The sequence below is a fragment of the Legionella gresilensis genome, from assembly GCF_900639865.1.
GTDB lineage: Bacteria > Pseudomonadota > Gammaproteobacteria > Legionellales > Legionellaceae > Legionella_C > Legionella_C gresilensis.
This window is the reverse complement of record NZ_CAAAHX010000003.1, coordinates 288,358-383,042: the sequence shown is the minus strand read 5'-3', so window position 1 is coordinate 383,042 and position 94,685 is coordinate 288,358. Positions and strand designations below refer to the sequence as shown.

Sequence of the window (94,685 nt, the reverse complement as noted above, 5' to 3'; positions counted from 1 at the left end):
AATTAAAATCAATAATTAACCCTTACGCCTTTCGACCTGCTCGTCTAGATCATTTCGCGACACCGACAAGCTTTGTTGCTTTAGTTGCTGGCAAACCTAATCCTGACGGCCCAATTAAACAAGCCTTGAAGGATTTACGCATAAAGGCTACTACCGATCTGACTCGATTAATTAATACCAGCGCTGAATTAGTAAAGCTTGTTTATACAGGCGTTGCTTCAATATTCAAAGTATTAGTATTCGTTGGCAGTATGTTTATAAGCCGACTTTTAGGATTAGCTGGCATATCACCTGGCCATCACGTTCATCGGGGTATTGCAAAAATACACAATTTTTTTCGCAGCGCAGGGGAGTTCTTGTACCCAGCTCGAGCAGTAAAAAATGTGGTAATTGCTCACCCTACCAGTGTTATTAATAAAGTTGAAGAATCTTATAGCAAGCTATTAAGTAAGCTAGGAGGGCAAGTCACACAGGTCCTGCAAGAAGAAGAGCGCCCGAGCAGTCCTAATGAAGCGCGTTCAGATGTATCTAAATTAAAAGATCAGAAAGAAATAAAGCAACCGAGTGGACCAGATGAAGATAACGAAGGATCTAACATAGAAATTTTCTCAGAACAACAGCGTAAAGGACTTTTAGAATCATTAGATTCTGGCCAAATTCCCGAAATACCTTCAAAATTACAGCAAGTATTAAATAAAGAACAAATACTAGCAGAAATTAAAAAATTAGAGGATGAATCAACACCAACTATACCTAATGAGTTACTTCAACTCGTATCCAACGGTTTTAACTAAAGCTAATTAAGGGAAATTAAATATTAATTTTTTGATAATGACACCTTTCCTAACGAAATTTTAACCTATTCTTAAATATTAACTTAAAATTAAGTTAGAGAATACAAAGGGAAACAAAGGATGTCAGGGCGACCGCTACGTGAAATGGATGATTCAAAAAGCTGGCAGCTTTTGCAGCTTTATAATTTTTTTCGCTTGTTTTGTATTCTAATTTTTCTTTTTATATTTTGGTATAAACCCATTTTAGATAAAGAAGGATGGCAATACTTCATTATTCTTTTAAGTTATTTATTTTTAAGCTTAATTGATCTTTTTTGCGCAAAAATTAAATTTCCTGCATTTGAAAAACAAGTCATGCTATTTGGCTGCTTAGATATTGTATTTGTAGCCGGATTGATTAGTTTTACTGGTGAAATCCAATCAAACTTCGCTATTTTATTAAATGTCACTGTTGCTGCATTGAGTATTCTAGTACCTGGCGCCCTAGTGCTGTTCTTTGCAGCTTTAGCCAGTATTCTATTGTTATTAATCAATGTTATTGAGTATGGTTATAACGAGTCATCTTCAATTACGGTTTTTTATATCAGCGGTTTACATGGAATTAGTATTTTTGCTACTGCCATTGCCGTTTGGTATTTAGCTTCCCGAGTGCGAATCAGCGAAACGATTGCTCATAGACGGGGCACTCAATTAGCTAATATGCAGCGAATGAATGAATATATTATTGAGCGACTACACTCCGGTGTTATTTTTGTAAATATCAACCGCGCGATTTATTTTATCAACACTGCAGCGCGCCATTTCTTTAATCTTACTGAGACCGAAGATGTTGCTGAATTAAAACAAATTTCGCATATTTTGGATGAGAAATGCCAACAATTCTTACAAAAGATTCAATTTGATAATAGACCTGTACAAACTATAATTGAGGTTCCCCATTTGCGCGTCCATTTTTTTGCCTCTTCCGTGGGTGTAGAAACAGCCATTTTAATTTTTTTAGATGATTTATCTGCTGTTGCTCAGCAGGCTCAGCAATTAAAATTATCTTCTTTAGGTCGGTTTTCTGCAAGTATTGCTCATGAATTAAGAAATCCACTTGGCGCTATCTCCCATGCAGTACAACTTATGGGCGAGACAACTTCTTTAAGTGAAGAAGATTTACGTTTAAAAGAACTGATTATTAATAATTGTAATCGCATGAATGGTGTGATTAAGAATGTCTTGCAATTGTCTCGCAGAGAGCCAGCTCATCCTCAAGTGATTGACTTTATTCCTTTCATTAACCAATTTAAACAGGATTTTTCTGTCTATAATCAATGTAATATGGTTATTGAAATCCCTGACATGGAAATAGTTAACTTTATGTTTGATAAAAGCCAACTAGAGCAAATTTTAGTTATACTTTGTGAAAATGCTATTCAGCATGGCAGTATGGATGGTGAAACTACAATTATAATAAAAGTTAAGCAAACCCAATTGAAAACTGAGGTTATTATCTGTGATGAGGGTAAGGGCGTGCCTGAGCACTTACAGGAAGCTATTTTTGAGCCTTTCTTTAGTACAAAAAGAACAGGATTTGGCATGGGGTTGTTTATTGCGAAAGAGCTTTGTGAAATTAATCAAGCGAGATTGCTTTTAAAGCCATCAGCAAAGGGTTGTTGCTTTGCCATTACTATTGAGCAAACTATTGGGACATTATGATGAGTAAGACAAAGCTGTTAGTCATAGATGACGAACCAGATATTTGTGAACTTTTATCCCTCACGTTATCGCGTATGGGATATAGTTGTGACTTAGCTCATACTTATCAACAAGCTATTGAAAAACTTAATGCTAATGCTTATGCACTAGTTTTGACCGATATGCGTTTGCCTGATGGAGATGGGATTGAATTAGTTAAGTATATTCAAAAAACGAAAAATCAATTGCCTGTCGCCGTTATTACCGCTTACGGTAATGTGGAAGGGGCTGTTAATACTTTAAAAGCTGGCGCGTTTGATTATCTTTCTAAGCCGGTTGACTTAAAGCAACTAAAAGATCTGGTTAATACAGCATTAGCAATGCAAGAAACAAAATTTCCATCTAAAGATGATGTATTGCTAGGTAAAAGCCATGTCATGCAGGAGTTACGCCAAAATATTAATAAGCTTGCACGCAATCAGGCACCTGTTTTTATTTTAGGTGAATCCGGTGTAGGTAAGGAACTCGTTGCCCAACTTATTCATCGTCAAGGACCACGCGCCGATAAACCTTTTATACCGGTAAATTGCGGTGCGATCCCCAGTGAATTAATGGAGTCGGAATTCTTTGGCCATAAAAAAGGAAGTTTTACAGGGGCTATTACTGATAAATCCGGACTTTTTGTAGCGGCTAATGGGGGAACGTTATTCCTTGATGAAATTGCTGAGCTATCTTTATCCATGCAGGTAAAATTGTTAAGAGCAATTCAAGAAAAAGCTATCAAGCCTATTGGGGAATATACAGAAATTCCAGTGGATGTCCGTTTACTTAGTGCAAGTCATAAAAATTTACAGGATGAAATTGTAGCAGGTCGCTTTCGTCAAGATCTCTATTACCGCGTTAATGTCATTGAGCTACGGGTACCCACGCTACGAGAAAGATTAACAGATATACCTATATTATCAGATTACATTTTAGACAATTTAGGTAGAAAACATGGCAGAACAATATTACCTTTATCCCGTGAATGTATACAAAAACTGCAAGCCTATCATTTTCCGGGTAATGTACGCGAATTAGAAAATATTTTAGAACGCGCTGTAGCAATGTGTGAAGGCAATACAGTGACAGTTAAAGATATACAAATACCGCAAACGGCGCCTGCTATATCAGTACCGCAGCAAATTAACGCAAATTTAAATGATTCTTTATATGAACATGAAAAAGAGCTTATCTTAAACGCTTTAGAAAAAACTAAATGGAATCGTACTGCAGCAGCAAAAATCTTAGGCGTAAGCTTTCGTACTTTGCGGTATCGATTAAAAAAACTTGGGCTAGATTAGGGCGTGTCATCAATTAGTTTTCGCAGCAAAAATTGAGATAATTTGAAGCCAAAAACACTAATTGATAACATGCCCTAAATAACAATTTTAAATTTATTATTGCTTAGTCATATATTTTATATCTTCAATTAAAGCTTCAGCGCGTGCAATTAAATATTGATCTTTTTTGGCTAAAGCTCTTGCTAACCTTAACTGTCTTAATGCATCTCGTTGTCTGCCTTGTAGTAAATGACAGCGAGCTTCAGTAAAGTAAGCATAACCTTTCTGTTGAGCAGCGGCTTGTGCTTGAGCGAGTTCTTCACATAAGGGTAAGTTATTTTGAAATTGACGAAACCCTTTTAATAAAATAGTAACAGCATCTTTAGGTTGCCCGGCTTGACGCAATGTTTGCGCATATGCCATTAGAACAGCATAATTTTCTGGATAATTTAATTGCAATTCTTGTAATCTCTTTAAAGCAGCAATAAATTGTTTATTGCCTGCTTCAGCTTGCGCCATGGCAATTTGATAAAATAGATTATTACCGTCTACGTTAAGCAATTGAGTTAAACGTGCTTGGGCCTGTTTATAATTATCCATTCTCAGATAGGTAACGGCATGACCATATTGGCAAGCTACATTCGAACTATGACGTCGACATTCATGTTGATAATAATTTAATAAGTGTTGGGGGTTTTGCGCAACAATTGTACGAATTAACTCTTTAAATAAATGATAATCTAGAGTATCAGTGTAGTTTTTACTTTTTATATGGTTAGTGCGATTTTCAGCCTCGGCAATGCGATCATCATCGAGAGGGTGGGTACGTAATATAGCTGGAAGGTTAGCTGTATAAAAATAGCGAGTATGTTGCTGTAATTTTCTAAAAAAATCTGCCATGCCATGTGGGTTTAATCCAGAACCCAATAGCATTTTAATCCCAATTCTATCCGCTTCTTTTTCATTGGCGCGAATAAAATTAATATTATCTTGCGCAAAACCTGACATAGAAGCCATTAAGGCCCCACTACCTAATGTTGGATTTACGGCACCCAAGGCTACAGAGGCAAGTAAGGAAGCAAGCAAAGGAATACGCATTTGCTTTTCATGTTCTAATAAACGATATAAATGATGAAGACGAACATGTGCTAATTCATGTGCCATTACCCCTGCCAGCTCACCTTCATTATCTGTTGCTAAAATGAGCTGAGAGTTAATGCCAATATACCCTCCCGGGCCTGCGAATGCATTTATCTCATCAGATTTAACGATAAAAAAATAAGGCGCAGAACTTTGATCAAATTTTGCAAGTTGTTTACCTAAATGATTAATATATTGATTTGCTAAGGGATTACGTACAATACTATCGGATTGATTTATTTTTTGAATAAATTCCTTTTCTAATTCTTCTAGCTGCTTATTGCTGTAAGGTGTTAAAGCGTAGCTACTATAGGTAGAAAGTTGTAAGCTAACGATCAGCAACAATGTTTTAATTGTCCTTAATTTTTTAGAAATTCTGTTTATTATTTTCATAAGCTTAATTCTAAGTTAATTCTCCTTGGCTCAGCCAATTTATTATCTAGTAAAATAGCAAAGTAAGATAGTATTTTTGATAATAAAATTACTATATTAACAAATATTAGCTCACTTGCAATTGACGAAAAAAGCTCACGTTTAATTAAATTTATTAGTTAACGTGACTTAGACATAAAATATATTTGCTATATTTTATGTCTAATTTAGTTATATTTAATCTGGATCCCGTATAAATGCTTCGCATTTTACGGGATAACGTTCGTTTAGCGACATAAAAGAGCCTACGTCTCTTGTATGTCGAACTCACGTTAGTTATGAGCTTATTAGGATATTTAAATGAGAGCTGCTCTACTCAAGAAATGAATAGTTTGCTATCATAGCTCCCTTTTTAACTTGCTGATTTAACTATGCACAAAGAGTTTATGATTGCTGCTCTTGAGCAAGCTTGGTTAGGCCGTGGTGTCTGTGCACCGAATCCAAGCGTGGGCTCAGTAGCTGTGCATAATAATCAAATAGTTGCGCGTGCTTGGCATCAGGGCGCCGGACAAGCCCATGCAGAGCAAAGTGTGTTACAGCAACTACCAACTGATTTAGACAATGTTACTTTATATGTCACATTAGAACCTTGTAACCATTGGGGTCGAACTCCTCCTTGCGTCTCAGCTATTATTAATTCAAAAGTAACGCAAGTTGTTTTTGGTTTTCGTGATCCCAATCCTGTGGTTGTAGCAAATAATACGCCCAATATATTAAAGGAAGAAGGGATTGCTGTAGAACATTTTCCATTGCCTGAAATAGATGAGTTTTATCAAAGCTATTATTATTGGACTAATACTAAAAAACCTTGGGTAACGGCCAAACTTGCACAAACTCTTGATGGTAAAATTGCTGGATTTCAAGGTAGCCAAATTCAATTATCTAATGAGCAGTGTAAACAGTTTACGCATACTCAACGTTTATATACTGATATTATATTAACTTCAGCACGCACTATTATTAATGATAACCCCGCCTTAGATGTACGCTTAACAGATATTAAAAGAAAGAAACCTATCGCCATACTTGATGCGAACTTATCGCTTTCATCCGTCTCAACTGAGCTGAGAATTTTTCAAACAGCCGAGTATTGTCATATTTATCATGATGAAAGTATTGAAGTTTATAATAGACAACCTAATTGTAGTTACCATGCAATACCTGCTCACCAAGGACAATTAGATTTAAGCGCTGTTATTAGTCATTTAGGTCTTCTGGGTTATCATGACTTATGGGTTGAAGCGGGTGGCAAAATTTTCTCAGCGCTTCATCAGCTTTCATTGGTACAAAAAACCTACCTTTATCTTGTGCCAACTTTTTTAGGAGAGCAAGCGACACCTGCTTATTATGGCAGTAATTTTTTTAAGCGAACACATAAAATCTCTTGGTTAGAGCAAGAAGATAATATGATTGCTTGTTTAGTATGGGAGGATTGATGTTTACCGGATTAATCGAGCAACAAGGAGAAGTAGTTCTTAATGAAAGAAGGGAAGTAGCGAATCGCTTAATTCTAAGAGCCTCTTTTGAGGGTCTAGAGCCTGGCGAAAGTATTGCAGTTAATGGTGTTTGCTTAACTCTTTTACCAGAGAGTTCTGCTGAACGTTTACAATTTGATGTTTCACCAGAGACATTAAATTTAACGACTTTAAATAGCTTGAACTTAGGTGATAAAGTTAATTTAGAAAGAGCCATGCTGGCAAACAACCGGTTTGGTGGCCACTATGTAAGCGGGCATGTCGATACTACGGCAGTGATTTTATCAAAACAGACTATGGGTGATTTTTTAGAAATTACAGTAGGAAACTTTGGTTTAACGCCTCATCTTTATCTTTTGCCTAAAGGAAGTATTACTTTAGATGGTATAAGTCTTACTATCAATGCAGTTAATCAAGGAAGTATTAAAATAATGTTGGTGCCTCATACGCTAGTAAAGACCACATTAGGCTTAAAAGAGGTTGGCCAACAGGTTAATGTGGAGTTTGATTACTTCACGCGAATTATAGCGCACCAGCTTGCAGTTTCTGGGCAATTGAAAATTGAGGTTTAGCATGACAGATTTTGCCACCATTGAGCATGCCATTGCTACATTGCAATCAGGCCAAATGATTATTTTAATGGATGATGAAAATCGCGAGAATGAAGGTGATTTAGTTATTGCTGGTCAATTTGCTACGCCTGCTGCAATTAATTTTATGGCTCGTTTTGGTCGAGGTTTAATTTGTTTGCCAATGGCAGAAGAGTTAATTGATAAGTTAAAGCTACCACTAATGGCTACTAATAACCGCTCGCCTTATGGTACGGCGTTTACTTTATCAATTGAAGCTGCAAGCGGGGTATCCACAGGTATTTCAGCGCAAGATAGGGCGCGTACAATTCAAGTAGCCATTAATCCTGAAAGCGGTCCCGATGATATTATTTCCCCAGGTCATATTTTTCCTTTAAAAGCGAAAGCCAAAGGTGTTTTAGAGCGTCCTGGCCAAACCGAAGGAAGTGTAGATTTAGCTCGCTTAAGTGGTTTAATACCTGCTGCTGTCATTTGTGAAATTATTAATGATGATGGTAGCATGAGTCGTCGCGAAGATTTAGTTACTTTTTCAAAAACTCATGATATCCCCCTGGTTACTATAAAAGATCTAATTGAATATCGTATTCGGCATGAAGAATTGGTGCAAATAGCGGCAAAATCAACAATTCCCTTACATCAACACGGTAATTTCGCCATGACTGTCTTTACCAATCAACTAGACAGTGCTGAACATTTTTGTCTTGTAAAATCTCCTGAGATTGCAAATCAGGTGCCTTTAGTACGTATTCACTCAGAATGTATCACCGGCGATGTATTTGGCTCTTGTAAATGTGATTGTGGTATGCAATTACAACGCTCTTTATCTTTAATTAATGAGCAAGGCGGTATTTTAATTTATTTACGTCAAGAAGGACGCGGTATTGGACTGGCTAATAAATTAAAGGCTTATGCGCTGCAAGAACAAGGTTTAGATACAGTGGATGCAAATTTGCAACTGGGTTTTCCTGCTGATGCACGCGATTATGCCATTGCATTTCAAATTTTAAAGGTATTAGGTGTAGAGGTATTACGTTTATTAACTAACAATCCTAGAAAAATGGAGGCTTTAGAGCGTTATGGTTTAATAGTCAGTGAGCGTATTCCGTTAACTATTGAGCCCTCACAAACAAATCGGGAATATTTAAAGACAAAACAACTTAAATTAGGTCATTTGATGATGCTTGATTAAGCCATTTCAAGGGTATTTCGTCATTATCATAAAATAAGTAATTGCTTAAAATTGTTCAAATATGATACAATAAGACAAAATATATATCAATTTGGGCGTTTGGTATTATGACAAAAATTACGATATATTTAAGGCAAAATGTTGCTAAGCAATTTGGAGATGACTTAGGAGAATATAAGCAGACTTTAGAAAAGTTTATTAATTCGCCAAACCAGCGTGGGCTTAATTTAGAAAAATTACATAGTCGTAATAGTTCTCAACCCCTTTATAGTATTCGCCATAATTCCAAAAGCCGACTTGTGCTTTGCCCACTTAAAACAGACCTAGGCTCTCAAGCCTGGGTGGTTACAGCTGTTCTTGAAAAGCATGAGTATAATCGCCTAAAGAAGAAATCTGCAATAGGTGAAGAAGAAAACGAGGCATCTGAAGCCGTTGAAGGTGAATCAGTAGTTGAAGCTGCTGAAGGTGAAGCTGAAGGTGAATCAGTATCTAATGCGAATGAAAATGCCACAGTTAATCTCGTGCCATCCGACAAAATCGAATTTATAAATCAGCAGTTTATCTTACTTGATGACGACCAGCAGGCCTTAAAGTTAGTTGCCTTACCCTTAATTATTAGTGGGGCGCCTGGATCTGGAAAAACAAGTTCGCTTTTGGCAATTATTAAGCACAATATACAGCAGTGGTCAAATTCTGAGGAGCCACCACGTATTCTAATCATAGCCAAATCAGAACGACTAGTAGAGCAAATGCGTAAGGAATGGCTGGCAATGTGCAAAGAGGATTTTCAAGACATGAAAATAGACTCTAATTGGGTAATGTTTCAAACACCTGAAGAAATTTATAAAGCGAATCATCCAGGCGAAGAGGTGGTTTTTCGCGGCGAGCAAGAATTTATTAGATGGTATAAAGAGTATGCGGTAAAGCAAAATACTTTAAATGGAAAGAAGATACTGCCAGTTACTGATGACATGGCAGTATTAGTTTATCAAGAACTACATACTATGTCAGGCTATACTTCCGTAGATACATATAAGAGCCAGGTTGGCAATAAATTTTCCTTATTCGTTAATAACACAATGCGAGAAGAATTGTGGAAAGTGTATGAGGCCTACCAAGCGACCTTGGAAAAGGATCATGCTGTTGATGTGGCTTTTGAACAAATCGAGCTTAGGCAAACATATGATTTTATTGGCGTCGATGAGACGCAAGATTTATCGCGTCGACAACAGCGTTCCATTGTGCAAGGAAAAAATGGAGATCAAAAAAATATTGTTTTTTGTGTAGGTGATCATCAACGTTTGTTTGGTAGTGAAACGACAGTACCTTATATTGAGACCCTTTTCAGGGAAAAAGAAAATAACAATAACAATAATAGTGGCCATACGGTTGTTACACATAGAGCATTGCATGCCTCATACCGTTGTGTTGAACCTATTATTCGCTTTGCTAATGCAATTTTGCGGCTAAAATATCATGCTACTGGCGGATGGCGGGTTGGCGATAAAAATGAATTATCCTCTATCAAAAGTAATCCCAACCAAAGTACTAATGGCAATGTGTTATGGTTAGGTGATAAAAATCTGGAAGAAAATGAAAAAAAGCTAAATGGTCTAATTGATAATAACCGTGACAATGTCAATTTTGTAGTAATTACTAGTCCCGAGCATATGGATGAGGCTATTGCCTTATTTGGTCAAGAACGGGTTTTTACTGCTAAACAAATGAAAGGGTTACAAGCTAAAACAGTATTACTGTATCGTTTCTTCGAGCAAGAAAGTTTTAGGGCAGCCAATAAGGATTTAGATAAGAATCTAGAGCTTCAAGACAATACAACAATATCTAAAGATAGTCGTGGTAGCATCCGTCATAACAATATTTTCAATGAACTCTTTGTGGCATGCACGAGAGCTGAGTCCGACCTAATTATTTATCAACCGCCTGTTCATTCTATTCAGGCCTGTATAAGTCCTTTAGAAAAATGGGTTTCAACTTGTCTTGCACATCCAGTCTCTAATAATCAAGAGCGTGTTATTTCTACCCGAGAAGAATGGTTAGAACAAGCTCAAACTCTTAGGAAAAATGGCCAAATTGATCAAGCTGAAGCTATTGAAGCACGCTTTGCAACGCCATTAAATGATTCCATTGCAGATCCGGGCCAATCAATAACGGCTGTAGCACCTGAGATTAAACCGAAACTTCAGGTTAGTACTGCAAAAAGATCAAAGAAAAAGGATCAGACTAAGGTAGAAAAGGCGCCTCTTAGTATAGAGGAACAATTAGATATTCTAATCGCTAAAATTATTAATGAAGGTCAAGCGGAAGCGCTGGAACAATTTCTTAATTTTCCATTCGATAAACTCAAAGATTATCAAGATCTGTCGCCTGAGCAGCTAATTGCACAAAATGTAGCTGCTAAAGTCTTAATGGCCTATTTACAGAAAAAGGATACTTCCTTAAACAACCTACCAAAACCATTTTTGTCATTATTGAAAAATTACTGGTCTGAAATAAGTCGTTGTAAGAAGCCAAACAAAAAACAAAGAGATACTCAAGATACTTTTTTCGCCATAATATGTTATGAGACTACAACTGGTAATTCGTTAGGTAACATAATAAAAAGTAAATTTTCAACATTACCACATCTTGTGCAATCTATGGTTACATTCGATAAAAACAGATGCATTGAACTCTCAGAAGAATTCAATAAGGGGAATCTTAATGTTGTGTTTAATTTAAAACGCTTAGGATTTCTTGATAGAAGAGATGATACAACGGGAAACACTTTACTGCACTTTGCAGTTATTGCAAGGCATCCTGATAAGATCTTTATTTTGCTGGCAGCAGATGTTAACGTTAATCATACTAATTGGAAAGGAAAAACCCCTCTTCATATTGCAGCGAAGAGAAATTATGGAGAAGCCATAATCCCTTTGATAATGAAAGGAGCTACTGTTGATATATTTACGCCTGACGGTTTTACCCCTCTAATGTATGCAGTAAAAAATGGCTACGTCAAAGCTATCGCGCCCTTGTTAGCAGCAGGTGCTAATGTTAACTTAAAGGATGGAGAGGGCCAAACTTCTCTTTATTTAGCATCTTGGTGTGGTCATGAAAAAATTATTACCGCTTTAATAGAGCATGGCGCTAATGTTAATGCGGCTAATAAAGATGGTGAAACCCCGCTTTTTATAGCAGCTTGGTGTGGGCATGAAAAAGTTATTGAGGCATTAATAGAGCATGGTGCCAATGTTAATCAAGCCAGGAATAACGGAGAAACCCCCCTTTTTGCAGCAGCGCTCGCAGGTCGTTTGGAAGTGGTTAGAATTTTATTGAAAGTTAAAGATTGTAATTTTAAAGGCCGTGAAGTGAGCCTTAGGGAATTACTAATTGATATTAAGGATTATTGTATAGATATCCCAGAAATCTCCAGAGCTGCAATCCAAAAGGCTGCAATAGAGAGGGCTGGAAAATTTGTAGAAGAAAAAAAACGTAATGGACAACTTAGCGAAAAAGGGAAAATGATGATTTTACCCTATGAAATTGCCCAAATTATGGGCCATAAAGAAATAAGTCGACTTATTCTTGAGAAAATGAATAAGCAAGCAGCGCTTGAGATTAGTCACAGCAGCTACAGTTTTTATAACCATAAAAATAATAGTGATAACAATAATTCTATAATTAATGACGCAGATATAACATTACCCGCTGATACTTCTGATATAGACGACCTAGCTCCTGAAGCTGACACCCCTGAAATGAATAAAACTATCAGCCTATAATTTATAGAGTATAAAAACGAGTTAATCGCAGAATTAAGTATTCTTTCTTATTAGTTTTTGTTAAAATTTAATCCCGTTTATATTTAAAATTGCTTTGAGCGAATTAGCGTTCTAAACGGGGTCTTATGACAAAGTATATCTTTATTACAGGCGGTGTGGTTTCTTCACTCGGTAAAGGAATCGCTGCTGCTTCTCTTGCTGCCATCCTTGAAGCCCGAGGTTTAAAAGTAACCTTAATTAAACTTGATCCCTATATTAATGTTGATCCAGGTACTATGAGTCCTTTTCAGCATGGCGAAGTCTTTGTTACGGCTGACGGGGCAGAAACTGATTTAGACTTGGGTCATTATGAACGTTTTGTGCGTACAACCATGACCAAACGTAATAATTTCACCTCAGGAAAAATTTATGAAACGGTCATAAAGAAAGAAAGACGAGGTGATTATTTAGGCGGTACAGTTCAAGTTATTCCTCATATTACAAATGAAATTAAGCGCTCTATAAAGCTAGGTGCTGATGGCTTTGATATCGCTATGGTTGAAATTGGTGGAACAGTAGGGGATATCGAATCACTGCCTTTTTTAGAAGCAATCAGGCAAATGCGTATTGAATTAGGTGCTCAACGATCTTTATTTATTCATTTGACCTTAGTGCCTTATATTGCAACATCTGGAGAGACCAAAACAAAACCTACTCAGCACTCTGTAAAAGAATTACGCTCCATTGGTATACAGCCAGATATTTTAATCTGTCGCTCAGAAAAAATGTTATCAGCAGCCGATAGAGCAAAAATTGCTCTATTTACTAATGTTGAAAAAGAGGCTGTTGTTTCATTAGAGGATGCCCAGAGTATTTATCAAATTCCTATTATTCTTCATGAACAAGGTTTAGATGAAATTGTATTAAGGAAATTAAGCTTAGAGTTAAAACCAGCTGATTTAAGTGAATGGCAAGCGGTTGTTGAAGCACAAACTATCCAAACAATGGAAGTTAAAATTGCTATGGTTGGTAAATATACAGAACTTAATGATGCCTATAAATCAATTAATGAAGCCTTATATCACGCCGGAATACACACGCAAACGAAGGTTAAGATTGTTTATATTGATGCTGAGCTAATAGAGAAGCATGGTACTGAACTATTACAAAATATTGATGCTATTTTAATCCCTGGTGGTTTTGGTGAACGCGGAATTGAAGGAAAAATTAAAACAGTTCAATATGCACGTGAAACTAAAACACCTTTTTTAGGAATTTGCCTTGGTATGCAGACTGCTGTGATTGAATTTGCGCGTAATGTGGCCGGATTAGCTAGCGCCAATTCAACAGAGTTTGATAAAAATACTCCTTATCCTGTAATTGGTTTAATTACAGAATGGTTAGAAGAAGATGGGCGAGTTAATATACGCAATGAAAATACCGATTTGGGTGGAACTATGCGCCTCGGCGCCCAAGCCTGCCAACTAGATGCTCAATCTAAAGCATTTAATACGTATAAAAAATCTACTATTATCGAGCGTCACCGTCATCGTTATGAAGTAAATAATAAGTTTATAGATGTTTTAATAGAGAAAGGTTTAGTTATTTCTGGTCGTTCAGCTGATGGAGCTTTAGTCGAAATGATTGAATTACCTAATCACCCTTGGTTTATTGGTTGTCAATTTCATCCTGAATTTACATCAACGCCTCGGGACGGCCATCCTCTTTTTGAGCAGTTTGTAATAGCCGCTCGTTATTATCATGAGCAAAAGGATAAAGCCTTATGAAATTATGTCATTTTGAAGCGAGCTTAAAAAGTCCTTTATTTTTAATCGCAGGCCCCTGTGTTATTGAGAGTGAAGAATTAGCTTTAGAAACTGCAGGCTATTTAAAAGAAATTTGCATGAGTCTAGAAATTCCTTTTATTTACAAGTCATCTTTTGATAAAGCAAATCGTTCATCTATTGCTAGTTACCGGGGACCGGGATTTGAAAAAGGTCTTTTAATTCTTGAAAAAGTAAAAAAGACAGTCGGTGTTCCTGTTTTGACTGATGTTCATGAAGACACTCCTCTATTAGAAGTAGCAAGTGTAGTAGATGTCTTACAGACGCCTGCTTTTTTGTGTCGTCAAACTAACTTTATTCAAAATGTTGCAGCCATGGGTAAACCGGTCAACATTAAAAAAGGCCAATTTTTATCACCTTGGGAAATGAAGCATGTTGTTGCGAAAGCTAAAGCCTGTGGTAATGAGCAAATTATGGTTTGCGAACGTGGCGTGAGTTTTGGCTATAATAATCTTGTTTCAGATATGCGTTCATTACAAATTATGCGCGAAACAGAATGCCCAGTTGTCTATGATGCTACTCATTCTGTTCAACTTCCGGGTGGTAATAACGGTAGCTCTGGTGGTCAACGAGAGTTTATTCCGCCATTAGCTCGTGCAGCAGTTGCAGTAGGAATTTCTGGCATATTCATGGAAACTCACCCTAATCCTGACCAAGCGCTAAGTGATGGACCCAATAGTTGGCCGTTGCATGAAATTAAGTCTTTATTAGCGTCTTTAATTGACATTGATAAGATAGTTAAAACACAACTTGCTTAATTTATAGGTTAAGCTTCGTCCTACAGCCTTCACTTTACCTACTTTCCCGGCTTGCCTACGAAGCCCATGCAAGATCTCATAACTAGATTCCGCGGACAAGCCGCGGAACGTAGGCAATAAGAGATAAACTTTCTTTATCCTATTAATACTAACAAAGCGCTAAGTGATGGGCCCAATAGTTGGCATGAAATTAAGCCTTTATTAGTATTTTTAATTTGAAATTGATGAGATAGTAAAAGCGCAGTTTGCTTAATTTAAAGGTTGAGTCTCAGTTAGCCATCTGGCTAAATAAGTTTGTTTGTCTTTTCTATTTATAAGAAACCATTCCTTTACCTACGTTCCGCGGCTTGTCCGCGGAATCTATTCAAGATGCAGAATGTAGGCAATATGAGAAAGGCTTTCTTTAGCATAAAAAAATCCCGGCATATGCCGGGACAAGTAGCGGAGAAATAGGATTATTCACGGCCTGAAAAGGCACTTAATAATTGTAATAGGCTAATGAAAAGGTTGTAGATTGATACAAATAACGCCACAGTTGCAGATATATAGTTTGTTTCGCCACCATGAATAATTTCACTAGTTTGAAATAAAATCAAACCAGAAGAAATTAGAACAAACGCAGCTGAAATGGCTAATTGTAGAGCTGGAATCTGAAAGAAAATTCCTGCAATCATAGCTAATAGGGCAACCATAACACCGATAAATAGGAAGCCGCCTAAGAAGCTAAAATCTTTACGAGTTACCAGTGCATAACCTGATAATGCAAAGAAAATCATACCTGTACCACCTAAAGCAGTCGCAACTAATTGCGGTCCATTAGCGTAGTTGGCAATAACTAAATTAAGTATTGGGCCTAACGTGTAGCCTAAAAATCCAGTAAAAGCAAAGACGCTAATTAAGCCTAAAGCACTATTTCTTAATGCATGGGTTAAAAACATCAATCCATACACGCCAACAATCATTAAAATTGGATTCATTGGCCTAACATTCATTGCAAAGGCAGTATATGCTGTAAAAGCACTGAATAAAAAAGTCATACTTAACAGAAGGTAAGTATTACGTAATACCTTATTAGTTGCTAGTACCGATTCATTGCGCTGGCTTAAAATCGTTACATCATTCTGTTTCATATATCGCTCCAAAGTAATTTATACTGTTATTGTAGCATATGTGGGGATAATTATTAGGTTTTTCAAGTCTATACACACTTAAAATAGCATGCAAGGGGTTAAATTCCTAAAGCTTTTAAATACTTATATTTTTACATTCAATATTGGAAGAATTATGGTTAAAGTAGCAGCTATACAAATGACTTCATCAAGCTCGATTACTGCAAATATAAGTATAGTAGAAAAATACTTGCAGGAAGTGGCTAATCAAGATATCAGCCTTGTAGTATTACCAGAAAATTTCGCTTTTATGGGGACTAAAGAGGTTGATAAATTAGCGATAGCAGAAGAATTTGGCAATGGATTAATGCAAGATAGTATAAGTCGGCTAGCTAAAGAATATAATCTATGGCTTATTGCTGGAACTATACCTATTAAAACAAATGGTACTCGGATACGTTCAGCTTGCTTAGTTTTTGATAATAAAGGTTTATGTCAAGCAAGATACGATAAAATTCATTTGTTTGATGTTGAGGTTGCTAATAGAGAGGCTTATCTTGAATCTGCTACTGTCGAGCCTGGAGATAAGGTTGTAGTAGTTGACACCCCTATTGGTCGTGTAGGATTATCAGTTTGCTATGATGTACGTTTTCCAGAACTCTATCGTCAATTAGAAAGTAAAGGTGCCCAGTTATTTGTTGTTCCGTCAGCTTTTACTGCTATAACGGGCCTTGCGCATTGGGAGATTTTATTAAGAGCGCGGGCTATAGAAAATTTGTGTTATGTTTTAGCGCCTAATCAAGGTGGTAAACATGAAAATGGCCGAGAAACCTATGGCCATAGTATGATTATTGATCCTTGGGGAAAAATATTGGCAGAAAAAATTAATAATTCCGGTATAGTTAGCGCATCAATTGATTTAGCTCAACTAGAGATTCTCCGGCAAAGATTTCCCTGCAACCGGCATCATATATTATAATCGTAGAATTACATTAATTGTTTCGGCGCTTTAATAGGTAGGCTCTTATGACTCAGGCATTAACTCTCGCTAAAGATATAATTTTAAAACCTGCATCGCTTGATGAAACAGCAATTGAAAAACTGTTAAAGTCATTTATGGGCCGCCATATAGATGATGCTGATCTTTATTTTCAAAGTAGTATTTATGAATCCTGGTATTTAGAAGATTCTGTAGTAAAAAGCGGCAGCTATTCTATTGATCGTGGTGTAGGCATACGCGCAATAAGTGGCGATAAAACAGGTTATGCTTATTGTGATGACATCTTTTTATCAGCTATTGAGCGTGCTGCAGATGCTGCTCGCTCAATAGCATTAACATCTGCAAAACCTCTGCATTCAGTTGCTATTCAAGGTGCACCTATTGAAAAGTATGCTAGCATCAATCCTATTGATACTATGACAAAGCAAGAAAAGATTGCTTTATTAGAAGCTATTGATAAGGAGGCAAGAAGGCTTGATCCACGTGTTATTCAAGTGAATGCTTCCTTAAGCGGTTGCTATGAAGCCGTTATGGTGGCTGGGTTACATGGTGAATTAGTTGCCGATATTCGCCCTTTAGTAAGTGTGAATGTGAGTGTCATTGTTGAAGATAAAAATGGCCGACGTGAAGCAGCACGTTCAGGTGGTGGCGGTCGTGTCGCATATTCTCATTTCTTGCAACAAGAAAAAGCATTGGAGTATGCTCGAGAAGCTGTTCGCGAGGCTCTAATTAATCTGGAAGCTGAAGCAGCACCTGCCGGTACTATGCCCGTAGTGCTTGGACCAGGTTGGCCTGGTGTATTATTGCATGAAGCAGTAGGTCATGGATTGGAAGGAGATTTTAATCGAAAAGGGCTATCAGCTTTTTCCGGTAAACTAGGTCAGCAAGTAGCTGCAAAAGGAGTCACTGTCGTTGATGATGGCACGTTGCCAGATAGACGTGGTTCCTTAACCATTGATGATGAGGGAACACCAAGTCAATGTACAACATTGATTGAAGATGGCAAGCTTGTCAATTATATGCAAGATAAATTAAATGCGCGTTTAATGGGGATGCAACCTACTGGAAATTGTCGCCGTGAATCTTATGCTCATTTACCTATGCCACGCATGACTAATACTTATATGCTTGCAGGCGCACATGAGCCAGAAGAAATTATTCGCTCAGTGAAGCGAGGCTTATATGCCGTTAATTTTGGTGGCGGGCAAGTTGATATAACCTCGGGTCAATTTGTATTTTCTGCTAGTGAAGCTTATTTAATTGAAGATGGTAAAATAACTCAACCGGTTAAGGGCGCAACACTTATTGGTAATGGCCCTGATGTGATGAAGAAAATTAGTATGATAGGTAATGATCTATCACTTGATCCGGGCATTGGTGTTTGTGGCAAAGATGGTCAGTCGGTGCCAGTGGGTGTGGGCCAACCTACATTAAAAATTGATGCCTTAACGGTTGGGGGAACTCGTTAATTGGGCAGATATATAAAATTATTTAAATTAAGTTCTCTGCTCTTAATTAAAGAGCAGAGATTTGAGTTGTTTAGGGTTTAAAGGTTCTTGTCGCTAAAGAGTCAAGGCTGTGTAAATCCTTAGTTCTAGTCGCAGCCGCTGCCGCAAAATCAGAACCGATGCCAAACTCATTACGTGAAAGAATGATTTTCTGAGTGGTATCATAAGTAGGTAATACCCAAAAAGGATCATCAAAAGCGCGAACTTTAGCACCCATTAATTTAGCAAACTTTTTCCCAAATGCGGTACTTACTACGCCGTCGCAAGTATAAAGCCAAATTTCAGCATTAGCGCCCCATGCTTTCTTTAAATTGGCTAATGTTGTTTTATTAGCAGTATTACTTTTAATTGCAGCAATAACGGCTGCATCAACTCCGGGGGAATTAATATCGGCGTTGGCGGGGATGGTAGTACCCCATTTACCTTGAGTAGTTAAGGTACCCATCAAGCCAATATTATTTGTTCCAGCATATAAGAATAAATTTAGACGAACTACTCTTGAGGGATGACTTTTACCAAAGCCAGGTACTTTGGGAGCAAAATAAGTCACTGAGCTGATTACATCTGCAAGGGAAGTCATAACTTGTCCAAAAGGTTTAGTAGCCTGATTATTAGCATTGGTGGCAGCAGGGCTAATAGCGTCAAAATCTTCAGCAGACGGGATCCATTTATCATTCATTAAACCTTGTACCTCAGCCGCTTCGTCAGGCCAGGGACTAGGAAAATTAGCATAACAAGCTAGTTCAAAACTAATAACGCCACTTACTTTTGCAGAAGAGCCACTCTTTCCTTTGGTAGCAGGAATGATACTGGCGCCTGAAGTGCCAAGCATGCCCCAATTCATTTTTGATAAGACTTCATCTGCCCGGCTAGGGCTATTAAACATATTTCGATATTCTTCAGGAACGCCAGGCATATAAGAATCATCAAAAGTCTCACCTGATTCTGTTCCTCCACTACCACCAGGGCCAGGTGAAGTTGAGCCATCAAATCCACTACTACTTCCATCAATTGTGCCGGAATTACCCATACGAGGCGATTGTTTATCCATCTCAGTAGCTGTGTTGAATAAAGCACCACTTTCAGAAATATTTTTAGCAGAGCCTCCACCACCAGAAGGGATTCCCATGGCAGCTAGTGCAAGTTGAGCTGCTATTCGTTTTTCCTCAATATCCTTTTGAGCGGCAACTGCAAGATTAGCAGCTGCTTGCCTGCCTGCTTCAGTGCTTGCACTAGTGGCGTGGCCAGCAAGTGTTTGCGCTAAGGAGGATGTGGCTGCAAGTCCTGCCATATCACGGAACATATTACCATTTTGTACTGCATTTAGAATGGCGCCAACCCCGGTTGGATCAGGTAAAGGTGTTGGGTTCATGATGTTTAATACAGGTGCGCCTAAATGACCTGGGGTAGCGTCAACGGGTTGGGCTCTAGATTCCATTTGGATTGCTGCAATTTCAGGTGGTTGTAAAGGAATAGGAGAGTCTTGCCAGTTCCAGAATCGAGTGGCGTCGAGTTTTTCTGCCGAATTAGAGCGACCTAATACGGCTTCGGCAAATACACCACCCGTAGGAATAGGGACAAGTTGTTCGGCAGCACTAGCAGCTCCTAAGACTAAGCCGCGTTCTTTAAGCCAGGCTTTCCAATTTTTGTGTGATGCATCTAAATTATTATTTTCATCTCGTTCTTGGATACCGGCGGCTTCGACAAAGCTTGGCATGCGAAATACTAAATAATTACTAGCTATCATAATAGGATTTGGATCGATTAAATCTGCAATAGGTTTACCTTCAAAAGTATAAGCAGAAAGAAGTAATGCAATGCTGGAAGGATCTAATGCGCGCCAAATAGCTTGACTATAATGTAACCTATGTTGGTCAAGATGAATTCTTAATTCCGTTTCACCTTCATTCGCTATAAAGCGACACAATGGTAAATCTATAGCATTAGGTGCAACTTCAATAGGAATGCTAATTGGAAACTTAGCACTACCATAATTTAGTTGGAGCGTTAATTTGCCAACAAGATAACTTGTGCTTGTAGAAGAGACGCGAATTTCACTAATCTCTTGAATAGGAATTGCATCATTAATTGCCCATTCTAAAATACTTACGCTTGAAAAATTAACCAAACTCCCAGATTGAAGTCGTACTTTTACGCCACTAATTGTAATAGGAGAATTACCTTGAGCACGTAACTCAAAGGTTATCCCGCTAAGCTCAGTCTCGCCAGGTAAAAATAAGTCGCTTGTTCCTGGTTTAACAATAGTTCCTAAAGTAATTCTAGAAGCCCTTAATAATTCTTCTTTAACCCATGAAAGATGATCATTAAAGTTTGTTGTCGTTGCAGGTGTTTCGGCTGGCTCATTAGTTACATTTTCTGTAGAGGCAGTTTCACTCTCTGATAAGTTGATAGCGCGAGCAAGAGTAGCTGTTGCTGTTCTTGTAGCTAAACGATCAAGTCTAGAAAATCTATCAAAAATAGTTTTTGTTGGCCTTACAGGTAAAGAAGGTTTAATCATAACGGAACCGAATTCGGCCCTCAATAATTCTTGAGCACGACGATTTAGGGCAGCATTAGCTAATACACCCTGATAACGTTCAATAATAGATCTATCAAAGTTCACTAATTTCATGGGAATAAATAAGCAGCGTTCAACCTGATGTAATTGGACGTTAACCCGGTATATTTCGATAACCTCAAAATATTGCACAGTTAAGGCATGCATGTGGTTATAGTTAGCAATAATCCGTGTTGAAACACTTTGATGTTCTTCTTCCGAAACTTCTTTAACTATTGATGCGCGTCGATCACGCACTGACGAGGCTGCTTGTTGAGTTGCATCCGAAACACGTTGATTCATCGTTGCTGCTAGATTGCGAGCGCCTGCAGAGGAGGAAAAGCTCTCAGCATTTGAAGTTGTTGTAGCAGATGATCCGCTGCCACCTAAAGTTAATGGACCTAAGCTTAGGCCTAATCCACCACCGCCTGCACTGGTTGTTGAGCTACCATTTGTACGCGAAAATCCTGTTTGTACTTCTGAAGCAACCGCTTCTTGGACTTCACTGATAGCACGATTATGAGTACTGGTATTTGTTAGTTGTTCTGTTTCAGAAATATTTTCTTCACCCGTTGCGCGAGTTTGGCGAGCCCAGTTTAAAACAGCAATGCGTGTACTTTCTCCTGGCGCTAGTGCCACACTATGTAATAAGTTTCCAAGTGTTATTCCCTGAGCAAACCAAGATTGAGCAAAGGTTAGTACTGCACCTACCGCTGGGGCTTTAAAGCCAAAATCGGCAGAAACCGTGGGCGATATATCAATAGGTCCTGCTGAATTTAAATCAATTGTTTCTCCTGGTGTAACTTGATCAATAACAACACTCTGATAATAATGCCGTTCGGTAGGATATTCGCCTAAACGTGGTACAAGTTCGCTAGCTTCTTCATCTTGATGAAGAGGTGGTATTGCTGCATTTAAAATTACCAGCGCTGCGCAAAAAGGTGGCCATCTACCTAAATCGCCTACCGTTTCTACTTGTAAATTCTTTTTAATTTCTGTAGCCAGTGTTGTGTCAATTTCTCTTAACAGAGCAATGTCTACCTCTACTAATGAGTCAGGTGTTGCAGGTGAGTCGGAATCAATAAAACTACTTGGTATTCGCCCTAAGCGAGCTGTAATTGAGTTGCCTCCACCCTGAGCTGCGTTAGCAATTTCAAAAGCTATTTTAAAAAGTGGTGAGCTGGCAAGATCATAAATCTTTTTTATACCTAGTTTATTTAAAGTTTGCTCTGTCTTATCAGAAATACCTAATAAGGCTGAAACAGGTTGTCCTAAAACAGCTAGAGCATCCATTTTGGTATAGCTAAATTTTAAGCCATCACGATAAGACATTTCTTTTCCCTAAGAATTTTTTTCTTTATCGGCTTGTTTAGCTAAAAGTTAAATCATTTTAACTGTGATAATTGCACTTTAGAATATAGGTTAAGTAAGGTATTTGATTGATGAATTGGTTATAAGAAAATAGTTTAGTAAGAAAGTTAAAGGCAGAAATTACTTGTTAGATTGTTTCGCTAAATAAATTTTAGTAATTTACGGTATATTCAGTTTACTTAGCTTTTTTATAGTTTTTAATTGGTTTTAATAATCGTCTAACTAATTTTTCCTTATATTATTAATTATTATTAATAACTTTTACCGATAAATTTATATATATCAAAGGTTTTAAAATATAAAACTACACTTTGTATTAAAATTTTTTATACTTATCTCTAAGTAATTAAAAAATATAGAATTTAAATTTTTTATTATGTTAAAATTAAGTTTTTTATAAGCCTTAGATTTTCATGAAAATAGATTTAAATACAGTAAAAACAATTATATCTAGTATAGATTCAACGTATAAAAATGACCCAAATATTGCTTTTTATATAAATTATTATGAAGAGCTGATGATTAAGATGGTCGCATTGTTCAATGAACATGAACAGAATCCATCATCCTTTTTATTTAAGAAATTAAAACTAGTAGCTCAACAAATTGAAAAAATTTATACATGTAATGTAGAAAATATAACTAAAGATAATTTCTACAATGATACTTTTAGATTTCAGAACTCAAAGTTCAGGGGAGCCATGCTTATTTTTGTTGAACACATAATATTTGAAGCACATCAATTAATATTTGCATGTGAAGATAATTTAACGACATCAAAAGATGTTAGGGAAAAACAGAATGAAGGTGATATCAAGAAATTAACTGATTTAATTAAATTAAAACTTAAAGTTTCTTTAATTGACGAAAATTCAGAGAGCCTCGCGAAAATTGACCAAAAAATTAATGAAGAAGTTTATAGAGTCGCTCAAGTTTTATTTGGTGAAGAAGAATCAAGCGTGACTGTAAAAAAATTACGTAGCCTAGAGACTGTGTTTACAGAACTTGGCCAAGAAAACGCCTATCACCTTGATGAGTTAAATAAGGCAAAAAAAGAAATTAAAGAGTTACGCCAAAAACTTGAATCAACCAGTACAACTTTTATGACAGAACTTAGTAGATTAGAAACCCAAAGAAGTTTGGATAATCAAAACAATACTAGCTTACTTAATCAGCTACAATTACTAATTCTAGAAAATAATAACTTAACAAGAAATGTTAGAAGTGATATGCAGCAAATGCAGAATGAAATTGTAGCTTTAAAGGCACCAAATGCAGCCTTCCCCTCGCAAGGTAATAACTCATCTAGGCTCATACCTCATGAACATGATAAAAAGCATTCCGGTATTAGCCATTTTTTTCGAAAATTTTGATTCCATCGTAAACATTACTCAATTTAAACAGGGGCAAAATTAATTAAATTAAAGTACACTTAAATAATAAGTGTACTTTAACTAGTGAATGCTGTCCTGGTTCCCATAACTATGCTAATTTCAGTAAAAGTGTCTGAATTTCAAAAATACGTTCTTCGGCAGTAATTTTGTCTAGCATAAAACGTAATTTAGTGGGGCCTTCTAGTCGATACCGTTTCGCATGGACTTGAATTAAGTTGATTAAAACGCTGGTATTTATTTTAGGATTTTCGCTAAATTCAATTTTACCTTGCTGCTCTGAAGCATTTATTTTATTAATGCCTAGCTGGGTGGCTAGTAATTTAAGCTCTGTAATTAAAATTAAATTTTTAACCGGTTGTGGTAAAAGACCAAACCTGTCAATCATTTCTATTTGTAATTCCCTTAATTGATCTTTATCTTTGGCATTTGCAATTCGTTTATACATGATTAAACGAGTATGAATATCATTTATATAGTCTTCAGGAATAATAGCACTAATACGTAAATCAATTTCAGGGCCTTGTTGAATAGGCGCGGTAAGTTCGGGTGTTCTACCTGCTTTCAAATCTTCTACAGCTTTATCTAACATATCCATAAATAAGTTAAAGCCAATGGCCTGCATATTGCCGCTTTGCTCTTCGCCTAATAACTCACCTGCGCCTCTGATTTCCATGTCATGAGTTGCCAATGTAAAGCCTGCACCTAAATCTTCTAAAGAAACAATTGCTTCTAAACGTTTTACCGCATCCCGTGTTAATAATTTTTGATTTGGCGTTAGAAGATAAGCATAAGCTTGATGATGGGAGCGGCCAACTCGTCCGCGCAGCTGATGCAATTGGGCTAAACCAAATTTGTCTGCTCTATCAATAATAATCGTATTGGCCGTGGGAATATCTATGCCCGTTTCAATAATTGTTGTACAGACTAAAACATTAAAGCGGTGATGATAAAAGTCAGACATGATCTTTTCTAGCTCACGTTCACGCATTTGACCGTGTGCTGCACGCACTTTAGCTTCAGGGATTAGTTGCTGTAATTCTTGTCCTATTCTATCAATGGTTTCAATATTATTGTGAACGAAGAAAACCTGTCCACCTCGTAAGATTTCTCGTAATAAGGCTTCCCGAATAATATTGTCTGTTTTTTCTTGCCAAAATGTTTTGATTGTTAGGCGCTTTGCTGGCGGTGTTGCTATTAAAGAAATATCGCGAATGCCAGCCATAGCCATATTCAATGTCCGAGGTATAGGGGTTGCTGTCATTGATAGAATATCCACATTTAAGCGCAATGCTTTGATATGTTCTTTTTGTTTCACCCCAAAGCGATGCTCTTCATCAATGATTAATAAGCCTAAGTTTTTAAATTGAATGTCTTTAGAAAAAAGTTTGTGCGTACCTATAACAATATCAATACGACCATCTTTTAATGACTCAATAATTTTTGTGGTTTCTTTAGTGCTACGAAAGCGAGAAAGCAATTCAATGTTTATAGGAAAATCAGCGAAACGATCACGAAAATTTTCATAATGCTGCGTTGCAAGCAACGTGGTAGGAACTAAAACGCAAACTTGTTTACTATTTTGTACTGCTAGAAAAGCAGCACGCATAGCAACTTCAGTTTTACCAAAACCCACATCGCCACAAATTAGTCTGTCCATGGGGCGTGGCGATTGCATATCTTGCATTATTTGTTCAACTGCATGCGCTTGATCAGGTGTTTCAATAAAGGGAAATCCGCTGGCAAAGCGCTGATAGTCTTGTTGATCAATTTGGTAGATAAAACCAGGCTTTGTTTCGCGTTTGGCATAGATTTCAAGTAATTCAATGGCGACATCATGAATTTTTTCTGCCGCTTTTCTCTTTTCTTTTTGCCATTGATCACTACCTAATCGATGTAGGGGGGCATGATCGCTATCTAAACCAGTATAACGGCTTATTAAATGCAAAGAGGTAACAGGCACATAGATTTTATCATCACCTGCATAGGCTAAAACTAGAAATTCGTTGGCATTACCGTCATTATGAAGTGTTTTTAAACCTTGATAGCGTCCTACGCCAAATTGTAAGTGTACAACTGGTGCCTGCAATTGGAGTTCTGCTAAATCGCGAATGATTAAATCAGGATCAACCGATTTAGTCGTGCTACGCCGTTGTGGAGTACTGTAATCACCATACAATTGCGCCTCAGTGATAAGCACAATTTTTTCTTCAATTAATTCAGCGCCATCTGCTAGAGGGCCAACGATAATACCTATATGGTGATTGCTATTTAGAAAATCTTGCCAAGTATCGTAATGGGTTGCTGACAAATTTTGCTGTTTCATTAAATCCAGCAATACTTCACGTCTGCCAGCACTCTCTGCAACAATAAGAAATCGATTGTCAGGATTTGCTAAATAATCAGTTAATTTTTTTAAGGGATTAGCGGCTTTCCGATCAATAAATAAACAAGGGCCAGCTTGAACAGGAAAATTAAAGGCATTTTTCTTTTCTTTTTTATCATGATAACAATGAATTTGTTGGAAAAGATTGGCTTTGGTTAGAATTTCATTGGACGAAATAAAGGCATGTTCAGGTTGTAACAAGGGACGGGAAACATCGTAGCGACGTTGTTCATAACGAGTAGTTACTTCATGCCAAAATGTTTCTGCTTGAATAGAAATATTATCAATTGTAAAAATAGTGGCATCATCAGGAAGATAATCGAAAAAGGTAACGGTATTGGTAAAAAACAAGGGTATGTAATACTCAATGCCAGACGGAAGTTGCGCATTACTGATAGCTTCATAAATAGGACTTAAGCTTGGGTTGCCTGGAAATTGTTCCCTAAATGAGCGACGAAATAAAGTAATGCTTGACTCATTTAAAGGAAATTCTTTTGCGGGTAGTAGTTTAATTTCTTCAATTTTAGCAATGGTGCGCTGTGTTTCAGTATCAAACCGACGTAAGCTATCTATATAATCATCAAAAAGTTCAATGCGAAAAGGATGGGTGCTTCCCATAGGAAAGACATCAATAATAGAGCCGCGAATAGCAAATTCGCCACGTTCAATTACTTTATTAACTGCGTAATAACCTGCTTCTTGCAAATGATATTGAAATTGAGATAGATCTAATTTTTGCTGTTCTTTAAGTATAAAGGCATACTGATGAAGAAATTGAGGTGGCGCTAAACGATGCATTAATGTAGCAATTGAGCTTATAACAATCGCGTTGCTTGTTTGTTGTAAGCGGCTTAAAGTCAATAAACGTTCAGAGATAATATCTTGATGAGGTGAAAATTGATCATATGGCAGTGTTTCCCAATCTGGAAAAAAAAGTATTTCTTCTGAATTAGAAGAATTATAGAAAAATTGTAGCTCGTCAAGTAATTGAGTAGCAGTTAAATTATCTGGTGTAATAATTAATTTAATGCCCGTGTGTTTTTGAAAGTATTGAGCTAATATTAATGGGAGGCTAGAACCATACAATTGGCCCCAGGTTTGCTTTTTGCCAGGTTTTGGAATAGATGTCAGCATAATACTACAATTAAGCAAAAAATAATCAGGCAGTATACTATAACTATTATAATTTTCGGTAAAAATTATAATCAAAAACTGAGATTAATTCTTCCACTTAAATTGAAATTAAGTGGAAGATTACTTTCCTATTATTCAGGTAAGCAAGAAGGATTGCAATTATTTGGATTAATACTATTTGCGTCACAAGCATTCTTAGCCATAGCAAAAGCACGATCTTGGCTAGGTGCAAAGAATGACCAATGATCACCTTTTAAGTTACTAACAACGCAATGCCAACGGCCACCACTCACACCATTATCAATGCAAGTAGGATTGCAATTATTTGGATTAACACTATTTGCATCACATGTGTTCTTTGCCATAGCTTGAGCACTCGCTTCTGTAGGCGCAACAAAAGTCCAGTGTTGGCCTTTTAAATTAGAAACATTACATACCCAATTTGCTTGCGCCGAAAAGGAAATTAATGCTAAAGCAACTGCACTTGTAATTAATTTTAATTTCATAATATTTCCTTATATTAAAATTACGTTCAAATATAATGTAGTTCAACCACTTTAGAAATCAAATAAACTGCTGCGCTTTCACTTTATCAGCTTCCCGAAAGGGGGATCTATCTTGATAGTCACTTCTGTTGTAATTTTCATGATGGTTTCCCGCCTACAAGTGAAAGATAAAGAAAAGTATTTTTAACTTAGTTTGCTTGAAAGCTAACTAAGCAAACATTGCTTGCTAGGTAATTAAGAACTCATTAGGGCTGTCTTGATTGTCATCTTCATTGTCTACCGTATTTTCAATTTTTAGCAATTTTCTTACTTCAGATGGATTATGATTATTTTTAAATACAAAATAAAGATTTTCGGGTCTATTACCTTTACCTATAATATAAATAGAGTCAGTATGGATAGCTAACTCGGGGTTGAGCTTTTGGATATTTTCTAATATTTTTTCTGCTTCCTCTCTATCATCATTCATATATGCAACAATGTTAGATGGATAGGCATAAATAGTAGTTATATTGGTATAGGTCAAAATATTTTTTATTTTAATAAATACGTCTTTATCCGCCCAAGATTGCTTAATAATAGACATAATAGAAATAATCTTTTTTATTTGTTCAAAACTATATTTTTTAAAGAGTGCCTCTAGATAACTAAATTCTTCTGAAGTTTTACCAGAATTATTTAACTTTTTAGAAGATCTATGGCCAAACATATAGAGTGATAAATCAAGCTCTTTGCAATCTTTAGAGATATAAGCTTTTAAAGGACTAAGAAAATCATTTTCATCATTAGCGTGAAGAATTATATCTTTAGCCTTACGCCAAAAGAGAGTGACTTGTATACTATTATCTAAGATAATTAATTTAGGTACTCCTTCACTTAACTGACAGGCTAATTCGACTGAGCGCATACCCGATGTCCCAATTAGGGCAATTTTTTCTTCTTTACGATGCCTAGGTAATCCTTTTTCCTGCTCTTTAGAGAGTTCAGGATCGTTACCTTTTATTAAAATGGGATACAATTGTAATTCTTCCTTCGCTAACTGTTGAATTCCATAATTTTTTCGCGCTAAAAAACCTCTAGTAAGCGCTTGAGCTTTCGTTATAGAATTAACTGGCTTTCCTCCAGAATCAGCCGGCTTTGCTTCAAGATCAGCCGGCTTTGCTTCAAGATCAGCTGGCTTTGCTCCAAGATCAGCTGGTTTTTCTATAGGAACAGCGGACTTTTTTTCTTTTTGATCTGAGGGTGAACTTAATGTTTTTCCCTCTTTATTTATGGTTTGATTTGGTGACGAAAATAATTCGTTAAATGTTGTTCTTATTTTACTTTTAAGTTTCTTTTTCATGATAAACAGAGAGTAAATTGGTTGATTTATATCTAATTTTATCTGATATAGATTAAGATATTATTAAAAATATATCTATTCGAGCTAGTTTAGATCGGATTGAATATATTTTGATCAATATTTTGTTGGATATTTATTGCAAATTATTATTTTAAACAAGGACGTTTAAAGATGCAGAATTCTCAAACTGGTCTTGTTAGGGCTCTTGGCCTGAGTGCTTTAGTGATTTATGGGATAGGTGATATCCTGGGAGCAGGGATATACTCTATTGTTGGAAAAATAGCAGGCCATGCAGGCTCTTTAACTTGGCTTTCTTTTGCACTAGCAATGGGTATTGTTTTGCTCACGGCACTTAGTTATAGCGAACTTGTTAGTCGAATTCCTAAAAGTGGCGGCGTATCAATATTTATACAAGAAGCCTTTGACCAAAAGTGGATATCAATTTTTGTAGGTTTACTGCTATTTAGTGCGACTATTTTTTCTATGTCGACATTATCACAAGCTTTTGTAGGATATCTTAGAGCGTTTGACCTAATCGTTCCTAAATGGTTAGCTATTGTTATTTTTTTAAGTGTTTTATTAGGAATTAATATTCGAGGCATAAAGCAGTCGTCTATAGCTAATATCATTAGTACATTGATAGAGTTAAGTGGTCTTTTGATTGTATTGGGTTGTGGTATCTGGTTTTTATTAAATTCAGATAAACAATTAAATATAACAAGCTTAGATAAACTACCTGGAATAGGAGATATTTTTAGGGGTGCAGCGTTGGCCTTCTTTGCTTTCACAGGTTTTGAAGACTTGGTAAATGTTGCTGAAGAAACAAAAGATGCAGAAAAGAATATTCCGCGTGCTATTTTATCTTCCTTGGCTGCTGCTGGAATCTTATATTTGGCTGTAAGTTGGATGGCAACAGCCATTATTCCCGGCAATGAACTTGCTCAGTCAAATGCACCTTTGTTTGATGTCGTTAGAAGATCATATCCAGCATTCCCCCTTTACTTATTTCCAATTATTGCTATTTTTGCTGTATCTAACACAACTTTATTAAATTATATTACGGCTTCACGCTTGCTTTATGGCATGGCTGAAAGTAATCTTATGCCGAAGTTCCTACAAAAAGTACATAGCAAGTATCATACGCCTTATATTGCTATTTTACTCATCTTTCCCATTGTGTTAATTTTAGGATTTATGGGAACATTATCTGAACTTGCTGGTGCTACCAGTACCATAGTTTTAATGGTATTTTCCTTTAGTAATATTGCTTTAATAAAAATTAAACTAAATGACATAGGCAAAAAGAATGAGAAAGTATTTTATATACCTATCATTATTCCGTGGCTGGGCTTAGCACTTAATATTGTGGCAATTACATTTTTACCTTTTCGTAATATCGTCCAAGCAGTTGTATTTATTTTAATAAGTTTGATTGTAAGCTGGATAATTTTACAGCTTGAAACGAAGTTTAAACTTAATAGCTTAAATTCTGATTAATAAGAACACCTGATATTTATTGATTCGCTTTTTGTAGAAAATATTTATATCTTCACTGCGTTAAGTTTTATAATCTTTTCATTTAGCACATTAACTAAATAAGTTGGGTTAATATAAAAATTTAAAAGCTCAAAAAATTTATTCCTTGCAAATATAAAAACAATTTACAATAATACGCCATTACTTAATCCGATATAAATTATATGAAATTCAGCTACTTAGGTAATAAAAATGCTAATAAAAATTAATTTTACTGTATCTCATTATCGATATGAGCACGGGCGACAACGCTATTTTGAAGTGTCTTATTGGCAAACTTATAACTACGCTTGTGAAGAAGTTACTGATTCAAGTATTACTAACAGTAAAAAACAAACTAATTGGAAAAATGGACATAATATTTTACCAATTGAACGTAATAATGATCCTAAATCAAATCTTACAGCAATTTACCAGTATGATAATTTTGTTGCAGTTTCATTGCCTGAAAACTGCAGTAAGTTTGTAAAAGAGAAGTTTATTACAGCCTTTACAGACTATATTAATAAGAATCATAAGGGCGGCTCTGGTCTAACGCCTTATGAAGCAAATCAAGCAACGAAAATTGTGCTTAAAACGCTAAATATAGATACTAAATATTACAAAGAGCGTATAGCTTGCAACTTCTTTTCAAGGCTTGAATTTTTAAATAAAAAATTCGAATTGCCAAAGGATATTAGTGTGCAATTACAAAGTTATTTATCGATACAAGATGTTAGAAATTTAGCCCTTACATCTAAATCAAAGGCTGAAGGGGTATCTATACAACTAGCATTGTAAAAAATAAAAATTCATATTTAGTTTAGTTTTAAGTTGAATAATTTTTCAACTTGAAACAAAATTAAACCTAAAAGGACACATCTTAATCAATAAAAATGATTTATATTAATTATTTGCATTTAATATGTAATGCATTTATTATAGCTAAACTGCGTTAAATTTTGTTAGTGGTTTGGCTTAGGAATTAAGTATGCATTATCATCCCCTAAAAAAAGCTAATGCATTTTTGCTAATTTTATTACCTTTGAATATTCTCCTCCGCTACGGCGGATTAATATAAGCATTTTACATAATTAATTTCGAGATTTCTAATTCAGAAACTCCTAAGTCAGTACATAATATGGAGAATAATTCATGCGCACTCGTTCAATAGCCTGGATTGTTTGGTTAATAGCGTCCATCTTTTATGCTTATCAGTATATTTTAAGAGTAATGCCCAGTGTCATGATCGATAATATTACACATCGATTTCACATTGACACGGCAATTTATGGGCAGTATTCAGGTATTTATTATATTGGTTACTCTTTAATGCATCTTCCTATAGGAATTATGCTTGATCGTTTTGGCCCGAAACGAGTTTTGACAGGCTGTATACTAATTAGCGTTGTTGGCTTGTTACCTTTAATTTATGCTGGTAATTGGATTTATCCTGTTATCGGAAGAGCTCTTATAGGCATGGGCTCATCAGCTGCCATATTAGGCATTTTTAAGATAATTCGGATGACGTTTAACGAGCAATATTTTACCCGAATGTTAAGCTTTTCTGTAACTATTGGTTTATTAGGTGCTATCTATGGTGGCGGACCACTTCGCTATCTATATGATTTAGTAGGGTACTACAATGTTATCGAAATTTTTGCACTTTTTGGGACATTATTAGCATTGTTAACCTATTTTATCGTACCTGATTTAAAAGAAGTGCAGACAACAACGGTTCTTAGTGATATTAAGCTTGTTATAACTAATAAAAATGTAATTCTACTTTGTTTGTTTGCAGGGTTTATGGTAGGCCCTTTAGAAGGGTTTGCTGATGTTTGGGGGCCAGCCTTTTTAAGACAGTTTTATAATTTAAATAGTAGTACAGCAAGTTATTTACCTTCTCTAATCTTCTTGGGTATGTGTTTTGGGGCGCCTGCTTTAAGTTTTTTTGCTGAAAAAATAGGTAACTATTTACTTGTTATTACGGTAGCTGGCTTAGTTATGTTGCTAAATTTCATTGTTTTAGTATTTGGTTTTTTTACAACAGAAAGCATGATGTTTGCTTTTACGATTGTGGGGATCTGTTGCGCTTATCAAATACTAGCTATCTATAAAGCATCTACTTATATGCCTGAAAATGTAGCTGGTTTAACAACTGCTATTGCTAATATGATTATTATGAGTTTTGGTTATGCAATCCATACAACAATTGGAATTGTAATCAATGCCTTTAAAGAAACGAATTTAGCTTTTTCCTTTATTTATGGTATAAGTGTTATTCCTTTTACTTTATGTATTGGTGTATTGGGGTTTTTCATTTTACTGTTGATAGAGCAGAGAAAACTAAAGAGTTTTGCATGAACGAATTGGTTTTTTTATAAGCTGGTTAAAGTATATCAATTTAATATTTTATAAAAGAATATTAACTCTTACCAAGGAAGGTAATACTTAAACGCATTATCAAATCAACTATATAAGGTAAAAAATAAGCTGTTGCAAATCCCGTTATCAGGCCAAATAAATGGCCCTCCCAAGAAACACCTCGTTTACTTGGAAAAATACCAAAAAATATACCGGCAAAATAATAAACAGAAATAACTCCTAAAATAACGGCAGTAACACTCTCATGAGAATAGATATTAACGACTAACAATGCCCAATAACCCGTAATCAATGAACTTGCACCTATATGAATCCCAGGTTTTGCAAAAAGCCAAGTTAATAAACCACTTCCTAAGGTAATTATGAGCGTTACGATAAGATAGTAAATGAATCCGTCGATTAAAATAAAGTCACTTAAGACTAATAAAGGAATAGAGTTAAAAAATAAGTGATTAAAGTTTGCATGCAAAAGTGGTGAAAATAAAATACCCGGAATTCCAATCAATCGTCTAGGAATAATACCTAAATATAAAAGTCGCTGCTGAAAAAAAAGTAAATTTATAAAAAAAATACCCCAGACAACAACCATAATAGTAATTAATATAGGTAGATTTGTTTGAGTATTGGTTATAATTTGATTAAAACTATTACTAATTTCATTAAGCATCGTTTGCATCTTTTCTGTTAATGACGTTACACGTTAAATTTCCTTTAGCAAGCTGTACTTTAATCTTTTCATTAAGTTTAACCTGTTTACTATCAATTAGTATTTGATCGTTATAACTAGCAATAGCATATCCTCGTTCTAGGGTAGCTAAAGGGCTAACTGCATGAAGTGTTGCTAGGTGACGGATTAAATGGTGTTTAAAGTTTTCTACCTTTTGAGTAATTAAATTATCTAAATTTTGTTTTGCTTTTTGTATTGATAATTTTAAGTGTTGAACTTCAGTAATAGGATTTTTAGCCATTAAGGTCGCTAAATTAAGGTTAACCCGGTGATGATAGTTGCGTAGTATTTTAGTTATATTTTGATTTAATTGTTTTTCTAAGTAATCAATTGTTTGCCAGTGCTGAGCAATAAGTTGTTCAGGAGAGGAAAGAGTAGCTATCCTATGTGCCAGAATTAGGCGTTGTTGCTGGATAATTCGGCAAATAGCCGCATGCATGCGTTTTTTAAAAGTAGCTAGAAGATTAAGTAATTCTACTTTATCAGGCGTTGCTGCTTCGGCCGCGGCAGTAGGGGTTGCTGCCCGTAAATCAGCTACAAAATCAGCAATCGTAAAATCTGTTTCATGGCCAACCCCAGAGATAATAGGTATTTGACTTTTATGAATGGCAAAAGCCAGTTGCTCATCATTAAATGGCCATAAATCCTCTATGCTTCCACCGCCCCGAGCAAGTAAAAGCATATCAGCACGCTTATCAGAGTTAGCTTGCGAAATAGCATTAATAAGCTGTTCAGCTGCTCTTTTTCCCTGAACTTCACAAGGGTAAATAATAACATCCGTTAGAGGAAATCGTCTTGCTAAAGTACATAAGATATCGCGTATAGCAGCACCTGTTTGTGAAGTAATAACACCGATAACAGCTGGAAAGCGTATAAGTGTTTTTTTGAGATGCTCAGCAAATAAACCTTGCTGCTCTAGCCTTTTTTTCAATTGTTCAAATTGTTGATATAACTCACCAACGCCTGCTTCGGTTAGGTTTTGAACAATTAGTTGATAATCACCCCTTGCTTCATATAAACTTAATTTACCCTGAGCAATAACTTGTTGCCCGTCTTTAAATTGCCTGCTGTTATACGTTTGATAATTACGAAAGAAAACACATCGTATCTGAGCATTTTGATCCTTTAAGGTGAAATAGAGATGGCCTGACGTTGGTTGAGTTAGGTTAGAAAGCTCACCTAATACTGCAACATTAGCCAGTTCATGCTCTAACCAAGCACGGACCTGTTGGTTAAGCTCGGTCACTGTAACAGGTGCTAATTCTTGTTTTAAAATTGTCAATTTTTTCTACTAAAACTTTAAAGTAAAGTGAGAACTAATTTATACACAATTGATTGATGTTTAAAGTCTTTTATTAATTTAATACATATTTACATGGATAGGTGATAAACAATGAAGTTAATACGAGTAATTTTTTTAGCCTTACCTTTTTTCGTTAATAATATCAATGCAGCTTCAACTTGTTTTAATTTAAAAGGAGAGGCTTTACCAAGTTCATTCTCAAATTTTTATCAGGTTAAAGGCACCCATAAAGATAGTCCGTATCTTTATTCAGCTAGTATGGAATCTGGTAAAGGAAAGCTTATAGAAAATAGTGCCCTTATTGAAGATGGTTCTAAATTGTTTGATTGGCGAGCAAAAATAATTAACTCTTTTAATAAAAAACAGCTTTTAAAATTAAAATCCTCAAATAACCCCCTTTTGGCACAAGAAAATAGGGCTAAAATAAAGAAAAATACCGCAGCCAAACTATCAGAAAATGTTAAATGGTATATTACGGCAGGGCATTTTCGAACAAAAGCTAATGCCGTCGCTTTTGTGAGTCGTTTAAAAAAATTAGGATTTACTGTGCTTATTCAACCGCTTACTAAAGGTACTTCAGTATTAATTGGCCCTTATGATTTTCGCCCGCATGCAGTGATTAGTATGCAAGAGTTGAGAAGTAGTGCTAATGTTCAAGGCGCTATAATTCATTTTAAATATAGCTATGGTTAAACCTAATTATATTTTAGGCACCTTGTTAAATTAAACTTTTATATTATTGTTATTAGCTATAATATTTACTATTTAACATGGTATTACTTTATTAAGATGCAACAGAAAGAGCCAAGCTTATCTAAGGCATATACTTCTCAATATAAACAGGTAACACTCGAGGAGCTTCGCATTCATGGTGAAGTTCCCACATGGCTGTCAGGAATTTTTATTAGCATTGGACCTAGCCAGTTTGAAGTCGGCTCAGCTCATTTTAAACATTGGTTTGATGGTTTTGCTATGCTTAAAAAATTTAACTTTAAGTCAGGCAGTGTTAGTTTCCAAAATCGGTTTTTACAATCACAAGAATATATTGAAAGTAATAAGTTCGGTAAATTAAATGCTAATGAGTTTGGTACTTATGCAAGTGAATCTAAACTAGAACGTGTATTATTTTCTTTAAAGGAGTTGGTTGGCAATAAATTACATGACAACTGTGTGGTAAACACAACTTGCATTGATGATAGCTATATTGCTATGACAGAAAGTAAGAATGTTGTTTCTTTTGATATTAAAGATTTAAGTACAACGAATAACTTTAATTTTAGTGATAAAATTGCAGAACATCTTACAACGGCGCACCCTCATTTTGATACAACTACTGGCGAATTAATTAATGTTGCTATAGAAGTTGGTAAGGCTAATAAGTACCATATTTATAAGATAGACCCTTTAAGTAAAACACGTAAAATTATTTACACCTACTTATCTAATAGTTTGTTCTACATTCATAGTTTTAGCCTAACTAAAAACTACATTATCTTATTTAAATCACCCTTGGTTATAAATAGATTTAAATTAATGCTAGGATGTCCTTTTAATAATACGTTGTCTTATCAAGAAGACTCGCCATCGGTATTTGTTATCCTCGATAGAAGAAATGGACAACTACTTGAGATAGAAACAGAACCCTTTGTTTGCTTACATAGCATAAATGCTTATGAACATAAAAACGAAATAATTTTAGATTTAGTTTGCCATCAAGCAGGAAATCCATATGATAAATTATATTTATCAAATCTTCGCTCAAGTAAACCGACTTTACCTACTGGTGCAATAAAGCGTTATGTCCTTGACATTCATGCTAAACATTGTAACCAGGAGACCTTAACAAGCAATAATCAAGAATTTCCAAGAATAAATTATACGAGATGTAACGGAAATAATTATCAATTTGTATATACAAATTCGATCGAGGGTCCAGATAATCAATTTTTTAATACTATACAAAAAATTAACACGAAAACGGGCAGCATACAACACTGGCATAAAAAGAATAATTATGTGGGTGAAGCTTTATTTGTATTAAGACCTAACTGTCAGTCAGAGGATGATGGGATTCTATTGTCTATAGCATTTGATATGAACACGCAATTATCGACTTTAATAATAATAGACGCATTATCGATGCAGTTATTAGCAGAGGTATGCTTGCCCATACATTTACCATTTGGTCTACATGGAAACTTTTACCAAGATAAAACTGCATAATTTAAGATAAAATATTGCCTAAGCTTTACCTGGCAAAAGAGCCAAGCATCAAGGTAAAGCAAAATGCCAATTCATTTCTTCAGAAAGTTTTTGCAACATGATTTCACCACGTATACTATTGCCTTTGGAGTTTACACGTGGGCTAATAACTGCAATACCTGCTTTACCTGGTACCACAGCGATAGTATATCCTGAGACGCCACTTTTAGCCGGCATACCTGTTTTTACCATATGGGTTCCCGTTTCATCATATAATCCACAGGTTGCCATAATTGCTAGTGTTATTTTACACGTTTCAGGTGAAATAATTTTCTCATTGGTTATGGGGTCACGACCTGCATTAGCAAGTAGGGCAGGTAGATAAATCATCTGTTCCAACTGAGCCTCATAGGAGCAAATAGTAAAATATAAATCAAGGGTTTCATACACATCAGTACGTAAATTATTGCGACTTTTTAATAGGTAAGCTAAGGAGCGATTACGGTTACCTGTTCTTTTTTCAGAAGCAAAGATAAGTGGATTGATACTTAAGCGTTGATTAAAAAGTTTTTGTACCCAATGTTCTAACCAGGCAAATTGTTGTTCCCCTACACCTGGAATATGTGAGCAAAGGGTTATTGCACCTGCATTTAACATGGGGTTTGAAGGCTTAGGTCCAAATTGTTCAAGACGAGTAATAGAGGCAAAATCATCACCCGACGGCTCTACTTTGACCCACTGGAACACTTTATCTGGTCCTAGTTCCTCTAATAAGCCAATAAGCGGAATTAATTTTCCTGTACTTTGTAGCGTAATAGGAAAAAGGGGCATATTACTATAAGAGAGGCTTTTCCCCTTTAAAACGGTTACAGCGATGCCTGTTAAATCATTATCTACATTTGCAAGTTCAGGAATATAATTTGCTGTTTGGCCTTCATGATTAGTTTGCGCAAATTCAACAATGCTTTTTAATAAATTTTGTGAGATATTTTTAGACATTAATTATATAATAAAATAAAAGGTCGTATTATGCTAAATTTAGCACAGCAAGACAAATATAGGGCAATTTAGAATATCTAAGTAACGTGAGTTCGACAAGAAGTGCCAACGGCTCTTTTATTTGCTAAACGAACGTTATCCCGTAAAATGTGAAGCATTTGTACGGGATCCAGATTAAACATAAATAAATTAGCCATAAAATATATTTGCTATATTTTATGGCTAATTCACCTTAAAGATGGTAAGACATAACCAAAAGAATGCCTTATTTTGCTCGGATAAAGGCTTGTAATTGCTTACCAATATCTGCTGCACGCATTAAGCTCTCGCCAATTAAGAAAGCATTAATATTATTTTCAAGCATAAGAGTGATATCATTAGGCGTGTTAATTCCACTTTCGGTAATGATAATTTTATCTGCAGGAATGTCTTTTGCTAATTCAAGTGTCGTAGTTAAGGTGGTAATAAAGGTATGCAGACTACGATTATTAATACCAATTAAAGAGGTTGGTAGTTTAAGAGCTCGTTCAAGTTCTTCTCGATTATGGCTTTCAACTAAAACAGCCATATTTAAAGCCTGCGCTTCTTGGCAGAAATCCATTAATTGCATGTCACTTAATAAATCAACAATTAATAAAATACAATCGGCTCCTAAGGCGCGACTTTCTGCAATTTGGTAACTATCAATAATAAAATCTTTTCTTAAAATAGGTAGGGAAGTGCTCTGCTTTGCCAGCGCCAAATAATTATTATTACCCTGAAAAAATTGTTTATCAGTAAGTACGGATAAGCAGCTTGCTCCGTTTTTTTCATAAATTTTAGCAATAGCTGCTACATCAAAATCTTCCCGAATAATACCCTTGCTAGGAGAGGCTTTTTTTATTTCAGCAATGATGGCGGGATGAGAGCACTTAATTGCATTAACAAAATCACGTGGTGGATCTAAAGCTAAAAGATCCTGTTCGGGCAATGGTCTTTCTATTTTTGCTTTTTGTACTTCTAATAATTTATGCTCGGCTATTTTCTTTAATATACTAGTGGTCATAATTAAGTAACATTTCTGGTAAAATCTCGAAATTGCAAAAAGTGTCGTTTAGCATTACCACTGTTAATAGTAGCTGCTGCTATTTCAACTCCCGTTTTAAAATCCTTAACTATATCCGCACAATATAATGCTATAGCAGTATTTAGTAAGATACTGTCGTAGGCCGCTCCCTTGACTCCTTTAAAAGCATTTTCAATGACTGCTAGACTTTGTGCTGAGGAGTTCACAATAATATCATTTAGATTAGAATGGTAGCAATTAAAATCGTTTGGATTTACAGACCAGGTGAATCGTTTACCATCATGATATTCCAGAATGTGGGTAGGTGCTGCAATACTAATTTCATCTAATCCATCTTCTGAATGAAGAATAATGACGCGCTTACTGCCTAAATTAATTAATACGTTTAATAGTTTTTCTTGCCAAGCTTTTGCAAACACACCAACAACTTGTCTTTTAACTTTAGCTGGATTTAATACAGGCCCTAAAAAATTAAAGAAAGTTTTAATCCCTAATTGCTTGCGTACTTCTTTAACGCGCTGTGCTGCTTGATTAAAATGAGGCGTTAACAGAAAGCAAATATTATTTTGTTGTAGACAACGCTTTAATTGATCATCAGATAATTTAATATTAAATCCTGCTTCTAATAATAAATCTGCACTGCCACTTGAGCTTGAAACAGAGTGATTGCCATGCTTAGCAACTTTTGCGCCTGCTGCTGCGGCAACGATACTGCACGCTGTCGAAATATTAAACGTGTGCTTACCATCTCCCCCTGTTCCGGCAAGATCAATGACCTCATCACCCAGGTCAATTGTGCGCATGGCTGATTGAATTGTCTTAGCCGCTGCAGTAAGTTCATCAGCAGTTTCACCTTTAGCACGCATTAAGGCTAAAAAAGCGCCGATTTCTGCATCAGAGATTTTATCTTCAATACAAGCCGAGATGACGTCCTGCATTTCAGTAAAGGTCAGATCCTCTTTATTTATTAAATGTTCAAAGATGTTTGCAAGTTTCATAGTTTAAAAAATTAGCTAATAATCGTAAGCCATATTCACTTAAAATTGATTCAGGATGGAATTGTAGCCCAAAAAGAGGGTATTGACGATGAGATATTGCCATGATTGTGTCATCGGCCCAGGCATCAATTGAAAAACTGGTAGGCAGCGTAGCAACATCAATAGCAAGAGAATGATAGCGCATCCCTTGGAATGGATTAGGTAAATTCTGAAAGAGTTTTTGTTTATGATGGATGATAGGAGATGTTTTACCATGAATAGTCTCAGGAGCCAGAATAATTTTTGCTCCAAATGCATGAGCAAGACATTGGTGGCCCAGACAAATGCCTAAGATAGGTATAGTTTGATAAAAATGGGCAATCGTAGCTAGAGAAATACCAGCGTCTAGAGGTCCTTTAGGGCCTGGCGATATCACAATATGAGAAGGAGATAATTGTTCAATATCGGTAATAGTTAAATCATTATTTTTAAAAACACGAACATCTTGATTTAATATTTGGAAATATTGTACTAAATTGTAAGTAAAAGAGTCATAGTTATCAATTAATAACAGCATGTTAAACCTATAGAGAAAATTCCTCGCCAAGATAGACAGTTCGAACCTGTTGATTAGCTAAAATTTCAACTGGGGTTCCTTCACATAAGATTTTACCCTGATTAACAATATAAGCGCGCTCACAAATATCTAATGTTTCTCTTACATTATGATCAGTAATTAAAACGCCAATATTTTTTTTACATAAATGAGAAATTATCCGTTTGATGTCAATAACTGAAATAGGATCAACACCTGCAAAGGGCTCATCTAATAATATAAAAGCTGGCTCAATAGCAAGTGCGCGTGCTATCTCAACTCGGCGCCTCTCACCACCTGAAAGACTTAAACCTAAGTTATTAGCAAGATGAGAAATATGAAACTCAGCCAATAATTGAGTTAACTTTTGTTGGCGTGCCTCTTTATCCAAATCTTTACGCAGCTGCAAAATAGAATCAATATTTTCAGCAACAGTCATTTTGCGAAATACCGATGCTTCTTGTGGTAAATAACCTATGCCGAGACGAGCGCGCTGGTGCATAGGTGCTAAAGTAATATCTTGCTTATCTAGAAAAATCTTACCCTCATCGCATGCTTGTAAACCCACTATCATATAAAAACAAGTGGTTTTGCCAGCGCCATTAGGACCTAATAAGCCTATGCATTCTCCACGTCGTATTGTAATGCTAACATCACTGACAACAACTCGACCCTTAAAAGCTTTTTTTAAATGGAATGCTGACAATTCATTAGATTTTTGACGTATTGCTAATGTAGTATTTGATGGCTGAGTTACAATGCCTAAATCATTTTGTGCTTGTCTTTTACTGAAATTGAAAATATGACGAGAACCTAAAATTTTATTTACTAAGGCGAGTTTTGAAAGAAATCTACTCATGTTTTTTTACCCGGATGAAAAATAATTGTAGTTCGCACCTTCTTATCACCATAAGAAACGACATGCTTTTGTTCAGTGTCGTAGGTAATTTTAGGGGCAGATAAGGAATCGTCGCCCTGTTCAACGCGCGCATTGCCAATTAATATAATTAAATGTTTCTCGGGATAATAGCGAATTTGTAATGCATAAGCATGAAGAGGTGGTTTATCGGCATCTGTTTGGGTCCAAAAATGGGCAGGTTCTTTAGAAGATCCCTCTGCTTTCGCAAAAATAAGCTTATTTTCTTGATTACCTTTAGTAATTGCTTTATGTGCTCTTAGATGAGTTGTTCCCTGATCAAATTGAACATTTCCTATATAAACGCCACGATGGGTTGATTGATTTAAATCTGCTGAGTCAGCTGCTAATTGCGCAAGTGCTGTTTTATCTGTTTCTAAGGCATAAGTTTGAAAATTAATAGAGCTAAGTAAGAATATAAAAATAAATTTTCGATTAAACATGATTCGGCTCATAAGTTGCATGTGCTTTATTTAACAACTCAACTCGTTTTTCATCAAGATAAGCATTCATTCCTTGTGAATGAATAATGCTACCGGGTTGTTCAAACATTACGGCAAGCGTAGTAGTTGCAAATTTTTGCTCAGGAAAGTAAATGAGTTCTTCTGTTTTTAAAGTACTTTCAGAGTTTTTTAAACCTTTGCCCTGATGAATAATAACATTACCTACTAAGTTAATTTGTTTTCCTTTATCCAATGCTAATGCTTTTTGTGAATGAATATCCCAATTAGACTCATTTTCCTGACTAAGGACAATATGGGGAGTATCAAATATATAAGTATTATTTTCGGGAATATGTTTTGCTTGAGGGCTTTCTAAGAAATGAGCTAACGCGCCTTTAGAATCGAATTGCCAAACTTTAAGTCCTTTGATAATTGAGTCGGGTATTTTTGATAATGTATGATCATCTAGTTTTTCTGGTGATGAAGAGCTTGCATAGTACCAACCTGAGCATGACAAAATGATAAGTAAGCAAAAGCCCCAAGCAGATTGTTTAGCAGCATTCATGATAATAGATACCTTGTGAGCGCTTCTTCTTGTTTCTGTTGGACGCTTAAAATAAGATCACAGACTTCTCGTACAGCACCACGTCCACCAACTTGTTCGGTTTGCCAGACAGCGAATTCTTTAATTTGTGGTACAGCATTAGCAACAGCAATGCCTAAGCCCACTTGCTGTATGATTGGTAAATCAGGTAAGTCATCACCAATGTAAGCAAAATGTTCATTCGTTAATCCTAAGCGCTCTTTAAGTTGAAGGTAAGCGTTGCGCTTGTCCACTTGGTTTTTAAAATAATGTTGAATACCTAGTTGCTCCATACGAAAGTCAACTACAGGATTACGGGAGGTAGTGATAACTGCTACATCAATATCTGCTGCCATAAGTAATTTTAGACCCATGCCATCTTGAACGTGAAAAGCTTTTAATTCATTACCATAATTATCTAAATAAAGTAGGCCATCTGTTAAAACACCATCCACATCACAAATTAAACATTTTATTTTTTTTGCTCTTTCTATTAAGTTAGTTCTTGTCATTATTACTCACTTTTTGATAAATGTGTAACCTGCTTTGTGCAGAACTATAGCAGAAGATTATAACAAAAAAATTAATAAACGCCTGCTTTCAGAAGATCATGTAAATGTAGTACTGCAAAAGGGCGTTTAAAATCATCAATAACAACTAATGAGGTAATCGTATATTTCTGCATAAGAGCTAAGGCTTCAGCAGCTAAAATTCCTTTAGAAATAGTTTTACAATTTTTACTCATAACTTCAGTAATTGGCGTCGTATTAATATCAATCTGTTGATTTAAAGTACGTCTAATATCCCCATCAGTGTAAACACCAACTAAATATCCTTGTTTATCAATGACGCAGGTCATACCTAATTTTTTAGCAGTGACTTCAATTAATGCGTCGCTTATTGTCGCTGTCTCTTTAACTAAAGGTAAAGCGTCGCCTTGATGATAAAGATCGTCAATACGTAGTAAAAGGCGGCGACCCAAGGAACCACCTGGATGTGACAAAGCGAAGTCTGTTTCACTAAATCCTTTTGCTTGCAATAAGGCAACAGCTAAGGCGTCTCCCATGACTAATGTGACAGTAGTACTTGTCGTGGGCGCGAGTCCTAGGGGACATGCTTCTTGTTTAACACTAATATCGAGTGAAACATTCGCTGCTTTCGCTAATATTGATTCTGAATTACCCGTTAACGCAATGATAGGTATCTGTAACCGTTTCAGTAAAGGTAATAGGGTAATAATTTCATTAGTATTGCCTGAGTTTGAAATGGCAATGATGATATCATCTTTGGTAATCATTCCCATATCACCATGACTTGCTTCGCCAGGGTGTAAAAAAAATGCAGGCGTTCCCGTACTTGATAAAGTAGAAGCAATTTTATTAGCAATGTGTCCTGATTTCCCCATGCCTGTGACAACAACACGTCCACGCGAATTAAGTAATAATTCGCAGGCTTGTTCAAAACGTCTATCAATACGTTGGGTTAGCTCAAGGACTGCTTGTGCTTCCATTTCAATAACAGCTAATGCTAATTTGCCAAAATTCATTTTCTTATTCTAAGTAAGCAAATTGGTGAGCTTAACATACAAATTATTACCTAACAAAAATTAATTTTAAGTAAAATTTTTTAATTAAATAATCAGTATGACTGCTTTTTTTAATTGCTGTTCGCCTATTTTATTAATCATTTCTTTGTAAAACAGAAACGATTAATATTGATAATTGAGTTGAAATTTAATAAATATAAGCATTTGTTAATTAAATAATTAATATAAAAATAGTAATTTTTTTTTTGCAACTATATACTTATTCTTTAATTAAATAAGAGAGTTTCATTATGCAGAATAGTTTGGTGCAAATCACCAATCTAACATTCAGCCGAGGCGCTCGCATCATATTTAACAATATTAATATGGCAGTTGAGCGGGGGAAAATTACTGCTATTATGGGACCTAGTGGCAGCGGTAAAACTACCTTATTAAAATTAATTGGTGCACAGCTTAAGCCAGATGGGGGAGACATACTCATTAATGGGTTAAACATGCATCATTTACCGCGTAAAGAACTTTTTAAAATAAGACAGAAAATAGGTTTGCTATTTCAGTCAAGTGCACTATTTACACATTTAACTGTCTTTGAAAATGTTGCGTTCCCTTTAAGAGAGCATACTAAGCTTAATGAAGATATGATACGTGATATTGTACTTATGAAGTTAGAAGCTGTCGGATTACGAGGTGCAGCTCATTTAATGCCTGCAGAGCTATCAGGCGGCATGACTAGGCGAGTAGCTTTAGCAAGAACAATTGCCCTTGATCCTGAGCTTATGATGTATGATGAGCCTTTTACAGGTCAAGATCCAATCTCAATGGGCGTTTTAGTACGTCTAATTAAACGATTAAATGAATTATTACATACGACGACAATTATTGTATCTCATGATGTAGAAGAAACTTGCTCTATTGCTGATTATGTGTATTTAATCTCTGAAGGCCGTTTTATAGGATACGGTACGCCTCAAGAATTAAAAGAATCAACTGTGCCACAGATTAGACAATTTATGCATGGTGAACCTGATGGTGTAGTGCCTTTCCATTATCCAGCTAAACCTTTGATTGAGGAGCTGTTAGATGCTTAATAAATTAGCACAGGCAGGGCAGCGAAGTATAATTATTCTTCAAGGTATAGGTAATTCAGGGCGATTTTTATGTGGTGTTTTTTTTCGTAATCCTGACATTGGTCGTCTATGGCCTAATCTTGTAAGCCAAATTCATTTTGTTGGCGTGTTATCCTGTTTAATTATTATTGTCTCAGCCCTTTTTATAGGGATGGTAGTTGGTTTACAAGGTTATAATACATTACAAAAATTTGGTGCTGCGAGCCAATTAGGACAATTACTGGCATTAAGTATTACTCGTGAATTAGGTCCAGTTATTAGCGCATTGCTTTTTGCAGGTCGAGCCGGCTCTGCTGTTACTGCAGAAATTGGTTTAATGAAGGCAACAGAACAGTTGGCTAGTATGGATATGATGGGCGTCGATCCCTTAAGCCGTGTAATTTATCCACGCTTAGTAGCAGGAATAGTTTCACTACCCATACTAACATTAATTTTTTCTGCCGTAGCTGTATATGGTGGTTATTTCATTGGCGTCGATTGGTTGGGCGTAGATTCAGGAAGTTTTTGGTCTAATATGCAATCTGCTGTAAGTTTTAGAGTTGATGTGCTTAGTGGCATTATTAAAAGTGTTGTTTTTGCCTTTGTAGTTTCTTGGATAGCTGTTTTTCAAGGATTTACCTGTGTTCCAACGGCAGGTGGAATTAGCCAAGCTACTACTAAAACAGTCGTATATTCGTCGTTAGCGGTCTTAGGGTTAGATTTTCTTTTAACAGCCATGATGATTGGAGGTTGGTAAATGAATAGTAAACAACGTTATATTGATATCAGCGTTGGTTTTTTTATGTTGCTTGGTTTACTGGCTTTATTAATTATGGTAATGAAAGTAAGTGGAATTACAGAGCTTGCTTCCAGCAAAGGTTATCATGTGACTGCTGATTTTACTGATATAGGCGGATTAAAAGTGCGAGCTCCAGTAACTATAGCAGGTGTGAAGGTGGGCGAAGTTACAAAAATAGAATTACAGCCTAGTGAGCTTAATGCCAAAGTTACTATGTTATTGCGATCAGATAAGCCCATCCCTTTTGAAGATGCAACAGCGCGTATTTTAACAGAAGGCTTATTAGGCTCTAATTATATTAGTATTGTACCTGGATTTGATGATGATAGTAGTTCTGATCATCCTTATTTAAGAGAAGGGGATAAAATTCCAAAAACGCAGGAAGCTATAATTCTTGAAAATTTAATTGGTCAACTTTTATTTAATATCAAAAAATAGGTGGAGAACATGAGAATAATAAAATTAATTTTCCTTGGTCTTTGTATATGTTTAACACAACATTTGTGGGCTCAGTCTTCGCCTATTCCTATGTTGCAAGATACAGCAGATCAAATTGTAGCTACTCTTAAGCAGAACAAAGCAAACCTTAAAAAAGATCATACTATTATTTATCAAGCGGTTGAGCGTCATCTTTTACCAAAGGTAGATGTTAATGGCATGGCGCGATCTGTTTTAGGACGTCAAGCTTGGGGTAAAGCGACACCTGCTGAGCGTAGTCAGTTTGCCCAGGCTTTTACGCAGCTAGTAATTCGTACTTATTCAAATCCATTAGCTGAATATACAAGTGAAACAATAAAATTTTTACCTGTTAAAGGTTCTCTGGATAAGCGTTTTATTCGTGTAAATAGTTTAATTATTCGCCCTAATGGAAAAAATATTCCGCTTAATTACAGCTTAGTTGCTAAAAATGGGGATTGGAAAATTTATGATTTAAGTGTGGAAGGAGTAAGTTTATTACAAAGCTTCCGCTCGCAGTTTGCCCAAGTACTACAATCTTCAAATATGCAAGCTTTAATCAAAGAAATGCAAGAACGAAGTAAAAAGGCTGCTTAAGAATGACAGATGCTCCTTTCAAAGCTGCTAAAAATTTAACGTTTTCAATGATTGAAGCTGAAAGAAAACGTTTATTAAATTATTGCCATGCTAATAAAGGATCAACGCTAATACTTAGCCTTGAAGAAGTTTCTCTATGTGATAGCGCCGGGCTTGCTTTTTTAATTGAGTTTAAAAGATTAGCACGAAAGTATAAAAAGCAAAGCAAGCTAGAGGGGATAACGGAGTCCATTTTCGCTTTAGCAGAATTTTGTGGAGTAGCGGAAATGTTGGCTAATGAAGGCAGCTTAGCTGAAGGCACATAATATTATCAATTATATTATGCACTTACGATGCTATCGTTACATTTTATATCTACTAGCTACGACTTGTTCGTAGCATCCTTTAATTTCTCTAGTTGCTCATAAAGCCGACACTTTAATCGCTTTTCTATTATAGTTATAAATAGAAACTGTACTTTATTAATTTTACAGCATAAACTTGCTAACTTTTTTTATGAATTAAACTCAAGTCTTTTAAATTATTTGCCGATGTTCTTATGCAGAAGCAATAAAGAAATAAATAGATAGTATTTTGCTAAATGACTTGGGTAGCTTCGGCTAATAATAATAAAAAATATTAGTAAGTGAGATGTTATGTTAACCAATGATGCTTTAGAAGAACAATTACGTAATATCGAAAATATCCATTATGCCAAGGTCGAAGGTGATGGATACCATTACCAGATAACCATAGTATCAGATATTTTCAAAGATAAGTCTCCTGTTATGCGGCAACAATGGGTTTATGGAAAATTAAAAGACTACATTACTTCTGGGAAATTACATGCGCTAAGTATGAAAACCTGGACAAAAGAAGAATGGGAGAAAAAACGTGGATAAGTTGATTATTAATGGCAATAAACCATTAAATGGAGAAGTTTTTATTTCAGGCGCCAAAAATTCAGCACTCCCAATCATGGCCGCCACACTACTTGCTACAGATAATGTCACAATTCGTAATGTACCTCGACTTCGTGATGTTAATACTATGATTGCACTTCTTAAGCAATTAGGCGCAGAGGTAGTTATTGACGAAGAAATGAAAGTTCAAGTAGATTCAGGATCTGTCAATAAAATTATTGCTCCTTATGAATTAGTTAAAACAATGCGAGCGTCTATTTTAGTATTAGGCCCATTATTAGCTCGGTTTGGTAAAGCAGACGTATCTCTACCTGGCGGATGCGCTATTGGTACAAGACCCGTCGATTTACATTTAAAAGCCTTAAAAGCCATGGGCGCAGATATTACAGTCAAAAATGGTTTTATTAAAGCACGTTGTAAGCGAGGGCGGCTCCAAGGTAGGGCACTATTGTTTGATACCGTAACTGTAACAGGCACTGAAAATATTATTATGGCCGCTGTTCTAGCAGAAGGAAAAACAACAATAAAAAATGCTGCTAGGGAACCAGAAATAGTCGATTTAGCAAATTTTTTGAATCAGATTGGTGCTAAAATTTCTGGTGCAGGTACAGCAACTATTGAAATTGAAGGTGTAGAGGCGCTTGGTGGTGGGACTTATGCAGTCATGCCTGATCGTATTGAAGCAGGAACTTATTTAGCTGCCGGGGCAATAACACGGGGTAAAGTTACTGTAAGACGGGTTAAGCCTGAAAATTTACTATCAATGTTATGTAAATTTGAAGAAGCAGGTGCTGATTTAACGATAGGTGAAGATTGGGTCTGTTTAAATATGCACGGCTTAAGGCCTCAATCAGTTAATATTATTACTGCACCTTATCCTGCTTTTCCTACTGACATGCAAGCTCAATTTATGGCCTTAAATACAGTTGCAGAAGGTGCATCTTCTGTTACTGAAAATATTTTTGAGAATCGCTTTATGCATGTTCAAGAATTACAACGTATGGGCGCTCAAATACAACTTAATGGCAATACAGCGTTAATTAATGGCGTTGATCATTTAACAGGGGCACCTGTTATGGCTACTGATTTACGTGCTTCAGCTAGCCTTATACTAGCTGCTTTAGTCGCCGATGGAGAGACCTATATAGAACGTGTTTATCATGTTGATAGAGGGTATGAGCGTATTGAAGAAAAATTTTTAATGTTAGGAGCAAATATTAAACGTGAGTCAGATAGATGATTACACGACAAGAGTTAGAAACGTATACATATAGGCTATTAGCCTGCTCAGATTTTAATGATTATGCTCCAAACGGTTTACAAATAGAAGGAAAGGAAAAAATATCTTCTATTGTAACAGCTGTAAGTGCTTCTGAAAGTGTAATTAAAGAAGCTTGTATTTTGCAGGCAGATGCTTTGCTGGTTCATCATGGGTTTTTTTGGCGTGGTGAAAAGCCTACGATTACAGGTATAAAACGATCAAGAATAGCTAAATTATTAAATCAAGATATTAATTTATTTGCTTATCATTTGCCGCTAGATTGTCATCTTGAGCTGGGTAACAATGCTAGTTTAGCTCAACTATTGGATATCCAGACAGTAAAACAACATTGTCTACAAAATACGCCAAATTTATTATGGTCAGGTTCATTTGCTTTAAATAAAACAAGTGAAGAAGTGATTGCTTTGTTAACTCAGCAATTAAAGCAAAAACCAATTCATGTGGCTGGTAATAATAAATCAATTAAAACGATTGCTTGGTGTAGCGGTGCAGCACAAGATTTTATAGAAGATGCACATGCTCTAGGCGTTGATGCGTATTTAAGTGGTGAAATTTCTGAGCGAACCTTTTATCAAGCGCAAGAATTAAACATACATTATTTTGCTTGTGGCCATCATGCAACTGAGCGCTACGGTATTCAAGCCTTAGGCGAGCACCTAGCATCTAAATTTAATTTAACGCACCAATTTATTGATACAGAAAATTTTATTTAATAACTTCTTCGCAAACTGCCATTGAGGGCCAATCTCATCCGAAAAAAGGTCTTCAAAGCCTGTCCTTATGTAGATGGGGATGCTCATGTACTTCTTGACACGGTACTTTTTCAGCCTTTTTTCAACTGACCTTGCCTCCTCATTGCCAGTTTCCAAAGAAGTTTGATATAGGAATTATAAATTTTAATTTTTGATAAACTTAAAGATCCAGAAAAATCTTTCTGGATCTATTAATTGAAGTTTTAACTCTACATTGATGGTGTGAAAGTAGTTTCCACGTTATGTTCGTTTAAAATTTGTTCTTTCTCATTAGGAATTTCTTCAATCGTAATGGTTTGTTTTTCTTGTAACTTAGTTATTAATTCTTGTAAATGAGGTAGATTTGGCTCTGAAGCAGTTATCCACTTTATTTTAGTTTCTTCCTCGCCTATTTTTATAACAAAACCTTCTTTCGTATGATTAATGATAATAGGCTTGGGTTCATAATCAGCTGCAATTATTTTTTCAAATTCTGGTAAATCCATAAATTGCAGCTCCATCCCATTAAGGACACGATGGCCATTGGTTAACGTAAAACCGGTCAGAAGTTCGTTTGCTGTACCACTGTAAGCTGCTGCAATTAATGAGCAAGCGCTACCAAGTAACTTCCAGCTTAAATCGAGAGACATACCAATACTCCAACCTAACTTTTTACCTAATAAGCCCATGGCAGAGCCTAAGAGATAAGCAAATGAAACGCCAAAAAATGTATCTAGCAATTTACCTGCATAAGTTGGTACAACTAACATAATACCCATACGAGATGCAGGGCCTAAAAATAAAACTAAACCACTAGCAAGAACAGCTGTAAAAGCTTGACGCATAGGTAGTAGAGAATAAGACTTAGAAGTCAAATCACCTAACAGCCATCCTACAGAAGTGCCTGTAGCTCGCAAAGGAAGCTCGAATAAAGGTATCGTAACAGAAGTAATAGGATAATCTTTATACTTGTTTTTAACAGGGTCAGAATAAGCTGCACATTGTTTTTTAATAAATAGATTAAATTGATTCCATTCAAACTCATTTATATATCTATTTTTAGAATTAGCCGTTGATGCTACTGATAATAATTTATTAACTTTAACTAACTCCATTTCAGAAATAAAATTTTGTGTTGTTGATAGACAACAGAGGTAAGATTCTTCATCTACTATATTATTGTGATTTAAAGATAAGGCCTCATCTAATAACTGCATGAGTATTGCATTGCTACCACTACGAATTGTATAGGTTTCATCAATTTGATTACGAACATAAAAAGTTATAGTAGCTAAAATTCGTAAAGCTAATAAATGTTCTTGAAACTCTTCAGTCGAGTTAAAATTTAAGTCAGGCTTCAATTTGGGTTTGAGTAGCGTTAACCAGTTTTCCATAAATGAGATTTGCTTAAGTCGAGTCTTTACATCTTTTTTACCGAAAAACAACGAAACTTTATAAGGATGCGGCGATGACTCTAAATTTAATTTAGTACGATTTTCGTAATCAGCGCGAAGGGTTTGTAACTTTGTCAAAAAACTATCAGTAAGTGTTAGATGCATTTTTACCTCACGTCCGTGGTTGAGATGAGTCTTTTTTATATTACGAGTGTTTATTTAAAAAATGCAATTTAATTATTTTTTTCTTTAAATTTTAGAGCAATATTTTGAAAAAATGTAACAAATGATATAGTTAATTCTCGTTAAAGTAAGGTAAAAGCATGCTACCATTGAAAAAAATTGCTTATTTATTAAGGCTGACTCAATGGAGTAAGGCTGCCTTTGTTTTTTTAGGCGTTATTTATTCTGGATTACCAAGCTATTTATTGCATGCTTTTCTAGCAGCGTTTGCATTTTGTTTATTATCAAGTGCAGTATATATATATAATGATTTACAAGATCGGGAACATGATAGAGTCCACCCGAAAAAATGTAGACGTCCTTTAGCAAGTGGTGAAATTTCTTTGGGGATGGCTCACGTTCTTTTAGTCTCTCTTCTATTTATGGGATTAGTTTTAGCTTGGAGCATTTCAAATTTACTTTTTCTAATTTTAATTTGTTATTTAATTATTAATCTTGCTTATAATTATGTTTTAAAAAAAGTTCCTGTTTTAGATGTTTTATGTATTGCAAGTGGTTTTATGCTTCGTGTTCTTGCTGGTACAGTAGGTATTGGTTTGCCTATATCTTGGTGGCTGACATGTACAGCCACTCTAATTAGCTTGTTTATTGCTTTTAGTAAGAGAAGTCTTGAAAAAAAATTGGGTTTAAATACTGAAACCCGAGTAGTATTAAAAAAGTACTCTCAAACAATGCTTAATAGTTTAATTATGCTTACCGGTGTAGGCTCGTTTCTTTCTTATTTGCTTTATACCATTCTTGTACGCGAGGAGGCTTTTTATTTTCTTATAACGCTCCCTTTTGCAGCAATTGGCATTTGGCGCTTTGCATGGCTGTCTGCTCGTCCTGCTGATAATGATGATCCTGTTTCTGTTTTTTTTCAGGATTCCTTATCACGTCTAAATTTATTAGTTTTTTTACTATTAACCTTCGTGGCGCTGGCAAATGGCTAATAAAAAATGGTTCCTATTATTTACAATTATTATTTTTATTTACTTAGTTGTATTGCAGATAAAGGCTATATGGCCTTTTACTATTGATGATATGTATATTAGCCTTCGCTATGCAAAGCATTTAGCAAATGGGCAAGGTTTATTATGGAACATTAATGAACCTTCTGTAGAAGGTTATTCCAATTTTAGTTTCGTTATACTAGCAGCGTTAGCGATCAAATTAAGCTTAAATCCTGTTATTGTGCTTAAATTTACCGGTTTAATAGGATTATTACTTTTAACTTTCAGTATTTATTTGCTTACTCGTCTATGGTTTACACCAATTTTAGCTTGTCTACCAAGTTTGGCAATTCTTGCTTATCGTGGGCAAATTATTTGGTCTGTAAGTGGCTTTGAGACAACGGTCTATCAAACATTAATTTGTTTTTCACTTATTGCCTTATTACATGCTCTAGGTTATCGATTGTACCCTAAGCAAGCGGACAAAGGGAGTCAGTCAGCTTTTATAATGAGTGGTATTTTATTAGCTTTAGCAAGCTTGACTAGGCCAGAAGGCCCTTTCTTTACCATACTATTTTATAGTATTGCCTGGTTTGATAGAAAAAATAAAAAAGGTATATTAGCTGGGCAATTAGCTTTTTTAGTTATCTATGTTCCTTATTTTATATGGCGCTTATATTATTTTGGGCAGTTATTTCCCAATCCTATTTATTGCAAGGGTTTAGTTGATTCTTATTTTGGTCAGATTGATAAAAATTATTTAAAGTTAGCTTGGCCCTTTTTCTTGTTAGCATTACCGGCCATATGGCAAGCGCAGGATCGGCGTCATTATTATTTTTGGTTGCCAAGTGTGCTTTATTTGCTACTTTTAATAAGTGCAGATCCACTTGTTGCTTTTGAAAATCGATTGTTTTTACCAGCTTTTGTTTTGCTTCTACCTTTAAGCTTGAAGGGATTGGGGGAAATTATTGCTTACTGCTTGCAAGATAAAGATCAAGGTAATTTTTATCAGGTGGCTTTAATAATTATCTCAATTTTGGTGGGATTTAGTTTTATACCCGTATTAAGCTTAGCAAATTTAAACTATTTTACCTTAAATCCTCAGAAAGGTGAGCGCTTAAGAAAGGATGTAGCAACATGGCTTGATAAAAATATATCAGGCGAAAGTCATGTTGTACTAGCTGATAGTGGGTTAATTCCTTATTATAGTTCTTTAGCTTTTATTGATTCTTTTTGCTTAAATAATAAAGATATGACAACGCTACCTCGTAAAACAATGTTAACTCAAGGATGCGAAAAAATTATTAAGCAAAAACCTGAAGTTATTATTTTGACATCTCTTATAGAGAAAGAAGTAACCTATCCTTCAGTAGATGCTTGTTTATATAACTATATAAAATTAAGCAAAACTTACAGATTTAGGATAGCTTTTCAAACTTCTGAGTCAAATCCCAGATATCGTTATGATATTTATACAGCATTGCATTAAAGATATAGTAAGGTAGACTTATTCTTTTGTGGGTTTGGATTAAAGATACTTAAATTTATAATCAAAGCAATCATGGCTAACTATATTAAATTATATAAAAGGATTAGATAACGAATGCAGACCCTAAGTGCACTTTTAATTAAGGTTTATAAAAAATTACCGGTAATTACGTTTGACGTGCTATCTATTCCTGTGGCTTGGTATTTATCTTACTGGTTAAGGTATAATATGAATCCGATGCCTAGTCATTTTAGGAGTGAACATTCTTTAGAAGCACTTTCTATCTTATTTATCTTTCAGGTTGGTTGTTATTATTATTTCAAGGTTTATCGGGGCTTATGGCGCTTTTCGTCAATTAATGATGTAATCCGAATTATCAAAGCAGTTATTACCGCAGTTATTTTAACCCTGCCTGGTCTTTATCTAGCGTCCCTTCTAGGATATATTCCACGTTCTGTTCTACCTTTATATAGTATAATTTTAACCACTTTACTCTGTGGTGGACGCTTAATTATGCGAGCTTATCGCGAGCGTAGTAATCGTAATCTAACGCAGACTTCCGTATATCGGGTTTTAATTATTGGCGCAGGGCATGCTGGCGAGAGCTTAGCACGAGATATGAAGCGTAATTCTACTTATGCACCGGTTGGTTTTGTTGATGATAATCCCAGTAAACGTGGTATGGAAATTCATGGAATTAGAGTTTTAGGCTCTTCTAGGGATTTACCAGAACTTGTATTAGCTTATGCAATTAATCTAATTTTTATAGCGCTTCCATCAGCTCGTTCAGCGGCTATGCGTCGAATCGTTAATCTTTGTGAGCAGTGTAAAGTTCCTTTTCAAACAACTCCTAGCTTATCTGATTTAGCTTCGGGTTTAGTTAAAGTTAACGCGTTGCGTGAAGTAAATATTGAAGACTTATTAGGTCGAGATCAGGTTCAATTAGATTGGAGTAGAATTGGAGCGGCTATTTACGATAAACCCATTGCTGTGACAGGCGGTGGAGGATCAATCGGTTCGGAATTATGTCGCCAAATTATGAAATTAAAGCCGAGTAAACTGCTTATTATAGATAATTCAGAATTTAATTTATACAGCATTGAGCAGGAACTTAGATTAGCCTATCCACACGCAGTGATTATGCCTGTGCTAACCTCTGTCACGGATCATATTGCAGTGAATTTTCACTTCAGTAAATTTAAGCCCAATATTGTTTTTCATACCGCAGCCTATAAGCATGTTCCTATGCTTGAAGATCAAATTAGGGTTGCTGTTCAAAACAATGTTTTAGGAACGCAAATTGTAGCTGAGGCTAGCGTTAATGTCGGCGCGAAGAAATTTATTTTAATCTCAACCGATAAAGCGGTAAATCCTACAAATGTCATGGGTACTACAAAACGCGTTGCCGAAATTTACTGTCAAAATCTTAATGAGCGGGTAGAAACTGAATTTATTACAGTAAGATTTGGTAATGTATTAGGATCAACCGGAAGTGTAGTACCATTATTTCAAAAGCAATTACAGATAGGTGGACCATTAACAGTTACCCATCCAGATATACAACGATATTTTATGACTATTCCAGAAGCTTGCCAGCTTATTTTGCAGGCTATGATTAATGGATCAGGAAGTGAGATTTTTGTTTTGGATATGGGTGAGCCAATTAAAATTAGTTATTTAGCTGAACAAATCATTCGTTTGGCAGGCAAGGTACCAGGGCAAGATATTCAAATAAAATATACAGGTTTAAGGCCTGGTGAAAAATTATTTGAAGAATTATTTCATGAATCAGAAGAATTAACTCAAACAGAGCATGAAAAACTATTTAAAGCAAAATTTCGTAAGCTTGATTGGCATGAGCTAAATCAAACAATTCGCTTATTAGCTTCTGCTTGTGATAAGCACAATAATGATGAATTACACATTTTATTAAAAAGTTTAGTACCGGAATTTAAATCACAAATGGACCCTGTTTTCTAAGATGTATTCTAAGTGATTTTACAGTCAAAATTTTTGCAGGCCAGAGATAGTTATTAGATTATACTGGTTTGGATACAATAAGTTGTAAATTAAGGATATATAAATATCTGGGGGAAGGGCGGGATTTGAGTGCAAGATGTGTCTACTATAGCCGTTTTTGCTAAGCGCTGAGCACTGCAACAATTGATTTGGGATACAACTTAAAGAAGGCCTTATAAATAAGGGATTTGCTTAACTCAAGGAATGTATCATATGATTGATAGAGTTCAAATCGAAGGGCGATTCAGCAGAGTAGCTGAAATTGCTCTACTGTTTATAGTCATTACAAGTTGCTCTGATCAAAAACCTTCTGCTGCTCCGCCTAAACATCAAGTTCCAGTTAGTGAGATTAAAACTTCGTATATTCCTGTCTATAAGGAATATATTGGTATTACGCAATCGATATCAAGTGTTGATATTCGTGCTCGCGTAGAAGGATTCTTAATTAAAATGAATTTTGTTGAAGGATCGATAGTTAAAAAAAATCAGCTATTGTTTGTTATTGATCCTAAACCCTTTGAAGCACAGCTTAATTTAGCTCAAGGTCAGCTTTCACGCAGTATTGCCGAAAAAGAATTTCAACAGCTTGAATTTTTAAGGTTAAAGGCCTTAGTTGCTAAAGGCGACGTTGCAAAAGCCCGTTTTGATCAGGTAAATGCACTATATAGAGAGGCGATAGCTCAGGTAGATATTCAAACAGCTAAAGTTGAACAAGCGAAAATTAATTTAAGCTACTGCTCTATGTATTCACCTATTGATGGCATTATTAGTCATAAATATGTTGATGTTGGCAATCTAGTCGGCGCCGGAGAAAAGACATTATTAGCTAATGTGGTTCAACTAAATCCAATTTATGTTGAATTTAACCCCAGTACAAGTGATTTTACAGAGCTACTGAAGTATCGCTCAAATATGCCTTTTAAAGTAGAAGTCACTTTACCTAATGATAAAAATAGCCGTTTCTATGGCAAAGTAGATTTAATTAATAATCAAGTTAACGTTTCTACTTCCACTATTTTAATGAGAGCTATTATTGATAATCCTAAGAATTTATTGTTACCAGGTATTTATGTTGATGTAAGGTTAACATTGGCTAATAAAAGTCCTGCTATTTTAGTGCCAATTGCTGCTGTGATGCAGAATCAAGAAATGCGTTCTGTTTATATTGTTACTTCTAATAATAAGGTCCAATCAAGAACTGTTACGGTTTCAGGACAACAAGATGAAAATTATATTATTACTGCAGGTCTTAAAGAAGGAGACAGAGTTATCTTAAACGGCTTACAAAAGCTTCAACCAGGTATGGAAGTGATACCTCAATTAGTTAGTAGGTAGGTACTAAAGACATGGTTAAATTTTTTATATACCGCCCTATATTTGCTATGGTAATTGCTATTTTGATGGTATTAGTGGGCGTTATTTGTATTTTTATTTTACCTGTCGCCCAATATCCTTCAATTGTTCCACCGGTTGTGCAAGTAAGTACTCAATATTTAGGTGCAGGTGCAAGTGTGGTTTCTGATACCGTCACAACGCCATTGGAGACAAACATTAACGGTGTAGAAGGTATGATTTATATGACTTCCTCCAGCACTAACAATGGCAATTCTAATATTAGTATTACTTTTGATGTGGGTTATGATGTTGATATTGCTGCAGTCGATGTTTTAAACGATACAAATACTGCTACCCCTTTATTACCTGAAACTGTTGTTAAATCGGGGGTTACTATCCAAAAGGCTTCAACTAGCTTGGTTGTCGTTGTTAATCTTTTAAGTAAAGATAATAGCCTTGAGCAATCATTCCTAAGTAACTATGGTCAAATTCAAGTAACGCCAGCGCTACAACGTATACCTGGGGTAGGAAGTGTAACTAATTTTGGTTTATTAGAATATTCTATTCGAATTTGGCTTGATCCAAATAAATTAGCAAGTATGAGTATTTCACCGCAAGAGGTTATTCGGGCGGTTGAAGAACAAAATCAGCAAGCAGCAGTGGGCGTTATTGGGCAGCCGCCTGTGCCAAAAAGCACACCATTTCAATATCAGCTTTCAACTTTGGGCCAACTAGATGAAACTGAACAATTTAAAGATATTATTGTTCGAGTTAAAGACAATGGCGAGATTGTTCGTATTAGAGATCTTGGTCGGGTTGAGATGGGCGCTGAAACTTATATGAATACTACTAATTTTAGTGGTAAGCCAACGGCGAGTATTGGTGTTTATCAGTTACCTGGTTCAAATGCTATACAAGTGGCGAATAATATTCGTCAAGTCATGAATGAATTAGAAAAAAGTTTTCCACCAGGCATGACATATACAATCGCCTACGATACAACTAAGTTTGTCCGTGAATCATTAAAAGAAGTTATTATTACTTTGTTTGAAGCAATTGTATTAGTGTTTATTGTTGTATTTGTTTTTCTGCAAAATTGGCGTACTACATTAATCCCATGTATTGCCATTCCTGTATCTTTAATAGGGACATTTGCTTTATTTAAGGTTTTTGGTTTTTCAATTAATATTTTAAGTCTTCTAGGTTTAGTATTAGCTATTGGTTTAGTTGTAGATGATGCTATTGTTGTTGTTGAAAACGTAGAAAAGAAACTTGAGGAGAGTTTTACAAATATAAGAGAAGCAACACTTGCCGCAACAAGAGAAGTTCAAGGTCCTATTATTGCAACCACCTTAATTTTATTAGCTGTCTTTGTACCCGTAGCATTCATTCCAGGTATGACTGGTAGGCTATATAATCAATTTGCTTTATCCATAGCATTCTCAGTTGCTTTATCAGGGATAAATTCTCTAACGCTTACCCCAGCCTTATGTGGGCTCTTGCTAAAACAAAAAAAAGAAAATAAATTTTTTATTTTACGTTGGTTTGAATTAGGCTATGAAAAATTACTTTATTATTATCAACGTGGTGTTAAGCATTGTATTAACTATCGCAAGTTAGTTTTAATCATCTTTGGGTTACTTACTGTATTAACTGCTTTGATTTTTTACTATCTCCCTACAGGTTTTATTCCAGATGAAGATCAAGGCTATTTTATAATAGTTGTTAAAGGCCCTGATGGCTCATCACTTTACCGTACAGAGCAAACAATTAATAAGGTACAAACTATTTTAAATAAAACGGAAGGTATAGCCAGTAGCATTGCTGTTAATGGCTATAACATTATTGATTCCATTAATGAACCAGATGCAGCAGCTGTGTTTGTTATATTAAAACCATGGGATGAACGTAAAACAGCCGAACTAAGTGTAACAGGTATTATGGCTACATTACAAAAGCAATTTGACAAAATTAATGATGCTATGATCTTTACAGTTAATGTACCTGCAATACCTGGTTTAGGCTCAGTTGGTGGTTTTCAGTTAGAAATTGAGGATAGAAATTATCAAGGTGTAGAGTTTTTAGCTAAAGCTGTGGGTCAATTCGTTGAAGAGGCAAAAAAGCGTCCTGAATTAAAAGGTGTCTTTTCTGATTTAAATACAAAAGTGCCTCAATTATATTTAGACATTGATAGAACAAGAGCGAAAGCACTTAATGTTTCAATTACTGATTTACTTATGACGTTGCAAACTTATTTAGGTGCTTATTATGTAAATAATTTTACAAAATATGGTCAAACATATCGAGTTTTGGTGCAAGCTGAAGGAAATGCGCGTGCTGAAGCAACAGATATTAATAAACTATATGTTAAGAGTGGTAAAGGAAAAATGATTCCTTTAGCAAGTTTAGTCAAAGTTAAATTAATAAATGGGCCCTTTAATATCCCTCATTATAATCTTTATACGGCAGCTACTGTTACTGGTGGCCCTGCACCTGGCTATAGTTCCGGGCAAGCATTAGCTGCAATAGAGGAAGTAGCAAAACAAGTGCTTCCATCCGGTATTGGCTATGAATGGACGGGCATTACCTATCAGCAATTAAAAGCTGGTAATCTGGCAGCGTTAATTTTTATGCTCTGTTTGGTATTTGTCTTTCTTTTTCTAGCCGCACTCTATGAAAGTTGGTCTATGCCCTTTATGATTTTGCTTACTGTGCCTTTAGCATTATTAGGTGCAGGCCTAGCTTTAATGATCCGTTCTTTAGCATTAGATGTTTATGCACAAATTGGCTTAGTTTTATTAATCGGTCTTGCTGCTAAGAATGCTATTTTAATTGTGGAATTTGCTAAAGATAAACGAGAAGCGGGTGCAAGTATTATTGCAGCTGCAACAGAAGCTGCACGTTTGCGCCTACGACCTATTTTAATGACTGCATTTGCCTTTGTATTAGGTGTTCTTCCCTTAGCAGTCGCTAAGGGTGCAGGTGCTGCAAGTCGTCATTCGATTGGCACGACAGTTTTAGGTGGAATGTTCGTAGCAACAATTTTAAGTCTATTAGTTGTACCTGTTTTTTATGTAGTTATTGAAAAAATACGTGAACGGCGCTTAGAAAGAAAAAGTATTACTAAAGATAACGAATAATAATGAGTGGCACTACATTTCAATGTTACTTAATAATGTTTAAATTTAGCCTAATTTTTTTTAGGAAAAATATCTTTAAATTGAATATGCTGGTTACGTTCCATAGCTTCAGATCTTCGTTTATGAAACCCACCGAAAATATAAATAAGAATGGGTACAACAAAGCTAGCAATGCCCATAAAAAATGCAATTTTATAAGTAGGGTCTTTATTCATACATAAAAACACTAAGCAAGCAACCATTAATAATATAGCAACGATACCTGTGTAGGGTGAGCCAGGTGTTTTATACTGTAAATCATCAGTTGTATAACCAGCTTGATAGAGACGCCGGCGAAAATTAATTTGTGCCCAACATAAGGAAATCCAAGCTGTTGCACCGGTAAAGCCTGAGACAAGTAGTAAAGCAATGTATAGAATAGATTGTCCAAAGAAATAACTTGTCGCTAGTAAAATCCAGATAGAAATAAGAGTGACAATACCTGCATTTTGCGGAACAAAATTGCGATTTAACTTGCTAAGAGGATGAGGTGCCATGCCATTGCGGGCTAGTGCATTAAGCGAGCGTACAATTCCATAAACCCCAGAATTGGAACAAGATAAAGCCGCTGTTAAAGTTACGAAACTTGTAGCTGCACCTGCCCAATGTAATCCATAAAAATTAAGTGCATCAGCAAATACAGAGTTATTAAGGCTTGCTTTTTGCCAAGGAAAGATGAGTACTAAACAAAAGACTGGAATAATATAAATAAATAGAATTCGATACGTTACGTTGCGTATAGCTCGTGGAATCATACGGGCTGGATCAATAGATTCACCTGCCGCAAGACCAATAATTTCAGAGCCTTGATAATTTACCAATAAAAGCACCATCGCCGTTAATAAGGCAAAAATACCATTAGGAAATAAGCCACCTTGATCAAATATAAACTTAGCGCCAATAATACTAGCTGGCTGAGGACCATGAATAATACCAAAAAATATTAAAATGGATAAAAAGACAAAAGCTACCAGAGCAACAATTTTAATAACGGCCAACCAAAATTCTATTTCTCCGAAAGTACCTACTTTAGCAATATTGACATACGTAATTAATAGTCCAAAAAGGACAGCCCATAGATAGCCATTTATACCGGTAAAATGCTCCATAATTATACCACCAGCTATACATTCAGCAGGAATATAAGCTACCCAACTTATCCAATAAGACCAACCAACACCACAGGCAACAGCCGGTGAAATAAATTCAGCAGTATAAGTAATAAATGAGCCAGAAATCGGAATAGCTACAGCCAGCTCGCCCATACATAGCATAGTTAAATAGATAATTAAACCACCTAGTATATAGGCAATAAAGACAGAAGGACCAACTTGATTGATTACAGCTCCAGTACCTAAAAAATAGCCTGAGCCAATAATTCCCCCAAGGGCAATTAATTGTACATGCCGGTCTTTTAAGCCGCGTTTATAACCACCATCATTAAGGGGTTTTTTAATAGATATGTTTTGGTCGGTCACTAACTTTATAATCTCAGGGTTGATAAATCAAATTGTGTAATAATTATCAAAATTGTCTATATTTTAAAAATTTACGGCTATAAAAAGTGATTTGTATAGGAAAAACCTTAAGAAGGCAAGATTTATTTTTTAAAATATTTGGAATATGAATAACTATATAAAATTATTATAAAAAAAAGGCCATACAATACAACTTATTTGCCGGCAGATTAATAAAATTAAGGAATGGTTAAATGGCGGAGAGAGAGGTATTCGAACCCTCGATACGTTTTACCGTATACACACTTTCCAGGCGTGCGCCTTCGACCGCTCGGCCATCTCTCCTTTGCCGCAAGAATAGCTGTTTAGATGGCTAAAATCAATCCCGAAGATTCGTCTATCTATTGATTTAGAAACCGAAGGCTAAATAAGTAGATTGACTTTAATTAAATTAATTTAAAAAGGTAAACTTCCTAATTAGTTATAGTTTATACTTAATTTATAAAATTTATTTAGATTAAATTTATGAAAAAACAACTTCTCCTAGGTTTAAGCGGTATATTATTTTCTAGTCAGCTTCTTGCCTTTCAGTGTTATTTTACTTTAGTAAAAGATACGTGTTGGACAGATTATACTGTGACAGTAAAAGTGTTAGATGCAGTTAATAATAATACTAATTTGTTAACTATTACTGTACCTAAAGGACAAGCTTGGGCAAGGCAAGCCTTTACTTGTCAACCAAATCAGAAGTTGCTCTATCAAGCTTCCTTTGAGCCCTATATTTGGGAGAATCAAAAGGATGAAGTTTATAATGCTATTAATTACTGGACTTTACCTATGGCAGCTAAGAAAGGTGAAACTGCTTGGGAAATACCAGTTTGTTATCCTAAGGCATTTTCAGAGGTACCACTTCCTCCGCAGGCAACTAATAATTGCGCCTGTAACTTTAGCCAAGTACCACCGATTCCACCTAAAAAACTTGATTAGAGTCAAACCCGTTTTAATAGACTTCTTTGGAAACACGCTACAGAGTTTCCGAAGAAGTCTAATAGCTTTATTTATAGGAGTTAGGTATTATCTTCTTAACTTAATTACCAAATGAGATAGCCCCTTTGCCTACATTAAGACAACAAATTGCCCAAATGCTTATTATGGGCTTTAATGGTCTTCAAATCGATTCATCCAATCGAGTTAGTAATTGGTTAACAAATGAGGGTATAGGCGGTGTTATTCTTTTTGATAAAGATGTTACAACTAATCTTCCTGTAAAAAATTTAGTTGATGTAAAGCAAATTATACAATTAACCCAGCAATTAAAAAAATATACTAAGGCAAATCATTCGTTTGGCCATCTACCTTTATTGATTGGAGTTGATTATGAAGGTGGAGCTGTTGATAGATTAAAAAATATTGCTGGCTGCCCTTTAACATTTTCTCCAGAGCGAATGGCTGGGCTATCGGAAGACGAGTTTGTTAAACTAACTTCTCAAATGGCATCATTTTTAAAAAAATTAGGATTTAATTTAAATTTTGCTCCATCAGTTGACTTAGATCTTAATAAACAGGAAGGGATTATTGGCAAATTAGGCCGAAGTTTTTCTGCTGATCCCAAAAAAGTTATTAAGTATGCAGAGCTCTTTGTAGCTACTTTTGCTAAGCATAATATTAATTGTTGCTATAAGCACTTTCCAGGACATGGTAGTGCCACAGGTGATACTCACACAGGTTTTGTCGATGTCACTACTACCTACAAAGAGGAGGAACTTTATCCTTATAAGGCTTTAGCTACGTCACAATCCACTATACCTACTATGATTATGACTGCACATGTTATTAATCGTCACCTAGATACAAGTGGAATACCGGCAACTTTATCTAAAATCATGTTAACTGATTTACTGAGAAAGACATTTGGTTTTAGTGGTGTGATTGTAAGTGATGATTTACAGATGCAAGCCATTAGTCAGTATTATTCAATGGAAGAAAAGCTTTGTCTTAGTATTAATGCTGGCGCTGATATGCTTATTTTCGCTAATCAATTAGGAAGCAATGATGCTTCTGAAGTTATTGATACAATAGTCCGTTTAGTCGCTGACAAGGCGATTCCTGTAAATCGCATTCATGAATCGTATCAACGAATTTTGAATTTAAAGCAAGCTCACTGGGTTACAGCTTAGAAAACTGCTTGATTTGCTTATCAATTATGTTAAAATATGTCCTTAATGTTTAAAAAGAAATCAATAAGGTGTCTATGGATAAGTTTAATTTAATGACAGGATATTTTATTTGCACTCATGCTTATTGCTGTTGTTGTTCTAGTTGCTGCTGCTAATTCCTTACGTCATTAATTAATTTATCAGTATTGTAGGTAGTCTTCATGTGTGCAAAAACTCAAAAAAATAACTTCTGGGTAAGTCCTCTTTTTTTATATTCTTTAATGATTATTTTAGGGCTATTAAGTGGCTGGTCTGGTAGTCCTGAATTAAAAGCATTGGGTTTATTTATTTCTGATGTTTTCATTCGAATATTTAAATGTATTAGTCTCCCAATTATTGCTTTATCAATTATTGTAACTTTATCCAGTTATCGTACAGATGGTTCAATGCGTTCTGTGTGGCGTCGGGCTATGACATATACGCTAGGTACAACATTTGTTGCTGCAACTATAAGTTGTTTATTATATATATCAATTAAGCCAGGATTGATAGAGTCTTTTACCCAACCAGTTTTAAGTAAAGATAATAATCAATTGACTTATCTAAGTTATATTAGTCACTTAATTCCATCTAATATTCTTTCACCTTTTTTGGAACAGCAAGTCTTAGGTGTGCTTTTAATTGGAATTATTTTCGGAGTTGCTATTCGCTTTATTCCTGAGCCTGAATCGCGCCAAGCCATCACCTCTTTTTTTAAAGGAGCGCATGGCATGTTTATGGTTATTACAAGTTGGATCATTAGAATTATCCCGCTTGGCCTTTATGGCTTTATAACGACTACAATGATTCAACTACGTGATGGAATGACTATCAAAGGAATTGGGGAATACCTATTAATAATTATATTAGCTAACCTTATTCAAGGCTTTATTATTTTACCTTTGTGGTTAAAATCGCAAGGTATTAAACCCTTTAAAGCTATGAAAGGTATGTTGCCTGCGCTGTCAGTTGCTTTTTTCTCCAAGTCCTCTGTTGGTACATTACCTGTTACTATGGAAACGGCAGAAAAAAACTTAGCTGTTAAGCCGGAGGTAAGCCGCTTTGTTTTACCCCTATGCACCAGTTTAAATATGAATGGTTGTGCTGCATTTATTTTTGCCACAGTTATTTATTTAATGCAAAATCATGGCATTGTTATTTCTTTACCTAGCATGGCACTCTGGGTTGTTATTGCCACAGTAGCAGCAATTGGGAATGCTGGGGTCCCTATGGGATGTTTTTTCTTAAGTGCAAGTTTACTTGCTAGCATGAATGTCCCAATTACTTTAATGGGTATTATTTTACCCTTTTACAGCCTAATTGATATGTTAGAAACTGCTTTAAATGTTTGGTCGGATTCTTGTGTCGCTAAAGTTGTAGATGAAAAATTAAGCCGAGCTAAAGTTGATGTTTCTAGTGAGGCAAATCTAGAGTTAAAAGTAGTATAAATTACTTTTAATTTTAATAATGTCTCTCGAATCTTTTTGCGTAGTTAGAGCTGAGACACATCGCTGGATCCCGCGGACAAGCCGCGGGAAGTAGGGATAGAGAAGAAAATCAAGTTAACTTCCTTACGTTCCGCTTATGACCTCTAGATTGTTCCACTCGCGCCTACGTTCTGCGACTTGTTCGCGGAATCCAGAATTAAGTCACTTTATTGGATGTGTTAGATACGCGCATAGGGGCACAGAGAGAAAATAGGCTGTTTTGACAAAATTTATGATAATATCTGCATGCTGATAGCATAATAAATTTTACTTAAAGTTTCTAAATCCTTAAGAGATATACATTCATTTACTTGATGAATTGTCTGATTAAGAGGCCCTAACTCAATCACTTCTACACCATAAGGTGCAATAAAACGTCCGTCAGAAGTTCCTCCATCTGTAGAAAGTTCAGGGGAGGTACCAGTAAATTCGGTAACAGCTTGGATACAGCTTTCAATTAATTTACCTTGACCAGTTAAAAAGGGTTCACCATTTAAACGCCAATTTAATAGCGCATTTATACCATGTTTTTCGAAACAGTTTGCAACTTGCATTTTAAGGCTATCGGCTGTCTGTTCAGTTGAGAAGCGAAAATTAAATTGCAGCTGTAATTCACCGGGAATAATATTTTCGGCATGACCACCTGATTGAACATGCGTGACTTGAAAAGAAGTAGGTGGAAAAAATTCATTCCCTTCATCCCAACGTGTACTCACCAATTCTTTTAAAGCAGGCGCTAATAAATGAATAGGGTTTTGCGCAAGTTGAGGGTAAGCAACATGGCCTTGTTTACCTTGTAATGTAAGTTGACCAGTTAATGAGCCACGACGGCCAACTTTAATAACATCGCCAATAACATTTTTGCTTGATGGTTCACCAACCACGCAGTAAGTAGGATGAATGCCACGATTCTTCAATTCACTCATTACATAAGGGGTGCCTAAGTTAAACAAACTCCCTTCCTCACCGCTTGTAATTAAAAAGCCCAAGCTACCTTTAAAGAGATGCTTATTTGCAATAAAATGTTTGGCCATAACCATCATTGCAGCTAAGCTTCCTTTCATATCTGCTGTGCCTCGACCGTAAGCTAAGCCATTTTTTTCAACGAGTTCAAAGGGGTTAGTATGCCATTGTTCTTCATCACCAGTAGGAACAACATCGGTATGGCCAGCAAAAACCAGTAAAGGGGCTTCGCTACCAAAATAAGCAAAAAAATTAGCAACTGGCGGGTTATTAAGTGGTAAACAGGTAAAGCCAAGCTGATTAAAAAAATTAATCATATAGCCTTGACAACCATTATCCTCTGGGGTAATTGATTTAAATCGTACTAGCTCAGCTAATAAAGAGTGAATCAAAGTCATTATTGATAGTCTCTCAGCAGTTCGTTAATACTTACCTTTGCCCTCGTTTTTTCATCAACTTGTTTTACAATAACAGCACAATATAAACTATGGCTGCCATCTTCACTGGGTAAATTACCAGGTACAACTACTGAACCGGCTGGAATTCGTCCATAAGTAACGGTGCCGGTTTGACGATTATAAATTTTAGTGCTTTGTCCTAAAAAAACGCCCATTGATAAAACTGAGTTTCTTTCAACAATAACCCCTTCTACTACTTCAGATCGTGCGCCTATAAAGCAATTATCTTCAATAATAGTAGGATTAGCTTGTAAAGGCTCTAATACGCCGCCAATACCCACACCACCTGATAGATGAACATTTTTACCAATTTGAGCACAGGAACCAACGGTAGCCCAAGTATCTACCATAACGCCTTCATCAATATAGGCACCAATATTAACATACGAGGGCATTAAGATCGTGTTTCTGGCAATAAATGCACCTTTACGCACCATGGCATGCGGTACGACACGAATTTGTGCTTCCTGCCATTGACCAATATTATAATTTGAAAATTTAAGCGGTACTTTATCATAAAATTGGCAGAAACCAGCCTCAATCTGCTGATTAGGATATAATCTAAAGGACAATAATACGGCCTTTTTTAACCACTGATGAGTTACCCACTCGTTATTAATACATTCAGCTACGCGATAATGTCCTTGATCTAGTTCGCTTAATACTTCATCTACAGCCGATAAAAGTTCCTTTGATATATTATCTAAAGTTAACTGTTGCCGTTTTTCAAATCCTTCGTTAATAATTTTTTCTAATGAGTTCATGATAAGAATTATAAAAAGAGGTTTGGTTAGTATACTTAATCTCTCTTAAGAATGAAGTAGCACAGGAATAAAAAATAGATGCTCACCTAGTGAGCATCTATTGGCATCAACTTAAGAACTGCGCTGCCCTTCTCGCAGGCGGGAATCCATTTCTATGTAGGTACAGTGCAAGTGTTAAGATAGATTGCCACCTGCGAGGAAATGACAAAATTTTTAAGTTGATGCCATTAAGTGAGTATTTGCTTTTTAAACTTAGGTTATAACGAATGGGACTGCAGTCTTCCTATTAACTTATCTTTCTCTTCCCATTGTTGATTTAACCAATCTCGAAATTCTAATTGCTTGTTTTCATCATAAGCTAAAGATTGATCAAAAAACTTATTAGGAATAGGAATTTGCCTTAATTTAACGTAAATTGTATCGATACGATGACAGAGGAAATCCCATAAAGAGGGCGCTTTGGTTGAATACACAATTGTAAGATCGGTAATCGTTTTAATCCGATCTTCTAATGCACTGATTACAAAACTTATACCGCCGGCTTTCGGTTTTAATAAAAAATTGTAAGGTGATTTCTGGCTGGTTTTTTTCTCGGAATTAAACCTTGTACCTTCAATAAAATTCATAACTGCTGAGGGTGTATTTTTAAATAAGGTCATAGCTTTATTGGTAGACGCTAAATCTTGTCCCTGTTTCTTAGGATTTTTTGCTAAATATTCCTTAGAATAACGCTTCATAAAGGGACAACCCATAGCCCACCAGGCAAACCCTAATAGAGGGACCCATTTTAATTGATCTTTAATGAAAAATTTTAAAACGGGGATTTTTCGATTTAATATATAATGCAAAACAACGATATCTAGCCAACTTTGATGGTTTGCTACAACTAAATACCAATTATTATTAGTCAAATTTTCTAAACCACTTACTTGCCAATTTACTTTGTTAGTTAAATTAATATACCGATTATTAATACCGCACCAGTAAGTTGTGATCTTGTCGATAAGCTTGGTACAAAAAATACGCCAACGCAAATTAGGAAAGAGTTTTAGTATGCCAACTATAAGAATGGGAATAAAAAAAACAACTGTCGATAAAATTAATAGCAAAACAGCTAAAATACCATGCCACTGGCTACCTTTTTTCTGCTGCATTCCATCTTACTCCTTACTTTAACTTAATGCATAATCTAAATCAGCAATCAAATCTTCAATATATTCAATTCCTACTGACAAACGTACAAAACCATCAACAATACCTAAGATCTTTCTTGTTTCAGGAGGAATTGATGCATGAGTCATAATAGCTGGATGTTCAATTAAGCTTTCTACGCCTCCTAAGCTTTCTGCCAGAGTAAAAACATGACAGCGCTGTAGGAAGCGCTGAGTAGATGCTAAATCTCCATCTAGCACAATTGATATCATACCGCCAAAAGCTTGCATTTGTTTCTGAGCCAGTTCGTATTGCGGATGACTGGGTAAACCTGGATAAATAACTTGTTTAATTTTAGGATGTTGTTCAAGCCATTGGGCAAGCGCCATAGCATTTTCACAATGGCGCTGCATACGAATTGCAAGCGTTTTTAAGCTACGTAGAAGCAAAAAACTATCAAAAGGACTAGCAATAGCACCGCAAGAATTTTGCAAAAATGCAATTTTTTCAATTAATTCAGGGTTATCACCAACCACAACAGCACCACTAACAACATCAGAATGACCATTAATGTATTTGGTCGTTGAGTGTAAAGTAATGTCAAAACCTAGTTCCAGCGGTCGTTGTATCCAAGGTGTAGCGAAGGTATTGTCAGCAATTGAAAGTAGATGATGTTTTTTAGCTAATTGAGCAATCTCAGCAAGATTTGCTAGTTTAAGCATAGGATTAGAAGGGGTTTCTACCCAAATCATCCGTGTGTTAGGCTGAATAGCATTAGCAATAGAATCTGAGTCAGTCATATCTACAAAAGTAAAAGATAAGCCTGAAGTACGTGTCTTGACCTTATCAAATAAGCGATAAGTACCGCCATATAAATCATTGGTAGCAATAACATGATCGCCTTGATTTAAGAGATCAATAACTGTATTAATTGCAGCCATGCCTGAAGCAAATGCAAAACCTTGCTTGCCTGATTCTAAACTAGCTAAACATGCCTCATAAGTAAAGCGAGTAGGATTTTTAGTCCGCGAATACTCATAACCTTGATGGATACCAGGTGCTTCTTGTTTATAAGTTGAGGTTGCATAGATAGGGGTCATAACGGCACCTGTTGAAGGGTCAGCCTGCTGCCCTGCGTGAATGGCACGTGTATCAAAATGATTTTTGTCCATTAATATTCCTATTTTTAGAATTAAGCAAAACTTAAGAATGCAGTATATACTTTAATTGATATAGTAAACGCGTATCTTGTTAAAAATTATTTTTAATAGTCGCTAACAAGGTTGTTATTTTAGTGAGGGATCGATGCGTAGGCAAGAAATCGACTATCAAAAAGTTGCCTTAGCAGCTGAAACAGTAAAGAAACGCGGTATAGAGCCATCACTAACCAATGTTTGTGAAGAGTTAGGTATTGTTACTATCACACCAAACCTCCCTACCTTATTAGAAAAATGGTATCACTCTCAGCCTGAGTTTCAACGCAAAAAGCAAAGCCCTTTATCAGAAAATATTCAAGTAAATACAAGCGCCATTGTTGAAAAAAATGTTGAGCTTGAAAAGTCGCTGTCTTTATTACGTGCTACGCTAGAGTGTACTGCTGATGGAATTATGATGGTTAATGGCAAAGGCCAAGTGGTTGATTGGAATCAAAAGTTTGTAGAAATGTGGCGTATTCCATCTCACATGCTCGAGTCTGGTACAGAAAGTATTGGATTTGAATATATTTTAGAGCAATTAAGTAACCCCGAAGCAGTTATTGCTGATGTACAATTTTTATATGAAAATCCTGATTGGCAAGGTGAGCTGCCGTTAATTTATTTTAAAGATGGCCGGATTTTTGCTCGCTACACTCAGCCGCAACGTATTGGTTCAGAAATTGTTGGCCGCGTTTATAGCTTTCGTGATGTTACCCAGCGTCAAATGGCAGATGAAAGTCTTCGTGTTCGTGAAAGGGCCATCGAAGCAAGCACCCATGGGGTGGCCATTATCGATATTCATAAAGAAAATTTTCCTATTATCTATATTAATAAGGCATTTGAGAGAATTACCGGATTTAATGAAAAGCAAATTTTAGGTCAGAATTTGGCTTATATTCATGGGAAAAAAATCGATCAAGCTAACTATAAACGAATTACTTTAGCGATTAAAGAATTAAGAGAGGAAACGGTTGAGCTGGAAACTTCAAGGCGTTCAGGTGAAGTGTATTGGTGTGAAATGAGCGTAGCGCCAGTGGCAGATCCTTCAGGAAACGTTAAACATTATGTTTGCCTTATCAACGATATAACTGAACGGCGCGAAATGGAACAGCAGTTGCTTATGCAGGCAACCCATGATTCTTTAACTGAGTTACCTAATCGCGTTTTATTGATGGATAGGGTAGAGCAAGCTATTTTACAAGCAAAGAAAAAAAATACCATCCTTGCTTTTTTATTTCTAGATCTCGATCGATTTAAATTTACCAATGATACATTAGGTCATAGTATTGGCGATAAATTATTACAAGCTGTTTCAAATCGACTACTTATTGCAACAAATGATTTTGATACAGTCGCTCGTTTAGGGGGCGATGAGTTTGTTATTCTTCTCCAAGATATCCATTCTGAAAAACAAGCTGAACAAACAGCGGATGAAATATTGAACTTAATTGAAAAACCCTTTCAAATTGGCCAGCATAATTTAAAAATTACTGGCAGCATTGGCATTAGCTATTATCCCAAAGATGGTATTGATTACGAAACCCTTATGAAGAATGCTGACTTATCGATGTACCATGCAAAAGACAGTGGTCGTAATAGCTATCGTGTCTTTGAACAAGAAATGAATAAGCGTGTTGTTAATCGTATGCAGCTTGATAATGCGTTAAGAGATGCTTTAAAACGCAATGAGTTTTATTTAGTTTATCAACCGCTTATGGATTTAAGAAAAAATAGTATTGTAGGCTTTGAAGCGTTAATCCGTTGGCATAGTCATATTTTAGGTCAAGTATCACCTGCTGAATTTATTGGTACCGCTGAGGAAAATGGCTTAATTGTCGATATTGGTAAGTGGGTTTTAGAAGAGTCATGTAAACAATTGGTCGCTTGGCATAAAGAAGGTTATAAAGACTTAAGTATTGCTGTCAATATTTCAGGTCGGCAATTTAGACAAACAAAGTTACCCGAATTAATACAAAAAATTCTAATGAAATCAGGTTTACCTGCCTCTTATCTTGAACTAGAGCTTACCGAAAGTTTATTAGTTGATGATGTTAAGCATGCCGTAGAAACCATGTATCAATTACGTGAGATGGGTGCAAAATTAGTGATCGATGATTTTGGTACAGGTTATTCAAGTTTGTCTTATTTAAAGCAATTTCCTGTTAATAAATTAAAAATTGACCGGTCATTTATTAGCGAATTAGTAAATAAAGAAAATGATGCTGCTATTGCTAGAGCAATTATTAATTTAGGTCACAGCCTCAACCTTGAGGTGCTTGCTGAAGGCGTGGAAAGTGAGCTACAAAAAGAATTTATCATCAAACATGGCTGCGATTACGCTCAAGGCTATTATTTTAAGCCGCCTAATAAGCCCAATGAGCTAAAAGAATTTTTAGAACAAAATAGTTTGCCACAACTTGATGCAACTTAGTTTTTTATTTTCATTTTAAGCTTATGCCAAGAAAACAAGTAAACTAACTTACTCTAAATTTATGGTTAGAATTTAGTCATAAGTCTATACACCTACTATATTTAATATAGTGTATTGTTAAGTAGGGGTATAATTATGGCTGATGAAAAGTATGAAAAGGGTCTTAAGCAATATAAATCTATTGATAAAGAATCAGAAAGTTTTCAAAAGTTATTAAAAAAGGTACAAGATGCCGGGCTTTTAGTGTTTGGTCAGGATTTAGCACGCTATCGTAAGTCTTTGATAAAAGAAAATCCATCACTCACGAAAGAAAAAGTTATGAATTATGCTATGGAGCCTGATTTAGTCGGATCTGCGGATTATTTTTGCTTAGATGCAGCAAGGGAAGCCTTGCAGAGTGAAAATAACAGAGGGAAACATATCAAGTAATTAGAAAAAAGACTTCAGCAAAAAGGAGTGACTTCTAAGGTTAAAGCGCTTTGTGAGGAAGTTCTAAGATATACGAACGGAGACAATCTTAATCCTCAAGATAAAAAATTAATAGTCAGTGAAGCTAGTCGCCAAAAAACTAAAACAACTGCCTGGAGTGTTAAAAATGAAACTACTGATGATGAGCAAGAACTTGAAACGATGAACAGTGAAGAGAAGCCAACATTATTAGGATCTGTCAAACAAAAGCGTTTCGAACTTGACGCACAAAACGGAGCTATGATTGGAGAAGAAATTTTTTACCCTCCAAACATTAAGCCAAATCTAAAATTCTTAGAACTTGTATCCAATGTCTTAGAGGGTAAGGTCCAAATTAAGGACCTTGAAAGAGTATTGCAATCAACAGCAATAGAAATTCTTCCAGAGATTAAAAACATGGGACAAAAGGCTGTCATGTACGGATTAATTAAAGAACACTTTGATTCTATAAAAGATAAAACAGGGGATAAACACGAGCATAAAAGAGAGGTTTTACGTAAGGCTCTAGACGCACTTGACGGAAGTTCCACTAAAAAAGAATTAGAAGATATGCTTAGTTCTAATAGGTACAAGGATTATAATAAGCGTTTATTTGGTCGTAGTACAACTGAAGACTTAGTAAAAAGAGCTTTACTCTATATAGATTCTCAATTAACCCAACAACCTACGTATGGATTATGAAATAGATTATTTAAAAAATTTCCTGTTAACTTAAGGTATATCTATTTATTTCCTGCTTTATATATCTAATTTCTATACAAGTTCACCATAAACAAAATCTTATTTATGGTGAACTTGTATCTATTTCACAATTTTAACTATGCAATTTGAGCTAATTGAAAATCACATAGGTCTTGAAGTCTTCCATAATAGGTATGATTTTTGCTGCTTAATTTTATTAAAGTTAAATTCTTAGGGCATTTAATTTATTTATTTACGCTTTCGGAAATAACCAAATTAATACCTTTGTGAGGATTATTGTAAATCTATGCAAAATAATTATTAAATTTATTTAATATCTGCAGTCAGTCCTACTTCAGAGGAGAGCAGGATGAGAAATGTAACCATTATTGGTTCAGGATTATCAGGCGCACTATTAGGATTATATTTGGCTAAACGAGGTTATGATGTTGAGCTGTTTGAGTCGCGCCCGGATATGCGCTTGGCACAAGTAGATCGGGGGCGATCTATTAACCTTGCAATGTCTTGTAGAGGCTTAACCAGCCTTACCCATGTTGGGTTACTACCTAAAGTTAAAAAAATTATGGTGCCGATGCGGGCTCGCGCTATTCATGAGGCGGATGGCAGTATTCGCTATCAACCTTTTGGCCGCAATCCTAATGAGTATATTAACGCTATACAAAGGCACGATTTAAATGAACTTATTTTAAATGAAATTGAATCGCTACCTAATATCAAATTAAATTTTTCCACCCGTTTATTAGAGATAGATTTTGCTAGTAAATCTATCTTTTTTGAAGATAAAGCAGGGCAGAAAGTGCACAAATCTTATGAGCACTTAGTAGGCACGGATGGCGCTAATTCAAAAGTGCGTGAAGCCATGGTTACGAAAAATATTATTGAATTTAAAAGAGATTTTTTAAATTATGGTTACAAAGAGCTTTCCATAAGTGGTGCCTCGCCTGAAAAAATGGCTGAGGAACATCTTCATTTATGGCCGCGTGATTCCTTTCTTTTACTTGGTAATCCTAACTGTGATCACTCTATAACTGGCTCATTATTCCTTGCGCATGAAGGCAAAAACAGCTTTGCAAATTTAACGGATGAATTTAGAGTTGAAGCTTTTTTTAAGCAATTTTTTCCCGACGCTTATGATGAAATGCCCAATTTAGTTGAAGAATTTTTTCATAATCCTACTGGTAATATGAGTACAATTAAATGTTCTCCTTGGTATTACCAGGATCAATGTCTATTAATAGGTGATGCAGCGCATGGCTTAGTGCCTTTTTTTGGTCAGGGGATGAATAGTGCTTTTGAAGATTGTCGCATTTTGAACGAGACATTAGAAAAATATCAAGATGATTGGGCTAAAGCTTTACCAGCCTTCTTCCATGCACGTAAAGTCAATACTGATGCTGTAGCAAAAATGTCCATGGATAATTTTCATGAAATACAAAGTGATATCTGTGATGAAAAATTTAATTTAAAAAAGCAATTAGAACATATTTTAATGAATCGATATCCAAATCGTTATGTTTCAAAGCATGCACTGGTGATGTTTACTAATACACCTTATGCCGAAGCTTTGGCTATCGGGCAGATTCAAAATGAATTTTTAAATCAAATTTCTGCTGCTTTAAATATCCTAGAAGAGCTTAATTGGCAACGGGTTGATCTTTTAATGGAGGATTATGACAAAAAATTGGCGAATTTGAGGCTTCATTAAAAATACACCTTAAATACAATGACATTTTAGTCAAAACTTTGTCAAAAGTATGGTTTTTGGGGACAATATTTTGTCGCTATAGCTGCCTTTTACTTAAAAAAAGTAAAAAATAAGCCCTGTAATTATCCCTTTATAAGACTTTTTAACTAAAAAGTGGTTAAAAATCTGGCATGACTCCTGCAATATTAAAATTGTCCAACAAATTATGTCCTGGAGACAGTTATGAAAACTATACAAGCATACATTGATTCTAAACAACAAGAGTTTATGAATCATCCTTTTTTTGAAGTTTTAGAGCAATTAGATACTATTGAAGAAATTAGTTACTTTGTACCAGAATTAACTTTCTGGGCGATGACTTTCCAAGATATTTTAAGACTTAATGAAGAAAGAGTAACTGATCCCTACTTAAAGAAAGTCGCTCGTCACCACCGCTTAGAAGATGCCGGTCATGAAAAATGGTTTATTCATGATAAGAAATACTTAGGTAAAATAAGTGATAATAAGGCATGCAGCAAAGATGACGTATCCTGGCTATACAGTAAAGAATCACAATTAACACGTGATGCAGCATATTCCATCATGTCAGAAATCTATAAAGCTGATGATGAGATTATTAATATTGTCTTACTCCTCACTTTAGAGTCATCTGGCCATGTATTCTTCGAAAAAGTAGTGAAACAAGTTCAAAAAACAGGTGAAGATAAAAACTTAAAATACTTTTCAAGTTCGCACTTAGAAGTTGAAATGGCACATGCGTTATTTGAACAAGAAATGGAACGACAATTATTTTCAAGAACAATCCCAGTAGAAACACGTCGTGAAGCATTGAAAATGATTGACCGTTGCTATGATGCCTTCAGCAAGATGTTCGATGGTTTACTTATCGCTTGCAACCGTCGTCTTGAACTCGCAAGAGAACAAGAATTACAAAATGCTGCTAACACAATTGAATATGCAGCTGCAAATGAAGCAGCTTCAAATCAAGCAGCTCAATAAGCAAGTGTAAACGAGTTGGACAAGCGTATGGCCAGAGATGGACATGCGCTTGTTTTTATTATTCCCTGTTAAATTTAATTAGACCTTGGTGCCTTACAATTATTTGAAGATCCAACACTATTCTTAAATAACTACTAAAAAAATCTAAATGGATAAACAATTTTTTTCTCCTTTTTAAATATTTTGATTTTAATATAAAATTCAACCAAAATGATTAAAATTAGAAGAAACTGTTTTTGACTTTAATAAAATGCTCCTCTACGTTTAAATTTGTTAATAGGTTATTTTATTAACAAAAAGGGCTATTTATATACCCATATTCTACAAAAGTATTTTAGCGTTAATCAAAGGGAAAATGATATTTAACGCTGAATTATAGCTAATCAAAGTTCATTTTAACTGCATTAGTAAAACACCTTTATTGAATGTGGCGTCATATGAATGTGCGTTTAAACAGTTATTTAAAAGGAGTTAGATATGCGTTTAAAAACGGCCTTAACAAGCTATACTTTTTTAGCGATAAGTTCGGTGTCGGTAGCAAGTTACGCTGAGGAGTTTTTAGCCAAAGAAAATAATGAACAACAAAGTTTGGTTGATTATTGGACGCCAGAACGTATGAAGAATGCTAAAGAGATGCCTTTACCTTTAGTTGATTTTAAAAGTACTCAAGAAATACCCATGGATGATGGACAAAATTTATTGGGAAATCCTGAGTCAGGTGATGGAGCACCTCCGGAAGGGAAGGATATTAGGCCTGATATAAGACAGCTTTATACACCGCAAGTACTTTTAGATCCTTTACCAGAGGAAACCAAGCTTGCCAATTTCAACAAGGGAACTTTAAATTATCATTTTTCAAGTTCTCGCTTAATTCCCCTATCCGCAGATTTAGCTTACCCTTATCGGGCAGTTGGTAAATTATTTTTTACTATTCCGGGGCAAGGGGATTATGTCTGCTCTGCATCCGTTTTAAGGCATCGAATCATAGTAACTGCTGGTCATTGTCTCCATAAAGGTTCAGGCGGTACTAATGGTTATTATACTAATTGGCGGTTTGTTCCTGCATTTCGCGATGGTTCAGCTCCTTTTCAAACATGGACATGGTCTTATGTCTTAGTAACAAATACTTGGGCAACAGGCGGCGGCACAGTACCTAATGCAGCAGATTACGGTATGCTTGAAATGCGAGATAACACAGTAAATAATACGCTACAGCGCATTGGTACTATAACAGGTTACTTAGGCTATCAAACACAAGCACTCATTCCTAATCATGCACATTTACTAGGTTATCCGTGTAATTTTGATAGTTGCCAAAAAATGCATCAAGTGACAGCTCAGAGTGCACGTATGGTAGCGCCTAACAATGCTGAATATGGTTCAGATATGGCAGGTGGCTCTAGTGGCGGGCCTTGGGTACAAAACTTTGGGGCGTATTCAACTGGCCAATCAGGTGGTTTAAATCCTGGCCTTAATCGCATTATAGGGATTACTTCCTATGGTTATGTTAGTGCTGATCCTAAAGCACAAGGAAGTTCTATTCCTGATAGTCGTTTTACAGATCTACTTAATAGCATTTGTGCGCATAAAGCAGGAAATTGTTAATAATTATTACAAATTAAAACTAAATAGAAAGCCATTCATTATTTTAAATGGCTTTCTTATTTCCACTCAGTTAAAACAAATTACTGTAAGATGCTTGAGAAATATTTTTTACCAGAGTAATAATAATATGATCGCTTTAAAAGATGTCAGAATTAAGGATATATGTGTAACTTATTAGGAGGCGTCTTATGCCATATTTTTGGGATTTTTTTAGTGCTACCAAAAAATTCATTAAAAAAAATCAACCCGTAAGTTACACAGGCGCTTTAATCCACCCTTATTATTGGTTAATGTCTAAAACCGAAGACTACATTTGTAATAATCCAAGCTATAATCCTTCAAGTCAGCAAAAGACCCTTGTTTATGTTGTCCCAGGAACTGCGGATTTTCCTTTATCTCTTTTCAAGCTAGTAAATCGTTTAAGAAAAAAAAAGAATTTAGATCATATTGTCTCCTTTACAATAGCATCTTTTTCAAATCGATTTCGAGGTAAAAGTATTGATGAGTTTGTAGAAGAGCTTTTAAATAAAATCATTGCTGATAAAGCAGAAACCATTGTATTGATTGGTCACTCGCGAGGTGGGTTAGTTGCTGCAAAAGTCGCTTTAAGGGCCGCTCAACTGGGTATTAAAATTAAAGCGGTAATCACCTTGGGCACACCTTTTAATGGCTCTTATTTAGCAATTCCTCCGCTTACTTGGCTTTCAGCTTCTGTAAAGCAAATGAAGATAAATAGTAAATATTTAAAAGAGCTCTCCACCCTTATTGTTAAATCAGAAATTCCGCATCATTTTATGATAGCAGGCGATGATGAAATTGTGCGTTCAGGCGCTTTTATTAAAGAATATGTGGAAAGACATCCCGGCTCTATGAAAGTTTTTCCAAGGCATGGGCACTTATCTCTACCTACATCAGGGGACTTGATAACCGACATTGTTAATATTATTAAAGATAACACGCCAGAGAAAATTAGTTCGCTTACTCTAGATGTAGACGGTTATGAGAGTTTATTTTGTCTAGATGATAACGAACCCTCTAACGACCTTTCTGATGAATCATTAGAAATTGTTATCAACGATGGCGTATCTGAAAAATTACTAGAAATTGCTATTGATGAGGTTGAACCTACTCTTATAGATGATAGTTTTTATGAAGATTTAATTTGTTTAAACAGTGATGAAAATCCTGAAGAGGTGTTAGAAATGACAGTACAAGAACAATCATATCGATGTTATTAATGATTAAAGAGGTTTTAAAAAGCTACCAATATTAGGTTTATGTTGCATGCGGTACTGATACACAGCATAAAAAGCAATAACATTCTTTAAGTAATTGCGCGTCTCCCGCCAAGGTAGTGTTTCAATCCAAATATCCATCTCATTGGCTGGGTGATTTTTAAGCCAATAATTAACTTGCCTTGGCCCTGCATTATAAGCTGCAGCAATTAATGCTGGATGATCATTAAATCTTTTCGATAAATGTTTTATATAAGCGACGCCGATATTTAAATTTTTCTCTTTAGAAAAAAGTTGATTTTTATCTTTGTAATCAATTCGTGCTTGCTTAGCAACAGAGCTAGCAGTAGCTGGCATAACTTGCATCAAACCTCGGGCGCCCGCTTGAGAAACAGCATCATCTCTAAAACCACTCTCTTGACGAATGATGGCATAAATAAATTCTTGTGGAACTTGATAACTTTTAGCATAAGAATTAATGGTAGAATTATATGGTATTGGAAAACGAAGAGAGAGTTGATTATTTAGTTCTTGCGTATTACTTAATGCAACTGATTTACCGTGCCATTGCAACTCATTAGCGACCCAAGACAAAAGCGCACTTTTTTCTTCTTTGGGTAATTCACTAACGAAATCATTTAATAAACGAGAGGCTTCTAAGGTCTGATGATTTTGGTAAAGTAATTTTACCTTATCAATAAAGGGCCCATAAGGTTTTAAAATGGTTTTATCGCTAATAGGATTTTCATTCTCAAAAGAGAGCTTTTTATTCAAACGTAAACTAGCCAAAAAGCCATAATATTGTCTTGATTTAGCTAGTTCTTGATAAATATCTTTCGCTTGAGTTAATTGACCCATGGCTTCTTTAGCGCGCGCTGACCAATATTGCCAACAAGGATTTTGTTGATCTTGAAAATAATTAATTAATGCGACAACTTGTTTCCATTGCTTATGTTTTAATGCAAAACGGATTTGCCAATCTAATAAAACATCATTGTAATGAGTAGGTTGGATTTTTGTAAACCATTCCCATGTGTCTTCTTGGTTACGCATTGCCTTATACAAAGCAACGTGTGCTAGAAACGCTTGCTTCTGATCATTGCTTAATACGTTACTATTTTGCACTTTTGCCCAAATTTTAAAGGCCTGGGGCATATTAAGTGAAACCATACGTTTAAGGCCAAATAAATAAAAGTGGCTATATAAATCATTAAATGGAAGCTGCTGAATACGTAAAGGATTTTGGTAAATAGTGATGAGTTGTTGCTCATCTTTTAAGCGTGGAACTTTATATTGTTTTAAAAGATAGCGAACTAAAGGTAAATTATGTTTATCAAGAGCCAAAATAATTCGATCTTTTATTAAATTTTGATCAAAATTTTCGTTTTTAAGTAATAATCCAAATAACTTATTGCAAGCAGCTGGTTGCGAATCACCTGTTAACCATAATTTTTTAGCTGCGCTAAAGACTGTATCGTTTATACCTTGATAATAATTTGCTAAATGATAAAAACATTGTAAATTAACGTCATCAGTTTGCTTGTAATTTAATCTATAGTTAAGCCAATCTTTTTGTTTAGCTAATTGATATAACCATTTTTCTCTGAGTTTCTTAGCAAGAGGCGTGTCATTATCAATAAAATTTAAAAAATCTTGTTCAGGTTGTTCTGGTAAATTTTGATGCCATTTAATAAAAGTATCAAATCTTGCCATATATGCGTCACTTGATGTCGCATAACTTACGTAAGGTGAAATGAGTACTGATAAGAAAAGGAGTATTTTCATATTACGTTTTATAAAGATGCCAATTGATTTCGCATATTACTGATCGCTTGTTGATAATTTTCACTGTTAAAGATAGACGACCCAGCAACAAAATGAGTTGCGCCCGCTTTAGCAAGTGATTTGATATTATCTACAGTGACCCCCCCATCGACAGAAATCGGTAAATTAGGATAATGCTCTTTAATAAATGCTATTTTCTTAATAACTTCGGGAATAAGCTTTTGCCCACCGAAACCTGGGTTGACTGTCATAATTAAAACAAAATCAAGCTTACTAATACACCATTTAATACTCTCAGGCGAAGTTGCTGGGTTTAACACAAGTCCTGCCTCACAACCAAGCTCTCGAATTAAGGCTAAGCTTCTATCTAAATGTATAGTCCCATCAGGATGAATGCTAATACGTTTAGCACCAGCTTTAGCAAATTGTTTAATCAGTTCATCAACAGGATTAGTCATTAAATGAACATCTATTATCAATTCAGGAAAACGCTGCAAAATGCTTTGGCAGACAAATGGGCCAAGTGTCAAATTTGGGACATAATGATTATCCATTACATCAAAATGAATCATATCAGCATCAGCTGCCATAACGTTTTCAATTTCCTCGCCTAGACGAGTTAGATCTGCTGAGAGTAAAGAAGGCGCAATTAAAAAAGTCATAATGAAATCTTATAAGTTAAGTAAACTCACGGGTTCTATGGTTATCTGTCAATTAGTATAAAAGTTTAATTATTTTTATTGATAGGTAAAAATATTCGCATTTTAATGCTTGTGACAATGCTAATAGAATAGAATTAGAACAATCTTAGACTAAATAAGTAATTTTAAGCAATATTATTGTAAATAATATTTAATTTTACCGTAACAGCTCAGCTTCAAGCAGCTGTTCACCAAGATTTTGACATACCACTGATTACATTTTACCCATTTTATCAAGTAAAGGGATTAGCCTTACCAGAAAAATGGGTAAATATTCATTTAAGCAGCTTGTTCAGGCTGATCAAAGCTGAAATTCATAACAAAATTTAATGACTCAATAGCTACTCGGCCATTAAAATTGTTTATATTGTTACTTGTTAAGTAGCGGAAATCTGCACCAACTGAAATAGTTTCATCAATAAAATAACTAAGCCCAATAATACCTTGACCAACAGGCGCTGTAGTTGATCCACTAACACGACTTTGACCAATATAAACACCATATTGCTGTAGGCTAAAATTGGTGCGGAAATAAGCATAACCTATCCCTATACCAACATAGGGAACAAAACTTGAATCACTACCAGGTGTATAAAAATCATAATAGGCGTTAAATAAAGCAGCAAGCATACCTGTGCCACCACTCAAACTTAGACCATATGGATTTTGATGTCTTCTAATGGCGCCTATAGTAGGAATTTGTATTTTTTCAATTTGATTGCCAGCAAGATTAAGTTCGCCTTCAAAGCGATAATTTTCACACCAACGGTAACCCACAGCAATGCCACCATTAAAGCCCACTTTATAAGTCACTGTAGGAGAATTCACCGTAAGTCCAGAGAGAAGGGGGAAGAGTGGGTTCACAGTAGTAGTTTGAGGGATATAAGTGACGAAAGGAAGAGAAGGAAATTTTGATAAATTAAGATCAATACCTTCTAAATAGCTGCCGCCAACTAAAAATCCGGCATACCAGCCATTGTCTGGATCAGCAGCGTAGGCTGTACTACTTATAAGCATGGCGCTTGCAATACCAAATCGAATCATTAAATTCATCATTTAACCCTTACTTATAATTATTTTCATTAAAACGGTAAAGAAGACCAACTGTGACTAAATTAGCTTGAAATACCTTACCGAGCGCCTCTACTCGATCTGTACCAATATAACGGTAGGCAAGATTAATAGCATAATTTTCAGCATAATTATAAGTAAAGCCGGCAGTGACTTGATAGGCGAACACACTATTAGATCCTTGATAATCTACAGCATTATAACTGGGAAAAGTATAAGGTGCATAATAGAAACTGCGTGTATTAAATTTTCCTTGAACCCAGCCATAACCTAAGCCTACACCTAAAAAAGGTGAAATGGCTTCAACCATGTCTGGAAAATCATAATAGATATTGCCCATGGCAAATATAGCATTATTTTCACCATTGCCACGACTTTGACGAATTTTGTTGATATAAAATCGTTCAACATCTGCGTTGAGGTAAGTTAGTTCTGCTTCATAACGTATAGCATTATTTTGAAAGCCAAATCTTAAGCCAACATCATAGCCGGGTTCATAAGATGCATTCGTTAATGCAAGGTTATAGATTGTAGGATAGAAAGAATAGGTTGGTGCTGGTAACAAGTTATCTTGGCGTACACTAAGATTATCAAAAATATAGTTAATACCACCAAAAATACTTGAATAACAACCATTAATTGGTATGGCGCTCATCGCTGTGCTGGTGACAAGCAAAGCGCTTGAAAAAAATGCAATTTTCATGACATCCCTTCTTATTATTTTTTAATATTTTCTTTTAGACATCTCATGTTAGCGATTTACTTTTATTTTGCAAGCAGGTTTTGGTATGAATTTACTGTAATTGTTTGTAATTTAGCGGTTTATTATTATGGTAAATTTCTTTTCTGTTTAGAAAAAGATTTTTTTATGATAAGAGTTATGTCTAAATAAAATGATGGTTTTGTGAATGGGGCATTTCAAGAATTAAATTTTTAAATATGATTCAATAAATTGTTAGGTTGCGAGTCTGGGATAGAGCTCAGAAGTAAGGCCTGATTGCTATTTAGTATTAAAACAGAGCGTCAGCCGTTGAAATGGAATTTCTTCAATCGAGAAAATCCAAATTAAGATTAGGGTACCAATGTGGACTAATTGCAAATAAAAATTAGTTTAAGACAATTAAGAGCACTTTAAGGAATGTCCCAAAAATACACACCCTAAGTTGGTTAGATATTTAATCTATAATTTTACTAATGAAAATACATAGCGCCATAAATTTAGTAACTTAATTAACCCTTGCTAAAAATATTAATTATTTAGCTTAAGGAAGATTTTTCTTATGAAATAAATGCTTATGGATAAGCTTTTTTTACTTATAGATTATATCTATCCAAGATACTTCTTTAAAAAAGTTCGTAAGGAGCAGATTCAGCTACTTTATAAACAATTAACTAAATTTATATTGTTATCGGAGAGTTTAGTAGCAACGGGTTTAGTTGTGGCTCTATGGAGTATAAGTCGTCATTTTACACTTATTTATTGGCTTTTATGCATGTATTTATTTCCAGGAATAAGTCGAGCACTTTTACTTATAGTTTATCAAAAAAATAAAGAGAAAAAATCCTCCTATTTCTGGTTAAATCTATTTTGCTTAGGCGTCTTCTTTTCAGGAATTGGCTGGGGTTCTGTTAGCATTTTTATTCTCCCGGACAGAGAAACTATTTATCAATTTATTGGAATAATGATTATATTTGGAGTAACCGCAGCGGCAAATAACTTCTATTCACCTATTTTTATAGTTTATACATTTTTTTTAATTTTATCCTTTTTGCCATTAAGTATTTGGTTTTTCCTTCAAGGGGGTCTTTATTATTTACTAAGTTTGATGAGCCTACTTTACATAGGAGTTATGCTTAGTATCGCGTAAAATAGCCATACCCTCCTTTTGGCTTCGTTCTTTCAGAATGATAAACTTAAGAGGAAATCGGAAGAGCTTAAAAATTCCCTTGTAGCAATAAAAGCTATTTTAGAATCAACTAATGACGGAATACTTGTTGTAAACTCAAATAAAAAACTAGAGTATTATAATCAACGATTTCTAGATATATGGAAACTTAACCGCGAATTTGTTGACTCACACAGTGATGATGAAGCTGTAGCTGAAGCCATTAAACAGCTTAAAGATCCTGAAGAGTTTCTTGATCGACTCAACTACTTTGCGACACATCCAAACTTAGATAGTTTTGATGAATTAAGTTTTTTAGATGGTAAAATTTTTGAGCGCTATGGGAAAACTCTTATCTTATAAAGTAAGATCCTTGGTCGAGTATGGACTTTTCATGAAGTAACCGACCGTAGGAAAATGGAAGAGCAAATAATATTTCAGGCAATGCATGATAATTTGACCGGTTTACCAAATCGCTCACAGTTTACCAGAAAGTTGCATCAGGAGATAAAATATGCAAAACGATTTAAGCTCAATTTGGCAATCTTATTTATAGATCTCGATAATTCTAAATCAATAAATGATAATTTAGGCCATGATGCAGGAGATATATTGTTGCGTCACGTCGCCAAAAGATTAGTACTTTGCTTACGAGAAACAGATACTGTTTTTCGATTTGGTGGTGATGAATTTGTTGTTTTCTGTTTAATTCAAAACCCAGAAGAAATAGTCGACTTAGTGCAAAAGATGCATTCTTGCTTACTAAATCCAGTTAAAATTGGAATAAATAACGTCATTGTTACAGTAAGTATGGGGATAAGTATCTACCCTAAACATGGGAAAGATCCATCAAATCTTTTAAAAAATGCTGATATAGCAATGTATTGGGCCAAAAAACAAGGCCGAAATTCTTACGAAGTTTATAGAAAAGAATTACGGATAGGCTCTAAAAGACGTATGACACTTTTAAATCAATTACACTTCGCTATTGAAAGAAAGCAATTTTATCTCGTCTATCAACCCATTATCGATTTGAGTAATGAGGAAATTTGTTCTCTTGAAGTGCTCTTAAGGTGGAATCATTCGCAAATGGGCAATATTAATCCTAAAGAATTTATTCCTCTAGCAGAAGAGAATGGTTTAATTATTCAAATAGGGGAGTGGGTATTAAAGGAGGCCTGTAAACAAGCTAAAATTTGGCAGGAGGTAGGTCTTAAACTAGCTGTAAATGTTTCAGGAATCCAAATAAGTAAACAAACTTTTTTTAAAACATTAGGACAAATTTTAAGGATAGTAAATCTTGAGCCAAAATATTTATCTATTGAATTAACTGAGAGTACTTTAATGTCTAATCAACAAACCATCTTAGAGACGCTTGAACAACTAAGAAAAATGGAAATAAAAATTTCAATAGATGACTTTGGTACAGGATATTCTAGCTTTGCTTACCTTAAAGATTTCTCAATTGATAAAATAAAGATCGATAGATCATTTATTACTAACTATTCTGCCTCAAATTGTATGTCGATTATTAAAGCCATCATTGCCATGGGAAAAAATTTAAATTTATCTATCGTTGCTGAGAGAGCTGAAACAATAGAGCAGTTAAGTTTTTTAAAAAGCCAAGGTTGCAATGAGATACAAGGCTTCCTTTTTAGTGGGCCGGTACCTGCTGCAGAAGTCCCCGCGGTAATGAATATAAGTTTAAGTAAAATGCTTGAAACAAAAGGATTAATAGATAGGCAATAATTATTTAATCATTTATTGAGCACTCCTAACAAATTTTATGAGAACTCTCAAGTAATATTGAGCTTAGAAACACATAACACTTACCTAATGGAGTCAACTTAAGAATCGCTTTGTCCTTCCCGCACAGGCGGGAATCCATTTATTTAAAACCAGACGTTATTGGAAAACGCCAGTCACGACCAAAAGCACGTGAGCTTATTTTAATACCCGGCGCTGCTTGACGACGTTTATATTCATTTCTTCTAATAAGTCGAATGACCTTCTCAACCATTTCTCCATGGTGTCCTTTTGCAATCAACGCTTGGGTATCTAGGTTATTCTCCATATATGCTGTAATAATTTTATCTAGTGTTGGATAATCAGGTAAGCTGTCCTGATCGGTTTGATTTATTGCTAACTCAGCTGAAGGGGCGCGGTTAATAACGCGTTCTGGTATAACAGGGGATAATTGATTACGATAACGAGCTAAAGCATAAACTTGAGTTTTTAAAACATCCTTTAACACTGAAAACCCGCCGGCCATATCACCATATAAAGTGGCGTAACCAACCGCTGTTTCACTTTTATTACTAGTTGTTAATACAAGGCTGCCTTTTTTATTTGATAAGGCCATTAAGAATAAACCGCGAATGCGGGCTTGGATATTTTCTTCAGTAATGTCTGGGGAAAGGCCGGCAAATACTGGTTCAAGGGTTGTTAAAATACTTTTAAATACTGGCTCAATGGTTAAAAGCTCACTTTTAATTGCTAGCGCATTAATTTGTTGTTCGGCATCAATAATGCTCATTTCTGCTGTATAGCGAGAAGGCATCATAACAGCTTGCACACGATCAGGCCCTAAAGCATCAACTGCAATTGCTAAGGTTAAGGCAGAGTCAATACCGCCTGAAAGCCCTAGAATTACACTGGAAAAGTTATTTTTTTCAACGTAGTCTTTAGTACCGCAAATCAGTGCATTATAAATTAATGCATTTAATTCAAGTAAAGGTGTTATCTTTCCGTTTAATTTATTTCCATGCAGCGTAACAGTTAAACATTCTTCTTTAAAAGCTGCTGCTCGGGCACTAATTTTTCCTGTCTTATCTATGGCAAATGATTGACCATCAAAAACTAGTTCGTCTTGGCCACCAACTGCATTAACATAAATAAATGAAATACCTTTTTGCGTATGCTCACGAACTAAATCTTCACGTAGTTGATATTTATTATATTCAAAGGGTGATGCATTTAAACAAACAATTGTATCGGCACCGGCGGCTAGTAAGTCATTTACAGGCTGCTTAAGCCAGATATCCTCACAGATGCAAATGCCTACTTGATAACCTTTAAGAGATAGAATACATGGATTATGCTGGCCAGAGATAAAATAACGGAGTTCGTCAAATACTCCATAATTAGGTAGTGCCTGCTTATGATAAGTAGTAATTCGGACACCATTACAATAAATACTGGCTGAATTAAAACACTTATCGCCTTGTTGAGTGGGATGGCCAATAATTACGTAGCAATCACCTACCACACTTGCGACCCTTTCTAAGGCTTGTCCAATTTGATCATGGAACTCAGATCTTAAAAGTAAATCTTCAGCTGGATAGCCAGAAATAACAAGCTCAGGAAAAACAATGATGTCATGCTCATTTTGATAACGAATAATAGTATCAATGACTTTATGAGCATTAGCATCAATTGCAGCGACAGTAGTATTAATTTGTGCCATTAATATTTTTAATTCTTCATTCATAGTCATAGAAAGCTAGGTTTACCTAATATATTTAAATCTTATGTTGAACAATATAACTTGTTTTAAACTTGTGCAAGTAAAAATATTTTATATTTTAAAATGGGAATAATAATTATTGCATTAAATTTATAAGTAGAATTCGAGAGCCTGCAAGATTCACTAGGAAGTACTAAACTTAAGCAGTAGGGGGAATGATAAATTATCTTTTGTTGTCACAAGAAAATACTTATTGCAAATTTAAAAAACTTTTCTAATCAAAAATTTAAATAACATTGAATAAATAAATCAAAGTATTGCTAAAAAAGTTCTATTTAATTTTAAAATCCTTACTATTTAATTATAATGATCTGTTTACCATTATGTGATGTAAATTATGTTGAAAGATGCATTATCACGGATGGCCGATATTTTCTTACCCTCCGTATTAATGCAGGGTTTAGAATACGAAAAGAAGGGATTTGTACTTAATATTCGTTTAAGTGAGGGCTTGCTTAAAGCGCGAGTTAAAGATACATCATCACATATTTATAATGTTTATATTGATTTAAAAGCATGGCCAAAACAACCTGCCTGCTGTAATTGTCCAGCTAAAAAGAATTGCAAACATGCCGCAGCTAGTCTTTTTGCTTTAAAAGTAAAAGAAAATATCAATATTAAAATTAATAATTTTCCTACTAGTACAAGTGCTTTAGGAAGTGACTTAACGCCTATTGTTCAAAAAGATAATATCTATGAAATTGTTTACCTATTTGATTTAACATCGAGTGGCCTGGTTAGGATTAATTTAGCATTATCTCAACGACTAAAACGACATAATTTAAATAAAAAGACTATTTTTCATTCACTTGCGCCAGCTCGCAAGCAATACTTTACCCAAGTGGATGATGAAATAATCACAACATTAGCCTTAAGAAATAATATTGAAGGGTGGTTTGATCGGTTGATTGTGCATACTAGTTTTTTATTAGAAAAAATTTTATTAACTCAAAGAGCTTATTTGTTAGAGCAAACTGATAGTTCACTCCTTTTTAATAAAGCACCTATGCAAATGCATTGGCATTTAAATATTGATGGTACACAACAATTAATTATTGGAGAAAAAGAGGCTGTTTTAAAACCTCTCTTTTTAGATAAGCTTTGGTATTATGACACATCCAACAAGGCTTTGGGTATAGTCGAACAAGATAATCAAATTGAGCATTTAAAATGGCTTTTTACTCTACCGATTATCAAGTTAACTGAGGCCGCTTCTTTTGCTACGAAAATAACTGAAGTGAATGAAAATTTACCTAAGCCAACCATTTATGAAAATAAGGTAATTCAGAATTTAAAACCTAAGCCAATTATTATTTTAAACGCTAAAGAAGTAACTTCTAATACATTGAGTGTACTTAAGGAATATGAATTAAAAGATTACCATGTGACATGTCAGCTTGCTTATGATTACGCTGGAATACAAATTACCGGGCGAGAAGATTTTCTTAGCTTATTTTACGAAACAGATGATTTATTAATAGAAGTAAAAAGGGATTTAAATTTAGAGCAACAAATATTAGCTGATTTTCAGATAACGTTAGATCGCCATACAACTTTTAAAACTTTGCCCAGTAGTGAAGGATTTAAAGATTTACGACTATTTAAAAATGCTATTTACGCATCTGACTTGCCAAAACTATATAATGAAATGGTATCCTTATTTAAAAATAAAGGTTGGTTAGTTCATTATAATCAAAGTATTTTTGAAGAACCGATGACTTTGGATTCGGTGGAATGGTTTTCTGAAGTTCATGAACATCAACATCATTTCTTTTCTTACCATTTAGGTATTTTAATTGAAGATAAGCAAGTTAGTATTATTCCTCTCATTGCTAAGTTGTTACCTAAGCTAAAAAATATTGACTTAGAAGAGCTTGATGATGATAAAAAAATTATTTTATCTCTATCTAATAAAAATCAATTGCAAGTTCCGCTAGGCCGCCTTAAGCCTCTTTTGCGTTTTCTTTTGCAATATAATAGTGCTATTACAACTGATAAAGATGAACTACAAATAACTCGTTACCAGCTGATGTTGATGTATGAAGCAGATCAAGCTATGTCTGCAGTATCATTACGGTGGCAAAATGATAGCGATGTTTATCAGCAACTAAAAAAACTTATACAAAATGATTTTTTAAAAACAATAATCGTGCCCAGTGGATTAAAAGCAAAACTAAGAGATTACCAACTGCAAGGGTTATCCTGGCTGCAATCATTACGTAGGGGAAAATTTGGCGGTATTTTAGCAGACGATATGGGTTTAGGAAAAACCATTCAAACACTTGCACATCTACAACTTGAAAAAGAACAAGGTCGCATGACGCAGCCATCATTAATTATTGCGCCAACGAGTGTTATTACGAATTGGAGTGAAGAAGCTAAACGTTTCACGCCCGCATTAAAAATATTAATTTTTCATGGAAGTAACAGACAGAAAAATTTTGCCGATTATGACCTTGTTATTTCAACCTACAGCTTAATCCAACGTGATAAAGATAAATTTGTTAAAGAAAATTTTTATTATTTTATCCTTGATGAAGCACAATTTATCAAAAATAATCGTGCGAAAGTGACACAAATTATTTTACAAATTAAAGCTACTTATCGCTTATGTTTATCAGGTACTCCTCTTGAAAATCATCTTGGTGAACTTTGGTCGCTTTTTCATTTTTTGATGCCAGGTTTGTTAGGTGATATAAAACAATTTCGTAAATTTTTTAAATTGCCTATTGAAAAGCAATCTGATCGGCAGCGTGCTGAGTTATTAATGAAGCGCATTCGTCCCTTCATGCTGCGTAGAACTAAAAATCAAGTTGCACAGGAATTACCTGAAAAAATTGAAACAACGCATAAGATAGAATTACTTGGTGCTCAAAGGGATCTTTATGAAGCCATTCGCATTAGTATGCAACAAAGAGTTCGCTCAGCCATTGCAGAGCTAGGATTAAAAAGAAGCCATATCGTTGTGTTAGATGCATTACTTAAACTACGCCAAGTCTGTTGTGATCCAAGACTTGTTTCAGCACCTGGAGCAGAAATTGCTTATCATAGTTCAGCGAAATTAGAAGCACTGATGACTTTGGTAGATAATTTAGTAGCTGAAAACAGGCGAATTTTAATATTTTCTCAATTTACATCTATGTTAAAGCTTATTGAAGAAAAGCTAATTAATCGTTCCTATGATTATCTTAAACTTATTGGGCAAACAAAAAATCGTCTAGATATAGTTAATAAATTTCAAGAGGGTAATATTCCTATCTTCCTTATTAGCCTTAAAGCAGGTGGAACTGGATTAAATTTGACTCAAGCTGATACAGTTATTCATTATGATCCATGGTGGAATCCCGCGGTAGAAAACCAGGCAACTGATAGAAGCCATCGAATTGGACAAAAAAATACTGTTTTTGTTTATAAGTTAATTACTTTAGGTACAGTGGAAGAAGTCATGGTAACTATTCAAAATAGGAAAAAACAACTTTTTGAAGGTATTTTGACTGAAAATCTTAGTGGGTTAAGTGCGCTAACTGAAGAAGATATTGACCAATTTTTCGCCCCTTTTGATTAATTTTAATTCCTTATAAAAAGGAATAATCAGTAAATTAATTTTGCTTCATTTTAAATTTGCAAAGAAACAATTACTAGCTTATCCTTTTTAAGGAAACCTATTATGGAGAATGAGAATGAGCCAATGGAAATCGTTTGTTGCGATTATAGTAATGGCGTTATTTATGCCGCTTGCAATTGCTGCCCCATCCCCAGCTGGAACATGGACAACAATTGATGATAAGACTGGGCAGAAAAGAGCCATTGTTAGATTATCAACTTCAGGCGGCACTTTAAACGGATCTATCGTTAAAGTTTTTCCACAACCTGGTGATACTGGTGTATGCAAAAACTGTCCAGGTGGTTTTAGAAACAAACCTATTGTAGGTTTGACTTTCTTGTGGGGCTTAAAAGATAAAGGTAACGGTGTTTGGGACGGTGGTCAGATTTTAGATCCTAAAACAGGAAAAGTTTACCGTGCTAAAATTACTGTTCAAGGTAATAAATTATATGTACGCGGCTATGTAGGTGTTTCTGCATTAGGTCGCACTCAAGTATGGGTGAGATAAAACAAGTTATTTAAATAATTTAAAAAAAGACACACTCTTTGTGTGTCTTTTTTCTTTTCAGCATTACAATAGTCCCTAAAGCTAGTTTCTTCATGAAGCTTAGGCATGGCGCAAGTAATTGAAGCGATTAGGGGTAGATAAAGAATACAGGGGTGAAATTGCGGAAACTTGCCATGCGCTGTAAGGTTTACTAGATGTTTCTCATCTCTTACAAATTAATAAGAGGCATGAGCTCTTTTTCTCGTGAAGCTCATTTAATTCTTAAAAAGAGTGGTTTAGATTAACTTATCAATTAAATTAGAAAATTATGGCTGAAGCATTAGCACGAAAAAATAATAAGCAATCAATAGATCCCTTAAAACGACCTCCTCATTCTGCAGAAGCAGAGCAGTCAATTATTGGTGGCCTTATGCTTGATAATCAAGCATGGGATAAAGTAAGTACTAAATTATGTGAGGCCGATTTTTATCGCACTGAACATAGAACCCTTTTTCGCGCTATTGTTGAATTAGCTCGTAAAGGTCAGCCATTTGATGTGGTTACTTTACTTAATACGTTAAAAACAAGTGATGAACTTGATCAAGCTGGTGGCGAGACTTACTTATTTGAACTAGCTAACAATACGCCCAGTGTTGCAAATATTTCAGCTTATGCAGATATTGTTCGTGAAAAATCAGTACAACGTCAATTGATTGGCGTAGCAGGTGACATTGCTGATGCAGCTTATAATCCAGCAGGCCGGGAAGTAGCTGAATTACTTGATCTTGCTGAAACCAAAGTATTTGCTATTGCTGAGCAAACGGGTGGAGATGGCGGGCCTGAAAGCATTAAGTCAATTTTAGTAAGAGCAGTGGAGAAAATAGATGCCCTCTATCATAATGGTGATGCCATCACAGGCCTAGCAACTGGTCTTACTGACCTAGATGAATTAACGTCAGGACTACAGCCTTCAGATTTAATTATTGTAGCAGGACGCCCGTCAATGGGTAAAACAACCCTAGTTATGAATATGGCTGAACATGCAGCTATTCGAGGAGGTAAGCCTGTTTTAGTGTTCTCAATGGAAATGCCATCTGATTCGTTAGCCATGCGTATGATGTCCTCCTTAGGGCGTATTGATCAACACCGACTTCGTACGGGAAAATTAACAGATGATGATTGGCCACGGGTAACATCTGCGGTACATATGCTTTCAGAAGCTCCTCTTTTTATGGATGATACTCCTGGCTTAAGTCCAGCTGAAATGAGGGCACGAGCTAGAAGAGTAGCTAAAGAATATGGTCAGTTAGGACTTATCGTGGTGGATTACCTTCAGCTTATGAAAGTACCTGGGTTTAAAGCTGAGAATCGTACAGCTGAGATTTCAGAAATTTCGCGAAGTTTAAAGTCTCTTGCGAAAGAACTTAAGGTTCCTGTTGTTGCATTATCCCAGCTAAATCGAAGCTTAGAGCAGCGTCATGATAAGCGTCCTGTTATGTCTGACTTACGAGAGTCTGGCGCGATAGAGCAAGACGCGGATGTGATTTGCTTTATTTATCGAGATGAAGTTTATAATGAGGATAGTCCTGAAAAGGGTATTGCGGAAATTATAATTGCAAAACAACGTAATGGTCCAATTGGTCGAGTTAAAGTAGCATTTTTAGGGAAATATACACGTTTTGAGGATTTGGCTTTTAATGGTTATCAGGAGTAATTGCCAGTGACAAGGCCAACTTATGTCCAATTTGATAAGGCAGCTTTATTACATAACTTAACTCGTGTTAAAGATTATGCCCCC

75 protein-coding genes and 1 tRNA gene (1 of these 76 running past the window's edge) are annotated in these 94,685 nt (G+C 35.3%); 47 read left to right on the top strand and 29 right to left on the bottom strand.

What is annotated here, in order from left to right; all coding sequences use genetic code 11:
- The 3 genes from E1P04_RS17580 to E1P04_RS05295 all read left to right on the top strand — a co-directional run.
- Positions 1 to 794 (top strand): hypothetical protein (locus E1P04_RS17580; RefSeq protein WP_165482683.1); only part of this gene is annotated, 794 nt, incomplete at its 5' end.
- Between the two features lie 120 nt (positions 795 to 914).
- A complete protein-coding gene (locus E1P04_RS05300) occupies positions 915 to 2,495 on the top strand; it encodes a sensor histidine kinase (protein ID WP_131781875.1) in 1,581 nt (526 codons plus the stop codon).
- Positions 2,492 to 3,817 (top strand): sigma-54-dependent transcriptional regulator, encoded by a 1,326-nt coding sequence (locus tag E1P04_RS05295; RefSeq protein ID WP_282433099.1) that lies wholly within the window; start codon positions 2,492 to 2,494, stop codon positions 3,815 to 3,817. The genes E1P04_RS05300 and E1P04_RS05295 overlap by 4 nt, the downstream gene beginning before the upstream one ends.
- Before the next feature lie 96 nt (positions 3,818 to 3,913).
- Here the strand turns inward: E1P04_RS05295 and E1P04_RS05290 are convergent, their stop codons facing one another.
- A complete protein-coding gene (locus tag E1P04_RS05290) occupies positions 3,914 to 5,329 on the bottom strand; it encodes a M48 family metalloprotease (protein WP_131781874.1) in 1,416 nt (471 codons plus the stop codon).
- Between the two features lie 410 nt (positions 5,330 to 5,739).
- Here E1P04_RS05290 and ribD point away from each other — a divergent pair, with 410 nt between their 5' ends.
- The 6 genes from ribD (at position 5,740) to kdsA (ending at position 14,985) form a co-directional block, all read left to right on the top strand.
- Entirely contained in the window at positions 5,740 to 6,804 is a 1,065-nt protein-coding gene (gene ribD / locus E1P04_RS05285) for a bifunctional diaminohydroxyphosphoribosylaminopyrimidine deaminase/5-amino-6-(5-phosphoribosylamino)uracil reductase RibD (RefSeq protein WP_131781873.1), read from the top strand.
- Positions 6,804 to 7,415 carry a riboflavin synthase gene (locus E1P04_RS05280; RefSeq protein ID WP_131781872.1) on the top strand — a complete coding sequence of 204 codons (612 nt, stop codon included), beginning with the start codon at positions 6,804 to 6,806 and terminating at the stop codon, positions 7,413 to 7,415. The genes ribD and E1P04_RS05280 overlap by 1 nt, the downstream gene beginning before the upstream one ends.
- A gap of 1 nt (position 7,416) precedes the next feature.
- The gene (gene ribB, locus E1P04_RS05275) at positions 7,417 to 8,622 is read left to right on the top strand and encodes a 3,4-dihydroxy-2-butanone-4-phosphate synthase (protein ID WP_131781871.1); all 1,206 of its coding nucleotides are present in this window, start codon (positions 7,417 to 7,419) and stop codon (positions 8,620 to 8,622) included.
- 107 nt (positions 8,623 to 8,729) lie between these two features.
- Positions 8,730 to 12,404 carry an ankyrin repeat domain-containing protein gene (locus E1P04_RS05270; protein WP_131781870.1) on the top strand — a complete coding sequence of 1,225 codons (3,675 nt, stop codon included), beginning with the start codon at positions 8,730 to 8,732 and terminating at the stop codon, positions 12,402 to 12,404.
- Between the two features lie 125 nt (positions 12,405 to 12,529).
- A complete protein-coding gene (gene pyrG, locus E1P04_RS05265; protein WP_131781869.1) occupies positions 12,530 to 14,170 on the top strand; it encodes a CTP synthase in 1,641 nt (546 codons plus the stop codon).
- Complete coding sequence (gene kdsA / locus E1P04_RS05260) at positions 14,167 to 14,985, top strand: 3-deoxy-8-phosphooctulonate synthase (RefSeq protein ID WP_131781868.1); 819 nt, start codon at positions 14,167 to 14,169, stop codon at positions 14,983 to 14,985. The genes pyrG and kdsA overlap by 4 nt, the downstream gene beginning before the upstream one ends.
- A 455-nt stretch (positions 14,986 to 15,440) precedes the next feature.
- On the opposite strand, the gene E1P04_RS05255 is transcribed toward kdsA, so the two are convergent.
- Complete coding sequence (locus E1P04_RS05255; protein WP_131781867.1) at positions 15,441 to 16,115, bottom strand: Bax inhibitor-1/YccA family protein; 675 nt, start codon at positions 16,113 to 16,115, stop codon at positions 15,441 to 15,443.
- Positions 16,116 to 16,269: 154 nt separating this feature from the next.
- On the opposite strand from E1P04_RS05255, the gene E1P04_RS05250 reads away from it, so the two are divergent.
- Together E1P04_RS05250 and tldD are read left to right on the top strand one after the other, a co-directional pair.
- Complete coding sequence (locus E1P04_RS05250) at positions 16,270 to 17,073, top strand: carbon-nitrogen hydrolase family protein (protein ID WP_131781866.1); 804 nt, start codon at positions 16,270 to 16,272, stop codon at positions 17,071 to 17,073.
- A 47-nt stretch (positions 17,074 to 17,120) separates the two neighbouring features.
- Entirely contained in the window at positions 17,121 to 18,563 is a 1,443-nt protein-coding gene (gene tldD / locus E1P04_RS05245; protein WP_131781865.1) for a metalloprotease TldD, read from the top strand.
- A gap of 70 nt (positions 18,564 to 18,633) precedes the next feature.
- Here the strand turns inward: tldD and E1P04_RS05240 are convergent, their stop codons facing one another.
- Positions 18,634 to 22,491 carry a hypothetical protein gene (locus E1P04_RS05240; RefSeq protein ID WP_131781864.1) on the bottom strand — a complete coding sequence of 1,286 codons (3,858 nt, stop codon included), beginning with the start codon at positions 22,489 to 22,491 and terminating at the stop codon, positions 18,634 to 18,636.
- A gap of 452 nt (positions 22,492 to 22,943) precedes the next feature.
- Between E1P04_RS05240 and E1P04_RS05235 the strand changes: the two genes are divergently transcribed.
- The gene (locus tag E1P04_RS05235) at positions 22,944 to 23,903 is read left to right on the top strand and encodes a hypothetical protein (protein ID WP_131781863.1); all 960 of its coding nucleotides are present in this window, start codon (positions 22,944 to 22,946) and stop codon (positions 23,901 to 23,903) included.
- A 109-nt stretch (positions 23,904 to 24,012) separates the two neighbouring features.
- Here E1P04_RS05235 and mfd read toward each other — a convergent pair whose 3' ends face one another.
- From mfd to E1P04_RS05220, 3 genes are all read right to left on the bottom strand, one after another.
- The gene (gene mfd, locus E1P04_RS05230) at positions 24,013 to 27,441 is read right to left on the bottom strand and encodes a transcription-repair coupling factor (RefSeq protein WP_131781862.1); all 3,429 of its coding nucleotides are present in this window, start codon (positions 27,439 to 27,441) and stop codon (positions 24,013 to 24,015) included.
- A 131-nt stretch (positions 27,442 to 27,572) separates the two neighbouring features.
- Positions 27,573 to 27,947: a hypothetical protein gene (locus E1P04_RS05225; RefSeq protein WP_131781861.1), complete on the bottom strand. Its 375-nt coding sequence runs from the start codon at positions 27,945 to 27,947 to the stop codon at positions 27,573 to 27,575.
- Between the two features lie 226 nt (positions 27,948 to 28,173).
- Complete coding sequence (locus tag E1P04_RS05220) at positions 28,174 to 29,289, bottom strand: hypothetical protein (protein WP_131781860.1); 1,116 nt, start codon at positions 29,287 to 29,289, stop codon at positions 28,174 to 28,176.
- 171 nt (positions 29,290 to 29,460) lie between these two features.
- Here E1P04_RS05220 and E1P04_RS05215 point away from each other — a divergent pair, with 171 nt between their 5' ends.
- From E1P04_RS05215 to E1P04_RS05205, 3 genes are all read left to right on the top strand, one after another.
- Positions 29,461 to 30,786, top strand: a complete 1,326-nt coding sequence (locus E1P04_RS05215; RefSeq protein ID WP_131781859.1) for an APC family permease — start codon at positions 29,461 to 29,463, stop codon at positions 30,784 to 30,786.
- A gap of 231 nt (positions 30,787 to 31,017) precedes the next feature.
- Positions 31,018 to 31,605 (top strand): hypothetical protein, encoded by a 588-nt coding sequence (locus E1P04_RS05210; protein WP_131781858.1) that lies wholly within the window; start codon positions 31,018 to 31,020, stop codon positions 31,603 to 31,605.
- A gap of 354 nt (positions 31,606 to 31,959) precedes the next feature.
- Positions 31,960 to 33,168, top strand: a complete 1,209-nt coding sequence (locus tag E1P04_RS05205; protein ID WP_131781857.1) for an MFS transporter — start codon at positions 31,960 to 31,962, stop codon at positions 33,166 to 33,168.
- 61 nt (positions 33,169 to 33,229) lie between these two features.
- Here E1P04_RS05205 and E1P04_RS05200 read toward each other — a convergent pair whose 3' ends face one another.
- Complete coding sequence (locus tag E1P04_RS05200; protein ID WP_131781856.1) at positions 33,230 to 33,856, bottom strand: rhomboid family intramembrane serine protease; 627 nt, start codon at positions 33,854 to 33,856, stop codon at positions 33,230 to 33,232.
- Positions 33,849 to 35,198 (bottom strand): exodeoxyribonuclease VII large subunit, encoded by a 1,350-nt coding sequence (gene xseA, locus E1P04_RS05195; RefSeq protein WP_242604388.1) that lies wholly within the window; start codon positions 35,196 to 35,198, stop codon positions 33,849 to 33,851. Before xseA ends, E1P04_RS05200 begins: the two co-directional genes overlap by 8 nt.
- Positions 35,199 to 35,309: 111 nt before the next feature.
- Here xseA and E1P04_RS05190 point away from each other — a divergent pair, with 111 nt between their 5' ends.
- Both E1P04_RS05190 and E1P04_RS05185 read left to right on the top strand, forming a co-directional pair.
- On the top strand, positions 35,310 to 35,912 hold the full coding sequence (locus E1P04_RS05190; protein WP_131781855.1) for an SPOR domain-containing protein: 603 nt from the start codon (positions 35,310 to 35,312) through the stop codon (positions 35,910 to 35,912).
- Positions 35,913 to 36,008: 96 nt separating this feature from the next.
- Positions 36,009 to 37,442 (top strand): carotenoid oxygenase family protein, encoded by a 1,434-nt coding sequence (locus tag E1P04_RS05185; protein ID WP_131781854.1) that lies wholly within the window; start codon positions 36,009 to 36,011, stop codon positions 37,440 to 37,442.
- Positions 37,443 to 37,490: 48 nt separating this feature from the next.
- On the opposite strand, the gene glsA is transcribed toward E1P04_RS05185, so the two are convergent.
- The 9 genes from glsA to E1P04_RS05140 all read right to left on the bottom strand — a co-directional run bounded on the left by glsA (position 37,491) and on the right by E1P04_RS05140 (position 44,546).
- Positions 37,491 to 38,420 (bottom strand): glutaminase A, encoded by a 930-nt coding sequence (gene glsA / locus E1P04_RS05180; RefSeq protein WP_131781853.1) that lies wholly within the window; start codon positions 38,418 to 38,420, stop codon positions 37,491 to 37,493.
- A 265-nt stretch (positions 38,421 to 38,685) separates the two neighbouring features.
- Complete coding sequence (gene trpC, locus E1P04_RS05175) at positions 38,686 to 39,465, bottom strand: indole-3-glycerol phosphate synthase TrpC (RefSeq protein WP_131781852.1); 780 nt, start codon at positions 39,463 to 39,465, stop codon at positions 38,686 to 38,688.
- A 2-nt stretch (positions 39,466 to 39,467) separates the two neighbouring features.
- On the bottom strand, positions 39,468 to 40,484 hold the full coding sequence (trpD, locus tag E1P04_RS05170; protein WP_131781851.1) for an anthranilate phosphoribosyltransferase: 1,017 nt from the start codon (positions 40,482 to 40,484) through the stop codon (positions 39,468 to 39,470).
- On the bottom strand, positions 40,462 to 41,040 hold the full coding sequence (locus tag E1P04_RS05165) for an anthranilate synthase component II (RefSeq protein ID WP_131781850.1): 579 nt from the start codon (positions 41,038 to 41,040) through the stop codon (positions 40,462 to 40,464). Before E1P04_RS05165 ends, trpD begins: the two co-directional genes overlap by 23 nt.
- Positions 41,041 to 41,047: 7 nt before the next feature.
- On the bottom strand, positions 41,048 to 41,917 hold the full coding sequence (lptB, locus tag E1P04_RS05160) for an LPS export ABC transporter ATP-binding protein (RefSeq protein ID WP_131781849.1): 870 nt from the start codon (positions 41,915 to 41,917) through the stop codon (positions 41,048 to 41,050).
- The gene (gene lptA / locus E1P04_RS05155) at positions 41,914 to 42,417 is read right to left on the bottom strand and encodes a lipopolysaccharide transport periplasmic protein LptA (RefSeq protein WP_131781848.1); all 504 of its coding nucleotides are present in this window, start codon (positions 42,415 to 42,417) and stop codon (positions 41,914 to 41,916) included. Before lptA ends, lptB begins: the two co-directional genes overlap by 4 nt.
- Positions 42,410 to 42,982: an LPS export ABC transporter periplasmic protein LptC gene (gene lptC / locus E1P04_RS05150; protein ID WP_131781847.1), complete on the bottom strand. Its 573-nt coding sequence runs from the start codon at positions 42,980 to 42,982 to the stop codon at positions 42,410 to 42,412. Before lptC ends, lptA begins: the two co-directional genes overlap by 8 nt.
- On the bottom strand, positions 42,979 to 43,512 hold the full coding sequence (locus tag E1P04_RS05145) for a KdsC family phosphatase (protein ID WP_131781846.1): 534 nt from the start codon (positions 43,510 to 43,512) through the stop codon (positions 42,979 to 42,981). The genes lptC and E1P04_RS05145 overlap by 4 nt, the downstream gene beginning before the upstream one ends.
- A gap of 71 nt (positions 43,513 to 43,583) precedes the next feature.
- The gene (locus tag E1P04_RS05140; RefSeq protein ID WP_131781845.1) at positions 43,584 to 44,546 is read right to left on the bottom strand and encodes a KpsF/GutQ family sugar-phosphate isomerase; all 963 of its coding nucleotides are present in this window, start codon (positions 44,544 to 44,546) and stop codon (positions 43,584 to 43,586) included.
- Between the two features lie 290 nt (positions 44,547 to 44,836).
- Between E1P04_RS05140 and E1P04_RS05135 the strand changes: the two genes are divergently transcribed.
- The 8 genes from E1P04_RS05135 (at position 44,837) to E1P04_RS05100 (ending at position 50,401) form a co-directional block, all read left to right on the top strand.
- The gene (locus E1P04_RS05135; RefSeq protein ID WP_131781844.1) at positions 44,837 to 45,634 is read left to right on the top strand and encodes an ABC transporter ATP-binding protein; all 798 of its coding nucleotides are present in this window, start codon (positions 44,837 to 44,839) and stop codon (positions 45,632 to 45,634) included.
- Positions 45,627 to 46,409 carry a lipid asymmetry maintenance ABC transporter permease subunit MlaE gene (mlaE, locus tag E1P04_RS05130; protein WP_131781843.1) on the top strand — a complete coding sequence of 261 codons (783 nt, stop codon included), beginning with the start codon at positions 45,627 to 45,629 and terminating at the stop codon, positions 46,407 to 46,409. Before E1P04_RS05135 ends, mlaE begins: the two co-directional genes overlap by 8 nt.
- Positions 46,410 to 46,889: an outer membrane lipid asymmetry maintenance protein MlaD gene (mlaD, locus tag E1P04_RS05125; RefSeq protein ID WP_131781842.1), complete on the top strand. Its 480-nt coding sequence runs from the start codon at positions 46,410 to 46,412 to the stop codon at positions 46,887 to 46,889.
- A gap of 9 nt (positions 46,890 to 46,898) precedes the next feature.
- Positions 46,899 to 47,504 (top strand): MlaC/ttg2D family ABC transporter substrate-binding protein, encoded by a 606-nt coding sequence (locus E1P04_RS05120; protein ID WP_131781841.1) that lies wholly within the window; start codon positions 46,899 to 46,901, stop codon positions 47,502 to 47,504.
- A 2-nt stretch (positions 47,505 to 47,506) separates the two neighbouring features.
- Positions 47,507 to 47,809: an STAS domain-containing protein gene (locus E1P04_RS05115; RefSeq protein ID WP_131781840.1), complete on the top strand. Its 303-nt coding sequence runs from the start codon at positions 47,507 to 47,509 to the stop codon at positions 47,807 to 47,809.
- 330 nt (positions 47,810 to 48,139) lie between these two features.
- A complete protein-coding gene (locus E1P04_RS05110) occupies positions 48,140 to 48,385 on the top strand; it encodes a BolA family protein (protein WP_131781839.1) in 246 nt (81 codons plus the stop codon).
- Entirely contained in the window at positions 48,378 to 49,646 is a 1,269-nt protein-coding gene (gene murA / locus E1P04_RS05105; RefSeq protein ID WP_131781838.1) for a UDP-N-acetylglucosamine 1-carboxyvinyltransferase, read from the top strand. Before E1P04_RS05110 ends, murA begins: the two co-directional genes overlap by 8 nt.
- Positions 49,643 to 50,401: a Nif3-like dinuclear metal center hexameric protein gene (locus tag E1P04_RS05100; RefSeq protein ID WP_131781837.1), complete on the top strand. Its 759-nt coding sequence runs from the start codon at positions 49,643 to 49,645 to the stop codon at positions 50,399 to 50,401. Before murA ends, E1P04_RS05100 begins: the two co-directional genes overlap by 4 nt.
- 248 nt (positions 50,402 to 50,649) lie before the next feature.
- On the opposite strand, the gene E1P04_RS05095 is transcribed toward E1P04_RS05100, so the two are convergent.
- Entirely contained in the window at positions 50,650 to 51,978 is a 1,329-nt protein-coding gene (locus E1P04_RS05095; protein WP_131781836.1) for a hypothetical protein, read from the bottom strand.
- Positions 51,979 to 52,136: 158 nt separating this feature from the next.
- On the opposite strand from E1P04_RS05095, the gene E1P04_RS05090 reads away from it, so the two are divergent.
- From E1P04_RS05090 to E1P04_RS05070, 5 genes are all read left to right on the top strand, one after another.
- Positions 52,137 to 52,988: a decaprenyl-phosphate phosphoribosyltransferase gene (locus tag E1P04_RS05090; protein ID WP_131781835.1), complete on the top strand. Its 852-nt coding sequence runs from the start codon at positions 52,137 to 52,139 to the stop codon at positions 52,986 to 52,988.
- The gene (locus tag E1P04_RS05085) at positions 52,981 to 54,477 is read left to right on the top strand and encodes a protein LphB (protein ID WP_131781834.1); all 1,497 of its coding nucleotides are present in this window, start codon (positions 52,981 to 52,983) and stop codon (positions 54,475 to 54,477) included. The genes E1P04_RS05090 and E1P04_RS05085 overlap by 8 nt, the downstream gene beginning before the upstream one ends.
- A gap of 114 nt (positions 54,478 to 54,591) precedes the next feature.
- Positions 54,592 to 56,457, top strand: a complete 1,866-nt coding sequence (locus E1P04_RS05080; protein ID WP_131781833.1) for a polysaccharide biosynthesis protein — start codon at positions 54,592 to 54,594, stop codon at positions 56,455 to 56,457.
- A gap of 252 nt (positions 56,458 to 56,709) precedes the next feature.
- Positions 56,710 to 57,831, top strand: coding sequence for an efflux RND transporter periplasmic adaptor subunit (locus tag E1P04_RS05075; protein ID WP_165482682.1), 1,122 nt, complete (start codon positions 56,710 to 56,712; stop codon positions 57,829 to 57,831).
- 11 nt (positions 57,832 to 57,842) lie between these two features.
- Positions 57,843 to 60,971: an efflux RND transporter permease subunit gene (locus E1P04_RS05070; RefSeq protein ID WP_131781831.1), complete on the top strand. Its 3,129-nt coding sequence runs from the start codon at positions 57,843 to 57,845 to the stop codon at positions 60,969 to 60,971.
- Positions 60,972 to 61,021: 50 nt separating this feature from the next.
- On the opposite strand, the gene E1P04_RS05065 is transcribed toward E1P04_RS05070, so the two are convergent.
- Positions 61,022 to 62,488 carry an amino acid permease gene (locus E1P04_RS05065; protein ID WP_131781830.1) on the bottom strand — a complete coding sequence of 489 codons (1,467 nt, stop codon included), beginning with the start codon at positions 62,486 to 62,488 and terminating at the stop codon, positions 61,022 to 61,024.
- 234 nt (positions 62,489 to 62,722) lie between these two features.
- Positions 62,723 to 62,812: transfer RNA gene (locus E1P04_RS05060), tRNA-Ser, on the bottom strand.
- Positions 62,813 to 62,992: 180 nt separating this feature from the next.
- Between E1P04_RS05060 and E1P04_RS05055 the strand changes: the two genes are divergently transcribed.
- The 3 genes from E1P04_RS05055 to E1P04_RS05045 all read left to right on the top strand — a co-directional run bounded on the left by E1P04_RS05055 (position 62,993) and on the right by E1P04_RS05045 (position 66,110).
- A complete protein-coding gene (locus E1P04_RS05055) occupies positions 62,993 to 63,454 on the top strand; it encodes a hypothetical protein (RefSeq protein ID WP_131781829.1) in 462 nt (153 codons plus the stop codon).
- 125 nt (positions 63,455 to 63,579) lie between these two features.
- Positions 63,580 to 64,644: a glycoside hydrolase family 3 N-terminal domain-containing protein gene (locus tag E1P04_RS05050; RefSeq protein WP_131781828.1), complete on the top strand. Its 1,065-nt coding sequence runs from the start codon at positions 63,580 to 63,582 to the stop codon at positions 64,642 to 64,644.
- Positions 64,645 to 64,844: 200 nt separating this feature from the next.
- Entirely contained in the window at positions 64,845 to 66,110 is a 1,266-nt protein-coding gene (locus tag E1P04_RS05045; protein ID WP_131781827.1) for a dicarboxylate/amino acid:cation symporter, read from the top strand.
- 269 nt (positions 66,111 to 66,379) lie between these two features.
- Here the strand turns inward: E1P04_RS05045 and dapE are convergent, their stop codons facing one another.
- The 4 genes from dapE to E1P04_RS05025 form a co-directional block, all read right to left on the bottom strand.
- Positions 66,380 to 67,510 (bottom strand): succinyl-diaminopimelate desuccinylase, encoded by a 1,131-nt coding sequence (dapE, locus tag E1P04_RS05040; protein WP_131781826.1) that lies wholly within the window; start codon positions 67,508 to 67,510, stop codon positions 66,380 to 66,382.
- A complete protein-coding gene (gene dapD, locus E1P04_RS05035; protein WP_131781825.1) occupies positions 67,510 to 68,334 on the bottom strand; it encodes a 2,3,4,5-tetrahydropyridine-2,6-dicarboxylate N-succinyltransferase in 825 nt (274 codons plus the stop codon). The genes dapE and dapD overlap by 1 nt, the downstream gene beginning before the upstream one ends.
- A gap of 257 nt (positions 68,335 to 68,591) precedes the next feature.
- Complete coding sequence (locus E1P04_RS05030) at positions 68,592 to 69,488, bottom strand: 1-acylglycerol-3-phosphate O-acyltransferase, YihG family (RefSeq protein WP_131781824.1); 897 nt, start codon at positions 69,486 to 69,488, stop codon at positions 68,592 to 68,594.
- A gap of 18 nt (positions 69,489 to 69,506) precedes the next feature.
- Positions 69,507 to 70,658, bottom strand: a complete 1,152-nt coding sequence (locus E1P04_RS05025) for a cystathionine gamma-synthase (protein WP_131781823.1) — start codon at positions 70,656 to 70,658, stop codon at positions 69,507 to 69,509.
- A gap of 133 nt (positions 70,659 to 70,791) precedes the next feature.
- Between E1P04_RS05025 and E1P04_RS05020 the strand changes: the two genes are divergently transcribed.
- The 7 genes from E1P04_RS05020 to E1P04_RS04990 all read left to right on the top strand — a co-directional run bounded on the left by E1P04_RS05020 (position 70,792) and on the right by E1P04_RS04990 (position 79,830).
- On the top strand, positions 70,792 to 73,113 hold the full coding sequence (locus E1P04_RS05020) for an EAL domain-containing protein (protein WP_131781822.1): 2,322 nt from the start codon (positions 70,792 to 70,794) through the stop codon (positions 73,111 to 73,113).
- Positions 73,114 to 73,248: 135 nt separating this feature from the next.
- On the top strand, positions 73,249 to 73,542 hold the full coding sequence (locus E1P04_RS05015) for a hypothetical protein (protein ID WP_131781821.1): 294 nt from the start codon (positions 73,249 to 73,251) through the stop codon (positions 73,540 to 73,542).
- Positions 73,543 to 73,569: 27 nt separating this feature from the next.
- Positions 73,570 to 74,262, top strand: a complete 693-nt coding sequence (locus tag E1P04_RS05010) for a hypothetical protein (RefSeq protein ID WP_131781820.1) — start codon at positions 73,570 to 73,572, stop codon at positions 74,260 to 74,262.
- A gap of 370 nt (positions 74,263 to 74,632) precedes the next feature.
- Complete coding sequence (locus E1P04_RS05005; RefSeq protein ID WP_131781819.1) at positions 74,633 to 75,988, top strand: FAD-dependent oxidoreductase; 1,356 nt, start codon at positions 74,633 to 74,635, stop codon at positions 75,986 to 75,988.
- A gap of 222 nt (positions 75,989 to 76,210) precedes the next feature.
- Positions 76,211 to 76,987 (top strand): hypothetical protein, encoded by a 777-nt coding sequence (locus E1P04_RS05000; RefSeq protein WP_165482681.1) that lies wholly within the window; start codon positions 76,211 to 76,213, stop codon positions 76,985 to 76,987.
- A gap of 477 nt (positions 76,988 to 77,464) precedes the next feature.
- The gene (locus E1P04_RS04995) at positions 77,465 to 78,592 is read left to right on the top strand and encodes a trypsin-like serine peptidase (RefSeq protein WP_131781817.1); all 1,128 of its coding nucleotides are present in this window, start codon (positions 77,465 to 77,467) and stop codon (positions 78,590 to 78,592) included.
- A 188-nt stretch (positions 78,593 to 78,780) separates the two neighbouring features.
- Entirely contained in the window at positions 78,781 to 79,830 is a 1,050-nt protein-coding gene (locus E1P04_RS04990) for a PGAP1-like alpha/beta domain-containing protein (RefSeq protein ID WP_131781816.1), read from the top strand.
- Between the two features lie 3 nt (positions 79,831 to 79,833).
- Here the strand turns inward: E1P04_RS04990 and E1P04_RS04985 are convergent, their stop codons facing one another.
- From E1P04_RS04985 to E1P04_RS04970, 4 genes are all read right to left on the bottom strand, one after another.
- Entirely contained in the window at positions 79,834 to 81,612 is a 1,779-nt protein-coding gene (locus E1P04_RS04985; protein WP_165482680.1) for a transglycosylase SLT domain-containing protein, read from the bottom strand.
- Positions 81,613 to 81,620: 8 nt separating this feature from the next.
- Positions 81,621 to 82,274, bottom strand: coding sequence for a ribulose-phosphate 3-epimerase (gene rpe / locus E1P04_RS04980; RefSeq protein WP_131781815.1), 654 nt, complete (start codon positions 82,272 to 82,274; stop codon positions 81,621 to 81,623).
- Positions 82,275 to 82,592: 318 nt separating this feature from the next.
- Positions 82,593 to 83,369, bottom strand: a complete 777-nt coding sequence (locus E1P04_RS04975; protein WP_131781814.1) for an outer membrane protein — start codon at positions 83,367 to 83,369, stop codon at positions 82,593 to 82,595.
- Positions 83,370 to 83,376: 7 nt separating this feature from the next.
- Positions 83,377 to 84,087, bottom strand: coding sequence for an outer membrane protein (locus E1P04_RS04970; RefSeq protein WP_131781813.1), 711 nt, complete (start codon positions 84,085 to 84,087; stop codon positions 83,377 to 83,379).
- Positions 84,088 to 84,679: 592 nt separating this feature from the next.
- On the opposite strand from E1P04_RS04970, the gene E1P04_RS04965 reads away from it, so the two are divergent.
- The 3 genes from E1P04_RS04965 to E1P04_RS04955 are packed head-to-tail and all read left to right on the top strand — an operon-like array spanning position 84,680 to position 87,019.
- On the top strand, positions 84,680 to 85,252 hold the full coding sequence (locus E1P04_RS04965) for a hypothetical protein (protein ID WP_131781812.1): 573 nt from the start codon (positions 84,680 to 84,682) through the stop codon (positions 85,250 to 85,252).
- Between the two features lie 18 nt (positions 85,253 to 85,270).
- A complete protein-coding gene (locus tag E1P04_RS04960; protein WP_131781811.1) occupies positions 85,271 to 85,633 on the top strand; it encodes a PAS domain-containing protein in 363 nt (120 codons plus the stop codon).
- Positions 85,634 to 85,687: 54 nt separating this feature from the next.
- Positions 85,688 to 87,019 (top strand): putative bifunctional diguanylate cyclase/phosphodiesterase, encoded by a 1,332-nt coding sequence (locus E1P04_RS04955; protein WP_131781810.1) that lies wholly within the window; start codon positions 85,688 to 85,690, stop codon positions 87,017 to 87,019.
- A 139-nt stretch (positions 87,020 to 87,158) separates the two neighbouring features.
- On the opposite strand, the gene E1P04_RS04950 is transcribed toward E1P04_RS04955, so the two are convergent.
- Positions 87,159 to 88,760 carry an NAD+ synthase gene (locus E1P04_RS04950; protein WP_131781890.1) on the bottom strand — a complete coding sequence of 534 codons (1,602 nt, stop codon included), beginning with the start codon at positions 88,758 to 88,760 and terminating at the stop codon, positions 87,159 to 87,161.
- Between the two features lie 373 nt (positions 88,761 to 89,133).
- Here E1P04_RS04950 and E1P04_RS04945 point away from each other — a divergent pair, with 373 nt between their 5' ends.
- The 4 genes from E1P04_RS04945 to alr form a co-directional block, all read left to right on the top strand.
- Positions 89,134 to 92,361 carry a DEAD/DEAH box helicase gene (locus E1P04_RS04945; protein WP_131781809.1) on the top strand — a complete coding sequence of 1,076 codons (3,228 nt, stop codon included), beginning with the start codon at positions 89,134 to 89,136 and terminating at the stop codon, positions 92,359 to 92,361.
- Between the two features lie 115 nt (positions 92,362 to 92,476).
- Positions 92,477 to 92,908: a DUF2147 domain-containing protein gene (locus E1P04_RS04940; RefSeq protein ID WP_131781808.1), complete on the top strand. Its 432-nt coding sequence runs from the start codon at positions 92,477 to 92,479 to the stop codon at positions 92,906 to 92,908.
- 307 nt (positions 92,909 to 93,215) lie between these two features.
- Positions 93,216 to 94,601: a replicative DNA helicase gene (gene dnaB / locus E1P04_RS04935; RefSeq protein ID WP_131781807.1), complete on the top strand. Its 1,386-nt coding sequence runs from the start codon at positions 93,216 to 93,218 to the stop codon at positions 94,599 to 94,601.
- Between the two features lie 6 nt (positions 94,602 to 94,607).
- On the top strand, positions 94,608 to 94,685 hold the 5' portion of the coding sequence (alr, locus tag E1P04_RS04930; RefSeq protein ID WP_131781806.1) for an alanine racemase. 1,026 nt of this gene lie beyond the right edge of the window; 78 of the gene's 1,104 nt are visible here — the first part of the coding sequence; the start codon lies at positions 94,608 to 94,610; the stop codon falls past the right edge of the window.

Excerpts from the sequence above, each read along its gene's own strand:
- E1P04_RS05300 (WP_131781875.1), top strand. The coding sequence starts at position 915 with ATGTCAGGGCGACCGCTACGTGAAATGGATGATTCAAAAAGCTGGCAG.
- E1P04_RS05295 (WP_282433099.1), top strand. The coding sequence starts at position 2,492 with ATGATGAGTAAGACAAAGCTGTTAGTCATAGATGACGAACCAGATATT.
- E1P04_RS05290 (WP_131781874.1), bottom strand. The coding sequence starts at position 5,329 with ATGAAAATAATAAACAGAATTTCTAAAAAATTAAGGACAATTAAAACA.
- ribD (WP_131781873.1), top strand. The coding sequence starts at position 5,740 with ATGCACAAAGAGTTTATGATTGCTGCTCTTGAGCAAGCTTGGTTAGGC.
- E1P04_RS05280 (WP_131781872.1), top strand. The coding sequence starts at position 6,804 with ATGTTTACCGGATTAATCGAGCAACAAGGAGAAGTAGTTCTTAATGAA.
- ribB (WP_131781871.1), top strand. The coding sequence starts at position 7,417 with ATGACAGATTTTGCCACCATTGAGCATGCCATTGCTACATTGCAATCA.
- E1P04_RS05270 (WP_131781870.1), top strand. The coding sequence starts at position 8,730 with ATGACAAAAATTACGATATATTTAAGGCAAAATGTTGCTAAGCAATTT.
- pyrG (WP_131781869.1), top strand. The coding sequence starts at position 12,530 with ATGACAAAGTATATCTTTATTACAGGCGGTGTGGTTTCTTCACTCGGT.
- kdsA (WP_131781868.1), top strand. The coding sequence starts at position 14,167 with ATGAAATTATGTCATTTTGAAGCGAGCTTAAAAAGTCCTTTATTTTTA.
- E1P04_RS05255 (WP_131781867.1), bottom strand. The coding sequence starts at position 16,115 with ATGAAACAGAATGATGTAACGATTTTAAGCCAGCGCAATGAATCGGTA.
- E1P04_RS05250 (WP_131781866.1), top strand. The coding sequence starts at position 16,270 with ATGGTTAAAGTAGCAGCTATACAAATGACTTCATCAAGCTCGATTACT.
- tldD (WP_131781865.1), top strand. The coding sequence starts at position 17,121 with ATGACTCAGGCATTAACTCTCGCTAAAGATATAATTTTAAAACCTGCA.
- E1P04_RS05240 (WP_131781864.1), bottom strand. The coding sequence starts at position 22,491 with ATGTCTTATCGTGATGGCTTAAAATTTAGCTATACCAAAATGGATGCT.
- E1P04_RS05235 (WP_131781863.1), top strand. The coding sequence starts at position 22,944 with ATGAAAATAGATTTAAATACAGTAAAAACAATTATATCTAGTATAGAT.
- mfd (WP_131781862.1), bottom strand. The coding sequence starts at position 27,441 with ATGCTGACATCTATTCCAAAACCTGGCAAAAAGCAAACCTGGGGCCAA.
- E1P04_RS05225 (WP_131781861.1), bottom strand. The coding sequence starts at position 27,947 with ATGAAATTAAAATTAATTACAAGTGCAGTTGCTTTAGCATTAATTTCC.
- E1P04_RS05220 (WP_131781860.1), bottom strand. The coding sequence starts at position 29,289 with ATGAAAAAGAAACTTAAAAGTAAAATAAGAACAACATTTAACGAATTA.
- E1P04_RS05215 (WP_131781859.1), top strand. The coding sequence starts at position 29,461 with ATGCAGAATTCTCAAACTGGTCTTGTTAGGGCTCTTGGCCTGAGTGCT.
- E1P04_RS05210 (WP_131781858.1), top strand. The coding sequence starts at position 31,018 with ATGCTAATAAAAATTAATTTTACTGTATCTCATTATCGATATGAGCAC.
- E1P04_RS05205 (WP_131781857.1), top strand. The coding sequence starts at position 31,960 with ATGCGCACTCGTTCAATAGCCTGGATTGTTTGGTTAATAGCGTCCATC.
- E1P04_RS05200 (WP_131781856.1), bottom strand. The coding sequence starts at position 33,856 with ATGCTTAATGAAATTAGTAATAGTTTTAATCAAATTATAACCAATACT.
- E1P04_RS05190 (WP_131781855.1), top strand. The coding sequence starts at position 35,310 with ATGAAGTTAATACGAGTAATTTTTTTAGCCTTACCTTTTTTCGTTAAT.
- E1P04_RS05185 (WP_131781854.1), top strand. The coding sequence starts at position 36,009 with ATGCAACAGAAAGAGCCAAGCTTATCTAAGGCATATACTTCTCAATAT.
- glsA (WP_131781853.1), bottom strand. The coding sequence starts at position 38,420 with ATGTCTAAAAATATCTCACAAAATTTATTAAAAAGCATTGTTGAATTT.
- trpC (WP_131781852.1), bottom strand. The coding sequence starts at position 39,465 with ATGACCACTAGTATATTAAAGAAAATAGCCGAGCATAAATTATTAGAA.
- trpD (WP_131781851.1), bottom strand. The coding sequence starts at position 40,484 with ATGAAACTTGCAAACATCTTTGAACATTTAATAAATAAAGAGGATCTG.
- E1P04_RS05165 (WP_131781850.1), bottom strand. The coding sequence starts at position 41,040 with ATGCTGTTATTAATTGATAACTATGACTCTTTTACTTACAATTTAGTA.
- lptB (WP_131781849.1), bottom strand. The coding sequence starts at position 41,917 with ATGAGTAGATTTCTTTCAAAACTCGCCTTAGTAAATAAAATTTTAGGT.
- lptA (WP_131781848.1), bottom strand. The coding sequence starts at position 42,417 with ATGTTTAATCGAAAATTTATTTTTATATTCTTACTTAGCTCTATTAAT.
- lptC (WP_131781847.1), bottom strand. The coding sequence starts at position 42,982 with ATGAATGCTGCTAAACAATCTGCTTGGGGCTTTTGCTTACTTATCATT.
- E1P04_RS05145 (WP_131781846.1), bottom strand. The coding sequence starts at position 43,512 with ATGACAAGAACTAACTTAATAGAAAGAGCAAAAAAAATAAAATGTTTA.
- E1P04_RS05140 (WP_131781845.1), bottom strand. The coding sequence starts at position 44,546 with ATGAATTTTGGCAAATTAGCATTAGCTGTTATTGAAATGGAAGCACAA.
- E1P04_RS05135 (WP_131781844.1), top strand. The coding sequence starts at position 44,837 with ATGCAGAATAGTTTGGTGCAAATCACCAATCTAACATTCAGCCGAGGC.
- mlaE (WP_131781843.1), top strand. The coding sequence starts at position 45,627 with ATGCTTAATAAATTAGCACAGGCAGGGCAGCGAAGTATAATTATTCTT.
- mlaD (WP_131781842.1), top strand. The coding sequence starts at position 46,410 with ATGAATAGTAAACAACGTTATATTGATATCAGCGTTGGTTTTTTTATG.
- E1P04_RS05120 (WP_131781841.1), top strand. The coding sequence starts at position 46,899 with ATGAGAATAATAAAATTAATTTTCCTTGGTCTTTGTATATGTTTAACA.
- E1P04_RS05115 (WP_131781840.1), top strand. The coding sequence starts at position 47,507 with ATGACAGATGCTCCTTTCAAAGCTGCTAAAAATTTAACGTTTTCAATG.
- E1P04_RS05110 (WP_131781839.1), top strand. The coding sequence starts at position 48,140 with ATGTTAACCAATGATGCTTTAGAAGAACAATTACGTAATATCGAAAAT.
- E1P04_RS05100 (WP_131781837.1), top strand. The coding sequence starts at position 49,643 with ATGATTACACGACAAGAGTTAGAAACGTATACATATAGGCTATTAGCC.
- E1P04_RS05095 (WP_131781836.1), bottom strand. The coding sequence starts at position 51,978 with ATGCATCTAACACTTACTGATAGTTTTTTGACAAAGTTACAAACCCTT.
- E1P04_RS05090 (WP_131781835.1), top strand. The coding sequence starts at position 52,137 with ATGCTACCATTGAAAAAAATTGCTTATTTATTAAGGCTGACTCAATGG.
- E1P04_RS05085 (WP_131781834.1), top strand. The coding sequence starts at position 52,981 with ATGGCTAATAAAAAATGGTTCCTATTATTTACAATTATTATTTTTATT.
- E1P04_RS05080 (WP_131781833.1), top strand. The coding sequence starts at position 54,592 with ATGCAGACCCTAAGTGCACTTTTAATTAAGGTTTATAAAAAATTACCG.
- E1P04_RS05075 (WP_165482682.1), top strand. The coding sequence starts at position 56,710 with ATGATTGATAGAGTTCAAATCGAAGGGCGATTCAGCAGAGTAGCTGAA.
- E1P04_RS05070 (WP_131781831.1), top strand. The coding sequence starts at position 57,843 with ATGGTTAAATTTTTTATATACCGCCCTATATTTGCTATGGTAATTGCT.
- E1P04_RS05055 (WP_131781829.1), top strand. The coding sequence starts at position 62,993 with ATGAAAAAACAACTTCTCCTAGGTTTAAGCGGTATATTATTTTCTAGT.
- E1P04_RS05045 (WP_131781827.1), top strand. The coding sequence starts at position 64,845 with ATGTGTGCAAAAACTCAAAAAAATAACTTCTGGGTAAGTCCTCTTTTT.
- dapE (WP_131781826.1), bottom strand. The coding sequence starts at position 67,510 with ATGACTTTGATTCACTCTTTATTAGCTGAGCTAGTACGATTTAAATCA.
- dapD (WP_131781825.1), bottom strand. The coding sequence starts at position 68,334 with ATGAACTCATTAGAAAAAATTATTAACGAAGGATTTGAAAAACGGCAA.
- E1P04_RS05030 (WP_131781824.1), bottom strand. The coding sequence starts at position 69,488 with ATGCAGCAGAAAAAAGGTAGCCAGTGGCATGGTATTTTAGCTGTTTTG.
- E1P04_RS05025 (WP_131781823.1), bottom strand. The coding sequence starts at position 70,658 with ATGGACAAAAATCATTTTGATACACGTGCCATTCACGCAGGGCAGCAG.
- E1P04_RS05020 (WP_131781822.1), top strand. The coding sequence starts at position 70,792 with ATGCGTAGGCAAGAAATCGACTATCAAAAAGTTGCCTTAGCAGCTGAA.
- E1P04_RS05015 (WP_131781821.1), top strand. The coding sequence starts at position 73,249 with ATGGCTGATGAAAAGTATGAAAAGGGTCTTAAGCAATATAAATCTATT.
- E1P04_RS05005 (WP_131781819.1), top strand. The coding sequence starts at position 74,633 with ATGAGAAATGTAACCATTATTGGTTCAGGATTATCAGGCGCACTATTA.
- E1P04_RS05000 (WP_165482681.1), top strand. The coding sequence starts at position 76,211 with ATGAAAACTATACAAGCATACATTGATTCTAAACAACAAGAGTTTATG.
- E1P04_RS04995 (WP_131781817.1), top strand. The coding sequence starts at position 77,465 with ATGCGTTTAAAAACGGCCTTAACAAGCTATACTTTTTTAGCGATAAGT.
- E1P04_RS04990 (WP_131781816.1), top strand. The coding sequence starts at position 78,781 with ATGCCATATTTTTGGGATTTTTTTAGTGCTACCAAAAAATTCATTAAA.
- E1P04_RS04985 (WP_165482680.1), bottom strand. The coding sequence starts at position 81,612 with ATGAAAATACTCCTTTTCTTATCAGTACTCATTTCACCTTACGTAAGT.
- rpe (WP_131781815.1), bottom strand. The coding sequence starts at position 82,274 with ATGACTTTTTTAATTGCGCCTTCTTTACTCTCAGCAGATCTAACTCGT.
- E1P04_RS04975 (WP_131781814.1), bottom strand. The coding sequence starts at position 83,369 with ATGATGAATTTAATGATTCGATTTGGTATTGCAAGCGCCATGCTTATA.
- E1P04_RS04970 (WP_131781813.1), bottom strand. The coding sequence starts at position 84,087 with ATGAAAATTGCATTTTTTTCAAGCGCTTTGCTTGTCACCAGCACAGCG.
- E1P04_RS04965 (WP_131781812.1), top strand. The coding sequence starts at position 84,680 with ATGGATAAGCTTTTTTTACTTATAGATTATATCTATCCAAGATACTTC.
- E1P04_RS04955 (WP_131781810.1), top strand. The coding sequence starts at position 85,688 with ATGGAAGAGCAAATAATATTTCAGGCAATGCATGATAATTTGACCGGT.
- E1P04_RS04950 (WP_131781890.1), bottom strand. The coding sequence starts at position 88,760 with ATGAATGAAGAATTAAAAATATTAATGGCACAAATTAATACTACTGTC.
- E1P04_RS04945 (WP_131781809.1), top strand. The coding sequence starts at position 89,134 with ATGTTGAAAGATGCATTATCACGGATGGCCGATATTTTCTTACCCTCC.
- E1P04_RS04940 (WP_131781808.1), top strand. The coding sequence starts at position 92,477 with ATGAGCCAATGGAAATCGTTTGTTGCGATTATAGTAATGGCGTTATTT.
- dnaB (WP_131781807.1), top strand. The coding sequence starts at position 93,216 with ATGGCTGAAGCATTAGCACGAAAAAATAATAAGCAATCAATAGATCCC.